This is a genomic window from Flavobacterium sp. LHD-80 (assembly GCF_030929605.1).
Taxonomy (GTDB): domain Bacteria; phylum Bacteroidota; class Bacteroidia; order Flavobacteriales; family Flavobacteriaceae; genus Flavobacterium.
In genome coordinates, this window is the sequence record NZ_JAVFVS010000010.1 from 1 (window position 1) to 115,343 (window position 115,343).

At 33.9% G+C, this 115,343-nt stretch carries 95 protein-coding genes, 1 tRNA gene and 2 pseudogenes (1 of these 98 running past the window's edge); 47 read left to right on the forward strand and 51 right to left on the reverse strand.

What is annotated here, in order from left to right; genetic code table 11:
• From RB619_RS13720 to RB619_RS13760, 9 genes and pseudogenes are all read right to left on the reverse strand, one after another.
• Positions 1 to 1,068 (reverse strand): annotated as a pseudogene (locus tag RB619_RS13720) (hypothetical protein); the annotation flags it as partial.
• A 369-nt stretch (positions 1,069 to 1,437) separates the two neighbouring features.
• Complete coding sequence (locus RB619_RS13725; RefSeq protein WP_308098326.1) at positions 1,438 to 2,181, reverse strand: rhamnogalacturonan acetylesterase; 744 nt, start codon at positions 2,179 to 2,181, stop codon at positions 1,438 to 1,440.
• A gap of 132 nt (positions 2,182 to 2,313) precedes the next feature.
• Positions 2,314 to 3,663: a glycoside hydrolase family 28 protein gene (locus tag RB619_RS13730; RefSeq protein WP_308098328.1), complete on the reverse strand. Its 1,350-nt coding sequence runs from the start codon at positions 3,661 to 3,663 to the stop codon at positions 2,314 to 2,316.
• A 25-nt stretch (positions 3,664 to 3,688) separates the two neighbouring features.
• A complete protein-coding gene (pelA, locus tag RB619_RS13735; RefSeq protein WP_308098330.1) occupies positions 3,689 to 5,689 on the reverse strand; it encodes a pectate lyase in 2,001 nt (666 codons plus the stop codon).
• Positions 5,690 to 5,696: 7 nt separating this feature from the next.
• Positions 5,697 to 7,295, reverse strand: coding sequence for a glycoside hydrolase 43 family protein (locus RB619_RS13740; RefSeq protein ID WP_308098332.1), 1,599 nt, complete (start codon positions 7,293 to 7,295; stop codon positions 5,697 to 5,699).
• A gap of 73 nt (positions 7,296 to 7,368) precedes the next feature.
• Positions 7,369 to 8,589 carry a glycoside hydrolase family 88 protein gene (locus RB619_RS13745; protein WP_308098334.1) on the reverse strand — a complete coding sequence of 407 codons (1,221 nt, stop codon included), beginning with the start codon at positions 8,587 to 8,589 and terminating at the stop codon, positions 7,369 to 7,371.
• A 12-nt stretch (positions 8,590 to 8,601) separates the two neighbouring features.
• Complete coding sequence (locus RB619_RS13750) at positions 8,602 to 9,567, reverse strand: DUF4861 family protein (RefSeq protein ID WP_308098336.1); 966 nt, start codon at positions 9,565 to 9,567, stop codon at positions 8,602 to 8,604.
• Positions 9,568 to 9,578: 11 nt separating this feature from the next.
• Positions 9,579 to 10,514, reverse strand: a complete 936-nt coding sequence (locus RB619_RS13755) for an alpha/beta hydrolase (RefSeq protein WP_308098337.1) — start codon at positions 10,512 to 10,514, stop codon at positions 9,579 to 9,581.
• A gap of 208 nt (positions 10,515 to 10,722) precedes the next feature.
• Positions 10,723 to 12,162 carry a glycoside hydrolase family 28 protein gene (locus RB619_RS13760; protein ID WP_308098339.1) on the reverse strand — a complete coding sequence of 480 codons (1,440 nt, stop codon included), beginning with the start codon at positions 12,160 to 12,162 and terminating at the stop codon, positions 10,723 to 10,725.
• Positions 12,163 to 12,449: 287 nt separating this feature from the next.
• Here RB619_RS13760 and RB619_RS13765 point away from each other — a divergent pair, with 287 nt between their 5' ends.
• Positions 12,450 to 13,478, forward strand: coding sequence for a LacI family DNA-binding transcriptional regulator (locus tag RB619_RS13765; RefSeq protein WP_308098340.1), 1,029 nt, complete (start codon positions 12,450 to 12,452; stop codon positions 13,476 to 13,478).
• Positions 13,479 to 13,686: 208 nt separating this feature from the next.
• Here the strand turns inward: RB619_RS13765 and RB619_RS13770 are convergent, their stop codons facing one another.
• From RB619_RS13770 to RB619_RS13810, 9 genes are all read right to left on the reverse strand, one after another.
• Positions 13,687 to 15,306, reverse strand: a complete 1,620-nt coding sequence (locus RB619_RS13770; RefSeq protein WP_308098342.1) for an altronate dehydratase family protein — start codon at positions 15,304 to 15,306, stop codon at positions 13,687 to 13,689.
• An 18-nt stretch (positions 15,307 to 15,324) separates the two neighbouring features.
• Entirely contained in the window at positions 15,325 to 16,773 is a 1,449-nt protein-coding gene (locus RB619_RS13775) for a tagaturonate reductase (protein ID WP_308098344.1), read from the reverse strand.
• 215 nt (positions 16,774 to 16,988) lie between these two features.
• Positions 16,989 to 17,660 carry a bifunctional 4-hydroxy-2-oxoglutarate aldolase/2-dehydro-3-deoxy-phosphogluconate aldolase gene (locus RB619_RS13780; RefSeq protein WP_308098346.1) on the reverse strand — a complete coding sequence of 224 codons (672 nt, stop codon included), beginning with the start codon at positions 17,658 to 17,660 and terminating at the stop codon, positions 16,989 to 16,991.
• 9 nt (positions 17,661 to 17,669) lie between these two features.
• Positions 17,670 to 18,692, reverse strand: a complete 1,023-nt coding sequence (locus RB619_RS13785) for a sugar kinase (RefSeq protein WP_308098348.1) — start codon at positions 18,690 to 18,692, stop codon at positions 17,670 to 17,672.
• Between the two features lie 110 nt (positions 18,693 to 18,802).
• Positions 18,803 to 20,206, reverse strand: a complete 1,404-nt coding sequence (gene uxaC / locus RB619_RS13790; RefSeq protein WP_308098350.1) for a glucuronate isomerase — start codon at positions 20,204 to 20,206, stop codon at positions 18,803 to 18,805.
• Between the two features lie 25 nt (positions 20,207 to 20,231).
• Positions 20,232 to 21,023 carry a gluconate 5-dehydrogenase gene (locus tag RB619_RS13795; protein WP_308098353.1) on the reverse strand — a complete coding sequence of 264 codons (792 nt, stop codon included), beginning with the start codon at positions 21,021 to 21,023 and terminating at the stop codon, positions 20,232 to 20,234.
• 1 nt (position 21,024) lies between these two features.
• Positions 21,025 to 21,864 carry a 5-dehydro-4-deoxy-D-glucuronate isomerase gene (kduI, locus tag RB619_RS13800; protein WP_308098355.1) on the reverse strand — a complete coding sequence of 280 codons (840 nt, stop codon included), beginning with the start codon at positions 21,862 to 21,864 and terminating at the stop codon, positions 21,025 to 21,027.
• A gap of 100 nt (positions 21,865 to 21,964) precedes the next feature.
• The gene (locus tag RB619_RS13805; RefSeq protein WP_308098357.1) at positions 21,965 to 23,281 is read right to left on the reverse strand and encodes an MFS transporter; all 1,317 of its coding nucleotides are present in this window, start codon (positions 23,279 to 23,281) and stop codon (positions 21,965 to 21,967) included.
• 45 nt (positions 23,282 to 23,326) lie between these two features.
• Positions 23,327 to 24,796 carry an MFS transporter gene (locus RB619_RS13810; RefSeq protein ID WP_308098359.1) on the reverse strand — a complete coding sequence of 490 codons (1,470 nt, stop codon included), beginning with the start codon at positions 24,794 to 24,796 and terminating at the stop codon, positions 23,327 to 23,329.
• Positions 24,797 to 25,171: 375 nt separating this feature from the next.
• Here RB619_RS13810 and RB619_RS13815 point away from each other — a divergent pair, with 375 nt between their 5' ends.
• The 10 genes from RB619_RS13815 to RB619_RS13860 all read left to right on the forward strand — a co-directional run bounded on the left by RB619_RS13815 (position 25,172) and on the right by RB619_RS13860 (position 35,804).
• A complete protein-coding gene (locus RB619_RS13815) occupies positions 25,172 to 26,104 on the forward strand; it encodes an alpha/beta hydrolase (protein ID WP_308098361.1) in 933 nt (310 codons plus the stop codon).
• A gap of 749 nt (positions 26,105 to 26,853) precedes the next feature.
• Positions 26,854 to 27,168: a hypothetical protein gene (locus tag RB619_RS13820; protein WP_308098368.1), complete on the forward strand. Its 315-nt coding sequence runs from the start codon at positions 26,854 to 26,856 to the stop codon at positions 27,166 to 27,168.
• 226 nt (positions 27,169 to 27,394) lie between these two features.
• Entirely contained in the window at positions 27,395 to 28,084 is a 690-nt protein-coding gene (locus tag RB619_RS13825; RefSeq protein ID WP_308098370.1) for a hydrolase, read from the forward strand.
• Between the two features lie 88 nt (positions 28,085 to 28,172).
• Entirely contained in the window at positions 28,173 to 29,960 is a 1,788-nt protein-coding gene (locus RB619_RS13830; RefSeq protein WP_308098371.1) for an amidohydrolase, read from the forward strand.
• 5 nt (positions 29,961 to 29,965) lie between these two features.
• Positions 29,966 to 31,330, forward strand: coding sequence for an alginate export family protein (locus RB619_RS13835; RefSeq protein ID WP_308098373.1), 1,365 nt, complete (start codon positions 29,966 to 29,968; stop codon positions 31,328 to 31,330).
• A 25-nt stretch (positions 31,331 to 31,355) separates the two neighbouring features.
• Positions 31,356 to 31,916, forward strand: a complete 561-nt coding sequence (locus tag RB619_RS13840; RefSeq protein WP_308098375.1) for a 2'-5' RNA ligase family protein — start codon at positions 31,356 to 31,358, stop codon at positions 31,914 to 31,916.
• Between the two features lie 165 nt (positions 31,917 to 32,081).
• A complete protein-coding gene (locus RB619_RS13845; RefSeq protein WP_308098377.1) occupies positions 32,082 to 33,005 on the forward strand; it encodes a helix-turn-helix transcriptional regulator in 924 nt (307 codons plus the stop codon).
• A 258-nt stretch (positions 33,006 to 33,263) separates the two neighbouring features.
• Positions 33,264 to 33,986 (forward strand): SDR family NAD(P)-dependent oxidoreductase, encoded by a 723-nt coding sequence (locus tag RB619_RS13850; RefSeq protein WP_308098379.1) that lies wholly within the window; start codon positions 33,264 to 33,266, stop codon positions 33,984 to 33,986.
• A 165-nt stretch (positions 33,987 to 34,151) separates the two neighbouring features.
• Entirely contained in the window at positions 34,152 to 34,916 is a 765-nt protein-coding gene (locus RB619_RS13855; RefSeq protein WP_308098381.1) for an SDR family oxidoreductase, read from the forward strand.
• Between the two features lie 171 nt (positions 34,917 to 35,087).
• Entirely contained in the window at positions 35,088 to 35,804 is a 717-nt protein-coding gene (locus RB619_RS13860; RefSeq protein ID WP_308098388.1) for a DUF4386 domain-containing protein, read from the forward strand.
• Between the two features lie 91 nt (positions 35,805 to 35,895).
• Here the strand turns inward: RB619_RS13860 and RB619_RS13865 are convergent, their stop codons facing one another.
• From RB619_RS13865 to RB619_RS13875, 3 genes are all read right to left on the reverse strand, one after another.
• A complete protein-coding gene (locus RB619_RS13865) occupies positions 35,896 to 36,369 on the reverse strand; it encodes a hypothetical protein (protein WP_308098395.1) in 474 nt (157 codons plus the stop codon).
• A gap of 89 nt (positions 36,370 to 36,458) precedes the next feature.
• Complete coding sequence (locus tag RB619_RS13870) at positions 36,459 to 37,157, reverse strand: LytTR family DNA-binding domain-containing protein (RefSeq protein ID WP_308098404.1); 699 nt, start codon at positions 37,155 to 37,157, stop codon at positions 36,459 to 36,461.
• Entirely contained in the window at positions 37,157 to 38,194 is a 1,038-nt protein-coding gene (locus RB619_RS13875; protein WP_308098413.1) for a histidine kinase, read from the reverse strand. Before RB619_RS13875 ends, RB619_RS13870 begins: the two co-directional genes overlap by 1 nt.
• A gap of 165 nt (positions 38,195 to 38,359) precedes the next feature.
• Between RB619_RS13875 and RB619_RS13880 the strand changes: the two genes are divergently transcribed.
• From RB619_RS13880 to RB619_RS13910, 7 genes are all read left to right on the forward strand, one after another.
• Complete coding sequence (locus tag RB619_RS13880) at positions 38,360 to 39,745, forward strand: TolC family protein (RefSeq protein ID WP_308098421.1); 1,386 nt, start codon at positions 38,360 to 38,362, stop codon at positions 39,743 to 39,745.
• A gap of 12 nt (positions 39,746 to 39,757) precedes the next feature.
• Positions 39,758 to 43,042 carry an efflux RND transporter permease subunit gene (locus RB619_RS13885; protein ID WP_308098426.1) on the forward strand — a complete coding sequence of 1,095 codons (3,285 nt, stop codon included), beginning with the start codon at positions 39,758 to 39,760 and terminating at the stop codon, positions 43,040 to 43,042.
• On the forward strand, positions 43,032 to 44,120 hold the full coding sequence (locus tag RB619_RS13890; protein ID WP_308098428.1) for an efflux RND transporter periplasmic adaptor subunit: 1,089 nt from the start codon (positions 43,032 to 43,034) through the stop codon (positions 44,118 to 44,120). The genes RB619_RS13885 and RB619_RS13890 overlap by 11 nt, the downstream gene beginning before the upstream one ends.
• A gap of 563 nt (positions 44,121 to 44,683) precedes the next feature.
• Positions 44,684 to 45,748: a hypothetical protein gene (locus RB619_RS13895; RefSeq protein WP_308098430.1), complete on the forward strand. Its 1,065-nt coding sequence runs from the start codon at positions 44,684 to 44,686 to the stop codon at positions 45,746 to 45,748.
• Positions 45,749 to 46,122: 374 nt separating this feature from the next.
• Positions 46,123 to 46,917, forward strand: coding sequence for an AraC family transcriptional regulator (locus RB619_RS13900; RefSeq protein WP_308098432.1), 795 nt, complete (start codon positions 46,123 to 46,125; stop codon positions 46,915 to 46,917).
• 257 nt (positions 46,918 to 47,174) lie between these two features.
• Positions 47,175 to 47,597, forward strand: a complete 423-nt coding sequence (locus tag RB619_RS13905; protein ID WP_308098434.1) for a DoxX family protein — start codon at positions 47,175 to 47,177, stop codon at positions 47,595 to 47,597.
• Between the two features lie 19 nt (positions 47,598 to 47,616).
• Entirely contained in the window at positions 47,617 to 47,961 is a 345-nt protein-coding gene (locus RB619_RS13910) for a dimethylsulfonioproprionate lyase family protein (RefSeq protein WP_308098437.1), read from the forward strand.
• A 132-nt stretch (positions 47,962 to 48,093) separates the two neighbouring features.
• Here RB619_RS13910 and RB619_RS13915 read toward each other — a convergent pair whose 3' ends face one another.
• The 3 genes from RB619_RS13915 to RB619_RS13925 form a co-directional block, all read right to left on the reverse strand.
• Positions 48,094 to 49,071, reverse strand: coding sequence for a DUF1080 domain-containing protein (locus RB619_RS13915; RefSeq protein WP_308098439.1), 978 nt, complete (start codon positions 49,069 to 49,071; stop codon positions 48,094 to 48,096).
• 112 nt (positions 49,072 to 49,183) lie between these two features.
• Positions 49,184 to 49,627, reverse strand: coding sequence for a cupin domain-containing protein (locus RB619_RS13920; protein ID WP_308098441.1), 444 nt, complete (start codon positions 49,625 to 49,627; stop codon positions 49,184 to 49,186).
• A 214-nt stretch (positions 49,628 to 49,841) separates the two neighbouring features.
• Positions 49,842 to 51,278 carry a gluconokinase gene (locus RB619_RS13925; protein WP_308098443.1) on the reverse strand — a complete coding sequence of 479 codons (1,437 nt, stop codon included), beginning with the start codon at positions 51,276 to 51,278 and terminating at the stop codon, positions 49,842 to 49,844.
• Positions 51,279 to 51,676: 398 nt separating this feature from the next.
• Here RB619_RS13925 and RB619_RS13930 point away from each other — a divergent pair, with 398 nt between their 5' ends.
• The 10 genes from RB619_RS13930 (at position 51,677) to RB619_RS13975 (ending at position 62,564) form a co-directional block, all read left to right on the forward strand.
• Entirely contained in the window at positions 51,677 to 52,600 is a 924-nt protein-coding gene (locus RB619_RS13930; RefSeq protein ID WP_308098445.1) for an SMP-30/gluconolactonase/LRE family protein, read from the forward strand.
• 458 nt (positions 52,601 to 53,058) lie between these two features.
• Complete coding sequence (locus RB619_RS13935) at positions 53,059 to 53,652, forward strand: TetR/AcrR family transcriptional regulator (RefSeq protein ID WP_308098447.1); 594 nt, start codon at positions 53,059 to 53,061, stop codon at positions 53,650 to 53,652.
• Between the two features lie 244 nt (positions 53,653 to 53,896).
• Positions 53,897 to 55,111 carry an efflux RND transporter periplasmic adaptor subunit gene (locus tag RB619_RS13940; RefSeq protein ID WP_308098449.1) on the forward strand — a complete coding sequence of 405 codons (1,215 nt, stop codon included), beginning with the start codon at positions 53,897 to 53,899 and terminating at the stop codon, positions 55,109 to 55,111.
• 12 nt (positions 55,112 to 55,123) lie between these two features.
• Positions 55,124 to 58,291, forward strand: coding sequence for an efflux RND transporter permease subunit (locus RB619_RS13945; protein ID WP_308098451.1), 3,168 nt, complete (start codon positions 55,124 to 55,126; stop codon positions 58,289 to 58,291).
• Positions 58,292 to 58,611: 320 nt separating this feature from the next.
• Positions 58,612 to 60,030 carry a TolC family protein gene (locus RB619_RS13950; RefSeq protein WP_308098453.1) on the forward strand — a complete coding sequence of 473 codons (1,419 nt, stop codon included), beginning with the start codon at positions 58,612 to 58,614 and terminating at the stop codon, positions 60,028 to 60,030.
• Between the two features lie 456 nt (positions 60,031 to 60,486).
• Complete coding sequence (locus tag RB619_RS13955; protein WP_308098455.1) at positions 60,487 to 60,867, forward strand: DoxX family protein; 381 nt, start codon at positions 60,487 to 60,489, stop codon at positions 60,865 to 60,867.
• 11 nt (positions 60,868 to 60,878) lie between these two features.
• Positions 60,879 to 61,088, forward strand: a complete 210-nt coding sequence (locus tag RB619_RS13960; protein ID WP_308098457.1) for a hypothetical protein — start codon at positions 60,879 to 60,881, stop codon at positions 61,086 to 61,088.
• Between the two features lie 77 nt (positions 61,089 to 61,165).
• Positions 61,166 to 61,540 carry a VOC family protein gene (locus RB619_RS13965; protein WP_308098459.1) on the forward strand — a complete coding sequence of 125 codons (375 nt, stop codon included), beginning with the start codon at positions 61,166 to 61,168 and terminating at the stop codon, positions 61,538 to 61,540.
• 11 nt (positions 61,541 to 61,551) lie between these two features.
• Complete coding sequence (locus RB619_RS13970) at positions 61,552 to 62,061, forward strand: DinB family protein (RefSeq protein WP_308098461.1); 510 nt, start codon at positions 61,552 to 61,554, stop codon at positions 62,059 to 62,061.
• A gap of 35 nt (positions 62,062 to 62,096) precedes the next feature.
• The gene (locus RB619_RS13975) at positions 62,097 to 62,564 is read left to right on the forward strand and encodes a DUF1440 domain-containing protein (RefSeq protein ID WP_308098463.1); all 468 of its coding nucleotides are present in this window, start codon (positions 62,097 to 62,099) and stop codon (positions 62,562 to 62,564) included.
• Positions 62,565 to 62,618: 54 nt separating this feature from the next.
• Here RB619_RS13975 and RB619_RS13980 read toward each other — a convergent pair whose 3' ends face one another.
• Entirely contained in the window at positions 62,619 to 62,786 is a 168-nt protein-coding gene (locus tag RB619_RS13980) for a DUF1328 family protein (RefSeq protein WP_308098465.1), read from the reverse strand.
• Between the two features lie 264 nt (positions 62,787 to 63,050).
• Between RB619_RS13980 and RB619_RS13985 the strand changes: the two genes are divergently transcribed.
• The 8 genes from RB619_RS13985 to RB619_RS14020 all read left to right on the forward strand — a co-directional run bounded on the left by RB619_RS13985 (position 63,051) and on the right by RB619_RS14020 (position 73,619).
• Complete coding sequence (locus RB619_RS13985) at positions 63,051 to 64,130, forward strand: pesticidal protein Cry7Aa (RefSeq protein ID WP_308098467.1); 1,080 nt, start codon at positions 63,051 to 63,053, stop codon at positions 64,128 to 64,130.
• Positions 64,111 to 66,381, forward strand: a complete 2,271-nt coding sequence (locus tag RB619_RS13990) for a glycosyltransferase (RefSeq protein ID WP_308098469.1) — start codon at positions 64,111 to 64,113, stop codon at positions 66,379 to 66,381. Before RB619_RS13985 ends, RB619_RS13990 begins: the two co-directional genes overlap by 20 nt.
• Positions 66,382 to 66,641: 260 nt before the next feature.
• Positions 66,642 to 67,400 (forward strand): ABC transporter permease, encoded by a 759-nt coding sequence (locus tag RB619_RS13995; RefSeq protein ID WP_308098471.1) that lies wholly within the window; start codon positions 66,642 to 66,644, stop codon positions 67,398 to 67,400.
• A 2-nt stretch (positions 67,401 to 67,402) separates the two neighbouring features.
• The gene (locus RB619_RS14000; protein ID WP_308098474.1) at positions 67,403 to 68,182 is read left to right on the forward strand and encodes an ATP-binding cassette domain-containing protein; all 780 of its coding nucleotides are present in this window, start codon (positions 67,403 to 67,405) and stop codon (positions 68,180 to 68,182) included.
• Between the two features lie 22 nt (positions 68,183 to 68,204).
• On the forward strand, positions 68,205 to 69,047 hold the full coding sequence (locus RB619_RS14005; RefSeq protein WP_308098476.1) for an MlaD family protein: 843 nt from the start codon (positions 68,205 to 68,207) through the stop codon (positions 69,045 to 69,047).
• 12 nt (positions 69,048 to 69,059) lie between these two features.
• Complete coding sequence (locus RB619_RS14010; RefSeq protein ID WP_308098477.1) at positions 69,060 to 71,909, forward strand: AsmA family protein; 2,850 nt, start codon at positions 69,060 to 69,062, stop codon at positions 71,907 to 71,909.
• Positions 71,887 to 72,423 carry a low affinity iron permease family protein gene (locus RB619_RS14015; RefSeq protein WP_308098479.1) on the forward strand — a complete coding sequence of 179 codons (537 nt, stop codon included), beginning with the start codon at positions 71,887 to 71,889 and terminating at the stop codon, positions 72,421 to 72,423. Before RB619_RS14010 ends, RB619_RS14015 begins: the two co-directional genes overlap by 23 nt.
• On the forward strand, positions 72,420 to 73,619 hold the full coding sequence (locus tag RB619_RS14020) for an FAD-dependent oxidoreductase (protein ID WP_308098482.1): 1,200 nt from the start codon (positions 72,420 to 72,422) through the stop codon (positions 73,617 to 73,619). The genes RB619_RS14015 and RB619_RS14020 overlap by 4 nt, the downstream gene beginning before the upstream one ends.
• Positions 73,620 to 73,702: 83 nt before the next feature.
• Here the strand turns inward: RB619_RS14020 and RB619_RS14025 are convergent, their stop codons facing one another.
• Both RB619_RS14025 and RB619_RS14030 read right to left on the reverse strand, forming a co-directional pair.
• Complete coding sequence (locus RB619_RS14025; protein ID WP_308098484.1) at positions 73,703 to 74,653, reverse strand: bifunctional helix-turn-helix transcriptional regulator/GNAT family N-acetyltransferase; 951 nt, start codon at positions 74,651 to 74,653, stop codon at positions 73,703 to 73,705.
• Positions 74,654 to 74,915: 262 nt separating this feature from the next.
• Positions 74,916 to 75,926, reverse strand: coding sequence for an AraC family transcriptional regulator (locus RB619_RS14030; protein ID WP_308098486.1), 1,011 nt, complete (start codon positions 75,924 to 75,926; stop codon positions 74,916 to 74,918).
• A 172-nt stretch (positions 75,927 to 76,098) separates the two neighbouring features.
• Here RB619_RS14030 and RB619_RS14035 point away from each other — a divergent pair, with 172 nt between their 5' ends.
• From RB619_RS14035 to RB619_RS14045, 3 genes are all read left to right on the forward strand, one after another.
• Complete coding sequence (locus RB619_RS14035; RefSeq protein ID WP_308098488.1) at positions 76,099 to 76,581, forward strand: DNA-deoxyinosine glycosylase; 483 nt, start codon at positions 76,099 to 76,101, stop codon at positions 76,579 to 76,581.
• 269 nt (positions 76,582 to 76,850) lie between these two features.
• Positions 76,851 to 77,285 carry a DUF6526 family protein gene (locus RB619_RS14040; RefSeq protein WP_308098490.1) on the forward strand — a complete coding sequence of 145 codons (435 nt, stop codon included), beginning with the start codon at positions 76,851 to 76,853 and terminating at the stop codon, positions 77,283 to 77,285.
• A 427-nt stretch (positions 77,286 to 77,712) separates the two neighbouring features.
• Positions 77,713 to 78,621: a hypothetical protein gene (locus RB619_RS14045; protein ID WP_308098492.1), complete on the forward strand. Its 909-nt coding sequence runs from the start codon at positions 77,713 to 77,715 to the stop codon at positions 78,619 to 78,621.
• A gap of 382 nt (positions 78,622 to 79,003) precedes the next feature.
• Here RB619_RS14045 and RB619_RS14050 read toward each other — a convergent pair whose 3' ends face one another.
• The 6 genes from RB619_RS14050 to RB619_RS14075 all read right to left on the reverse strand — a co-directional run bounded on the left by RB619_RS14050 (position 79,004) and on the right by RB619_RS14075 (position 88,678).
• Positions 79,004 to 81,022: a glycoside hydrolase family 97 protein gene (locus RB619_RS14050; RefSeq protein ID WP_308098494.1), complete on the reverse strand. Its 2,019-nt coding sequence runs from the start codon at positions 81,020 to 81,022 to the stop codon at positions 79,004 to 79,006.
• 25 nt (positions 81,023 to 81,047) lie between these two features.
• Positions 81,048 to 82,295 carry a glycoside hydrolase family 71/99-like protein gene (locus RB619_RS14055; protein ID WP_308098495.1) on the reverse strand — a complete coding sequence of 416 codons (1,248 nt, stop codon included), beginning with the start codon at positions 82,293 to 82,295 and terminating at the stop codon, positions 81,048 to 81,050.
• A gap of 199 nt (positions 82,296 to 82,494) precedes the next feature.
• Positions 82,495 to 83,997 (reverse strand): RagB/SusD family nutrient uptake outer membrane protein, encoded by a 1,503-nt coding sequence (locus RB619_RS14060; RefSeq protein ID WP_308098497.1) that lies wholly within the window; start codon positions 83,995 to 83,997, stop codon positions 82,495 to 82,497.
• 25 nt (positions 83,998 to 84,022) lie between these two features.
• Complete coding sequence (locus tag RB619_RS14065) at positions 84,023 to 87,037, reverse strand: TonB-dependent receptor (RefSeq protein WP_308098499.1); 3,015 nt, start codon at positions 87,035 to 87,037, stop codon at positions 84,023 to 84,025.
• A 29-nt stretch (positions 87,038 to 87,066) separates the two neighbouring features.
• Positions 87,067 to 88,149, reverse strand: a complete 1,083-nt coding sequence (locus tag RB619_RS14070) for a hypothetical protein (RefSeq protein WP_308098501.1) — start codon at positions 88,147 to 88,149, stop codon at positions 87,067 to 87,069.
• A gap of 7 nt (positions 88,150 to 88,156) precedes the next feature.
• Positions 88,157 to 88,678 carry a DUF5004 domain-containing protein gene (locus RB619_RS14075; protein WP_308098502.1) on the reverse strand — a complete coding sequence of 174 codons (522 nt, stop codon included), beginning with the start codon at positions 88,676 to 88,678 and terminating at the stop codon, positions 88,157 to 88,159.
• A 483-nt stretch (positions 88,679 to 89,161) separates the two neighbouring features.
• Here RB619_RS14075 and RB619_RS14080 point away from each other — a divergent pair, with 483 nt between their 5' ends.
• Complete coding sequence (locus RB619_RS14080) at positions 89,162 to 90,760, forward strand: DUF6377 domain-containing protein (protein WP_308098504.1); 1,599 nt, start codon at positions 89,162 to 89,164, stop codon at positions 90,758 to 90,760.
• Between the two features lie 175 nt (positions 90,761 to 90,935).
• Here RB619_RS14080 and RB619_RS14085 read toward each other — a convergent pair whose 3' ends face one another.
• The 10 genes from RB619_RS14085 to RB619_RS14130 all read right to left on the reverse strand — a co-directional run bounded on the left by RB619_RS14085 (position 90,936) and on the right by RB619_RS14130 (position 99,953).
• Positions 90,936 to 92,159 (reverse strand): sterol desaturase family protein, encoded by a 1,224-nt coding sequence (locus RB619_RS14085; protein ID WP_308098507.1) that lies wholly within the window; start codon positions 92,157 to 92,159, stop codon positions 90,936 to 90,938.
• Positions 92,160 to 92,300: 141 nt separating this feature from the next.
• Positions 92,301 to 93,587, reverse strand: coding sequence for a Glu/Leu/Phe/Val dehydrogenase (locus RB619_RS14090; RefSeq protein WP_308098509.1), 1,287 nt, complete (start codon positions 93,585 to 93,587; stop codon positions 92,301 to 92,303).
• Positions 93,588 to 94,032: 445 nt separating this feature from the next.
• Positions 94,033 to 94,887 carry a DMT family transporter gene (locus RB619_RS14095; protein ID WP_308098511.1) on the reverse strand — a complete coding sequence of 285 codons (855 nt, stop codon included), beginning with the start codon at positions 94,885 to 94,887 and terminating at the stop codon, positions 94,033 to 94,035.
• A gap of 60 nt (positions 94,888 to 94,947) precedes the next feature.
• Positions 94,948 to 95,541: a 2OG-Fe(II) oxygenase gene (locus RB619_RS14100; protein ID WP_308098513.1), complete on the reverse strand. Its 594-nt coding sequence runs from the start codon at positions 95,539 to 95,541 to the stop codon at positions 94,948 to 94,950.
• Between the two features lie 160 nt (positions 95,542 to 95,701).
• Positions 95,702 to 97,165, reverse strand: coding sequence for an AAA family ATPase (locus tag RB619_RS14105; protein ID WP_308098515.1), 1,464 nt, complete (start codon positions 97,163 to 97,165; stop codon positions 95,702 to 95,704).
• A 157-nt stretch (positions 97,166 to 97,322) separates the two neighbouring features.
• Positions 97,323 to 98,441 (reverse strand): VWA domain-containing protein, encoded by a 1,119-nt coding sequence (locus tag RB619_RS14110; protein WP_133526789.1) that lies wholly within the window; start codon positions 98,439 to 98,441, stop codon positions 97,323 to 97,325.
• A gap of 107 nt (positions 98,442 to 98,548) precedes the next feature.
• Positions 98,549 to 98,929, reverse strand: a complete 381-nt coding sequence (locus tag RB619_RS14115) for a YchJ family metal-binding protein (protein ID WP_308098519.1) — start codon at positions 98,927 to 98,929, stop codon at positions 98,549 to 98,551.
• Complete coding sequence (locus RB619_RS14120) at positions 98,916 to 99,152, reverse strand: hypothetical protein (RefSeq protein ID WP_308098521.1); 237 nt, start codon at positions 99,150 to 99,152, stop codon at positions 98,916 to 98,918. Before RB619_RS14120 ends, RB619_RS14115 begins: the two co-directional genes overlap by 14 nt.
• A gap of 106 nt (positions 99,153 to 99,258) precedes the next feature.
• Complete coding sequence (locus tag RB619_RS14125; protein ID WP_308098523.1) at positions 99,259 to 99,411, reverse strand: hypothetical protein; 153 nt, start codon at positions 99,409 to 99,411, stop codon at positions 99,259 to 99,261.
• A complete protein-coding gene (locus RB619_RS14130; protein ID WP_308098525.1) occupies positions 99,411 to 99,953 on the reverse strand; it encodes a hypothetical protein in 543 nt (180 codons plus the stop codon). Before RB619_RS14130 ends, RB619_RS14125 begins: the two co-directional genes overlap by 1 nt.
• An 86-nt stretch (positions 99,954 to 100,039) precedes the next feature.
• On the opposite strand from RB619_RS14130, the gene RB619_RS14135 reads away from it, so the two are divergent.
• From RB619_RS14135 to RB619_RS14150, 5 genes and pseudogenes are all read left to right on the forward strand, one after another.
• The gene (locus RB619_RS14135; RefSeq protein WP_308098527.1) at positions 100,040 to 100,285 is read left to right on the forward strand and encodes a hypothetical protein; all 246 of its coding nucleotides are present in this window, start codon (positions 100,040 to 100,042) and stop codon (positions 100,283 to 100,285) included.
• A gap of 368 nt (positions 100,286 to 100,653) precedes the next feature.
• Positions 100,654 to 101,094, forward strand: coding sequence for a KTSC domain-containing protein (locus tag RB619_RS14140; protein WP_308098529.1), 441 nt, complete (start codon positions 100,654 to 100,656; stop codon positions 101,092 to 101,094).
• A 260-nt stretch (positions 101,095 to 101,354) separates the two neighbouring features.
• Positions 101,355 to 102,116: a DUF4369 domain-containing protein gene (locus tag RB619_RS14145; RefSeq protein ID WP_308098531.1), complete on the forward strand. Its 762-nt coding sequence runs from the start codon at positions 101,355 to 101,357 to the stop codon at positions 102,114 to 102,116.
• Positions 102,117 to 102,134: 18 nt separating this feature from the next.
• Positions 102,135 to 102,521 (forward strand): annotated as a pseudogene (locus RB619_RS21110) (peroxiredoxin family protein); the annotation flags it as partial.
• Positions 102,522 to 103,003: 482 nt separating this feature from the next.
• A tRNA-Tyr gene (locus RB619_RS14150) sits at positions 103,004 to 103,084 on the forward strand.
• Positions 103,085 to 103,232: 148 nt separating this feature from the next.
• On the opposite strand, the gene RB619_RS14155 is transcribed toward RB619_RS14150, so the two are convergent.
• From RB619_RS14155 to RB619_RS14185, 7 genes are all read right to left on the reverse strand, one after another.
• Positions 103,233 to 105,443 (reverse strand): sensor histidine kinase, encoded by a 2,211-nt coding sequence (locus RB619_RS14155; RefSeq protein WP_308098533.1) that lies wholly within the window; start codon positions 105,441 to 105,443, stop codon positions 103,233 to 103,235.
• Positions 105,421 to 105,666, reverse strand: a complete 246-nt coding sequence (locus RB619_RS14160; protein ID WP_308098535.1) for a hypothetical protein — start codon at positions 105,664 to 105,666, stop codon at positions 105,421 to 105,423. Before RB619_RS14160 ends, RB619_RS14155 begins: the two co-directional genes overlap by 23 nt.
• Before the next feature lie 355 nt (positions 105,667 to 106,021).
• Positions 106,022 to 106,498 (reverse strand): TlpA disulfide reductase family protein, encoded by a 477-nt coding sequence (locus RB619_RS14165; RefSeq protein ID WP_308098537.1) that lies wholly within the window; start codon positions 106,496 to 106,498, stop codon positions 106,022 to 106,024.
• Between the two features lie 14 nt (positions 106,499 to 106,512).
• The gene (locus RB619_RS14170) at positions 106,513 to 107,547 is read right to left on the reverse strand and encodes a hypothetical protein (protein ID WP_308098539.1); all 1,035 of its coding nucleotides are present in this window, start codon (positions 107,545 to 107,547) and stop codon (positions 106,513 to 106,515) included.
• 444 nt (positions 107,548 to 107,991) lie between these two features.
• Positions 107,992 to 110,196 carry a TonB-dependent receptor plug domain-containing protein gene (locus RB619_RS14175; protein WP_308098541.1) on the reverse strand — a complete coding sequence of 735 codons (2,205 nt, stop codon included), beginning with the start codon at positions 110,194 to 110,196 and terminating at the stop codon, positions 107,992 to 107,994.
• A gap of 153 nt (positions 110,197 to 110,349) precedes the next feature.
• Complete coding sequence (locus RB619_RS14180; RefSeq protein ID WP_308098543.1) at positions 110,350 to 111,036, reverse strand: SIMPL domain-containing protein; 687 nt, start codon at positions 111,034 to 111,036, stop codon at positions 110,350 to 110,352.
• Positions 111,037 to 111,088: 52 nt separating this feature from the next.
• Positions 111,089 to 111,727, reverse strand: coding sequence for a rhomboid family intramembrane serine protease (locus RB619_RS14185; protein WP_308098545.1), 639 nt, complete (start codon positions 111,725 to 111,727; stop codon positions 111,089 to 111,091).
• Positions 111,728 to 111,839: 112 nt separating this feature from the next.
• Between RB619_RS14185 and RB619_RS14190 the strand changes: the two genes are divergently transcribed.
• On the forward strand, positions 111,840 to 112,712 hold the full coding sequence (locus tag RB619_RS14190; protein WP_308098547.1) for a lysophospholipid acyltransferase family protein: 873 nt from the start codon (positions 111,840 to 111,842) through the stop codon (positions 112,710 to 112,712).
• A 234-nt stretch (positions 112,713 to 112,946) separates the two neighbouring features.
• Positions 112,947 to 114,431, forward strand: a complete 1,485-nt coding sequence (locus RB619_RS14195; RefSeq protein ID WP_308098549.1) for a glycosyl hydrolase — start codon at positions 112,947 to 112,949, stop codon at positions 114,429 to 114,431.
• 68 nt (positions 114,432 to 114,499) lie between these two features.
• Here the strand turns inward: RB619_RS14195 and glmM are convergent, their stop codons facing one another.
• Positions 114,500 to 115,343, reverse strand: the 3' portion of a protein-coding gene (glmM, locus tag RB619_RS14200; RefSeq protein ID WP_308098551.1) for a phosphoglucosamine mutase. Its footprint extends 545 nt past the window's final position; the window shows 844 of its 1,389 coding nt (coding positions 546-1,389); its start codon lies beyond the right edge, outside the window; its stop codon occupies positions 114,500 to 114,502.

Genomic DNA, 115,343 nt, shown 5'->3' on the forward strand with positions numbered 1-115,343 from the left:
AGGAGCACCGTTGCCACCGGCTGTTCCGACTTCTCCGTCCTTACCGTTGATTTTAGTCCAAGTGCCGTCAGGATTCTGAACATAGACATCGCCCGTTGTGTTGTCAACGTACATGTTGATGCCTTCTCCAGGATATCCAGCTTCCCCTTTGTTTCCAGGTGCGCCGGCTCCAGATGCGGTTCCTACCTCTCCTTTGTCTCCTTTAAGGCCATCCAAAAATTCTGTAATTGATTTCCCGTCATTCCCAGGTAATTCTTTCCAGATTTCAAATGCTGATTTTCCATTCTGACCATCTTTACCATTAATCGGAGTCCAGGTTCCATCATTATTCTGAACATAAACCGTATTGGTTTCTTTATCAGTATAAATATTGATATCCTTTCCAGGATAGCCTGGTTCCCCTTTTTTTCCAGGGACTCCATTTCCACCCGCTACACCAACAACACCATCTTTCCCATTAATTGGAGTCCATGTTCCATCGGGATTCTGAATATAAACTGTTTTAGTTTCTGTATCTGTGTAAATATTGATGTCTTTTCCAGGATAACCAGCAGAACCAGCTGCTCCAGGAGCTCCATTACCACCAGCAACACCAACTTTACCATCTTTTCCGTTTTTTCCATTGATTTTTGTCCAAGTCCCATTAGAGTTTTGAACGTAAACATCACCAGTTGAATTATCAGTATATACAACTACTCCTTCTCCTGGATACCCTTGCGTGCCTTTATCACCAGGAGCACCATCACCTCCTGCTATTCCAGCACCTGAACCTGCTTCACCAGAAAGCGCAATTCTATTCCATTTGTCAACATACCAATAGTAATAGCCTGGTTTTATATCTGCTACTGTTGCTGTATTAAAAACTAACAAACTATTTACATTACCATTTTTAATTGTAATAGCATCTGTAGTACTAGTTAAAGCAACTCTCGGTATCAAAACACCTTTGTTAGTAGAAGAAACTTCTAATTGAGCAGAAGCATCTGGATTTAATGTTCCAACACCTACTTGAGAGTAACCCGCGTAGCATCCTAAAACAAAAAATAAAGGGAGTAATCTATTTTTCATAACATTAATAATTATTATGCGTTTAATTGTTTTCTTAAATCCTTACAATTCAAACATCTATAGTTTGAAGATGCAAAGGTCTCCCGAAATACCATTTTACTTTACCACCAAAAGTTTTTAAAGTTATAAATTAGGGTATTTGAAGAATTAAGAACTAGAAAACCCATATAATTCATAGATACTAAGACTATAAAAAACCAAAATAAAACACTGATTTAAAACAGTATACCGTTTTAAATAATTCTTTTCCAAATGAAATTAATACAACAAAATAATTAAGCAGCTAAAAAAAAAGAGAGAACCGAAGCTCTCTCTTTTTTAAAGAATATACCAAAGATGCAGGCACAATTAGCATCTCGTTTTCCTACCTTATTTAATTTGTTTTTTTAATTTTTCGACTGAAGGCTCTTCTAAAAATTTGATTTGATTAATTACAATTTGTGCTATCGCAGTTGCTCCTTTTAAGGAAAGATGCGTATCATCGGCCTTATCTTTATCATAATATCCGTTCTCACCAGCTTTAAAATGCAAATGCAATTGCTTTGATTTTTCTGGGCCATAAGATTGTTCTAGCAATTCAGTGTAATATTCTAAATCAATAAAAGGTACTTTATATTCCTGGGCTACTAATCTGGTTTCCAAAGGATAATCTCCATGAGTCGGAACTAGAACGCCTTTGTCATTAAAATTGCGTCTGGCAATTGAAGTTAATAAGACTGGAGTTGCGCCCTTTGCACGTGTTTCGGTAACAAAACGAATTAAATTATATCTATAAGCGGTATGTGGATTTGTATAACGTGTTGAATCTTCGATTTTCTCATCATTATGTCCGAATTGTATAAAAACAAAATCGCCTTTTTTGAGTTTTTTATAGATAGAATCCCAACGTTTTTCATTGATAAAACTTTTTGTACTTCTTCCATTTACCGCTTTATTAACAACTACTACATTATCATTAAAACATGGTTGTAATACTTGTGCCCAACCATGTTCTGGATTACGCTCAGGATCTTTTTTATTTGCCATTGTTGAATCTCCAATACAGTACACTGTTGTTTTTTGTGCAAAACAAAAAGTTATGATGAACAGTGCTAAGAAGATGTGTTTTTTCATTTTTTTTACTTTATATTATGATTGTTTGCTTTTTGTTAATTTATCAATTTACATATAACATCTATCTAAACGTACTACGACTAGCCACAAACTGATAATACTTCGAAACTTATCTTTGTTTATATCTTAAAACTATTTCGCAGCCGTGGGAATAGTAGCTCTTTGTCCTATAAAAACATCTGTCATTAAAACATTTTCGGCATTTTCATTTGAAATTGCATTTTTTGCTTCTTTGATTTCTATCATATTCAAGCTGATATTTCTAATTTTTTTATCTGGAAATCCTTGAATAACGATTCCAGACTCTGTCGCCTTTTTACATGAAATATTTGAAAAATGAATATTCGAAATTTCCGATTGATATCCTTTTCCTTCTCCGTGATAATTTGCCGTAATATAAAGGCAATCTTCTACTTCATCTAACTGAATATTTCGAACAAAAATATTTTTAATAAAACCTCCTCTATCAGCATTAGTTTTCAAATAAATACCTCTTTTTAAATATCCAATTGTTTTGCAATTTTCAACATATACATTTTGCACTCCAGCTGACATTTCACTTCCTATTACTACACCATGGAGTCCTTTAAAATTACAATTTCTTATTATAATGTTTTCGCTTGGAGTTGCTGTATTAGCTCTTCCTTCATGATCTCTTCCCGCTTTAATAGCAACATTATCATCTCCATTATTAAAAGTCACATTTTCAATTAAAATATCTTTTGAATATTCGGGATCAATTCCGTCATTATTGTAGTTTAGGGATTTGTAACTAATTCCGCGTAATGTAATACCTTGCGACTTAAGCAAATGAAGGCACCAAAAAGGAGAATTCTCAATTCTGATATTTTCAACTAAAATATTTTTACAGTCAAAAAACTGAATCATCTGCGGACGCAAGAAATAACCTTCGCCAAATTTCCTATCTTTTAAAGGAACATTGTTATGATTCATTTCGCGACTCAATTCTTTTCCTCTAGCTTCTTTCTCTTTAAAACTTTTCCATGTTTTTCCGCCTTCACCATCAATAGTTCCTTCGCCAGTTATCGCAATATTTGAGCAACCATAAGCATAAATCAGCGGACTATAATTATACAACATAGTACCTTCCCAGCTTGTTAAAACAACTGGCAGATAATCTTCTGGCCTATCGCTGAATTTTATTTTCGCACCTTTTTCTATTTTAAGATTAACATTGCTCACAAAATGAATAGCACCGTTTAATTTATAAATTCCTTTTGGCACTATAATCGTTCCGCCATTATTCTTTTTACATAATGCCATCGCTTTATCAAACGCAGGTTTACTGTCTGAAATCGAATCTCCTTTTGCGCCAAGTTTTACTACATTAATCTGATACGGAGGAATAACAGGCAATTGAATTCTTTTAATAATAGAATCCACTTTCTCAGATGGAAATTCGTTATTCTGAGCGAAAGAAAACGTCGAAATCAGTAGAAATAGTAAATATTTTAATTTCATTGCAATTACATTTGAAAATTGGAGATTATTTTGAATACCAATTTGATAAATCGTCTTTTAAAATATTTTCCAATGTATACTTTTCAGCTTCTTTTTTACTTAACTGATACGACCATAATACTCTTTTTTTAGGCTGAAAACCTTCACCAGTACAATTATATTCGGCATAAAAAGCTTTTTTTTCCGCTTCAGGTTTTGACCAATTTTCCCAGCCTTCTGGTTTTATTTGTTTTCCTAATTCACAATTTAGGAAAACCGTTTTAGCATAAATACGCCAAGGTCTTCCTAAGTAAACGGCATCTGCAGAAGGTTCCGCTGTTAATTTGCAACTTTTAAAGACGAATCCGAAAGGAATTCCTTCTGGCGTCGAAGCTGCCGTAATATAAGAGTTTTTAATACTGTGAATTTCGCAATTTTCAAACAAGGCTGTCGCACTTCCAAAAATAAAATCGGTTGTACCTTCGATATAACAATTTACAAAATACTGTTTTGCATCTTTTCCCGAAAGATATAAAGTGTCTTGATTGCCAAGAATATTGCAATTCGAAACTTTGGCACGATTGGCAACAATTGATAACGCAATGCCTTGTCCATTATCTCCTGAAGCATTTTTTATCGTAAGATTTGATGCTGAAAAATCATCTCCCTCTACTAAAACTGTATACGTATAAAAAGTACTATTTCTTCCTAAATTGATTTTCGAAAAATTATCATCAAAAATAATGATCGTTTTTTCTTTGCTTTCTCCTTGCAAAACCACATTTGTGTTCCATTCTGGAATTCTAACTTTTTCATTATAAATTCCGTTTTTAATTGAAATAGTTACTTTTTCGTAAGGAAATGCGGGACATGCATAAACAGCATCTTGAATTTTTGTAAAATCACCAGAACCATCTTGAGCAACAGTAATTAATGTTACATTTTTTTTATCCGAAGCAGCAACTTTTGTCCCGTTTTTAACCGCCCAAGCAGGGTATTTTTTAAGAACTTCTTTTGGTGCATCAGAATACCATGAATATCCATTTCGTCTTTCGGAACCAATTTGATCCAATGATTTTTTCTTAACTCCGTCGCGGTCACAAAAGAAAGGTTCATTGGTTTCCAAATCCATAAAACGTGCCCATATTGGTCCTGCATTTGTCGTTGGAATCATTTTTTTATCTACGATTTTTCCTTTCTCATCTAGAATTCTTTTTTCTTCTAAATTGGTTATTTTAGTTTTTTCAAACCATTCTTGTGCACTTTTTACGGCATTTATAATTTCTCGTGATGGTTTTTCAATTGACATTAAAAGCAAAACAATTTTAGTCGATTCATAACCGCTTAATGACGCAAGTTCAAAAGCTCGTGCATTTGCCGGAGCGAGAGTAAATTCGTCATGCTGAGCGCACCACGCGGTTAAAATTCCATTTTGTTTGTATTGTGTCTTTAAAATACAGTCAATACCTTTATCAAAAGCTTTTTTTGCCTTTTGAACAATCTCTTTTGATGGCTTAATGCTATAAAAATCAGTTTCTTCACTAATTTGTTTCATCACATTTAAAATGTTTACCATCGAATCATCATTGTAGGTAATATGCGTATAATAACCTTTTTTAAGCGGATAAAACTGAGGCCAGCCACCGTTATTGTATTGCGCTTCTAATAAATAATTCAATCCTTTTAAAAATGATTCTTTATATCTTTCGTCTTTTACTTGAGCGTACATCCTTGACATAAAAAGCATTTCCTGACATGTTGCGCCGTTATCAGTTGTAGTTTCTACAGCTGTTTTTTTAAGTGCAATCAAATCCTTTTTTTGCTGTGGAGTCAATTCATCCTGCATGGCAATATTTTTTGGCCATCCACCAATATCCCTTTGATAAAGCAATACGTTTTCTGCCACTTTTTTAGCTTCCTCTGTTCCAAACCAAGAAGCATCATTTTTACGAATTACATCTGGCCAGCTTTTATAATTACTTTGCGCATTCAAACCAAAACTTAGTGCGAATAAAAGAAATACTATTGTTTTTCTAAATTGAATCATTTTCATCTTATTTAGTAATTCTAAACCAATCAACTGCAACATTTCCCGAATCATTTGTAATTTTTTCACTCAAGGCAAAAAGACCGACTTTGGCGCCAATCCATTTTCCTTCTTTTGAAACAAAATCATTTCCAATCGTTTGATACTTTTTATCATCTAAACTGTAATAAAAACTGCAAATTCCTCCTTTTTTGATTTTAACTCTTAAATAAATAATATTGCTCGGAATTAAAACCGGAGTCGTTTCAGTCTCTTCGACTTTTTTGTCAAAAGTTCCTGTTTTTTGATTCAAATACAATTTTTCATTATCATTTTTAAAATTCAAATAACTGTAATCTAATCCCATGATTATCAAACCGGTCGTCTCTCCATTTAATCGGGTATTAAAAGTTATTTTTGTAGTAGCTGCAAATTCCTCAGCAGGGAATTTTTGCAACAACATATTTGGTGCTTCAAAAATTTTCTTGCTATCTTTTATTGTAGGGAGGCAATACAAATTTAAATAGCCTAAACTCGTAGGAAATCCCCAATTATTCTGAGCATTTGCTTGCCATTGCCATTGTAATCCTAGTTTTGGAGAATTAAACTCATCTGATTCCGCTGGAGTTTCAATTGGATATTTCTTACCTACGTTTGGCTTTTTAAAAGTTGTTACGGGTTCGCCAATTCCATTTTTATCAAAATCCTGTCCCATTATAGGCCAGTCATTTTCCCATTTCATTGGTTGTAAATGAACAATTCTTCCGTAAGCGCCTTTATCCTGAAAATGAATAAACCAATCTTCACCGGTTTGTGTCTGTACCCAAGCACCTTGATGTGGACCGTTAATAGCAGTTTTTCCTTGTTCTAAAACTTTTTTCTTTTCATAGGGACCAAAAACGCTTTTAGATCTTAAAACCGTTTGCCAACCAGTAGAAACTCCTCCCGCTGGTGCAAAAATGTAATAATAACCATTTCTTTTATAAAACTTTGGCCCTTCAATGGTTCCTTCGCCGTCGTGGCCATCAATAACCATAACTTCATCGTTGTTTGTGACTGTTCCTTCGGCATTCATACTGCAAACTACCAACAAGCTTTTAATCTTTGCACGGCTCCCTGCAAAAGCGTGAACCAAATAAACTTTACCGTCGTCATCCCATAACGGACTCGGATCAATAAGTCCTGTTCCGGCTTTAACCAAAACTGGCTCTGACCAAGGTCCTTCTGCTTTTTGCGCTTTTATCATATAGATTCCGAAATCTGGATCTGGATAATAAATATAAAATTCGTTGTTATGAAAATTTATGCTTGGCGCCCAAACTCCGTTTCCATGCTGTACTTTATCGAAAGTTTCTGCTGGTGTTTGTTTGATAAGCGCATGCCCAATAATTTTCCAGTTTACCAAATCTTTAGAATGCAAAATTGGCAAACCGGGAATACAATTGAACGACGATGCAGTCATATAAAAATCATCTCCAACTCTTACTACATCTGGATCTGAATAATCAGCATGTATAATTGGATTTGTATAAGTTCCATCTCCATTGTCTGGTATCCAGACTTGTGCAGTATTCTTCTGAAAGAAAAAAATGGAAAGAAGAAAAAGGATGATTTTTATGTTTTTCATTTTAAATAATAATAACCAGTATGAAATTAAACCCGACAGGTTATAAAAACCTGTCGGGTTTATGTCTATAAAACTATTTATTCAATTCTAAAGCGGCTAAAATAAATGGCCCAGTTGCTTTTGGATCATTGTCTTTCTTTTTCTCTTTTACATAGTATTCGTAAGAACCATCTCTGTACGGAGTTCCTCCTAAACCAGCAACCTGGCAAGCCTGAGTCAAAGTAATACCGCCATCAGCATCAACTTTAATTAATTCTGTCGTTAATCCGTCGAAAGCTTTGTTGGCGATTCTTTTAAATTTTGCTGGTAAATATCCTTTATTTGCACCCTTTGCAAAAGCATAAGCAAACATTGATGATCCAGAAGCTTCTAAATAATTTCCTTCTTTATTTCCTTTGTCCGTTACTTGATACCATAAACCAGATTTATCCTGAAATTTTGCGATACTTTCTGAAGCTTTATTAAGATATCCAACTAATTCTTTGTGTTTTGGATGCTCTTTTGGGAAATAATCTAAAACATCAACAAGAGCCATAACATACCAACCTAAAGCTCTTGACCAAAAGTTTGGAGAATTTCCAGTTTCTTTATTTGCCCAAGGCATTTTTTTGCTTGAATCCCAGCCATGATATAATAATCCTGTTTTTGGGTCAGTTGCGTGAAGCTGAATTTCTTCAAATTGTTTGGCTACATCATCTAAACTTTTTCCGTTTTCGAAAGTAACTGTGTATTGTGCATAAAATGGTTCACCCATGTACAAACCATCCAGCCACATTTGGTTTGGATAAATATTTTTATGCCAAAATCCTCCTTCTGGTGTTCTTGGCTGTTCTGATAATTGTTTGCGTAGCAATTGCATCGCTTTTAAATATTTTTCTTCTTTTGTAGTTTCATAAATATTGAAAAGCAGACGACCGGCAACAACCATATCAATATTGTATTTATCCAATTCATATGATTTAATTGTTCCTTCATTTTGAACCAATGCATCAACATATCCTTTTACATAAACCGGATATCTTGGATCTGGATTTTTCTTGTAAAGTTCTTCAAAACCGTGCAAAACCAAACCGTGTACATAATCCCATTTTGGCGCTTTTGAATCATCAATCATGTATGCTTCAGGATGGCGTTTCATCAAAGTCAAAGCCATTTTATCTGACCATTTTGCATTTTTTGAAATCACAATATCGTTAGCTTTTGTTTCTTGCGAAATTGCTTTAGAGCTTGTAAAAAACACAAAACAAGTTGCTAAAGCGGCTGTAAAATATTTAAGTTTTCTATTATTTTCCATTTTAAAATATATTTAAATTTTACCTTTTTTGTTCAAAATTTCTAACTTTTCATCCAAATATTTTACGAAATCAGCCTGAGATTTAATTCCGTTAACTTCTTGTTCCCAAGCTCCTAAAAGGTAAAATGACGTAACTTTTGTTGTTGGTTTAAAAACCAATAGATAATCCAATTCTGTATCTTCAATACTTTCAATTGTATTCACTTCATAAAAAATTGCCATTCCAAGTTTATCAGGAACCAAAGACTGCTCGCCATAAGTTGCCAAGTACGCCCATTTTTTATTTTTGCTTTCTTTTTTAAGCAATTCGGCATTCTTTTGTTTTACAATTCCCGTACAAATTCCTTTAATTTCTTTTGAAGCCTGAATGGTATGTTTTGTATAAAGATCATCTGGTTTAATTGTTAAAATCGAAGTAAAATCGATTTTATCAGAAGCCGTTTTCCATCCATAATAATTTACTTTCACAGAAGATTCATCAGTTTTATTAGAAACAGTCGCAATTGTTGAATCTACCTCGCGAAAGTGCAGTTTTTCTTTATTCAAATAGCGGTCAATAGAACCAATTCCGATTCCTTTTCCAGCTTTCAAAATATCAGCTCCCCAATCGCTCATTTCGTGATACGAATCAAAATTATCCTGTCCTACTTTTGGCAAAATCATTTCAGATGTTTTCTTTCCAAAAATATCCACAGCATTTCTCCAGTCTAAGTACAAACGATAACCAATTCGGTTGTTTTCCCAACCTGGACCTTCGTAACGAATGTCAAAAGAATGATCTGTATGTTCTGGAGCCAGTTTTAAGCGGTCAACATTTTTAAAAACTGTTCCACCAATGTACTTACGCCCTTCCCATTTTCCGTCGGTTTTAGCCGAAACTTCCGCATACGTTTTAGCCTTTTTGTCGTCAGATTTTTGAGCATTTGCAACGGCAAAACCAAGAAGGAATAAGGTTGCTATTTTAATTTTTGCTTTCATTCGTTTTATTATTATTTAAATATTTTGTCTAAAAATGGTATCGTATAATTCATCATTTCATCAAACCAAGGCTGAAAAAACCAAAATGAATGTGGAGAATCTTTAATTGTCTTTACTTCATTATAAATCTTATTCTGATTTAGAATTGCAATCATATCATCTCTTCCAGCGTGAAATCTATCAAAACTGCTATTTATAAAAAGAACTGGAGGTGTATTTTTATCCGTATGGTTTAAAGCAGACGCATTTTTCCAGTTTTCAGGATTATCTTCATAAGTTCCTTTTAACCAAAACGATGCCATTTCTCCTTCTTGAGATTCTGGATGCTTAAAAGCTAGAATTCCATCTACATCAATTATGGCATTTACTTTTGAAGAAGATTTGCTTTTAAAATCAGAATTTTCAAAAGCTCCATAGTCGTTTGTTGTACCAATTAAAGCTGCCATTTGACCACCAGACGAACATCCTAAAACTGCAATTTTATTTGGATCAACGTGGAATTTTTTCGCATTGTCTTTTATAAACTTAATTGCGTTTTTAACATCATAAACCGCTTCTGGATATTTTGCTTCTAAAGATAATCTGTACTCAACCGGAAAACAAGAATACCCTTTTGAAGCAATTTCCTGCGCCATAACTTGCATTTGGCTTTTATTTCCAGATCTCCAGCCGCCACCATGTATCATAATTACAGCCGGATTTGCTTTTTTTGGAGTATAAAAATAAGCATCTAAGTGCAACGCTCTATTTTCTATTTGATTGTAAACAAGATCATTTATCTGATTTACATTTTTACCCTTTTTTCCAGTTGCGATTGTAATGAAAGGATACTTTTTAATCAATTTATTGTAAGTACTTTTAACTGTGTATGAAGTATCAATACTGTATTGGCTTTGAACCGTTACAGCATATAAAAGCAGCAATAAAAAGATTCCTTTTTTTTTCATTTCTGAGCTTCTAATTTTTAGTTAAGAAAGGAGTTCGATACTTGATCAAACTCCTTTTTTAACAACTTCAAAAAACAACTTTCTAAAAAATTATCAAATCATTACTAACCAAGATTTTCGAAAAAGAAAAAACAAAACTGTTTTTTTATTTCATTTGATAATTATTGAAAGTTCAAAATTGGTTTGGTTAAAAGTATAGTTAAGTGGTTTAATTTTTAATTGATTCCATTTTCTTTCCGTTGATGTAGGTATTTATAAAATTGACACCTTTCACATTTTTCAGAGAATATACAGAATCTACTTTTGCGATTGTGACATCTTTAAATGTTATGTTTTCGATTGGAGATTCTTTGTAACCATCGGCCAAAATCCCAAATTTCCCCCCATTTTTAACCTTGACATTTTCAAGGCTGATATTCTTTATAGCAGGAATATAACTTCCTACTTGACTTCCATATATATCATAGAACATTGTTACTCTCAAAACACATTCTTTTACAGTTCCAACTTCAATATTTCGAACATAAATATCTTCTGTAGTTCCACCACGTTTCGAATTTGTTTTGATTCTGATGGCACGATCCAGTTCCGGACTATCCATCACACAATTTTCAACATACACATTGTTTACTCCGGCTGTAATTTCGCTACCCATCACAACTCCTCCGTGACCGTCGATCATTTTACAGTTTTGAACAATAATATTTTTACTCGGAATGCCAACTCTTCTTCCATCTGCATCTCTCCCTGATTTAATTGCAATACAATCATCACCAGTATTAAAAGTGCAGTTTTTAATAATTACATTTTGAGAATATTCTGGATCACAGCCGTCATTATTTGGTCCGTGACTGTTTACTGTAACTCCGTCAATAATTACATTATTAGACTTTAGCGGATGCAAAATCCAAAATGGCGCATTAACTACTGTAATATCTTTTACCAAAATTGTATTACATTCAAAAAACTCAATAAAATTAGGACGTAAGTAATGGCCTTCGCCAAAAATACGCTCTGCAACTGGAACACCTTTTTCAGCCATTTCAACTAAATTATCACGATTTAACGGATCATGCTGTGATGGTTGCCCTTTATCCCAACCATATCTTTTACTGCCACACCATGGCCACCAATTTGTGTTATTAGCTTGTCCGTTTAAAGTTCCTTTTCCCGTTATAGCAACATTCGTTTTGTTTCTTGCATAAATAAGAGGCGAATGGTTCATTAATTCTGTTCCTTCCCATGAAGTATGAATCAAAGGATAATCTTTAGAATTCGTACTGAAAAGAATTTCTGCCTGATCTTCTAAATGAAGATTCACATTACTTTCTAAATGGATTGGTCCCGTTAAATATTTTCCATTTGGCACTAAAACTTTTCCTCCACCATTTGCAGCACATTCTTTAATTGCTTTTTCAAAAGCTTGTGTATTCATGGTTTTACCATCTGCGATGGCTCCAAAATCATTTATATTGTAGGTTTTATTTATAAAGTGTGTTTCTGGTATACTTTTTACAATTAATTCCATCTTTTTCCAAGGATCTGTTTCAGAAACGCCCGAAACTTGTTTTCCGCATGATAATAGCAACAAAGAAAATACTCCAAGAAATGAAATTGTTTTTAACGCTATATTCTTATTTGTAATCATTTACGCAGTAATTTATATTTTAAAACAGCAAACCGATCTATATTATGTAATCGATTACACGAAAGTATAAAATTTGTTTCGGCAGAACAAATTTATTTGGAAATAATTTATATATTTAATTTTTAATTGCAATTATAATTACAGTTATGCTAAAAAAACACATAATTTTTTATCATTGTAGAGTTGCAAACGTTTTAGTTATTAATTATGTAATCGATAACAAAAAATATTGATATATATAAAAAAAATGTATTTTTGTCTTAAATTAATTCTGAAAACCTTTTTGAATGAGCGAAAAAATAACCATTTATGATATTGCCAAGAAATTGAATATCACTGCTGCCACTGTTTCCAGAGCTTTAAATAATAATCCTAAAATAAAAGAAAGCACAAGGGAATTGGTTATTAAAACCGCTGCATCGATGAACTACAAGCAAAACAAATTGGCGCTTGCATTGAAAAGTGGTCGAAGCAATAATATTGGTGTTATTGTTCCTCGTATTGACAGCAACTTTTTCGCATCTGTAATTAGGGGAATTGAAGAAGAACTTCATCCGCATGGTTATCAAGTAATCATTTGTCAGACACACGAGAGTCCAAAAAGAGAAAATGAAAATCTATATACCTTAATTGACGCTCAGGTTGATGGTATTATGATGTCGGTTACTGATGTTACTGATGAAAATAATGGTGCTTTTCAATATGTTTTAGAAAAAAATGTTCCGCTAATCTTTTTTGACCGAAGCAAACATATAGACGGCGTAAGCTCTGTGACTATTAATGATTTTAAAGGAGGCTACGTAGCAACCAAACATTTAATAAATGAAGGATGCCGAGCAATTGCTCATTTTTCAGGAGATCAATCTCTTGAGATTTTCAAAAACAGGTTTTTAGGCTACAAACAAGCTTTATTAGATAATGGTATGACTTTTAAAGAAGAATATGTAATTCACACTAAAAGTAGTGTTGATGCCGGAAAAGAAGCTATTGATGTTTTATTAGCTTTAGAAACACCTCCTGATGCTTTATTTTCTGCCAGTGACTTTGCCGCTTTAGGAGCAATCCAAGAGCTTAAAGAGAGAAATATCAGCATTCCTAATGAATTTTGTGTGGCGGGCTTCAGTAACGAGCCTTTTACAAAATTCATGGAATTATCGATTACTTCTGTTGACCAATCACCTCTTGAAATGGGAAAAATGTCTGCACGTGTTTTCCTAGAACAAGTCGACAAAACGGACACAATCAAAATCGAAAAAAAGGTGGTTCTCGCACCAGAATTACATATTCGTAAGTCTTCTTCGAGAACAAATTTTTAATTTTTTTTTACCATATAAGTCATATCAGCTCAATTTAGTTATAACTACAGTTTACAAAAAAGCAGTTCTAAAGAACTGCTTTTTTGTTTACGTATATCTAAAATGAACTTATATGACGTATATGGTTTTAAAAAAAAAGACGCACAGCTGTGCGTCTCTACATATAAAACTTTGTCTCTTTGTATCTCTGTAACTTTGAGCCTAAAAACTATAAAGAAACTCCTCTTTTCCAAGGAATAAATACATCTTGTTTCAACTGGTCTGCTTTTGTTTCCACGTTTCCGCTCGCCAATTCTATAATATAATCTACTATTTCTGCTCCAACCTCGGTAATAGTTTTTTCACCAGTAATCACCGTTCCGGCATTTACATCGATAATATCAGACATTCTATTAATCAATGCCGTGTTCGAAGAAATTTTTACAACGGGTGCAATCGGATTTCCCATCGGATTTCCTAAACCTGTGGTAAATAAAACAACTGTTGCGCCCGATCCAACCAATCCTGTGGTACATTCTGCGTCATTTCCTGGCGTATTTAAAAGATTTAATCCTGGTTTTGAAATATATTCTCCATAATCTAAAACATCTACAACAGGTGAAGTTCCACCTTTTTTAGCTGCGCCAGCAGATTTCATTGCATCTGTAATTAATCCGTCTTTGATGTTTCCTGGAGATGGATTCATATCAAACCCTGAACCTGCATCTACAACTGATTTTTCAAAAGCTTTCATTAAAGTTAAAAACTTATCTGCTTTTTCTTCGTCCACACATCTATTCATCAATTCTTGCTCAACGCCACATAATTCTGGAAACTCTGCCAAAATTGTTTTCCCTCCCAAAGCTGCAAAAATATCTGAAACAATTCCTAATGCCGGATTAGCAGAAATTCCGGAAAATCCGTCAGACCCTCCACATTCTAAACCAATACTTAGCTTTGAAAGAGGAGCAGGTTTGCGTTCAATTTTGTTGGCTCTTTTAATGGCTTCATAAGAATCTTTAATCACCATTTGAAACATTTGATCAGTAGTTCCAATTTGTTGTTGCTCATAGATCAAAATTTCTTTATCACTATTCGGACTCATTTCTTTCAATGCCTTTTTAAAAATATCAACTTGCAAATTTTGGCAACCTAAACTTAAAACAGTTGCACCTGCAACATTCGGGTTGTTCACATATCCTGCAAGCAGTTTTGCCAACAACTCTGAATCTTGTCGAATCCCTCCACAACCACCTTGATGATTGATAAATTTTACTTCGACATTATCTAAAAGATTTTCATTTAAATTTTTACTCGAAACTTCTTCTACGCTTTTTTCTTCAATTAAAGAGCGTAACAAATTTTTATAAGAAACTTCTTTTTTGGGCATTAATTCGTTTTCAAAAATATCTTTCAGTTTTTCGATATTTTTGTTTTCGCAAAAAACCAATGGAAAAAACAACCAAACGTTTTTGGTTCCAACTTGTCCATCAGTACGGTGGTATCCGTTGAAAGTTTTATCTTTCCAACGATCTACATTTGGTGGAGTCCAACCTAAATTTCCGGTTTTACCAAAAACTTTTTCACTTTGATGTTTTACATTTTCGGTGGTAATTACTTCTCCTTTTTTTATAGGTTTAGCCGCTTTTCCAACCAAAACACCATACATTATAATATCATTACCAATTGAAAAATCTTTCTCTGCGATTTTATGTTTTGCTTTAACATCAGTTGTTGGTGAGACAGTGGCTCCTTCAAACATAATTTGTTCGTTTTCTACCAAATCGGTTAAAGCGACAATTACGTTATCTGCTGGGTTGACTTTTATTATTTTTTTTTGAGTTGCCATAACTATCGTATGTAATTCTTAATTTAATTGTTTTTGAAAATTGATGAAACCTTGCTCCACGCCATTTGCATCAATTTCTTCTAAAGCTTTTGCAATTGAATCTGTTAGAGAAGGAATTTCAGTCAAATCTTCATCCCAGAAACTTTTATTTTGCAAAGTCAATCTTGCTATTTTATTGTAATCATCTGAAGTCCAAAGTCCGTTGAAAAAGGAAACAATATCCTCACTGTCTTGAACCGGAAGATTTTCACCTTTCCAAGTTCCTTTGTAAAAACGAATCAAACAAGCAAATGCAAAAGTCAAATGAACTGGAAGCTTTTTGTGAACATCAACATAACCTGTCAAACTCGGTAACACACGAACTTTGAATTTAGAAATTGAGTTCAATGCAATTGAAGACAATAAATGCTTGATAAACGGATTTCTGAAACGGTCTAATATTTCTTCAGCAAAACTATTCAGTTCTGCTTTGTCCATATTTAAAGTCTCATTGATTTCATCAAAAACTGCTTTGTTTACGAACTCTCCTGTAAAAGCATTATCTACAGTTTCTTTTACAGTTTCGTTTCCATAAAGCAATGAAAAAGGCACCATTGCAGTGTGAGCTCCGTTTAGGATTCTCACTTTACGTGTACGATATGGTTGCATATCAGCCACAATTTTCACATCTAAATCTGTTTTTTCAAACGGAAGTTTCGCTTTTAATTTATCATCACCTTCAATTACCCATAAAAAGAAACTTTCAGCACTTACAATCAAATCATCTTTGTAAAGAAGCTGACTGTTATATTCTTCGATTTGATCTTTTGGATACCCCGGAACAATTCTGTCCACTAAAGTATTGTGAAAAGAACAATCGTTTATTAGCCATGATTTAAAATCTTCTCCAAGATTCCAGTCATTGCTATATTTCAAAACAATTTCCTTTAAAGTATCTGAATTATAATTAATTAGCTCACAAGGAATAATTGTTAAAGCCTTTGATTTATCGCCATTAAAATGATTAAATCTTTCATGCAAAAGTACAGTTAATTTTGCAGGAAAAGAAACTGGAGGTTGCATAGAAGGAAGATCAGAAGCTATATATTCAATTCCGGCTTCAGTTGTATTAGAAATAATGAATTCTAATTCTTCTTCTTTGGCTAAAGCCAAAAATTCCTGAAAAGAAGCATAAGGATCAACTGCTTTTACAATATTTGTAATCAATTCTTTTTCCTGAATTTCCTCACCTTTTTTAACGCCTTTCATGAATAAAGTATACAGACCATCCTGCTCATTTATCATGTTCACTAATCCTCTGTCAATAGGCTGTACAACTGCAATTCCAGCATTAAAGTCTGCTTTTTTATTTAATTCCTGAAAAGCATATTCTACAAAAGCTCTCAAGAAATTCCCCTCTCCAAACTGCACTATTTTTATCGGAAGGCTATGTGAAAAATCCGTATTTGATCTGTTTATTTTTTCCATTATAAATTCATTTGAGCGTTATAAATAACCATCTCCATTACCTTATTCATTTTTTCTCAGCTTTATATTGTAAAAGAAACATTACACCTGAAAGAGTAAAATAAATCCTGCTGTGAGGAGTGACAAGATTTATTTTGCAAGCGTAATGTTCAATTACAACATCTAAAACTCTAAAAAAAACCGCATGCCAAATAAGGAATTGGTATGATTATTCCCTATTTATTTTTAATATTTTTGATGATCTCCAAAACCTGACTTACTTTAGCTTGTAAACCGTCAAAATCTTGTCTATCCAATATATCTTTTGAAATTAACTGCGAACCTAAACCAACACAAGTTGCGCCAGCATTCAGCCATGAACTCAAGCTTTCAACTGTTGGATAAACACCACCTGTAGGCATAATGTTTGTCCACGGGCATGGTCCTTTTATCGCTTTTATGAACTCAGGTCCATAAATATCAGCTGGAAATAGTTTTACAATTTCACAACCTAATTCTTCGGCTCTTGCAATTTCAGTAAGCGTTCCGCAGCCTGGTGACCACAATACTTTGCGACGATTACACGCAATTGCAATATCTTCTCTAAAAACTGGAGTTACAATAAAATTTGCGCCTAAACTCATATAAAGCGAAGCAGAAGCAGCATCGGTTATTGAACCAACTCCTAACATCATTCCTGGTAATTCTGTTAAAGCATATTTGTTCAGTTCACCAAAAACTTCATGAGCAAAATCGCCTCTGCTTGTAAATTCCATCAAACGTGAACCTCCATCATAACAAGCTTTCAGCACTTTTTTGCTTAATTCTACATCAGAATGAAAAAACAACGGAACCATACCGTTTTCTTTCATTTGTTGCGCTACCTCAATTCTTGAATATTTTGCCATTTCTATTTTTTATCTTGATACTAATGCCGAACCATCGCCATCAATCATATTTTCAACTTCTTTCAATGTTACCAAGTTATAATCACCTGCAATTGTATGTTTTAAACAACAAGCAGCAACTGCAAAATCCAAAGCTCTTTGATTGTTATTTTGATATTGCAGTAAACCATAAATTAATCCGCCCATAAAAGCGTCTCCACTTCCTACACGATCAACTACTGGCGTCACTTCTTTAACTGCTGCGCTATAAATTACTTTTCCGTCATATAAAATCCCACCAATTCTTTGATGAGAAGCACTAACAGAGTAACGTAGTGTCGTTGCAACAACTTTAAGATTTGGAATCACTTCAAACAGTTTATCATATACTGCCGGAAGTGTTTTTTCGTCCTGATAATTAGGATTTACTTTTGGAATTCCCAACATAAAATACGCTGTATCGATATCTCCTAAAATAACATTACTGTATTTCAACATTTCTGGCATTACCTCGCTTGGAGTTTTGCCATATTGCCACAATTTTGATCTATAGTTTAAATCACAGGAAATTGCAATTCCTTTTTTGTGAGCCACTTTAATTGCTTCCAAGCAAGCTTCAGCAGCACTTTCAGAAATTGCTGGCGTTATACCACTCCAATGAAACCATTCAGCACCATCTAAAACTTTGTCCCAGTCAACATTTCCTTTTTGAATAGTTGCCATTGAACTGTGTGCACGATCGTAAACTACATTGCTTCCACGAGTTCCTGCACCAGTTTCAAGAAAATAAATTCCTAAACGTTCTCCTCCGTAAACAATGTTTTTAGATTCAACATTCATTTTTCGGATTTCCTTTAATGCTGAAAAACCAATTTCATTTTCAGGTAATCTTGTAACAAATTCTGCATTCACTCCATAATTTGCTAAAGAAACAGCTACATTAAATTCTCCGCCTCCGTACGTAGCACCAAATGCTGTAGATTGCGAAAAACGTAAATGCCTTTCTGTAGATAAACGAAGCATAATTTCTCCAAATGAAACTACTCTACTCATTATTTATTTTTTTTTTGCCACAGATTTCAAAGATTATAAGGATTTTACTTTTAATCCCGATAGTTATCAGGATTGCGTAAATCTTTGCGAACCTTGCGGTTAGACTTTATTTAAAATTTAAAATATTCTTTAGCATTGTTGTATGAAATATCAGAAACTAATTTTCCTATCCATTCCATATCGTTTGGAAGTTCTCCGCGTTTGATTTCATCTCCAAGAAGATTACATAAAATACGTCTGAAATATTCGTGTCTTGGGAATGATAAGAAACTTCTAGAATCGGTCAACATCCCAACAAAACAGCTGATCAATCCCATGTTTGAAAGTGCATTCAATTGTTTTGTCATTCCGTCTTTCTGATCTAAAAACCACCATCCTGAACCAAATTGTACTTTTCCGCGAACGCTTCCATCGTTGAAATTTCCAATCATTGTTGCCATTACTTCATTATCAGCAGGATTTAAATTGTAGATAATCGTTTTTGACAATTTATCTTTACTGTCTAAAGCATTTAAAAAACTTGATAATTTTTGCGCCTGTGGATAATCTCCAATAGAATCCCAACCAGTATCTGGTCCTAAAATTCTGTGCATACGCGCATTGTTATTTCTTAAAGCTCCTAGGTGAAATTGCTGCACCCATCCAAATTCATGATACGTTTCAGACAAGAACAACAAAACAGCACTTTGGAATTTCAATGCTTCTTCTGGAGATAATTCTCCGTTTTCTCTTTTCTTTTTGAAAATAGCACTTACTTCATTTTCAGTGAAATTTTCAAAATAAATTTGATCAAGTCCGTGATCGCTTAATTTACATCCATTTTCATTAAAGAATTCAATTCTTTTTCTCAATGCTGCACGTAAATCAGTATAAGTTTCAATTGCAATACCAGATACTTCCCCCAAAGTATCCACATATGCATTATATCCATCATTTGAAATTAAAATCGCTTTATCAGGTCTGAAAGCTGTACTCATTTTAGTTCCTATTGGATTTTGAGCTAGCTTTTTATGAAACTCTAAACTATCAATTGGATCTTCAGTTGTACAAACCAATTCAGCATTTACTTTTTTAAGAAGATTTTGCGTGCTGTAAGCAGGAGAATTTATTTTTTCAGAAGTTTCGATATAAATTTTCTCAGCCGATTTTTCATTCAAAAGATCATAAATATCAAAATAACGAGCCAATTCTAAATGTGTCCAATGATACAAAGGATTACGCATTGTATACGGAACCGTTTTTCCCCAATTTAAGAATTTATCTTTATCAGATCCATTTCCCGTAACAAACTGTTCGTTGATTCCTAATGTACGCATTGCACGCCATTTGTAGTGATCTCCATTTATCCAAACCTGTGTGGTATTGTCAAAAATTTTATCTTCAGCAATAAATTGTGGATTTAAGTGATTATGGTAATCAATAATTGGCTGATTTTTAGAATAATTATGATATAACTCTTCAGCAAATTTATTTTCTAATAAAAAATTATCGTTTATGAATGTATTCGCGCTCATGTCTTTCTTAAATAAAAATTGAGAATTAGTCTTCGTTTGATGGTTTCCCGATAGTAGCTAGAATACCACCATCAACGTATAAAATGTGACCGTTTACAAAATCACTAGCTTTTGAAGACAAAAATATCGCCGCTCCAGCCAAATCACTTGGATCACCCCATTTTGCAGCCGGAGTTCTGCTGATGATAAAATCATTAAACGGATGTCCGTCAACTCTAATAGGTTTTGTTTGTTCTGTCGCAAAATATCCAGGACCAATTCCGTTGATCTGAACATTGTATTTTGCCCACTCTGTTGCCATATTTTTAGTCAGCATTTTCAAACCTCCTTTTGCCGCCGCATAAGCAGAAACTGTATTTCTCCCTAATTCACTCATCATTGAGCAAATGTTGATGATCTTTCCTTGTCTTCTTTCAATCATGCCTTTTGCAACATGTTTCGAAACAATAAACGGGCTTACTAAATCAATATCAATTACTTCTCTAAAATCAGCAACTTCCATTTCTAGAAGCGGAATTCTTTTAATAATTCCAGCGTTGTTGATTAAAATGGCGATTGGACCAACTTCTTTTTCAATTTTTTGAACTGCTTCTGCAACTTCTTTTTCTTCAGTTACATTAAATTTATATCCTACTGCATTAATTCCCTCACTTTTCAATTCATTGACAGCATCATCAATTTTTTGCTGTGAAGAATTTCCGTTCACAACAATTGTCGCTCCCGCTTGACCTAATCCTTTTGCCATTGCCATTCCCAGTCCGTGTGTACTTCCTGTGATTAAAGCAACTTTTCCTTTTATATCAAATAAATTTGTCATCTTATCTTAAATCAGTGATTTTACAAACATCCATATCTCCATAATCTAAATTTTCACCAGCCATTCCCCAGATAAAAGTATAATTACTAGTTCCTGAACCAGAGTGAATTGACCATGGCGGAGAAATAACTGCCTGATGATTGTTCATCCAGATATGTCTTGTTTCTTGCGGTTGCCCCATAAAGTGACAAACTGCTTGGTTTTCTGGAATATCTAAATAAAAATAAACTTCCATTCTACGATCGTGCACGTGCGCTGGCATCGTGTTCCAAACACTTCCTGGATTTAATTCCGTCATTCCCATTTGCAATTGGCAAGTTGTTACCACGCTTCCAATAATCATTTGATTTACTGTACGGTGATTTGCCGTTTCCATTGCACCTAAGTTTAATTTATTTGCTTCAGCCAAACTTACTTTTACCGTTGGGTAAGTTGTATGAGCTGGTGCCGAATTAAGATAAAACTTAGCTGGATTTTTAGCATCAATACTTTTAAAAATTACTTCTTTATTACCGCTACCGATATACAAAGCATCTTTAAAACCTAACTCATAAGTAGTTCCTTCAACAACAACAGAACCGCTTCCTCCAACATTGATAATCCCTAATTCTCTTCTTTCTAAAAAATAAGGCGCTTTCAACGGATCAATTGTTTCCAAAGCCAAATCACCTTTTACAGGAACTGCCGATCCAGCAATGTATCTGTCGTAATGAGAATAAACCAACACCACTTCATCTTCCTGCATTAAGTCGTCAATTAAGAATTCTTCTCTCAATTGTTGCGTGTCATATTTTTTTACTGCTTCGGGGCTTGATGCGTATCTTGAACTATATTTTGTCATAATTTCTAAATTAATGTAATCGATTGCACAAATTTAATTTTTTATATTGAAATACCATAATTGAAACCAAAAAAATATTTCACATACAGCTATTTTTTCTTTACAATTCTACTTTTTTCATTTTTGGAACTAGTATGTGCATGATCAACCACGCAACTAAATAAGAGAATCCGCAAATGCAGAACATAATAAAGTATCCCGTTTCTATTTTACCAATTTTAGTATAATAAACGAACATGTTTTTTTGAACCACCAAGGTCAGTAATATACCGCCAAGCGCACCAAACATCCCTCCCATTCCCGTAACAGACGCTGTTGCTTTTTTAGGAAACATATCAGAAACTGTAGTAAAAATATTGGCACTCCAAGCTTGATGTGCAGAAACTGCTAAACCAATAACTAAAATCGCCCACCACATATTTATAGTTCCTAAATATTGTGAAAACAAAACCGGCAAAACCGCAAACGCGTAGAGCAACATACTTGTTTTACGAGCTTTGTATGCAGGCCAATTATTGTTGATCAATTTTAATGGAAGCCAGCCTCCGCCAATACTCCCTACGCTTCCAATCATGTATACAAGTGCGCAAGGCCAAATAATTTCTGTTGCTGTCAATTTGTATTGTTTCATCAAGAAATCCGGAAGCCAGAATAAATAAAACCACCAAACCGGATCGGTAAGCAGTTTACCAATTGCAAATGCCCAAGTTTGACGAAATGACAAGAGCTTTATCCATGAAACTTTTTCTGTCGAATCTTCTTCAACAACTTCAACTTGATCTGAAGTTATATATTCTAATTCAGCCTGAGAAAGACGTTTTTGTTTTTGAGGAACTTCATACAATAAAAACCATAAAAACAGCCATATAAAACCAACAATACCAGTTAAAATAAATGCCCATTGCCAGCCATATGTCGTCGCAATATACGGAACTGTAAGCGGCACAATGATCGCTCCGATATTACTTCCTGAATTAAAAATTCCCGTTGCTAATGCCCTTTCTTTCTGCGGAAACCATTCGGCAGTTGCTTTTATTGCTGCTGGAAAATTTCCTGCTTCTGTAATACCTAAAAATACTCTCGCTATTAAAAAACCTCCTGTTCCAGTTGCCAATGCATGACCAATTGCTGCTAAACTCCACAAACCGGTCGCAATCGCATATCCTAATTTTGTACCTAATTTATCGATAATTCCGCCCGCAACCAGCATTCCCAGCGCATACGCAATTTTAAATGCCAATTCAATATTCGAATAATCAATAACCTCTTGTTCAGGTGTCCAATGAAAAGCTTCTGCTAAAAAAGGTCTAAGGTAACTTATTACATTTCTGTCTAAATAATTGACTGTCGTTGCAAAAAAAACTAAACTACAAATAGTCCAGCGGTATTTTCCTATTGCTTCATTAGCTTGATTCATGGTTGGTTTTGGTTTAAGTTGGTTGGTTAGTCAGTACAAATCTTTTTAAAGATCAGTAATCGGGCTGTATTTTGGAACCAATGATTTCATTACCAGCCAGCCTATTAAATAGCAAACTGCACAAATAGAAAATATGATAAAATATCCAGCTTCAATTCCTTTAAATCCCATAAAAACCATATTGGTATCTTTCGCATAATCAAACAAAACTCCAGATCCTTTATTGATTACAGTTGAACCAATTCCGCCCGCTAAACCTCCAATTCCTGTAATGGTAGCAATTGCTTTTTTAGGAAACATATCCCCTACAGTTGTAAAAATATTTGCCGACCAAGATTGATGCGCCGCACCAGCAATTCCAATAATAATTACTGGAATCCAGTAACTGATATAGCCCAAAGGCTGTGCTACTAATGCTAATAAAGGAAAGAATGCAAAAATCAGCATCGCTCTCATTCTTCCTTCATACGGGTTCATTCCTTTCTTTTCAACAAAATATGTCGGAAGCCATCCTCCAATAATTGACAATAAAGTAATCAAATACAAAACAAATAACGGCAATGCTGCTTGAGTAGAATCCATTCCGTAAACAGAGCTTAAATAAGCTGGAGTCCAGAATAAGAAAAACCACCAAACACCGTCTGTCATGAATTTACCAAATGCAAAAGCCCATGTTTGTTTGTATTTAAAACATTCTTTTAAAGATACTTTTGAAGAAGTTTCTGGAACAAAACTCTCTAATTTACTGTCAGCAATATCATCTTGTTGAATATATGCTAATTCTTCTGCCGATACATTTTTATGATTTTCTGGTTTATCATACATGAAAAGCCAAAATCCCATCCAGATAAATCCTAAAGCTCCAATGATAATAAAAGACATTTCCCAGCCAAAAGATTTGGCAATAAAAGGGATGGTAACTGGCGCTGCCAAAGCTCCAACTGTTGCACCAGCATTAAAAATACTAGTTGCAAAAGCTCTGTCTTTTTTGGGAAAATATTCTGCTGTAGTTTTAATTGCAGCCGGAAAATTTCCTGCTTCACCAACAGCCAAAACAAAACGAGCAAAAATAAACAAATCGACACTTACACTGATTACCAGCGAAGTATCACTTATAGATGAAATAACCTCTTTTGAACCTTCAAAACCTAACAACCAATTTCCAGTAATAATTCCTGAAGTTGCAATACCACAAAAAGCGTGAAGACAAGCTCCTATAGACCAAATTCCAATTGCCCAAAGAAACCCTTTTTTAGTATCCATCCAATCTACAAATCGTCCGGCGAAAAGCAATGAAACAGCATAAAAAATTGAAAATAATGCTGTAATATTTCCGTAATCATTATTAGTCCAATGAAATTCTGGCGCAATAAAATCGCTCCAAGTCAGAGAAAGAACCTGGCGGTCCAAATAATTGATAGTAGTTGCAAAAAAAAGCAACCCACAAATGCTCCATCGATATTTTCCTATTGATTTGCTGCTTTGGCTGATAGTAACTGAATCTTTTTGGCTCATGGTTATTGTAAAAATTTAGGTTTTTTAGTTAGTTTGTTTTATCTCTCAATTCGAATTTAAAAGCACTAAAAAACAATGATTTAATACAAATAAAACAAATTAATGTAATCGATTGCACAAATATAGTTTTTAATCTTTATAATCCAAATAAATTATATAAAAAATTATTTTATCCAATTAAATAAACATATCGAATAAAAAAAATACCACAATATTACATATTAAACAATATATTTGTTAAATGTCAAAGTGCTAAATTCATCCGTTTAAAGTACAAAAATTGTCCTGAAACAGGAATGCTCAGCCACCCACATTTTTATATTGTTTTTCTCTTACAATAAACTAGATCAAACCATTACATTTTAAATCACAAAAATGAAAGCCATTTTTTATCCAAAATCACTCATTCTTCTCGCTTTGTTTACATTAACCATTAATCAGATTCAGGCTCAAGGCCAAGTAATTCCTTTGTGGAACAAAATTCCAGATGAAATTATTTCTGCAGATTATCAAGAAAAGCAAACAATAAAAGATGGGATTCTTCAAAGAACAAGTTTTGTTACAATACCAACTTTAAGCATTTTTATTCCGAAAGATGTTAAACCAAATCAAACCGCTGTGATTATTTTTCCAGGTGGCGGTTATTCGCATCTTTCGATGGATAAGGAAGGAACAAAAGTGGCGAATTGGCTGAATAGTTTAGGAATTACAGCCTTTGTTTTAAAATATCGTTTGCCTAGCGATTTAATCATGAAAAACAAAAATATTGGTCCGCTTCAAGATGCTCAGGAAGCAATGCGTTATGTACGTGAAAATGCTGCAAAGTGGAATATCGACAGTAATAAAATTGGTACAATTGGATTTTCGGCTGGCGGGCATTTGGCTTCGACTTTGGCAACACATTATGACGACAAAACATATGAATCTGCATATAAAGCCAGCGCACGTCCAGACTTTTCGCTTTTAATTTATCCTGTTATTTCCATGGAAAACGAAATCACGCACAAAGGATCGCAGACAAGTTTATTAGGAAATAATCCATCGCAGACTTTGATTGATTCTTTTTCGAATGATAAAAAAGTGACAGCACAAACTCCTCCAACGTTTTTAATACACGCAACTGACGATACTGCCGTTTTGCCCGAAAACAGTATTAATTATTATCTCGCACTTAAAAAAAATGGAGTTACATCTGAGTTACATTTATATGAAAGTGGCGGTCACGGATTTGGTTTAAGCGTAAAAGACACAAGCAAAAACTGGACTAAAGATTGCGAAGAATGGCTTAAAACTCACGGATATTATTAAAAATTAAATATAAAAAGGGTTTTTAGATTGGCTAACGTGTAACCGAACCTAAAAACCCGTAAAAATTTTGACTTATTGTATTTATCTTGCAAATTTATACAATGTACCCACGATCAATGAATATGTCAAACTTCTAAAACTTGTTTCTCCAAAAACTAGTAATAATTCATAGAAACCTTTTAAAGATGATTAAAAAAGGCAAAAACATCTTAAATCTGAATTTCTATGGTGCAAATTTACCCAGCTGTTAAAGGAAAACATTACGGTTTTCCGCATTATGACAAAATATTTTTGATTTTTTTTAAAACCAATTATCCCAAAATCAATATAAACAACTGATAATAAACAACTAAGACACTTACAAATCAAAAAATCAAAATTTAAAAAAACTTAGATTTAACCTTTTCATAACAATATTAATCTGCAAAAAACGTCGCTGCTCTAAAATAAAAATAAAATCTTGTTCTAGATTAAGTGAAAACCTCCTACTTCAAAGATATCTTTGTCAAACAAATTATAAGTTCTAGCAAAAGCCTGTTCAATTTTAAATAGCGGATTGTTTGCAAAAAACTTTCTTGTCCTAGATTAAGAAACATTTTCACAAGATCATTATACATTTGTAAAGCAATTTAGAAGTTCATCAGAATGATTCTTTCGAAAATGATCAAAAATCAAAAAAATCATTTCTTGTTCTAGATTAAGTTGAAACAATTTTAATTAAAATAATTTTGTCATGTAAATTAGTAATTATGAAAACATTTGAATTCTTAATCCTCGGAAAAAACGAGCCAATTTTAGAGATACTGACTAGGCTGGTAAATGCATACGAAGAGTGGAATGCAATACCTTTTAATGATGAAAATCTAGCACAAGAATATTTTCTTAAAAACAAAATCGATATTGTCCTTTTGAGTTCCGGAATCGAAGATCATATCGAAAAACAATTCACATCTTTCTGCATAAAAACACAGCCAGATGTAGAAGTAATAGAACATTTTGGAGGTGGAAGTGGCTTATTAAGGTCCGAAATTCTCCACCGATTACATTTAAAGGGAAAAATTTAGGTACCAATATTCTTCTCTTTTAAAAATTCATTAAAAGCTTAACGAAATCATTTAACGAATATCCAATTTTTAGTAACGATATATCGCTAGGATAACTATTGCCTTTTCTGAAAAACCTTTTAAAATCAACACATTACAAACAAGGCATTTAATTTGAATGCAAAACATTGAAAATCAAATACACAATATTTAAAAACCTTTTAATTAACAACAAAATCACATTATCATGAAAAAATTAATCCTTACAGCAGTTTTATCTTTAGTAACTTTTATTGGATTTGCTCAAAAACCAAGTCCTGCGTTATTAGATCCAACAAATCATACACTAGTTTTAATTGATTACGAAAGCCAAATGGCCTTTGCAGTTAGCAATATTCCAATCGATCAATTACGCAACAATACAGCTTTAGTAGCTGGAGCTTCAAAAATATTTAAAGTACCAACTATAGTTACAACGGTTGCCGAAAAATCATTCAGCGGGCCTGTTTTCAGAGAAATTGAAGAATTCTATCCACAAAAAACTTCCAATTATATTGACCGTACCACAATGAATACTTGGGAAGATGCTCCTGCACGCAAAGCAATTATTGCAACTGGTAAAAAGAAAATCGTATTTGGCGGTTTATGGACAAGTGTTTGTATTGTTGGACCAGTTTTATCAGCAATCAACGAAGGTTATGATGTTTATGTAATTACAGACGCAAGTGGAGACGTTTCTAAAGAAGCTCACGAAATGGCTGTAACTCGTATGGTTCAGGCTGGTGCTCATCCTGTAACTGCTTTACAATATTTGTTAGAATTACAACGCGACTGGGGTCGTCAAGAGACTTACGTACCTGTAACCGATTTAGTTAAAAAATACGGTGGCGCTTACGGTGTAGGTGTTCAATACGCTCACGAAATGTTGAAACACTAAATAAAACTCGCATACAGATCTTTTAAAAAGGCTGTGTAACTGCACAGTCTTTTTTTTTTTCCTCAAAACCAACTAAAACACCAAAACCATGAAACTCTCTTTCAAAATACTAGCATTTCTTTTAATCATTTCCCTGCCTGTTTTCGCTCAAGGCAAAAAAGCCACACTTATCGTTCATCATGCTGTAATTCATACTTTAGATGATAAAAATACAATCGTTGAAGCTATGGCTGTCGCCGATGGAAAAATCCTGAAAACAGGAAAAAACAGCGAAATCTTAAAATTAAAAGACAAAAAAACAACAGTAATCGATGCTAAAGGAAAAACCATTATTCCTGGAATTTTCGATTCTCACATGCACATTATCAGAGGCGGAAGATTCTTCAATACCGAATTACGCTGGGACGGCGTTCGTTCCTTAAAAAGAGCTTTAGCCATGCTGAAAGAACAAGCGCATAGAACGCCAAAAGGACAATGGGTTCGCGTTGTCGGCGGATGGAACGCCTATCAGTTTGAAGAAAAAAGATTACCAACTTTAGCAGAAATCAACGAAGCAACTGGCGATGTTCCCACTTTTATCCTTCATTTATACGGGCACGCTTATTTGAACAAAGCAGGTTTAGAAACTTTAAAAATTGATGCGAATACGCCAAATCCAAATGCGGGATTGATTGAAAAAGATCCAAATGGAAATCCAACTGGATTGTTAGTCGCAGAGCCAAATGCTTTCATCTTATACTCTACACTTGCGAAACTTCCTGAATTGACACAAGATGAAAAATTCAATTCGACCAAACAATTTATGACCGAAATGAATCGTCTTGGCGTAACAGCGATTATGGATGCAGGAGGCGGATTTCAAAACTTTCCAGATGATTATGGCGTAACAAACGGTTTATGCAAAGACAGCGATTTGACTGTGAGAATGCCTTACTATTTGTTTGCACAAAAAGCTGGAACTGAATTAAATGATTACACAAAATGGATGCAGACTGTAGAAATTGGCGAAGGCTGTGACGACGATCATCATTCTGACAAAGTGGAATATCATGTTCAAGGCGCTGGAGAAAATCTAGTAATGAGTGCCGGAGATTTTGAAAACTTCGATAAACCAAGACCAGAATTGAGCCCAGCGATGGAAGGTCAATTAAAAGATGTTTTATCTTTATTAGTAAAAAACAGATGGCCTTTTAGAATTCACGCTACTTACAACGAAAGCATTACTCGATTTTTAAATGTAATTGAAGACATTAATAAAGAAACACCTTTAAACGGACTTTTATGGTTCTTCGATCATGCCGAAACCGTTTCGACAGAAAATTTGAAACGCATTAAAGCTTTAAACGGAGGTATTGCAATTCAGCATAGAATGGCATATCAAGGTGAAAGTTTTATTAAAAGATATGGAAAAACTGCTGCTTCAAACACAGTTCCGCTAAAGAAGATTTTCGAATTAGGAATTAAAGTCGGGATGGGAACTGATGGAACCCGTGTGGCAAGTTACAATCCGTGGGTTGGTTTATATTGGCTGACAACCGGAAAAACTTTAGGCGGTTTAAAATACATGAACGACGAAAATATTGTAGACAGAACTACCGCTTTAAAATTGTTCACTTACGGAAGCGCTCAATTAATCAATATTGAAAAAGACAGAGGAATGCTGACTGCGGATAAATTAGCTGATTTTGCCATTCTTTCTGATGATTATTTCTCTATTTCTGAAGAAAAAATCCTAAACATCGAATCAAAACTGACAGTCGTAAACGGGAAAGTAGTTTATGCCGACAATGATTTTAGAACTTTTGCAGCTGAAAAACCAAAAGCAATTCCAGACTGGAGTCCGGTAAATTACTTTGGAGGATATCAAAAAAACTAATTCAAATGAAAAATACATTCTTCTTATTGTTGCTTTTGGGAATCATTTTTTCTGCAAATGCACAACAAAAACCAGTTTTCCAAAGGCTGCGATATGAGGATGATTTGACTTATCTAAAATCCGATTCGGCGAAAAACTGGTACGAAAAAATCAAATACATTCCGTTAGGAAGAAACGAAAAATACTACGCCTCGATTGGCGGTGAAGCAAGACTACAATATACTTATACGCTCAACAATAAATGGGGAGATGAACCTGATGACGGATATTTGCTTTCTCGTTATTTGCTCCATGCAAATGTTCAATTAGGCATTTTTAGAACGTTTTTCGAATTCCAAAGCAGTTTGGCAAATGGCAAAATTGATCCAAGTCCGGTTGATGAAAATCAATTAGACATTCATCAGGCTTTTTTGGATATTGACCTAATTCGGAAAGAAAATGAACAATTAACCCTTCGTTCTGGAAGACAAGAAATGCTGTACGGTTCGCAACGTTTAGTTGCTGTACGCGAAGGCCCAAACAGCCGACTTGCTTTTGATGCAGTAAAACTATTTTATAAAAAAGATAATTGGCAGACAGACGCTTTTTTCACGCATCCAATTGCCAATAAAGAAGGAACTTTTAATGACCGTTTTAATGAAAATGCGAAGTTTTGGGGAAGTTATACTGTAATTCACAAAGTGCCTTTTATTCAAAATATCGATTTATATTATTTAGGTTTATGGAAAAGCCGAGCTATTTTTGATGATGCCGTTGGCGAAGAAAACAGACAATCGATTGGAACCCGAATTTGGAAAAACAAAGGAAATTGGAAATATGATTTTGAAGGCGTTTACCAATTCGGAAACATCAATCAAAAGACCATTTCAGCCTGGACACTTTCTTCTTTTGCTTGTTATACTTTCAAGAAAATAAAATTTCAACCTGAAATCGGACTTAAAACTGAAATCATTTCAGGTGACCAACATTCAGATGATAATCATTTAGAAACTTTTAATCCGTTATATCCAAGAGGCGCTTATTTTGGATTGGTTGCCTTAATTGGTCCATCGAATTTAATTGATATCCATCCTTCAATTAACTTCAGTTTAGCAGAAAAATGGACACTCGGAATTGATTATGACATCTTTTGGAGACAAACATTAAGTGACGGATTATATGCCCCAAATATGCAGCTTTTATATTCTGGAAAAGACACCACTGAGCGTTTTATAGGTTCGCAGTTAATTTCGAATGTAAACTACGACATGAATAATTATTTAGCGTTTACACTAGAAACCGGCTGGTTCAATGCAGGTTCCTTTTTAAAAGAAGTGGGTTCAGGAAAAGATTATTTTTATGCCGCGTTGACAGCACAATTTAAATTTTAAATTTGTGTAATTCAAAGCCACAAAAATGGAGAAAACATATTCGGTTGTATTTTATTCTAAGACATTAGTTGAGCCTGTTAAAAAATTGAAAGACTTTTTAAGAAGCAAAATTAAATGGTACAACAGCTGTAATTCTGAAGCACATATCACAATTTGTGAATTTACAATTGATGAATCACAGCTTGATTCATTCAAACAAAAACTTGCAAAAATTTCAGATACTTTTACGCCTTTTCAAGCATACTTAGATCATTTTGATTCTTTTCCGAATGCTGGCGCTTTTTTCATTGGTGTAACCGAAGATTCAAAAAACAATTTTGTTCCAATAATGAAAAAGACTCATGAAACTTTAAAGTCTCTAAAACTTAAAAAAAGCGACGAGCCGCATATGTCAATAGGAAGAAGATTAACGCCTGAAAACCTTAAAATTGCTTCTGAACTTTTTACTACAATCGATCTTCAATTTGAATGCAATGAAATTGTTTTAAGAGAATTTGATCCTATAGTAAAACAGTTTTTTGTAATTGATGCTTTCTCTTTTGGAAGTAATCCTGAACCTGAATTTGTTCAAGGAAGTTTATTTTAACCGCAAAGAGCGCAAAGATATACGCAAGGTTCGCAAAGATTTTACACAAAGCTTTGCGAACTTTGCGTTTTCTATAGACTGTCTAAATCAAAAAACCTTGCGTTCTTTGCGGTTAAACTCACAAAGCTTATTTTTTCGTATATTTGAATTTTACAATTCACAAATATGAAATCTCTAGATTCATTTTATCAAGATATTACCGAAGGTTCAACAGTTGATCCAAATTCATTATTGCCAAATGACATTCAAAAAGAAATTGGACATTTTAATGTTTTTGACATCAAGGAACTATTAGAAAGACTTCAAGGAAAATCGGTTATGCCTTATGACAGAAGGGCTTATTATAAAATAAGTTTGATAAGAGGTCATAACAAAGCAGAATATGCCAACAAAATAATCGAAATTGAAAAACAGGGATTGTTATTTGCAACACCAAAAATTCCGTACAATTATTTACCGCAAGACACTAATCAAGGCGGACAATTTTGTGTTTTCACCAGCGAATTTTTATCAAAAAGCAAAAGCGGAATTGATCTGGACGAACTTCCAATTTTTGCTTCTGATGGTTATCCAATATTTCAATTATCAGATGAAGAAGTTGAAGAAGTTGCTTTGATTTTCAAAAAGATACAAAAAGAAATCAACTCAGATTACATTTATAAATATGATTTAATTCGGAATTATGTTGCCGAGTTGATTCACTTTGGACAAAAATTACAGCCAATAACAGCACTTTATTCAAAACATAATTCGGCAGCGAGAGTTTCTTCTTTATTTGCTGAATTATTAGAAAGGCAATTTCCAATTGAATCCCCAAATCAGCGTTTAGAATTGAGAACAGCAAAAGATTTTGCCTCAAGATTATCTGTTCATGTCAATCATTTAAATAAAGTTTTAAAGGAAAACACCGGAAAAACTACCACAGAATTAATTAGCAACCGATTAACAAACGAAGCCAAAATCCTTTTGAAGCAAACGGATTGGAATATTTCTGAGATCGCATTTTCTCTGGGTTTTGAAGAATTAGCACATTTCTCAAATTTCTTTAAAAAACAGACTTCTTTTACGCCGATTGCTTTTAGAGCTTAATTGTAGATTTTAGATTATTTACAATAGTTACCACAAATTTTGTCCTCCTGAGCGAAGTCGAAGGATATCATGCTAAATCCATACAGTAAGTTCTACAATGCGCGTCCTTCGACTTCGCTCAGGATGACATAAAATGAGAATTTAAATTTTAGAATTTCATAATCTGATTTGAATTTTGCAAACATCGGTTTGAAATTTACAATTCCCCACATCTACTTGACTCCTACCTTTGTCTTATCAATTTAAAAGATAAAAAAGATGAATTTATCAAACAACAAAATACTAATAACAGGCGGTGCAAGCGGTATCGGACTTGGACTTGCCGAACGATTTATTCAGGAGAATAATACCGTAATTATTTGCGGAAGAAGAGAATCTGTTTTAAACGAAGTAAAAGCAAAATTTCCATCTGTAATCACAAAAGTTTGTGACTTATCATATGAAAAAGAACGCATCGCTCTTTATGAATGGATTTCAGAAAATCACCCTGATTTAAATGTACTAATAAATAATGCTGGAATTCAAAAATGGGTTTCTGTAACTGATGCTGATTTCTACGAAAGTATGAAATCGGAACTTAGTACTAATATTGAAGCTCCACTACATTTAACTTCTTTATTTATTCAATTAAAATCATTGACAACAGTAATGAATGTAACTTCTGGACTGGCATTTTCGCCTTTTGCAAAAGTTCCAGTTTATTCGGCTACAAAGGCATTTTTCCGTTCGTTTACGCTTTCACTTCGTCATTTATTAAAAGCAAAAAATATTGAAGTGATCGAAATTATTCCGCCAGCATTAAATACCGATTTAGGTGGTGTTGGTTTGCACGACGCACATCCGAGCGTAAGCAGTTTTATCGAATCTATTTTTGAGCAATTAAAAGATGGAAAACAAGAACTTACTTTCGGAACCAGCGAAACAAGATTAAATGCAAGCGCTGAAGATTTGAGAAATCATTTTAATGCAATGCATAATTAATGGTAAATTATAAATTGTGAATTGTTAATTGAAAAAGACAAACATTTCACATTTTACCATTCACAATTAACAATTAACAATTAACAATTAACAATTAACAATTACCAATTAACAATTAACAATTAACAATTAACAATTCACCATTAACAATTCACAATTAAAAACATGGCAATAAATACAAAAATAGCTCTAGTTACAGGCGGTAGCAGAGGTTTAGGGAAAAATATGGCAATTGCAATTGCTAAAAAAGGAATCGACGTAATCATAACGTACAACAGTAAAAAAGAAGAAGCTGATTTAGTAGTAAAAGAAATCGAAAGTTTAGGACAAAGAGCCGCTTCGCTTCAATTAAACGTTGCTGAACCAAGTACTTTTGATTCTTTTTTTGAAGAAGTAAAATCAGTTTTAAAAAATACTTTCAAAACAGATAAATTTGACTTTTTAGTGAACAATGCCGGAATTGGAATTCACAATTCATTCATTGGAACAACTGAAGCGGAATTTGATCAATTAACAAATATTCAATTTAAAGGTCCGTTTTTCTTGACGCAAAAAGCATTGAACGTTATGAATGACGGTGGTGGAATTGTAAATATTTCAACAGGTTTAGCAAGATTCTCATTTCCTGGATATTCAGCATATGCATCGATGAAAGGCGCGATTGAAACTTTAACCAAATATCAGGCTAAGGAATTAGGAGCGAGAAAAATTAGAGCAAATGTTGTGGCGCCGGGTGCTATTGAAACTGATTTTGGTGGTGGCGTTGTTCGTGATAATGAGCAAATGAATCAACAGATTGCTTCTGTGACAGCTTTAGGGAGAGTTGGTTTGCCGGATGATATTGGCGGTGTTGTTGCTTTTTTATGTACTGAAGATGCGCGCTGGGTAAATGCACAGCGAATTGAGGTTTCTGGCGGAATGATGCTTTAATTAATGGTTAATTATTAATTGTTAATGGTTAATTGCTACTTCTTATAAATTAAACCCGACAGGTTTTTGAAACCTGTCGGGTTTCTTATTAAAAATTAAAACATTAAACTAAATATTTTGGTCCAGTAACAATTTGACTAGACAAACGTCTTATGATAAACCAACCAAAATATGAAACCAAAAAATTTTGAAACTAATCCTCAATTTTATGCCAGAATAGCAGGATTATTATATCTCGTAATTATCTTAACTGGATTATTTGCGGAAGCTTTTGTCAGAAATAAATTATTCGTTTCTGGAGATGCTGAAGCAACAGCAAACAATATTATCCATGCTGATTTTTTATGGAGATTAGGCATCAGCGCCGATTTGATTATGCAAATTTGCGACTTGCCTGTTATGATTATCCTTTATTATCTTTTTAAACCAGTAAGTCGAAAACTGGCACTTCTCAATTTATCTTTTAATTTGATACAAACTGCTGTTTTGGTAGCGAATAAATTGAATTTACTTGCTGCTTTATTCTTCTTAGGAAATGGCGAGTACCTAAAATCATTCAGTCCAGATCAATTGCATACGCTCGCATATCTTTCGATAAAACTTCATGGATACGGGTTTGGAGTTGGTTTGATCTTCTTTGGATTTGTTTGTTTAATTGAAGGTTATTTAATTTATAAATCAGGTTATTTTCCAAAAGTTTTGGGCGTTTTAATGACAATCGCTGGTTTCTGCTATTTAGCAAATAGTTTTGCTTCAATTCTTGCACCGGAACTTTCTAGTTTTGCATTATTATTTCCGTGTATTATTGCCGAATTTGGTCTTACACTTTATCTTATTTTTAAAGGCGTAAACCTTTCAATCTGGAAAGAAAAACTAGCGATTTCATAACAACCAGAGTTACATTATAAAAACAAAACCCGACAGTCCTAAAACTGCCGGGTTTGCTTTTCAATATATTGAATTAGTAAGCAAATATATTTTAATTTTTCTCGATGATGACATTAAAATCACCATCTTTATCGAAAACGACATCATAAAATTTAGCGTCTTTTGTGACTCCAACTTCATAAGTTGTTTTCTTTTTATCATCAACAACAACCGCTATTTCTTTGATAGCTTTTGGCGAATAATTCTTTCTTAAATAAACCTGCGCATCTAAAGGCAGTTTACTTAAAGGAATTTGAAGTTGGAACGCTTTCAAAACTCCTGAATTATTGTAAATCGCTACCGCTTTTGTGTTTTTATCTTTGTTGAATTTCGCTTCATAACGAACTTCATCATCATCATCACCAACATATTCTTCAGACCAAACTGCTGCTTTTCCTGGATATTCTCTCTCAAAAGTAAATTTCACCTTTTCTGGAGGTGTTATTACTTTTTTCACATTTGTGCCTTCCTGAGCAATTAAAAAACCATTGCATGAAAACAAAATAATAAGTAAAAGCTTTTTCATAACTACCCATTTACGAATTAATCGTATTAAAATTACTACTTTTAAATGAAGTACAAATGAAGACGCATTAAAATATTATCAACAATTTCTTATTTTTTTAATCGATCAGAAAGTTCTCTTTTATATGTAATTCCAATTGGCAGTTTTTCGTGTTTAATGATCACGAAATCTTTTTCTGTTTCTTCAATTTTATCTAAAGCTACGATATACGATTTGTGAATGCGCATAAAGTTTTTTTCTGGAAGACATTTCTCTAATTCTGTCGTGGTTATTGAGGCTAAATAAGTTCGTTTTAGCGTATGCAGTTTTACATAGTTTCCAAAACTCTGTGCATACAAAAGCTGATCTAATTCGATATCAATAAAATAACCGTCGACCTTTACACTTACTGAATTTACAACAGCTTCTTCTTCCTTGATTTTTATAGTTTCTGTTGAAAAAAAACGATCAACCGCTTTTAAGAATCTTGGGAAATAAATAGGTTTCAATAAATAATCAATTACGCCGTAATCGTAACTTTCAAGCGCAAATTCAGAGTAAGCTGTCGTTAAAATTGTTTTTGGATGATTCGGAATAATCTTTAGTAATTCCATTCCTGAAATTTCAGGCATATTAATATCCAAAAACATTAAATCGACATGATTTTCACGTAGATAATCCATCGCTTCAATTCCGTTATAACCTTGGAAAACCAATTCTAATTGCGGATTTTGCTTGATATAATTCGCCAAAACATAATGTGCCGCCGGCTCATCATCAACAATTATACATTTTTTTGGCTCTTTCATTATAAAAACTTTTTCAGCTGCAGTTTCAAATCAATTATATACGTTTTTTTGTCGTCTTGAATATCTAATTTATAGTCTTTTCCATAAATTAAATTCAGTCTTTCGATAGTGTTTTTTAAACCAATTTTAGTCGAAACCACATCTGTTTTTTTCGTCGGAATTGAATTTACAACGTGCAAATGCAATAAACCGTTTTCGACCGTAATAAAAATTCTAACAAAACATTTTTCGATCGCACAAGTTCCATGTTTAAAGGCATTTTCAATAAAAGCAATTAAAAGCATTGGCGAAACTTTATAGGCATTTTCGTTGTCAATTTTACAATCGTATGTAATATCACAACGATAGCCAACACGCTCTTTTTCAAGCTGTACATAACTGTTTATAAACTCCAATTCATCTTCTAAAGTTACGCATTGTTTGTTATTGCTCTCGAGTTGATAACGCATTAATTGCGAAACTTTCATTATCAAATCTGGAGTTCGGTCTGGAAATTCTAAACTGATTCCGTAAAGCGTATTAAAAGTATTAAATAAAAAATGTGGATTCAATTGCCCTTTTAATGAATTCAATTGCATTTGGTTAAACAGCAAAGTTTCGTCAGTATGTTTTCTGTGAATTCTGTAAAATTTAAAAACAATAATTGGACTTAAAATACAAACCAAAGTTCCTAAAACACTGGCCAATTGGTAAATATAACTGCGTTGATGCGAGTTTTGATACAATCTACAATTGCTGAACATATCGAGCATTGTAATTTCATACAAGATGACCGAAAACACAAAAACACCAAAAAGCGTCAGAAAAATATACGTTACCGGGCGCTGGGTCTTGAATAATATGGGAAGAAGAAAAAAGCGATTAAACTGCGCATGCATGTACAAAATGCAATAGAAAAAAATCCCCATTAATATGGAAGTGACAGAGCTGAAAAGCATCCAGTCATTTTTTAACGTATAAATTGTAAATGAAAAAAGGACAACAGCAATTTCCTGCCACCACTTGTTATCCAATATATTATCAAACTTTTTATTCATTTTTTAAACTTAAAATAGGTTACAAAGTACGGACAAATATTTAATTATTTTTTCCAAAAAATGACAAATTCAATTGGTCATTTATTAGTGCAGTACATCACTAAACCTGACATTTATCAGCACAAGAGAAATAAATTTGCGCTTTAATTTCACACTTTGAGTTTTATGTATTTCAAAAAAATTACTTTATTATTTTTCTTGATTTTAGCCTCAAATGGTTATTCACAAACCTTGTCTTTAAAAGAAGCAATAAAAACAGGTCTCGAAAACTATGGTTCGATCAAAGCAAAAAACAATTACGCCAGTGCCTCAAAAGAGACATTAAAACAATCTCGACGTGATTATCTTCCTAATCTTAATTTATCAGCACAACAGGATTACGGAACTATTAATGGACAAAACGGTGCATTATATGGATTTAATGGTTTAGGAACTGCTTCTTCTGGACCAGCGCTACCAAACCAAAACTGGAATTCTGCTTTTGGTGCTTTGTATTTAGTGAACATGAACTGGGACTTTTTTACTTTTGGAAAAACTCAGGAAAAAATCAATTTATCAAAAGTTGATGTTCAGGCAAAAGAAAAAGATTTACAGCAGGAAAAATTTCAACAGGAAATTAAAATTTCGGCAGCTTATTTGAATTTATTGGCAAGCCAAAGGTTACTGATTTCTCAGCAAAAGAATTTAAGCCGTGCAGAAGTTTTCAAAAAGACAGCTGTTGCCCGAGTTAAAAACGGATTATTAGCTGGAGTAGATTCGACCTTGGCAACTGCTGAAGTTTCGAAAGCAAAAATCGCACTAAATCTTGCCCGAAATTTTGTCAAAGAACAAAACAATAAATTAGTTGATTTAATGGGCGTTGCACCTCAGGATTTTATTGCAGATACTTTGTTTGTCAATCAAATTCCAAAAGAGGTTTTAAGATCAACCGCTTCGACTGACAGTCTGCATCCTTTATTGCAATATTATAAAACGAAGATTGATTACAGCAACCAACAAGTTAAATTATACAAACGTTTTTATTACCCAACTATGAGTGCCTTTGGAGTTTTACAAACCAGAGCTTCGGGTTTTGAAACAGGTTATGCGGTTGATCAATCGAACTTTAGCAGAAATTACTGGGATGGTGTAAATCCAGATCGCTCAAATTATTTGGTTGGAGTTGGAATTACTTGGAATTTAACAACGCCTTTTAGAGCAAACAAACAAGTAACTTCTCAAAAATTTGTTTCGCAAGGTTTGCAGGAAGAGTACAATCAAGCGAGTAGAGAATTGCAATCACAGCTGACTTTCGCCGAAGATAAAATAAAAATCACTTTGGAAAATTATGCCGAAGCGCCAATTCAAGTCAATGCTGCACAGCGCGCTTACATCCAAAAATCAACTTTATACAAAAACGGACTGACTGATTTGACCGATTTAACCCAAACCATGTTTACGTTAAACCGTGCCGAAATCGACCGAGATATTGTCAACAATAATGTGTGGCAGTCGTTTTTGCTGAAAGTTGCTGCAACGGGCAATTTTGACTTATTTATAAATGAATTTTAATTATAGAGCCTAATGAATTTAATACGTTTTGCACTCCGCAAACCCATCTCCATATTAGTATTGGTTGCGGGTCTATTTTTCTTCGGAATTGGTGCCATCAAAGACATCAAGGTAGATATTCTGCCAAAAATGAATTTGCCGGTTATCTATATTGCGCATCCTTTTGGAGGTTACACGCCAGACCAAATGGAAGCTTATTTTGCTAAGACTTATGTTAATATTCTGCCTTTTGCCAATGGTGTAAAATCAGTGGAAACCAAAAATATTCAAGGGTTAATGATCATGAAATTAACCTATTATGAAAACACAAATATGGCGCAGGCAGCGGCCGAATTAAGTTCACTTTCGAACAGGATTCAGGCGGCTTTTCCTCCGGGAACACAGCCTCCGTTTATCATTCGTTTTGATGCTTCTTCTCTTCCAATTGGACAATTGGTTTTGAGCAGTAAAATCAGATCAAATAATGAATTACAGGATCTAGCCAACGTTTATGTTCGTGCTTCGTTTACTTCAATTCCCGGTTTATTATCGCCGGCACCTTTTGGCGGAAGCCCAAGAACAATTGAGGTTAACGTAGATCCAGATTTATTGCGTTCGCACAATATGACGCCAGATCAAATTGTTGAGGCAATCCGAATCAACAATCAAACTGCACCTTCTGGAAACGTGAGAATGGGCGATAAAAACTATATCACGCCAACAAATAATACGATTAAAGAAGTTAAGGATTTTGAAAATATTCCGTTATTTAAAGGAAGTGTTCAAAACTTGAAATTAGGCGATGTGGCAACCGTAAAAGATGGTGCCGATATTACACAAGGTTATGCTTTGGTTAACGGAAAACGTTCGGTTTATATCAGTATTGCAAAAGCCGGAGATGCTTCGACTTGGGATGTGGTTCAGAAATTAAAAGCGGAATTGCCTAAAATTCAAAGTACACTTCCTGAAGATGTAAAATTATCATATGAATTTGACCAATCCGTTTATGTAATCAACTCGGTTAAAAGTTTAATTACTGAAGGAATTATTGGAGCGGTTTTAACTGGATTAATGGTTTTATTATTCCTTGGTGACCGTCGTGCCGCTTTAATCGTAATTATGACGATTCCTATTTCGATTATTTCTGGAGTTTTATTCCTGAAATTATTCGGACAAACAATCAACTTGATGTCATTATCAGGATTGGCTTTGGCAATTGGAATTTTGGTGGATGAAAGTACCGTAACAATCGAAAATATTCACCAGCATCTCGACATGGGAAAACCAAAAGCGCTCGCCATTTGGGACGCCTGTCAGGAAATTGCGTTGCCTAAATTATTGATCTTGCTTTGTATTTTGGCCGTATTTGCGCCTGCATTTACAATGGTTGGTATTCCGGGAGCGTTGTTTTTGCCTTTGGCATTAGCAATTGGTTTTTCAATGGTAATTTCCTTTTTATTGTCTCAGACTTTTGTTCCTGTAATGGCAAACTGGTTAATGAAAGGACATGCAAAACACGAGCATGGTCCAGAAATTACAGATGATGAAGCTGAATTTAGAGACTGTGGATTAACACCAGAATCTGAAAAAGATTTAATTACTCAGAAAAAAGGCTATGTTGAACGATTAGATACCAATCAAAACGGAAAAATAAGTCCGTTTGAGCGATTCAAAATTCGTTTCATGAGAACTTTAGATCGATTGTTTGTTCACAAAAAAATCACAAGTATTACGTATTTGGTTTCTGCAACCGTTCTCGCAATCGTCTTAATTACTTTTATTGGAAAAGATGTTTTCCCAAAAGTAAATTCAAGTCAGTTTCAATTACGACTTCGTGCTCCTGACGGAACGCGTTTAGAAAGAACAGAAGAGCAAGCCGTTATCGTTTTAAAAGAATTGAAGAAAATGGTTGGCAATGAACACATCGGAATTACCTCTGTATATGTGGGTCAGCACCCGTCATTATTCTCAATCAACCCGATTTATTTGTTCATGGCAGGTTCGCATGAAGCGGTATTTCAGGTGAGTTTAAAAGATTATCATGCGGATATGGACGAGTTTAAAGACGAGTTTAGAAACCGACTTAAAAAACTGCTTCCAAATACAAAAGTTTCTTTTGAACCAATAGAGTTGACCGATAAAGTTTTAAGCCAAGGTTCTCCTACTCCAATCGAAGTTCGAATTGCAGGAAAAGACAAAAAACGAAATGAATTGTATGCGAATCAAATTGTTGAAAAACTAAAAGCGATTTCGTATTTCAGAGACGTTCAAATTGGTCAGCCAATTCATTATCCAGCAATGAATATTGATATTGACAGAACTCGTGCCGCCGAATTAGGCGTTGACATGAATGATATTTCGCGTTCACTTGTAGCTTCAACCTCATCTTCAAGATATACAGAGAAAAATACTTGGGTTGATGAAAGAGCGGGATTATCATACAATGTTCAGGTTCAAGTACCACTGAATCAAATGAAAAGCAAAACAGATATTGGAGAAATTCCGGTATTGAAAAACTCGCTTCGTCCTGTTTTAAGTGACGTAGCAAAAATTACACCCGGCTTTGTAAGCGGTGAAAACGACAATTTAGGGGCAATGCCATACATTACTGTTACAGCAAACATCAATCAAACCGATTTGGGGACCGCGTCGAAAGATGTTGCTGCAACAATCAATTCATTGGGTGAATTACCTAGGGGGTTATTCATTACACCAATTGGTTTAAGTAAAGTATTGGAGGAAACATTAAGCAGTTTGCAAGTTGGGTTATTGGTTGCCATTTTTGTAATCTTCTTAATGTTAGCCGCTAATTTCCAGTCGTTCAAAGTTTCGCTAGTAATTTTAACAACCGTTCCGGCGGTAGTTTTAGGAGCCTTATTAATGCTTTTATTAACGGGCTCAACATTAAATTTACAGTCGTACATGGGAATCATCATGTCGGTTGGGGTTTCGATTGCGAATGCCGTTTTATTAGTCACCAATGCTGAACAATTACGAAAACGAAACGGAAATGCATTAGAATCGGCGCGTGAAGCTGCAGCGCTGCGTCTTCGTCCAATTATCATGACCTCTGTTGCGATGATTGCCGGAATGTTGCCAATGGCGATTGGTCACGGCGAAGGGGGCGATCAGGTTTCTCCGTTAGGAAGAGCAGTTATTGGCGGACTATTATTTTCTACTTTTGCCGTACTATTAATTCTGCCACAAATATTTGCTTGGGCACAAGAAAAAACAACAACGCAATCTGTTTCTTTAGATCCTGAAGACGAAGAAAGCATCCATTATATCTCATCTTTAAAACCAAAAAATGAACACTAAAATTATAAAATATACCGCGCTGTTTTTTACAGCATTATTTTTCCTGAACAGCTGTAATTCTAAAAAAGAAGAAGTTGCTACGGCAGAAATCGAACCTAAAACAGAAACTTTTCTTTTAGCCAAAGAAAAACTGACTACCGAATTGCGTTTACCAGCCGAATTAACAGGTTTCCAGCAAGTCGATTTATATGCAAAAGTGAGCAGTTTCGTAAAAACGTTAAAAGTTGATATTGGTTCTAAAGTGAAAAAAGGACAGCTTTTAATTGTTTTGGAAGCGCCTGAAATCAGTTCGCAATTGGCTGCTGCAGAATCGAGATTAAAATCGATGGAAGCTATTTACGCAACCAGCAAAAGCACGTACAACCGTTTGTATGAAACGAGCAAAGTGGAAGGAACTATTTCTAAAAATGATTTAGAAATGGCAAGCGGAAAAAAGAATTCTGATTACGCACAATATCAAGCGGCAGTTGCAGCGCATAAAGAAGTTGCGATTATGAGAGGTTATCTTGAAATCCGTGCTCCTTTTGACGGCGTTGTAGCGGCTAGAAATGTGAATTTAGGAACATTTGTTGGTCCAGCCGGAAAAGGTTCTGATTTACCTTTATTAACGATTCAAGAGCAGACAAAATTGCGTTTAGCGGTTTCTGTTCCAGAATTATACACAGGATATTTACACAATGGCGACGAAATGAGTTTCAACGTAAAATCATTGCCCGAAACTTTTAAAGCGACTATTACCAGAATGTCTGGTGCATTGGATTTAAAACTTCGTTCTGAGCGTGTTGAAATGGACGTTCACAACACTAAAGGAAATTTATTACCTGGAATGGTTGCCGAAGTTTTATTGCCCCTTAACGCGAAAGACAGCACTTTTGTAGTTCCGAAATCGGCTGTGGTAAATGCTGCGGAAGGTATTTTTGTAATTAAAGTGGTGAACCACAAAGCAACAAGAGTTGATGTAAAAAAAGGAAGAGAAATTGACGATAAAATTGAAATTTTCGGTGATTTGACTCCAAACGATAAACTGGTAAAAATTGCCAGCGAAGAAACTAAGGAAGGCGATACAATAAACGAATAACCTGCGTTTAGTCTTCTTTTTAGTAGATTACCCAAAAACTGTACGCATTTATTAAATGCGGCATTTTAAAATTTGATTTGGTTTTAAAATGCAAAATTAAATTTATTTTGAAAAGGGAGCGGTGCTATTTTTTAGTGCCGCTTCTTTTTTTTGTTTTTGCCACTAAGACGCTAAGTCGCAAAGTTTTTATTCTCATTTTTTTGTCATCCTGAGCGAAGTCGAAGGACACGCAAGTAGCTCTATAAAGCTTGGCAATTTAGCTTTCATATTTTTTAGGAGCTGTTTCCCGCTCTTCCTTCCAATCTTTTGTATCTCGTTTTTTTGGAACGAGACACAAAAGGATTTTCCCTCCCATCGGGGCTAGGCTCAGGTTTTCATAAAGAATAATCAGGTATAAGTACGGGGTTATTTATATTGGTAATTTGATACTTTTGGTGAAAGTGATTTTATATATCAAGAAAAATGAAATCCAATTACAGTTTGCCGATAAAGTATTTATAACGATGATATCGGTATTATTGGTTCAAAAAGATATACTTCCAATAATTTATAAAAAATCATTTATGGCATCATTAAGTAGCGTAAATAATCTGAATAACGTATCTCATAAAATTCGTAACTACAACTTAGAAAAAGTTGTTCGAAAAAATCTCGGTTCTGAAGCTTTTAATTACGCTGAGGAAGTTGTAAATACAATCTCAAAAATAGTTGACCGTATTACCCCATATATTATTGAAATTGACGAAATATCAATACAAGATTTGATTCAAATTATAACAGAAATAAATTCAAATTTTGACCAAATATCGAGATATGATAATGGAAAATTCCTAGCACAAAGACCTACCTACCTTTCTACTCTGTCAAATCTTAAAGAAAGAGCTGTAGGTCTTTTGTCCAAGATTATAGGTTTAATTCATGAACTAGAAAAATCAACAATAACAATTGATTTCGAAGATCAGTTGGGAAAAATAAAAGATGAAACTTTAAGTGATGCTGAAGAAATTAAGCATTTAAGAAATAGACTTACTAACGAAATTGAAGATTTCGAGACAAGATATACAACAACTTTCCAAAAAGCAGAAATAAAGGAACAAGTTATAATTTTTAGTAGTCAAGCCGAAACATTTTTAAAAAACTCAAAATTATGGATTGCTGGAATTTGTGGATGTGCAAGTATATTAATTATAGTCGTTATATGCTTATTCAAAAATTTCTGTTTTGAACTGAGTTGTTTTAATAAGATTACTGAGATTAATTACAACATCATCTGTGAAGATTGCAATCGAACAATTTTGTATCTTGAAATATTTAAGGCAATTTTTTTTAGGCTGTTTATCATATCCTTTTTAATTTATTTACTAAACTTCTGTGTAAAAAACTATAACGCTTCTATGCATAATTACACAATCAATAAACACAAAGGCAATTCTTTAGATGCCTCGATTCGTCTTCTTGAAAGACTATATTCAGAAAATGCGAAAGATGAAGTTCTGACAAATGCTGCCAATGCAATTTTTTCTCATCAACCAACAGGATATACAAATAAAGATCCTGAAAATATTCAAAAATCAGTTTTGGAAAGAATAATTGAAAAAGTTGATCCTACAAAAAACATTGATAGTTAACAGTACTAAAATAAATATTAGTAGAACTATATTTAAATAAATAATTTACAATTTTTATCAAAAAAAATAAATTGCTGGCAATTTAATGAAAACCCAGCCCCAGCTCCGCAAAGTCTCCCTACTTTGCGTTTTTTTTATCAGTTCTCAAAAAATCAAACGTAATAAAAGTCTCCTGAATTTTCCCTAAATGCTTTTGATTCGTCAATCTTTGTCGAGCTAATTGTGGAGATTTCGCGAGCGTCTCGCTCGTGCACGCATTCCACATAAGTCTAAAAGGCACGAGCGAGACGCTCGCGCCAGCAATACAATACAATGCAATAAATAATTCAAATCTGAAATAAAAAAGTACTATTTTTGAGAAAATGGAATCGCAAATGATTGATATAAAAACATTTGATCAAGCAGAAGATTTACAAAACCCGAGACGTGTATTAAAATATGTGCTCCTATTCTGTACATCGGGTGAAATGACGCTTTCTGTTGATGAAAATGAATATACGATTACCAAAAATTCAGTCATTACCATCACTTCTGGTCAAATTCATTATATCAAAAACAGCAACAATGCAACCGGATTTGTTCTTGAATTTACTTATGATTTTTTCTGCAAAAATGATAACGACATCGAACTGATTTTTCACAATAGTTTGTTCTGTCATTTTGCAATGAATGAAGTAATTCAAGTTGATGACGAAAAACTGGTTGTTGATTCGCTACAACTTATTCAGCAAGAAATTATTGAAAAGCCTTATCAATACCTCATCTCTATTCATTCTAGAATCCAATTGATTTTAATTGAAATCAATCGTTCAAAAATAAAACTCGGAGAAGAAATCTATAAACCTGATGCTTTGTTTCTTCATTTTCTGGAAGCGATTCGAGGCAATTTCGATAAAAATCTTTCGGTTACAGAAATTGCCAATTTAATTGGAACTACGGAAGCCAAACTGAATGAACTCTCCAAACTGCATTGCAATAAAACTGCTCAAAACATCATCTACGGATTGATTATTTCTGAGGCAAAACGTTTGTTTACTTACGAGAAATTATCGGTTAAGGAAACGGCTTATGCTTTGGGTTTTAATGATCCTTTTTATTTTTCGAACTTCTTCAAAAAGCATACTAACATTTCTCCAAAATCTTATAAAGAGAAACTTGTTCAATTATAAGTGTTTTTTCTTTCGTTGCGAAAATTGCTCGCAAAGTCGCAGAGTCGCAAAGTTTTTTTTAAAACTTTATTATTAAAACTTTGCGACTCTGCGTCTTTGCGAGATTAAAAAATAAAGTACGACAAAAATTAACTTTGTTTTTATTACAACCAAATTATACACAAAACACTAATTACATGCTTTTTCCAAGATTCTCTATTCTTTAAAAAGCACCACTGCCTGATCTTTGTATCTGATTAATTACTAATAAGATAGTTATGAAAAGATATCAGGATTATGCCATTTTGCTTTTACGAATTGCAATGGCACTTGGATTTTTATCCGCCGTTTTGAGTCGGTTGGGATTGTTGGGAAGACAATCTTCTGGATGGGAAAATTTTCTGGCTTACACTGAACAAGTCAATTCTTTTTTACCTAAAAGTTTAATTCCGACAATTGCAATTGTCAGCACTTTTCTGGAATCACTATTTGCTGTTTTATTATTGATTGGCTATCAAACCAGAAAAACGGCTATAGGCGCTTCAATGCTAACTTTTTTGTTTGCGCTGGCAATGACGTATTCCTTCGGAATTAAAGATCCTCTTGATTATTCTGTATTTGTATTTTCTATGGGCGCTTTTCTTTTATCAACCACCGACAAATACCAATGGAGTTTGGACGAATACCTTTTAAAAAATTAATTAATAAAATTGAATTCATATGGAAACTAAAATCACAAAAAGCAATGAATTAGAGTGGAAACCGCTTCAAGAAGAAGGCATAAAAACAGACGGAATTTATGCTAAAGTCTTACGCTTCGATAAAACCACCAACCGACCTCCTACTTTTCTTTTAAAATTTGAACCCGGCGCTTCGTATCCTAATCACGTGCATCCCGCCGGCGAAGAAATCTACGTTCTCGAAGGCGAAGTTCGCTCCGGTAAAGACGAACTAAAAGCAGGCGATTATTTGTATATGCCTCCAGGAAGTACACATTCTGTATTTTCTAGAACTGGTTGTACACTCTTGTTTATGGTTCCGGAAGAAGTTCAGATTTTGAAATGATAATTTTATGTGTCGTTTTTGAAAACCGCTACGCAAAGTCTCCCGACTTTGCGTTTTTTTTTTATAAATCATCTTAAAATTTCAAAACGAAATAAAAGCCTCCTGCCTTTTACCTAAATCCTCTTTAACCTTTTAATTTTTCGCCGGAGTTATAATAATATTGCGATATTCCACAGGACCGTGATCTCCCTGAAGGAATATTGGTCCGGGCTCGGCTTCGTTGCTGTCTATAGCACCGCCAGTAATTCCAGGAATATTCTGATTGTTGATTACTGTTTTACCATTGGCAACAACCGTTACCATTCTACCAATTAGGGTAATATCGTACGTATTCCATTCGCCGGCTTCTTTGGCAACCATTTCATTGGGAATCAGCAGTCCGTAAATTGCTCCCATTTGATCCAGAGCAGGTTCCATTCCCTTACCGTCTGTTACCTGTACTTCATAACGACCACGAAGATACACGCCGCTATTACTGTGTTTTGGAATACGAAACTCTATATGAAGTTTAAAATCATTAAATTTTTCGTTGGTCACCAAATTAACACCCGATTTTGGACTGCGTAAAACACCATTTTCAACAACCCACTGACTAGTGCCTTCTGTATGCCAATCTTTTATTGAATTGCCATTGAGAAGATGAATCGGTTTGCCCCAAACAGGTGCAACAGCACGACGAAGTGTTGGAACACGAACACCAGTCCAGGTTTGAGTTTTTCCATCAACAGTTTGTAAGGTTCCGGATATTTTTTCACCTTCAATTTCGCCTTCTACACGAAGATCGTTGCTCCCTTTCTCCCATTGCTTTGGTATTGAAAAGCTAAATTTTCGATCCTGAACATGAATTTCAGATATTGGACGTGCACTGCCCACTACGCACATAAATTGTCCAACAAGCGTTTTTGGACCCGATCGCCTGATTTCGAGCCAAGCTGGCGCAGGTTTTCCGTCGACATCAATTGTAATGTCCCAATGGCCTTTTAAAGTATCTTTTTCAACTGCATAAAGATTGTTGCTGATTTGGCTAGCAAAAAGAGTCAATAACAAGCTAAATATCAAAATCTGGTTACGGAAATTTGTAAATGCTGTGGTTTTGGTTTTCTGGTTCATGTAGTTTTTTTGATATTAAAGATAATTAATTTTCAAAAGAAATCTATTTTGGAGTCAAATCTATAAGATTGAAAAAGTCTTTTTTAATTGTTTACCTAATAGCCGTGATATTTTACTTCAAATCCTTCTTAATCACCAAATATTTCAAATCGGTTTTTCCTGCATTGCTGATTCCGTGTTCTGCATTTGGCGGACAATAAAAACTTGTGTTTGGGCCGGCTGTAACGGTTTTTCCGTCAAGGAAGAATTCGGCTGTTCCTTCTAAAATGTAGAAGAATTCTTCTTCGGGATGGTGATGTGGTGCGTGAGTTGATTTCCCTGGTTCGACGATACTCATTTTGAGTGTGTTTTCCTGAGTGAAGTTTTTATCGGCAAACCAATATTGATAACCTACTTTTGTTTTTGTCGCTTTGGTTATGTCGAAATGGTTGACACAATTTTCAATTGTGTATTTGTTTTCTGCTGAAGCTGTTTCTTTTTTTACTTCTTGAGAAAAGGCTGTTTGTTGGAAGAATAAAACAGCTAGCGTGGTTTTTATGATAGTTGTTGGTTTCATTTTTTTTTGATGTAATGTTACGAAAAAATCCCTTTCGTTTAAACTGGACTGAAGTCCAGCCCTACAATATAAATCATTCCTTCGGAATTTTATTCCGTCAAAAAAAGAGCCAAAGGCTCGAGCTATTTTGTAGAGCTGGACTTCAGTCCAGTTTAATAACAGCAATAATTAATTTCTACGTTTTAATGCTTGTAATGCAAATTCATATTGGCTCTTAAAAATCCTTCAGTAAAGGATATACTTTTTTAAACTTGTTGAACGTAGCTTCATATGCACTTTTATTTTCCGGATTAGGAAAATAGGTTTTTCCGGTTTTGTTATCATCTGTGATCTCCTCGCCTAGTGATCTTAAACCTATAAGAACAGCTCCCCACGAAGATCCTTCGATAGTTTGCGAGGTTTCAACCTGCATCTGGAAAATATCAGCAACCATTTGGAGCCACAGTTCGCTTTTGCCAAATCCGCCGCTGGCCATCACTTTTGTTTCTTTTCTATGTTCGGGATTCGGAATTAAAATTTCTGTGATTTGGAACAATCCGAATAAAATTCCTTCTAAAGTGGCTCGTACCAAATGCGCTTGTGTATGCGTAATCTGCATTCCTAAAAGGGTTCCTTGAGCCGAGGCATCCCAAATTGGCGCTCGTTCTCCCAATAAATAAGGTACAAAAAGAAGTCCATCAGAACCTGCAGGAATTTCTGCAGCTTCTTCAATAAGAACTTCTAAAGATTGTGTTGTTTTTAGCAAAGTTTCTTTCAGCCATTGTAAAATTATCGCACCGTTATTGACAGCACCTAAAGTAAGATATTGATTGTCCATCAAATGATAACACTGCGTACGCATTTGATCGTCAAGATACGGTTTGTCAATGGGCAGTCGAACAGCTCCGCTTGTGCCAATCGTTAAAGCAATACAGTTTTTGTTCATGGCGCCTGTTCCAAGATTAGCTAATGCACCGTCGCCACCGCCCATTATATAAAGAAAATCATCTGAAATTCCTTTGCATTGGTGTGTGACTTCGCAAACTTTAGATAGTTGGTCTGGCTTTATGTTCAAGAAATCCAGAACTTCTTCGTCCCAATCTAAAGTATGAATATTTAACAATCCGGTTCCAGATGCCATGGAGGTATCTGTATAATATTCATTGGTCAAATGATGCCAGACATATTCTTTAATACTGATGAATTTATAAGTTTTGGAAAATAGTTCAGAGTCAAATTCTTTAAACCATGCAATTTTTGTCAAGGGAGAAAAAGGATGAATTGGTATTCCGGTTTTCTGATAAAAGTCTTTTCCTTGATCTGAGTTTTTAATTTTTTCAGCAATTCCTGCGGCTCTGTTATCTGCCCATAAAATAGCATCTGTTAGTGGTTTTCCATTTTCATCAATTGCAATAATACTTTGCATTGCCGAACTAAAACTGATAAACTGAGGCTCAATTCCTTTTGTAATCTCGTTAATACATTCCTTTACGGTTTGCAAAATTTCGTGCGGTTTTTGAACACTCCATTCCGGCTTGGGATGGTACATTTCGTAAGACTTAGCAATTTGTCGAAGCACATTTCCCTGTTTATCAAAACAAACGGCTTTTGTGGCTGTTGTTCCTATGTCAATGCCAATATACAATGCTTCCATATTATTTATTTGATTCATAAATTTAAAGTATAACAGAACTGATTCCCTGTGTCTCGCCACATACTTAAATTATTGATTAAGTGTTTTTTGAATTTGTCTCGTAAAAATATTACTTTCTACACGTAAAAAGGCCCCATATTAAATTTAAAATATTAAATAACTTTATTTTAAATTGCTAGGATAATTATGAAAAAGATAGCTTCTCGCCTAGCCCCGATAGAAGCGGTATCTCCCGATTTAGAAAAACAAGGCTTTTTAGCCGTAGTTTTTGTTAATCGGGAATATAGCGGATAGCGGGACTGAACGTTCTTTTGAAAATAGAATTTCTGCTCCTCAAAAGAATCTTAACCCAACTTTGCAGAATATCAGAAATAAAAACTACTTTTAAAACCACTTCAAAAGCAACTTTTTTTATAATGAATCAACGCCAACTTAAAACAAAATCACTCCTTTTATTTGTTGTTACTTTAACTTTTGTAAATTTTATAGCTGCTCAGGCAACAAAAGAAAAAAGTCTTTCCATAATGGCAAAAGGCGCAGTTCTCACAAAACTATCCGATCAATTCAGTTTTACGGAAGGCCCCGCGGCGGATAAGAAAGGAAATATTTATTTTACGGATCAGCCCAATAATAGAATCATGAAATGGTCAGTTAATGGCGAACTTTCTGTTTTTATGGAAAATGCAGGAAGAGCTAACGGTTTGTATTTTGATCACGCAGGCAATCTTTTGGCTTGCGCCGATGAAAAAAATGAGCTTTGGAAAATAGACCAAAACAAAAATTATACTGTAGTATTAAACAACTTTGAAGGAAAAAGGCTGAATGGTCCCAATGATCTTTGGGTTGACCCAAAAGGCGGAATCTATTTTACAGATCCTTTTTACCAAAGAGATTACTGGAAACATACCTCTAAAGAAATTGAGAAAGAATGTGTTTATTATTTATCTCCGGATAAATCTAAAATTACCAACGTTGGGAATGATCTTGTAAAACCTAATGGCATTATTGGTACTTCGGATGGAAAAACCTTATACGTAGCAGATATAGGAGCAAATAAAACGTACTCTTTTACAATCGAAAGTAATGGTTCTTTAGGCAAAAAAACGCTGTTTACTGAATCAGGTTCAGATGGAATGACAATAGACGCGTCCGGAAATATTTATTTGTGCGGAAAAGGAGTTACTATATTCAATCCGCAAGGAGAAAAAATAGCTCATATTGACGTTCCTGAACCTTGGACAGCTAACGTTTGTTTTGGAGGAAAAAAATTAAAAACATTATTTATTACTGCTGGTAAAAGTGTTTATACGATAGAAATGAATGTTCGAGGAATGAAATAAGCAATAAATCATCGATTTATTATCGATTTTTCACAATCTTGTCATTTCGAGGAACGAGAAATCTTCGCAAGAAACTCCGTAATCTAAATCGATAATCTTTGTCGAGCTACTTGTGAAGATTTCTCGTTCCTCGAAATGACAAACTTTGTGATAAACTTTGACAAAGTTCTAATGAAAAAAATTATGTTCTCTCCTAGCCCCGATCGAAATGGCATCTTTTTGTGGTCTCGTTAAAAAACGAGACCACAAAAAATATAATGTAGAGCGGGACAAAACGTTCTTAAAAACGAAAAATGTCCTGCTTCTAAAAAACATTAAAAGCGAAAACCTCAATAAATTCAAGGCTTCCTAATCCATCTATGGAACAATAAGAAAATATTATGATAAAAATATTTCATAATTAGAAAAACCGCCATACATTTGCCTAACAGTGTTAAACAATTTAATACTTAATCAAAATGGCTAGTAAAGATCGAATTTTAAGACAAAAAGAAGAGACAAGAAGTAACATTCTTGGGGCTGCTTATGACATCGTGAAAGAAGACGGCTGGAATGGTTTGAGTATGCGCAAAATTGCTGACAGAATTGAATATACTGCTCCAATTATTTACGAATACTTTTCTAATAAAGATGCTATATTGACCGAATTGACTGGTCAAGGGTTTATTAAACTGGCAAAAGAATTAGAAAAAGCGAAAGCAAAATTTGAAAAACCTGAAGAACAATTAGAAGCCATGTGGATGGCCTATTGGGATTTTGCCTTTACAGATACCGAAATGTATCAGGTAATGTTTGGGGTTCAGATGAATTGCTGTTCGCAACAATGTTCGCTTTCAGATTCACCTTATATGATGTTTACAGCAGTTATTGCTGAAGTCATGAAAGACAGTAATCCGGATCAGGAAATTATTAAACAAAAGTATTTTACTTTCTTTTCTATTATTCATGGTTTGATTGCGATCAACATTATTAACAGAAACGGAGCATTAGAAAGTATAAACAATCAAATTTTGAAAGACGCCATTGGCGGTATCATTAAATCGATACAATAAAAAAATTTTCATTTTTACTTAACAGTGGTAAATAATTTAATTGGATAATATAAAATCCTTTTTTTTATAACGATAACTTAACACTGTTAGAAAATTTAATCTAAGTAATTTCGAGTTTTTTTACTCTTTTACTTAACAGTGATAAATAATTTAATACCGATTTAAAAAGAATTGAAAAAAGTTTAAAACAAGGAAATTTGCGCAATCTCACTTAACAACGTTAGAAAATTTAATATTATTAAATATGAATCCCGAGAATTTCAGAATACCACAATTTTTTAAAAGAAATGTTCAACCAATTAAAACCACAATGAAAATGAAAAATGTAATTATAACCAGTTTTATTCTGGCATTAGTATTAAGCAGCTGTGCTGATAAAAATCAGGCACCTACTGCTCCACCTCCGCCGGTTTTACCTGTGTTGGCCATCACGAGCGCAAATACAACTACTGACGCTGAATATCCAGCAGCAATACAAGGAACTGTTGACGTTGAAATTCGCCCACAAGTAAGCGGAAACCTAGAAAGAGTTTATGTTGACGAAGGTTCTTACGTAAGTAAAGGACAGACTTTATTTAAAATAAACGAACGTCCATTCCGTGAGCAGTTAAACAATGCTTTGGCTAGTCTTCACGCTGCAGAAGCGGCTTTGATCAACGCTAATTTAGAAGTTGATAAATTGACACCATTAGTTCAGAACAAAGTAGTTTCTGATTATCAGTTAAAAACAGCTAAAGCTTCTCAAAAAATTGCTGCTGCAAATATTGAGCAAGCAAAAGCAATGGTTGGTTCTGCTAAAATTAATTTAGGATATACGAATGTAACAGCCCCTGTTAGTGGCTACATCGGAAGATTGCCTAAAAAACAAGGAAGTTTAGTTTCTGCTTCTGATGTTGAAGCGTTAACCACTTTATCTGATGTTCATGAAGTATTTGCTTATTTCTCTTTAGGCGAAACAGATTTCATCAACTTTAAAGCACAATATGCTGGAAGTTCACTTGGTGATAAAATCAAAAAACTTCCTCCAGTTACTTTGATTTTGGCTGATAACAACGCTTATCCTCAAACCGGAAAAATCGATATGGTTGACGGACAGTTTGACAAAACTACAGGAGCGATCACGATTAGAGCAACTTTCCCAAATGCAAACGGAACATTACGTTCTGGAAACACAGGAAGAATTCGTTTAGGATTAAACCACGACGATGCGATTTTAGTTCCGCAAGCGGCTACTGTTGAAATGCAGGATAAAGTATTTGTTTTCACTGTAGGTAAAGACAACAAAGTGACTAAAATGCCTATTACAGTTGTAGGTAAAAGCGGTACCAATTATTTAATTAAAGAAGGTGTAAAAACGGGTGACCAAATCGTGTTAAGCGGTATTGACAAACTTCAGGATGGACAAGCGATTCAGCCAGAAAAATCAACTAAAGTTGCTCAAGTAACTAATCAAAAATAATTCAAAAAGAAAATGTTCAAAATATTTATACAAAGACCTGTACTCGCAACCGTAATTTCCATTTTATTGGTAATTCTAGGAGTATTGGGTTTAACTAAACTGCCTTTACAACAGTTTCCTGATATTGCGCCTCCATCGGTTTTGGTAACGGCGGTATATCCTGGAGCTAACGCAGAAACGGTTTTACGTTCTGTGGCACCTTCGATCGAAGAATCTATAAATGGTGTAGAAAACATGACTTACATGAGTTCTACAGCGAGTAACGACGGTACTTTGGCCATTACTGTTTTCTTTAAACTAGGAACTGATGCCGACCAAGCTGCGGTAAACGTACAAAACAGAGTTGCTCAAGCAACCAGCCAGCTTCCTGCCGAGGTTGTACAACAAGGTATTGTTACGGCGAAACAACAAAACAGTTTCATCATGGCAATTGGTATGTACACTGATGATGAATCAAAATACGATCAGACGTTTGTTGCCAACTATGCACAAATCAATATTATTCCAGAACTAAAACGTATTCCGGGTGTGGGTTCTGCCAGTATTTTTGGTGGTGTAAAAGATTATTCGATGCGTGTTTGGTTGAATCCAACACAAATGTCAACTTATAAAGTGACGCCAAGCGAAGTTATGGGCGCGATTCAAGACAAAAGTTTGGAAGCGGCTCCGGGTAAATTTGGAGAGCGAAGCAAAGAAGTTTTTGAATACGTTATTAAATACAAAGGTAAATTAACTAAACCAGAAGATTACGAAAATATCGCGATACGATCTAATGCAGATGGCTCAGTACTTCGCTTAAAAGATGTAGCACGAGTTGAACTTGGTGCTTACTCTTACAACAGTTTAACGCGTTTAAATGGTAAAAAAGGAATTGTAATTGGGGTTATTCAGTTAGCTGGATCTAACTCAAATGATATTCAGATTGCCATTAACAAAATGATGGAAAAAGCTTCTAAAGATTTTCCTAAAGGCATCAAACACAATATTTTCTATAGTACAAAAGTATCGCTTGACCAATCGATTGAACAAGTTGAGCACACTTTACTAGAAGCTTTTATACTTGTATTTATTGTGGTATTTATCTTCTTGCAAGATTTTAGATCAACATTAATCCCGGCTATTGCTGTACCTGTAGCAATTTTAGGAACGTTCTTCTTCATGCAGTTATTCGGATTTTCGATCAACCTTTTAACACTTTTCGCATTAATTCTGGCGATTGGTATTGTGGTCGATGATGCCATTGTGGTAGTCGAAGCGGTGCATGCGAAAATGGAGCACAAACGTTTGTCTCCAAAAATCGCAACCCATGAAGCAATGCACGAAATAACGGGTGCTATTATCTCGATTACGCTGGTAATGGCTGCTGTATTCCTGCCGGTTGGTTTTATGGAAGGCTCAACAGGAGTTTTCTATCGTCAGTTTGCCTTTACGATGGCAATTGCAATTGTAATTTCGGCAGTAAATGCCTTAACATTGAGTCCGGCGCTTGCGGCATTATTTTTAAAAGATAATCACGGAGCACATGATCACAATGAACCTTATGTAAAAAAAGGATTTAAAGAGAAATTCTTTACCGCTTTTAACAGCAGTTTTGAATCGTTGACAAATCGTTACGTTGGCGGACTTAAATTCTTAATCAGAAGAAAATGGTTGAGTATGGGCGGATTAGCTTTGATTGTTGTAGCAACTGTTGTAATGGTTAAAACGACTCCTGCAGGATTTATCCCGACAGAAGATCAAGGATTTATCGCGATTGCTGTAAATACGCCATCTGGAACATCATTAGACGGAACTCAAAAAGTAATGACGGAAGCTGAAAACACTTTAAGAGGTTTAGACGCTTCAAGATTCGTAACCGCGATTTCAGGTTTCAACTTATTGACGAATTCTACAAGTCCATCTTCAGCAGTAGTTTTCGTATTGCTTAAACCAAACGAAGAGCGTGGCGAAGTAAAAAATATTGACGAAATCATGAATCAGGTTCGTGGCAAACTGGGAGCTATTTCTGGCGGAAGTTTCTTCGTATTCAGTTTCCCAACTGTTCCTGGATTTAGTAACGTTGAGGCTTTAGATTTAGTTCTGCAAGATAAAACAGGAGGAAAACTGGATAAATTCAGTGGTATTTCTCAAAATTTTATCGGCGAATTAATGAAACGTCCTGAAATTGCAGTTGCCTTTACTTCTTTCAAAGCCGATTATCCACAATTGCAATTGGAAGTTAACGACGAAAAAGCAAATCAGTTAGGCGTAAATGTAAAAGACATTTTACAAACGATGCAGGCATATTTCGGTAGCGCACAAGCATCTGATTTTAACCGATTTGGTAAATATTACCGAGTAGTTGTTCAGGCTGATATCGAAGACAGAGCCGATCCAACAGCAATTGACAGAGTTTTTGTAAAAAACAAAACGGGCGAAATGGTACCAATAAATACTTTAGTAAAACTGACTCGTATTTATGGTTCTGAAACCGCTTCACGATACAATTTATTTAACTCAATTTCTATTAATGCCATTCCGAAACCAGGATTTAGTTCAGGAGATGCCATTAAAGCAATTGAAGAAGTAGCAGCACAACAATTACCTGCAGGTTACGGGTTTGAATTCTCGGGCCAAACGCGTGAGGAGATTTCATCTGGAGGACAATCTGCAACTATATTCTTACTGTGTTTGATATTCGTTTATTTCCTACTTGCTGCACAGTACGAAAGTTACATTTTGCCTTTGGCAGTAATCTTATCAATCCCTGCAGGTATTTTTGGAGTATTCGTAGCTATTGGTTTAACTGGCATTGAAAATAACATTTATGTACAAGTTGCATTAGTAATGTTAATTGGTCTGCTCGCCAAAAATGCCATTCTGATCGTCGAATTTGCCGTCCAGAAACGAAAATCGGGACAAGCGTTAATTCGAGCTTCAATCGATGCAGCCAAATTACGTTTGCGACCAATTATCATGACGTCACTTGCCTTTATTGTTGGTTTAATACCAATGATGAGTGCCACAGGACCATCAGCTCAAGGTAACCACTCTATTAGTATTGGTGCCGCCGGAGGTATGATTTCAGGAGTAATTCTAGGTTTGTTCATCATCCCTGTTTTATTCATCATCTTCCAGCATTTACAAGAAAGGGTTTCTGGAAAACCAGTTGCCGTAATTCATAACGAAGAAGAAAAATAATAAATGGAAAACTATATCACAACCATACTTGTAGCCATCATATTTGGCATCGGATATATATCGTACAGAATCTCAAAAGATCTAGAAACTAGAAAAGATACTTGTACAGAAATATAATCTGTTGAAAAAAAATATTTTAACACATAGAAACATAGATTTCTTATTTCGAAAAAAGAGAATAAAAGAAACTAGTTTCAACACATAGAAAACTATGTGTATTTAAAATAAGTGAAACGCCTTTTTTTAAATTCTCAAAAAACTATGTTTCTATGTGTTTAAAAAATACACCCAACGGATAAAAAATTTTAATAAAAAACTAAATGAAAAATCATATAGCAAAAATCGTGGTCTTCGCCATTCTGATCACGACCTTAATATCCTGTAAAGTGTCGAAGGATATTGAAACTCCAAAAGATGCATTTCCTGAGAATTTCAGGAATGCATCAGTTTCGAGTGATACAACAAGTATTGCCGATGTGGAGTGGAAAAACTTCTTTACCGAAAAAGATATTATCAAATTGATCGACAGCGCCGTTGCGAGAAACAACGATTTGCAGATTGCCGAAAAGAACATCGAAATTGCACAATACCGTTTTACACAGTCAAAATGGGGAAATGTGCCTCAGGTTAATTTATTTGTAAACGCAAGCACAAGTAATCCGTCTGACAATAGTTTTACAGGATTAAACTTAAACCAAGCAATTGGAGCGAAACATATTGATGATTATTCTGCTGGAGCTTCGCTTTCTTGGGAAGCGGATATTTGGGGAAAAATCAGAAATCAGAAAAAAGGCGCTTTCGCAGGATATTTACAATCTGCTGAAGTTAAGAAAGCTTTGCAGACGAATATTGTTGCTAATGTTTCTAGAGGATATTACAATCTTTTGATGCTGGATGCGCAATTGGATATTGCCAGACAAAATCTTCGTTTAAATGATAGTACAACTAATATTATCAAATTAAAATACGATGCTGGTCAGGTAACTTCATTGGCAATTCAACAATCGGAAGCGCAGAAATTAAACTCAGCGCAATTAATTCCGTTATTGGAACAAAACATTTCGATTCAGGAAAATGCTTTGAGTGTTTTGACAGGTTCGTTTCCTGATTCCAAAGAAAGAACAATTCGTTTAAGCGCTATTGAAGTTAAAAACAATAACGCAATCGGAATTCCTTCTTCATTAGTAAGCAGAAGACCAGATGTGAAAAGTGCTGAATTAGCGCTAAAAGTGGCAAACGCAAACGTAGGAATCACAAAAGCCGATTTATATCCAGCTTTAAGAATCACTGCTCAAGGTGGCGTAAACTCTTTCGAAACCAGTAATTGGTTCAACATTCCAGCTTCTTTATTCGGAACTGTTGCGGGAGGTTTAACCCAACCACTTTTGAATAATAAAAAACTAAAAACGCAATATAATATCGCTGTCGCGGAAAGAGAAAAAGCAGTTTTAGCTTTTAGACAATCTGTTTTGGTTGCCGTAAGTGAGGTTTCTGATGCTTTGGTTAAAGTAGAGAAATTACAACAACAGGAAACTTTTCTGAGAGAAAAAGTAAAAACCTTACAGCAAGCGATTAAAAATGCCAACCTTTTATTCAAAAATGGTATGGCAGAATATCTTGAAGTTTTAACCGCGCAGGCAAATTTATTGCAAAGCGAACTAGAACTTGCTGATATTAAAAGACAACAACTTACAGCTAACACAGATTTGTACCGCGCTTTAGGCGGAGGCTGGAAATAATACCCAATACCCGTTAATTATTTATTTTTTGAGATGAAAACGCTGTGAGACCTTTGGGTTTCATGGCGTTTTTTAGTTTTGACTTAACCACAAAGAACGCAAGGGTTTACGCAAAGGACGCAAAGTTTTTTGTTTCTTGCAGATTCTACACACAATCTTGTCATCCCGAGGAACGAGGGATCTCCACAAGTAGCTCTACAAAGATTGTCGATTTAGTTTGTGGAGCCACTATGCGCTCCTTCGACTCCGCTCAGGATGACAATCGTATGATAAGTCCACAAACTAACAACTAACAACTAACAACTAACAACTAACAACTAACAATTAACAACTAACAATTAAAATAAATCTTGTCCCAAATGACCCTAAAATAGTCTTAAAAATATATTCCATCAAAAAATTAAGAACACTACATTTGTAATACATTAACTAATAACTATTTAAAAACAAAACCACATGAAAAAAGCAAAAATTATTTTTTGGACAACAACAATTTTAATCTTTTTATTTGAAGGCGTAATGCCCGCGTTGACTTCACAGACAGAATTAGCAAAAGAAGGAATCAGACATCTAGGTTATCCGGAGTATTTTGGGAATGCATTAGTTGTTTTCAAAATATTGGGAGTTTTAGCGTTAGTTATTCCGCAAGTTCCAAAAAATGTAAAAGAATGGGCTTATGCCGGATTTGGATTTGATTTTATCTTTGCTTCAATCAGTCATTTTGCTGTTGACGGATTTAATTTTCAAAGCTTTTTCCCTTTAATTATTTTGCTGATTCTGGCAATCTCTTATATCTACTATCATAAAATAGAACGCTACAAAAACATAGCGTTATAAACTTTGAAATCATGATCGAGGTTTTCAAAACAAATGTTCAGGAAGTCGAGCAATCTATTTTGATTGTTGGGAAACTTCTTGAGCATTTCCCAGATAGCATAATCAATTTTGATTTAGAAGATTGCGATAAAATTTTGCGGATTCATGCCTCATCAATTTCAAATAGACAAATAATTGCGCTTCTTCATTCGTATGGTTTTCATTGCGAAGTTCTTCCGTAAATCATAATTTATTGATTTACAAAATAATACCTTAAAAATTTGTAATTTTAAAATCCTAATTTTTAAAATATCAAAAAATGAATATTCCTGCTGAACATCAAACGATAATGCCTTATTTGATTTTAAGAGGCGCATCAAAATTCATAGATTTTACAAAAACCGTTTTTGGCGCAAGTGAAACCAACACAAAATCTGTCCGCGAAGACGGAACAATCATGCATGCTGAAATTACCTTAGGCGGAAGCACTATTATGATTACAGACGAAATTACGGATTGGGCAAAACAAACTTCACACCTATTTGTTTATGTTCCAAATGCCGATGAAACCTATAAAAAAGCATTAGAAAATGGTGCAACAAGTTTAATGGGATTAAGTGATCAAGATTATGGCAGAACCTGCGGTGTTACAGATCCGTTTGGAAATGTCTGGTGGATCACATCTGTAATTTAAAAATTAAAATTATGAAGGCAGAAGTTCAAAAAAACATTGTAGAAACATTCAAAAAACTGAATGAAATACTTTCTTCTTTTTCGGAAGAAGAACTGAACCAAATTCCTTATCAAGGAAGCTGGACCGCGGGACAAACGGCACAGCATATTATTCTTGCATGCTCGGGTTTTCCTGAATTATTTGCAGGAAAAACACAAAAAACTATTCGGAAATACGATGATAATGTATTACAATTGGATGCTCTTTTTCTTGATTTTACAACTAAAATGAACGCACCAGATTTTCTAATACCAGAGAAAAAAGAGTACAGCAAAAATTCATTAACTTTATCTTTAATAAAAATAGAATCTGAATTGATTGAATCTGCAGAAAAATATGATCTAACCTTGACTTGCCTGGATTTTAACGTTCCTAGTTTTGAAAATTTCACCATTTTTGAATGGATTCATTTTGCACTTGTTCACACACAGCGACATACTTATCAATTAAATTCTATTCTAAAAACACTGACCAAAGTATAATTTAAAGCTTCAAAATCAACCAAAAACCTATTAATATGAAATCAAAAAGTGGCGCTATTTTTATAGCTGGATTAATTGCCGGAACATTAGACATTGTTGCAGCAATTACCATTTATGCAGGTATTCTAAACAAAACAACCGGAATTAAAATTTTACAGTCAATTGCTAGTGGTATCTTTAAAAAAGAAGCGTATAGCGGAGGCGCTCAAATGGCACTTTACGGCCTTTTACTTCATTATTTTATTGCTTTTACTTTTGCTTGGTTTTATTTTACCGTTTTTCCATATTTTTCATTTCTGAAAAAAAATACATTGCTCTCTGGAGTAATTTATGGCATATTTGTCTGGATCATTATGAATTTAGTTGTACTTCCTGTAGTGTTTCCAGTGCTTCCTGAAAAACATTTGGATTTTCCATTATTCTTATCTATTATAATTTTGATATTTTGTATCGGAATTCCAATTGCATTTATTCATAAAAAATATCAATCACTTCGAAGCTGATTTTAAAAAATAAAAAAAACGCGAAACCAACTATTTTGATTTCGCGTTTTTCATTTAATGCGATATTGTTATTCGTCCTATTATTACAGTAATAGTAGTCAATATAAAAAAAATAAAGAAAAACAATTGCGCAATACCCTCGAATCCGCTCTCAATTCCTCCAAAACCAAATATTCCGGCAATAACTGTCAGAAAAACAAAACTTACTGTCCAATGTGACATAAGGCATCTTTTTTACTTGAAACATTCCTTTTAATACTCGCTTTAATCTTTTGCAAAAGTCACTTCTTATTTCTTTTCATATGAACTTTAGAAGTTTTTTTATAGACATAATAAGCTAAAAATGAAAACACTGGAGCAATGTTTTATAATTCAATTTTTGTCTTTACAAAATTCCCATTTATAAGTGATTGAGTTATTTTTTTGATCGATTGGATCAATTGTCCCTCTGTTTCTAAAGTAATTTTAGATGAAAATTGAAAAAGTATGGAAATTGTAGCTTCAAAAAGCTTAACCGCTGTAAAACATGGTGTCATTTTAGAGAAAACAGAACGAGCTTTTGAAGAACTTGGTGTTCTAAATCCGGCTATTTATCAAGATGGCAACAACGTTCATATGTTTTATAGAGCTGCAAAAAGAGGAAATTTTTCAACTATAGGCTATTGTCGATTTGAAGGCCCAAAAAATTTAGTAGAACGCCATACAGAACCTTTTTTTGTTCCCGAATACATTTATGAAATTCATGGTGTTGAAGATCCAAGAGTTGTAAAAATTGACGATAAATTCTACATGACCTATGTTACATATGACGGAATCAATGCGTGTGGTGCTTTGGCAACATCAAAAGATTTGACTTCTTTTAAAAAGAAAGGAATCATTACTCCTAAATTTATTTTAAACGAATTTACAAATCTGATACGCAAACACTTACAAATTCCAAGCATTGCAAAAATATTAGCTTTCAATACAGCAAGAAATTATCCGCTGACAGAAACAATGAAAGAAAATTTATATGTCTGGGATAAAAATGTAGTTCTTTTTCCTAAAAAAATTGACGGAAAATTCATAGCTTTACATAGATTATTTCCTTCGATTCAAATATTTTCTTTTGAAAAAAAAACCGATCTGACGGTTGAATTTTGGAAAGACTACATCAAAAACTTACCAGACCATATTATTCTGGAACCAAAATATGAACATGAAACCAGTCATATTGGTCCAGGTGCCCCGCCCATTGAAACTGAAGACGGTTGGTTGTTAATTTATCACGCTGCCGAAAAACGTGAAAAGGGTCTTGTTTATCATGCATGCGCCGCTTTATTGGATTTAAAAGATCCCTCAAAAGTACTGTCACGATTAACAAAACCAATTATTACGCCTTCAGAACATTATGAAAGACACGGTTATGTAAATTATGTGGTCTTCCCCACCGGAACTGCCATTTTTGATGACCTTCTTTATATTTATTACGGTGCCGCCGATGACAAAATTGCGGTGGCTTCATTGAACCTCAACGACTTATTAACTGAATTAAAACAGAATTCCCATGAAGACGATATCCAATAAATCCAAAATAGTTTTTTTATCTACTTTCCCGCCAACGCAATGTGGCATAGCAACTTATACACAGGATACCATCAAAGGAATCACAGATGTTTACGGTAAATCGATCAAATGCGAAATTTGTGAACTTGTCGATAAGCCAAAAGAAAAACCTACACAAGCATTTACTTTAAACACAAAAAACAGAGAAGAATATGCTAAAGTTGCAGAAGAAATCAATAATGATGAAACTGTGAAACTAGTTCATATTCAGCATGAATTTGGTTTGTTTTCAGGAAATTATGGAGATTATCTTTTAGACTTTTTAAATGCGATCAAAAAGCCGGTGACTTTTACCTTTCACAGCGTAATCCCTACTCCAAATAATGAATTGAAAACGTTCGTAAAATTATTATTGAGTTACAGTAATTCGGTTTTTGTGATGACAAACAAATCAAAAGAAATTTTGATCAACGATTATGAAATCGACGAAAAAATAATCACTTGCGTACCACACGGAACTCACATTGTTGTTTATGAAACTCCAGCTCAGGCAAAAGAAAAATTAAATATTGCGGATCGATTAGTGCTTTCAACTTTCGGACTTTTGGGCGAAGGAAAAAATATCGAAACTGGTTTACAGGCGCTTCCAAAAATTATTGAAAAAGCACCAAATGCCTTGTATTTAATTATTGGTAAAACACACCCAAATTTAATTAAAGATGGCGTTGATGCTTACCGTGATAAACTGGAAGGAATTGTTGCAGATTTAAAACTAGAAAATAACGTTCGTTTTGTGAATCAATATTTAGATACGGATGCACTTTTAGAATATCTGAAAGCAACCGATATTTATATGTTTACTTCTAAAGATCCAAATCAGGCAGTAAGCGGCACTTTTGCTTATGCGATGAGTTGCGCTTGTCCAATTGTAGCTTCAAAAATTCCGCATACAAAAGAAGTCTTAACGTCAGATTCAGGAATATTAGTTGATATTGGAAATGTTGATCAATTTGCAGAAGCAGCAATTAAACTAATTTCTGACGAAAATTTACGACACGAAATGGGGATCCAATCGTTTACTAAAATGCGCGCATCTTCTTGGGAAAACGCCGCCATTACACATATTAATACCTATAAAAAATTAATTGAAAATCCGTCAGAAATCAAACACAGTTATCCGGCAATTCAATTAAATCATATCAAAAAATTGACCACAGAACTTGGAATTATTCAATTCAGTAAAATTTCTATTCCGGATTTAGATTCAGGATATACTTTAGATGATAATGCTAGAGCATTAATTGCTTTTTGTATGCATTATAGATTAACTCAAGATAAAGATGATTTAGCTTATATTTTAATCTATTTAGATTTTATTCAACGTTGTCAAAAACCAAAAGGCGATTTCATCAATTATGTAGATCAGGAAAACCGTGAGCATATTGAACAAAATGCCGAGGTTAATTTAGAAGATTCAAATGCAAGAGCAATCTGGGCGCTCGGAACAGTAGTTTCTCTTTCAGATATTCTTCCTGAAGCTATTACTAAAAAAGCAACAAAATGTTTATTGAACTCTTTAAAATGGGCAGAGACTATTCAATCACCACGATCTATTGGCTTCGCAACAAAAGGTTTGTATTTATATCACACTGCAATTCCTAATTTGTACGTTGCGGCTATCATCAATAAGTTAAATGCAAAATTATTGGCTAATTATGAGGATACAGCTTCTGAAGACTGGCAATGGTTTGAAAATTATTTAACGTACGGAAATGGAGTTCTTCCAGAATCAATGCTTTACGCTTATTTAATTACCAATAAACCTATTTACAAAAAAGTAGCTTTAGACTCATTGGATTTCTTAATTTCTAAAACATTTGTAAATGGCAATTTTAAAGCAATTTCAAATCAAAGTTGGCATCATAAAGGTTCAGAACCAAGTCAATACGGCGAACAACCAATTGATGTTACCTATACAATTCAAACATTAAATAGTTTTTATGACGCGTTTAAAACACCGCACTACAAAAAGAAAATGAAAGCGGCGTTTAACTGGTTTTTAGGCAAAAATCATTTAAACCAAATTATGTACAATCCTGTAAGTGGCGGTGGTTATGACGGACTTGAAAAAGAAAATATCAATTTAAATCAAGGCGCTGAATCGACTGTATGTTTTATTACAGCACGATTATTAATGGAAAAATTAGCTTTATCACAGTCACGAGTTATTCCGCTAATGAAAACTCGAACTGGAATTGCAATCAATTCATAATGCAACGGCAAAGCTGACCAAAATTCTTTTTAAACCCTTAAAATCCCTTTCTTAATGAAAGGGATTTTTTGTTTTAAGCACTTGAAAACGTAGCTAAAACCGAATTATTGTATTCAAATGAAAATTATATAAGCTTCCAAAAAAGTTGTGTAAAATATTTTAACAAGTATAGGAGTAATTTTAATATATAATTACAAAAGGATTATAAAACTGTTAAAAAACTGATTTGCATTATGTTTTAACTTTTAAACAACATTATTTTGATTCTCAGCTTAAAAAATACATTCTCACAAATTGGCACTGCAACATTGTTTGCGACGCGATTTTTTAAGGAACTTTTAATTCCTCCGTACGAGGCAAAAGAGTTCTTAAAACAATGTTATATCATTGGTTATAAATCGTTGCCTTTAGTTGCCATAACTGGTTTTATAATGGGATTGGTATTAACAATACAGTCACGACCTACTTTAGTAACATTTGGCGCCGAAAGCTGGCTTCCGGGAATGGTGGCACTTTCGCTAATTCGTGAAATTGCTCCAGTAATAACAGCCTTAATCTGTGCCGGAAAAATTTCATCTGGAATTGGTGCCGAATTAGGTTCTATGAAAGTAACCGAACAAATTGACGCCATGGAAGTTTCAGCCATTAATCCTTATAATTATTTGGTCGTAACCAGAATAGCTGCTTGTACATTAATGGTTCCAATATTAGTGATTTTTGCAGATGCAGTTGGAATTATTGGCGGCTATGCTGGAATAAACATTCACGGTGATGTTAATTTCTATCGTTATCTAACTCAGATTATTCAGTCATTAGAATTTTCAGATTTGATTCCGGCCACGATCAAAACATTTTTCTTTGGTTTCTTCATCGGTATGATTGGATGCTTTAAAGGATTTAATGCGGCAAACGGAACAGAAAGTGTGGGACGTGCTGCAAACTCGGCAGTAGTCACAGCTTCTTTAAGCATTTTTATTATTGATATGATCGCAGTACAACTAACTGATTTAATTTATTAAAAATGATTAAAGAAGAAAAAAATAGCAAACAAAAATCGAAAGATAAAAAACAGACTCCCATTATTGAGATCAAGGATCTGCGTAAAACTTTTGGCAAAGATAACGAAGTTCTAAAAGGCGTAAATCTTACGGTAAATAAGGGTGAAGATTTGGTGATTTTAGGACGATCTGGTTCAGGAAAATCAGTTACCATAAAATGTATCGTCGGATTAATAAATCCTGATCAGGGCGAGATAAAAGTTTTTGATGAAAACGTATTAGATCTCAGCAAAATCGAACTCAATAAACTGAGAGTTAAAATTGGTTTTTTGTTCCAAAGTGCCGCTTTATACGACTCAATGTCGGTGAGAGAAAATCTTGCTTTTACACTTAGAGCCCACAAACGAGATTTGAGTGCTGATGAAGTCGAAAATGAAGTTATAGAAGCGCTTGATAATGTTGGTTTAAGCGATGCAATTGATAAAATGCCTGCCGAATTATCTGGCGGAATGCGAAAAAGAATTGGCTTGGCAAGAACACTGATTTTAAAACCCGAAATCATTTTATACGACGAACCCACAACAGGATTAGATACGATTACATCACGAGAAATAAGCGAACTAATTCTGGATATAAAACACAAACAAAAAACCTCATCGATCATTATTACGCATGATATGGCCTGCGCCAAATTGACTGCCGACCGAATTATGGTTTTAAAAGATGGAGTCATCCACGCCGAAGGAACTTATGAAGAACTTGAAAAAGATGAAGACGAATGGGTACGCTCATTTTTTGAATAAAGCAAAATAAATTGTAGAAATCATGGAAAAGGAATCTGGATATACTTGGAAATTAGGAATGTTTGTATCAGTTGGTCTGCTGCTATTTATTATGGCCATTTATTTTATTGGAAAACAAAAAAATCTTTTTGGTTCAACATTTCATATCAGTTCAAAATTTAAAACTGTAAGTGGTTTGGAAGTCGGAAACAATGTTCGTTTTTCAGGTATCAACATTGGAACTGTAGAAGAAATCAGAATTATAAACGATTCTTCTGTAGTCGTTTCAATGGTCATTAAAGAAGAAGTTCGAAAATTCATAAAAACCGATGCTCGCGCAGGTATTGGCTCTGATGGTTTAATGGGCGACAAAGTGTTGACTATTTCTCCTGGAGAAAAATCGACAAAAATTATTGAGAACAATGGCGCCATCGCTTCGATTGATGGAATCGAAATGAATGACATCATGAAAAGTGTCAAAAAAAGTGTTGACAACGTTGGCGTAATTTCAGAAGAACTAGCCATTTTCAGCCATAGTATGAACAACGGAAACGGTGCTTTGGCAAGATTAGTTCGTGATGATAAAATGGCAAACAGTGTTACAAATACGCTTTCGAACTTAGAAAGTGGCACCAAAGGCTTTAGTGATAATATGGAAGCGGCAAAAAGCAATTTCCTTTTTAGAGGCTACTTCAAGAAAAAAGAGAAAGAAAAAGCTAAAAAACAAGAAGAAATAAAAGAAAAACAAGAAGACGCTCAAAAAGAAAAAGAAGAAAAAGCCAAAGAAGAAAAAGAAAAACAGGAAAAAGCAGCTAAAGAAGAAAAAGCAAAACAGGAAAAGCAAAAAGAACAAGAAGCTAAAAAAGAGCCTGAAAAAAAACAATAAAATTTCTACGCCATGAAAACTTCATATAAAAATATAAGCCTTAAAATTTTAAAATGGACGGGAATTACAATAGCAGGAATATTGCTATTGCTTTTTTTGATTCCGCTATTATTCCCCGGAAAAGTTGCCTCTGAAGTTAAAAAAATAGCCAACGAACGTTTGGACACAAAGCTCGATTTTTCGAAATCGAGACTTTCCTTTTTTACTCACTTTCCATCATTAACTGTTTCATTAGATGATTTATCAATGACCGGTTCTGCGCCTTTCAGCAATGATACTTTATTAAAAGCAGATCAAGTTGCATTTGGAATAAATATTAAAAGATTGATTTTTGACAATGAAGTTAAAATCAATAAATTATACGTTAATGATGCCTTAATAAATGTAATGGTAAATGAAAAAGGGCAAGCCAATTACAACATTTATGTAGCTCCAGAAGATCGCAAAAACGAGAAAGAAGATCCTAATAATCCTGAAGAAGGAACTGCGATTCGATTAGAAAGAATCGACCTTAAAAATTGTCATGTTAAATACAACGACCGTTCGGCTAAGATTTTAGTCGATGCAAAAGGTTTCAATTATATTGGAAAAGGAAACCTGAGTGAAGATATTTTTGATTTAAGTACCAATGCCCAAATTGACAATCTCGATTTCTATTATGACCGAACAGGATATTTGAGAAGAAAAAATGTTAGCGCCGATTTAATTACGCGAATCAATACGCACGCACTTTCGTTTATTCTTCAAAAAAATGAACTTCATATCAATAAACTGCCCTTAAAATTTACTGGGCTTTTTACTATTTTAAGAGATGGCTATAAAATCAATATCAAAGCCGCTTCTGAAAATACAACGGTAAAAGATTTACTCTCTGTAATGCCTCCAGAATATTTGACTTGGCTCGAAAAAACTGATATTTCAGGCCGAAGTGATCTGCTTTTTACTTTTAAAGGCGATTATAATGTGGCCAAAAAACAAAAACCAAATTTAGCTTTCAATTTAAAAATCGATAATGGCGCCGTTAACTACAAAAACGCTCCAGTGCCACTGACTGATTTTCAAATGGATTTGAATGCGATTCTTCCGTCTTTAGATATGGAACAGCTTTTGGTAAATCTTAGAACTTTTAAATTTAAAGTGGGCGATAAAGATTATTTCAATGCTTACTTGCACAGCAAAGGTTTTACCGAAATGACAATCGATGCCAGTTTAAAAGGCGCATTAGATCTTGCCGTTGTTGATGCCGCTTTGGGTTTAAATTCGGTTGATTTAAAAGGAATTTTAAAAACAAATATTAAAGCCAAAGGTCTTTTCAGCACTTCAAAAAAACTATTTCCAAAAACGATTGGCGGTATTGCACTTCACAACGGTTGGCTAAAAACCAACTCCTATCCTAACCCAATTACCAATATTACTTTTGTTGCCAATGTATTGAACAAAGCCGGAACTTATCAGGATTTAATTGTAGCTGTAGCTCCAGCCTCATTTGTTTTTGAAGGAAATCCGATGTATGTAAATGCTACGCTTTCAGACTTTAATGATTTGGCTTACAATGCTAAAATTAAAGGCGAATTGAATGTGGGAAGAATTTATCAGGTTTTCTCTCAAAAAGGAGTTGACGTAACGGGTTACGCAAAAGCCGATTTATCGCTTAAAGGAAAACAAAGTTGCGCCACAACCGGACAATATGATAAACTGGATAATCGAGGTACAATTTTGCTAAAAAATATTAAAGCTACCTCAGAACTTTTTCCGAAAGCTTTCTTTATCAAACAAGGAAATTTCCGTTTTCAGAATGAGAAAATGTGGTTTGAGAAATTCAACGCGACTTACGGAAAATCTGATTTTGATATAAACGGATATCTTCTAAATACAATCAATTATTTTCTGGAATCGCACGGAACATTGAGCGGTAACTTTGGACTGAAATCAAAACTGATCAATGTTGACGAATTTATGGCGCTCGAAAAAGGAGAAAACACAGACCGAAAACTCGAAGTTGATTATGCCAAAGAAGATCATCCAAAAATGAGCGGTGTGGTAATGATTCCGAAAAACTTGAATGTTTCACTCAATGCAAATGCCGATAAAGTCGAATATAATGGTTTGGTTTTAAACAAACTTTCGGGCAAAACCGGAATTGAAAAAGGAAATTTCTACTTGCAAAATGCCACTTTTAATATCATTGACTGTTTATTAGGAATTGATGCTTCTTATAAAGACGAATCGCCGACAACAGCACATTTTGACGCTCATTTTACCGCTAAAGATTTTAGTGTACAACGTGCCTACAAAGAAATTCCGATGTTTCATGATATGGTAACGGTCGCCGAGAAAGCACAGGGAATTATCTCTGTTGACTATAAAGTTAAAGGTGATTTGAACGGAAATATGGGGCCAATTTACGAATCGCTAGAAGGTGGCGGTACCATAAACCTGCGTGATGTTCAGGTTAAAGGATTGAAATTATTTGACGGAATCAGTTCAAAAACCGGGCAAAAAGGTCTTGACAATCCTGACTTAAAAGGAATTGAAGTCAAATCAACAATTGATAATAACTTAATTTTTGTTGAGCCTTTTACGTTTTCTGTTGCCAGTTTCAGACCAACTATAAAAGGAACTACAAGTTTTGACGGTTTGCTGGATTTAAGAATGCGATTAGGATTGCCGCCTTTCGGAATTATTGGTTTTCCAATTGTGATAACCGGAACGCACGAAGATCCTAAAATCAAAATATTCAGCAAAACGGGACAAAAAATCGACGAGGCCGTTTATGACGAAAAACACAATAAAGTAATTAGAGAAGAAAAAGTAAGCAAACCCAAAAAGTCAAATCCAAATGAAAACAAAAAATCAAAATAAAAATAGTGCTTTTGAAAAATTTGCAAGTGCTGTTTGTAAAGCAACAGGAAGTACTCCGGCATTCATTATTGCTTTTTTAATTGTAGTTGTCTGGGCGGTTTCTGGGCCATTTTTCGATTATTCAGAAACTTGGCAATTGGTCATTAATACGGGAACAACGATTATCACTTTTTTAATGGTTTTCTTGATTCAGAAAGCGCAAAATAAAGATTCATTGGCAATTCAGCTAAAGCTTAACGAATTAGTTGCTTCAAATGAATTATCCAGCAATAGTCTTGTTGATATTGAAAGTATGACGGAAGAAGAAATGGAAATTATTAAAAAATATTACCACAGATTAAGTGAACTCGCAAAAAAAGACGAAACCATCAGGACCTCACATTCTATTGCTGAAGCGAATGAACAGCACGAACGAAAAGACAAAAATAGAAATCAAAATAAAGCCAAGAATAAACCGGCTAAAAAAACAAATAGTCCATCTACCGCAAAATCAACAAAAACTACCAAAAAATGAAACTACGCTCAACCGAAACTTTTTGGCCTTTAAAATATAGAATGCAGGCAAGTTATCCGTCTTTAGATTCAAATATCGAAACACCGATATTGATTATTGGTGGCGGTATTACAGGCGCATTGATTGCTTATAAATTAATTAGCGACGGAAAAAAAGTAGTTTTAGTTGACCGACGTGACATTTGCAACGGAAGCACGGCCGCAAGTACTGCTTTACTCCAATACGAAATTGATGTTTCTTTGCATGAATTAATCAAATTACGTGGAGCAGACTGTGCAATAAACAGTTACAGAAACGGCAAAAAAGCAATTTTTGACCTGAGAACCATTGTCGACACCATAAAAAGCGACTGTGAATTCGAGTTTAAAAAAAGCATTTATTTCTGCAGTCTCAAAAAAGATATTCCGTTTTTAAAGAATGAATTCAAAACCAGAAAACAGCACGGATTTGATGTTAACTGGTTAAGCAAAGCCGAATTAGAAACGATGGGACTAAAAGCAATTGCTGGAATCGAGTCAAAAACTGCAGCCGTTGTTGATCCGTATCATTTGGCTCAGGATTTAATTTCGTACTGTCAAGATAAAGGATTGCAAGTTTTTGACCGCACCAATATCGAATCTATAAAAAATCAAGGTGGAAAATTTATTGCTCAAACAGAAGCTGGAAATTCTATTATGGCCCAACATATCATACATTGTTCAGGATATGAAAGTACTGAAACTCTCAAAGAGAAAGTTGTCGATTTAAAAAGTACTTATGTGATTGCCTCTGAAAGTTTGCCCGATTTACCCGCTGTTTTCAAAAACTCTATTTTGTGGGATACTTCAAATCCGTATTTGTATTTTAGAGCAACCTCAGATAATAGATTGATTGTGGGCGGTGGCGATGAAGATTTTATAGATCCTAAAAAGCGCGATAAATTAATTCCAAAAAAAGAACAATATCTGCTAAGATCCTTCAGAAGAAAATTCCCAAATATCAATTTTAAACTGGATTATTCCTGGGCTGGAACTTTTGGCGAAACAAAAGACGGTCTTCCCTATTTTGGAAAACCAGATCCAAAGAAAAATGAACATTATGTCCTAGGTTTTGGTGGCAACGGAATCACTTTCAGCATCATCGGAATGAATTCTATTCTGGATTCCATCAATAATAAAAATAATATGGATTTGGAATATTATCGCTTCGGGCGATGATTTAAAAGGTACTAAGGTTCTGAGATGCTAAGGTTCTAAGTTTTTTCCTTAGTATCTCAGAACCTTAGCATCTTAGCATCTTTCTAAAGAACCAACTCCATCTGAATATTACAACGCTTGTAAGGAGTTTCAAGTCCAAAGACTTTTTCAAAACCTAATTTATAATATAAGTTTATAGCAGGTTTTAAGATTGTGTTGCTTTCCAGATATATCTTTTTAGCTCCCAGTCCTTTTGCGGTTTTAACGATTTCCTGCCCTAAAAGCCAGCCAATACTTTTTCCTTGTGCTTTTGGGGAAACCGCCATTTTTGCCATTTCGTAATCATAATCAGGATGATTCATTTTTATAAGCGCACAAACGCCAATGGGTTCATTGTCATGCAATGCGACCAGAATTTTTCCGCCTTTATTTAAAATATATTCTTCCGGATTATCGAGTGCTTTATAATCGGCCTCTTCCATTTCAAAATAAGCCGAAATCCATTCTACATTCAAAGCTCTAAATGCTTCTTGATATTCGGGTTTATAATCTACGATTTTAACGTCTTTGCTTTCGCGAAGTTTCTTTTGATCGCTTACTCTTTTAAACATTGATTTTTGTTCCAATAAAAATTCCCATTCTTCGAGCGCAGCCCAAAGATTGTGTTTCGACTCCGAAATTAATCCGTCAATTGCAACATCAATATCTTTTAATTGCTGTTTTATTCGCTGCGAAAGCAAATTACCTTTCTCAGTTAAAATGACATTATTTTTTCGCTTATCATCTGTCTTCAAACTTTCCTGCACAATTGCCGCGCTAATCATTTCCTGAATAATTTTACTTACCGATGGTTGAGAATGTCCAATTTCATTCGCAATTTCTGTAATTGTCAGTTCTCTTTCTTCCGTCAAAGTGTAAAATACCGGAAACCATTTCGGCACAAAATCTACACCATACAATTCATAAATTTTAGAAGCATCGTCTGTTATAACTGCCGTCATTAAACGCAGTCTGCTTCCTAATGCTGCTTTGCCAACTTTGTCAAAAAATTCCATATTATAATTAATTATATAAGCAGTTATGCAAATGTATGAAAAAAATCTTTTTGGCAAAGGTTTTTTTTAGGTACTAAGGCTCTGAGATACTAAGGTTCTAAGTTTTTTCTTCACAAAATCCAAAAAAAACTAAGATTCTAAGTTTGGAGCCCACAGTTCTTACTTTGACCTCAGCGACTTAAAATCTTAGTCTAATATTATTATAAAAGATATTTTAAAAAACCTTAGAACCTTAGTATCTCAGAACCTTAGAACCTTCTAATCATGCTGAAACATTAAACTTATACTCTTTCGGACTACAGTTGAATTTTTGTTTGAAGATTTTTGAGAAATAGCTTCTGCTTGTAAAACCAATGCAATACACAATTTCTGAAATATTTAGATCAGAAGTGCGCATTAAGATTTCAGCTTTTAAGACTCTCATATGTGTGATATAATCATTTACAGTTCGGTCGTGAATCATTTTAAAACCTTCCTGAAGTTTGCTTGGCGACAATCCAGATTTTTTGCTTAGTGATTTAATTGTAAAAGCTTCTTCTGGGCTTGATTTTATGAATTCCGAAAGTTCTTTTATTTCTTCCATTTCTTTCAGAGTTAAGCAATTTGCATCTTTCGAAAAAGAATTTAAATCGTCGCTATGTTGCTGAATTTCCATTGCCAAAATAATTTTCAAAATTCCTTCCTTCAATAAATTTCTAACAATTCCGGTTTGCGTTACTGCGTTGAGTTGTTCTATTTTTTCGGCAATTTTTAAATTATAGGATCCCATATAAAAGAAATTCTGCTCGGCATTATTTTCAAAAAAAGTTTCTTTGACTTTCTGATTCAGCGACGGCATTAAATACGGCTGTTCGATTTGTGTTCCCACGATAATCAGCGTCAGTTTTGTATTGACATCTTTCTCAAAAAACAAAACATTATCCTGATTTTGATTAGAAGTCAAAATGGCAGTCTGAAATCTTTTAAACTTTCGCTCCTCGCCATTAATTCCAAAACTGTGCGAAAGACCGCCTTTAGAACAATAGGCGAAATAAACTGGCGTTGACATCACATTCAAAAAATCCATTCTAACAGGAGTGGAAAATGTCATATCAAACTGTACATAAGAAATATTATCATTAAAAGAAGCTCCAGTTATAGTTCCTTTTGCAAAACTATTATTGACATCAAGTTTATATTCATCGAAATCAAAAGCTATTTTTCCATCAAAATTATCATTCAATTCATCAAAAACCGTTTGAATTTGCTCTGTATGTATGGTAACTATTTTCATTTTGCGTACATTTAAATTTGACATTTTACTTTTGGATTTCTTTATAAAAATCAATAAACCAAAGTTCGGGCAAGCGTTCCTGTAAAATGTTATATAATTTTGAGGTTTTGTTTTATAATTACTTCGAGATGAAAATTTTAACTCAAACAGAAAATTTCTTAATTCAAAAAAAATGAAAAGCTTTTCATTCGCTCCAATCGCAACAAATGATTCCGAAATTCTGATTCTCGGCACAATGCCTGGCATAAAATCTTTAGAGCTGAATCAGTATTACGGACACAATCAGAATAATTTTTGGAAATTTATGTTTGTCATTTTCAAAGAAGATTTCTCCTATGATTATGAAACGCGAAAAGCTTTGCTTCAAAAAAACAAAATTGCGCTTTGGGACGTTCTTCAATATTGCGACCGAGTAGGAAGTTTAGACAGTGCCATTAAAAACGAAATCGCAAATGATTTTGAAATCTTTTTAAAACAGCATCCTAACATCAAAGCCATTTTCTTTAACGGACAAAAAGCGCATGCATTTTTCAAAAAATATGTTCAACTACAAAAAACGTATCAGCTTCATACGCTTCCGTCTACAAGTCCCGCCAATGCCGGAAAATCTTTCGATTCAAAATTAGCGGAGTGGAAAATTATTGGCACTTTATAAACGACACAGTTGAAATCATATAACATTTTCAAAGTAAAATATAACACAAACCTTAGAACTCGATGTAACTTTACAACAAGAAATTAAAGCCAAAATAGAAAAGGATTTACAAGCACAATGAAGGCTTTTTTCAAATAAATAGAATTACGAACTGTAAAAAGTTCAGAGTATAAAGAAAACATTGGTTATGTTAGTTTATTTTGAGAAATAAAGCTATTCTAATTTTTAGAGTAGCTTTGTTTTTTTAACCAAAACCTAAAAACGCAATTATGAAAGTTCAAACCTATTATAATCACATCCGATTTTACACCCCTCATCATTTTATATATTATCCCGTTCTAACGATTTTTTTAAGCTTCAGCATCTATTTTGCCTGTACTACAAACGATGCACTTATTTGGTCTTTTATCAGTGTTGGCTTTATTTTTCTCTTCTTTTTAGCTTTTATGCTTCGCCAGCATTATGCGTTGATATTACAAAACCGAATCGTACGTTTAGAAGTTCGTTACCGCTATTTCACTCTTACCGGAAAAAGACTCGAAGAATTTGAATACAAATTAACCGACGATCAAATATTTGCACTACGTTTTGCACCAGACAACGAATTTCTAGAACTTCTAGAAGACGCTCTAAAAAACAATCTTCCTGGAGACTCCATCAAAAAAGCCATCGTTCACTGGAAAGCGGACTACAATAGAGTTTAACTTTAATTGTGAATTGTAAATTGTTAATTATAAATTTCTCGGCATGTCATCCTGAGCGGAGTCGAAGGACACGCAATGTAATTCACACAATCTGGATCAATTCACAATTCACAATTAATAATTAACAATTAATAATTTAAATCTGGGCGTGCCACCATTTAAAAAAAGGCCTTAATATGCTTTGCGCGTATTGAGGCCTTTTTTTAAAAGGTGTCGGGCTATCCGTGCTGCTTCGGCAGCTTACTTCTATCCCTCACGCGGCATCCGTTTTCAAAAGAAATTTAAGGTACCATAAAACTAACCACCTCATATCAAATTGATAATCAACAGAATTATCTAAACATTAAACGGTAAAAATTTAAATGAATGATTTTTTTTGTTAACTTTAAGTGTTAAAAATTTATCAAAAACTCTAAAATTAAATCCAATGAAAAAATTAATTTGTTTTATGATAGTTTGCCTCTTTTGGATTACGGCCAAAGCACAAAACACTGCCGAAATTCCAGCTGAAACTTTACCCGCCGCAACAAATAACTCAGACGAGTTTCAGAATTATGATCCCGAAGATTTGCCTTGGCATGCCCGCCGATTTAAATTCACAGCCGGTGCATTTTTTCCTGTAAACAACACACAAGTAGAAGTGGGAAGCAATAATGGTGATTTTGGAAACATGATCGATTTTGAAAAAGATCTTGGTTTTAATAAAAGTAGTGAATCATTTGCTGCCGCTTTTGAATGGCGCATTTCAAGAAGATCAAGACTTGGAGCTGAATATTTTTATTTGAACAGAAACTCAACAAAAGTCCTTCAAAAAGACATCGAATTTGGTGATCATACTTATCCAGTAGATGGACGTGTTTCAGCATTTTTTGACAATCAGATTATTAGAATATATTACGGTTACGCTTTTATATCAAAACCAAAATATGAAATAGGTGCCTTAATTGGTGCTCACGTAATGTTAATAGATGTTGGTTTGAGATTAGAGGGTCAGACACAAGGTGTCGAATTTCATGATGATTTTGGTGTAACTGCACCATTGCCTGATATTGGAATTTGGGGAGAATTTGTATTGGGTAAAAAAGTGGGACTTTATGCTAATTTTAATTACTTTGCTTTAAAAGTAAATGACGTCGATGGTCGAATTTTGAGTTACAATTTATCTGTATTATATAATTTGTACAAAAATTTCAGTATAACAGCAGGATATACAGGCTTAAACATTAGAGTTGACGCCGAAAAAGAAAGACTAAACGGTTTCTTCAAATGGGGTTACAATGGACCAACTATTGCTTTAACTTATTCTTTTGGAAAACATATTCAGTTGCATAAATAAGGTTCTAAGATGCTAAGGTTCTGAGTTTTTTTAACCGCAAAGCACGCAAGGGATTACGCAAAGTTCGCAAAGTTCGCAAAGTTTTTATACAAAGCTTTGCGAACTTTGCGTTTATATAAATCCACTACACTAAAAACCCTAGCGCTCTTTGCGGTTAAACTGTCAACGTTATACAATAAAGTTTTTACACAAAGCTTTGCGAACTTTGCGTTTGTGAGCGCAATCTTGACCAAAAAAACTTTGCGCCCTTTGCGGTTAAACTTTCAACGTTAAAACTGAAACCTGAAACAAAAAAAATAAACAAGCCCGAAATCTTTAAAAAGAAATCGGGCTCATTTGCTCAAACTTAAACTTAACTAAAATAAAACGAAAACTAATTCAATTAATTTAACGGAGTGAATTTTATAGCTGTTCCTCCTCCAGCTGCCAATTTGATATTTATTACACTTTTACTATTTACTTTTTGTTTTGAAATCGTCACCGGATACGGATTCGTTTTATAATTTGCTCCAGCTCCGTCAGCATAAATGCTTGCTTCATATTCTTTTCCAACATCTAAAAATGACAATTCCACTTTTAAGTCTCTTGCATCTTTATTGGTTATAGAACCTAAATACCAGTTTTTCTCATCCCAATCTTTACGAACGATTGTGGTGTATTCACCAATTTTAGAATCCAAAACTTTAGTATCAGACCAAGTGCAAGGAACGTCTTTTATGAATTGAAATTCAGGTTTTCCAACATAATTTTCCGGTAAATCAGAAGCCATTTGCAACGGACTGAAAATAATCACATACAAAGCCAATTGATTCGCCAAAGTCGTTTGAACTCGCGCTCCAGAAGGCGTTTTGTAATCAAAATTGAAATTACCCGGAGTATAATCAAACGGTCCAGAAAGCATTCTTGTAAAAGGCAAAGTTGTTAAATGCTGAGGCGTATTTCCTCCATCAACAGACCAAGCGTTATATTCCTGTCCTCTTCCGCCTTCCTGCGACATAAAGTTTGGATACGTACGTTGAATTCCCGTTCCTTTCATAGGTTCATGATTATCAATCATGATATGATATTTCGCCGCCGTTTCGATTACTTTTCTGTAATGACGCGCTCCATACTGACTGTCGTGCCATTCTTTTTTATCCAGATATTTGTTTACATAACCCGTTTTAACCGAATTGACACCCATTTTTTGGTACAATTTAAAAGCATCTTCAAGCTGACTTTCATAATGTTTTGAAGCACCAGCCGTTTCATGATGACCAATTAAACGGACATTTTTCATGGCCGCATATTTTGTAATTTCTTCCAAATTAAAATCGGGATAGGCTTTTACAAAGCTAAATGCAGATCCATCGGCAGTCCAATCTCCGTCCCAGCCCTCGTTCCAGCCTTCTACCAGAACGCCGTCAAAATTGTTTTTCGCAGCAAAATCAATATATTCTTTGGTGTTTTTTGTTGTAGCGCCATGTTTTGGGCCTTGTCCCCAAGTGAATTTTTCTAAATGCATTCCCCACCAAATTCCGATATATTTTGATGGTGTAATCCAAGAAAGATCTTCAATTTTTGAAGGTTCATTTAAATTCAGCATAATCGTTGAAGTCGCAACATCACCCGGCGTTTTCCCAACAACAATAGTTCTCCAAGGCGTTACAAAAGGAGCTTCGGCATATACTTTTACACCGTCAGCCCAAGGCACCAAATCACTTTTGTATTGTTTGTCGCTTGTTTTTAAAAGCGTCATTGAGGCAAAATCAGTCAAATTAGCTTCGTGAATTGCCACATACAATTTCTCTTTGGTTTCAAAAGTCGCTGGAGTATTAATTGTATCTGTTTTACTGATTGGCGTTTTGCGATATTCACTTTCATAATAACTGTTTTCGCGGTGCACCGGAATCCACCAAACATCATTATTTGATTTAAAAGTAAACTGCGTAACTTCATTCGAAATCTTCACTTTGCCTAAATGAGGCTGTTTTGGGAACGAATAACGAAATCCTACGCCATCATCAAAAACCCTGAAAATAATATCAACTAAACGCTCCTCGCCTTTTGCTTCTTTAAGGTGAACAATTAATTCATTATGATGATCTCTCACTTTTTTGAATTCACCCCAAGGTTGTTCCCAAGTTTCATCAGAGGTTTTTTCTTCGGTGGAAACCACTTCAAAACCATCTGTCATTTTTTGAATTCCCTGAAACTCAAAACCCATCAAAGAAGGCTCAATAACCGATTGTCCGCTAGAAGTAAAACTATATTGAGGCTGTCCAGAAGGCGTTAATTCAAAAACTAATTCGGTGTTTTTTCCAGGAGAACTTACTTTATAGGTCGTTTTTTTAGTACCGCAGGCGCAAATCAGCATTGAAGCTAAAGCAATCAGGCAGTATCTATATCTTATGTTTTTCATTATTTAATTGTATTAATTACAACTGTTATTTTATTTCGCTTAATACTTGTTTTGCTTTTGCGGGTTGCATCGAAACAAAATAATTAAAAGCCTGATCTAATTTTTTCTGAGCGTCGGTGCTGCTTTTCTTTTCAACTCTTAGGTTATATAGTTTGCTGATATCTGCAAAAAAGGATTCGGTATTTTTTACGCCGGCAAAAGTTTTCACTTTTTCAATGTAATTGTAACCAAATTCAACTGTTGGTTCAAACATGGTTCCTTCGCCAAAGTCATTCCAAGTAATCAATTGCAGGTAGCTTAAATTTGCATTTTTTGCCAGATTAAGTGTTTCATCAAGTGTTGCTCCATTGTTATGTTCAATAGTCCAGCCAATTGCTGCTCCACCTCCGCCTTCGGCATAAAAATCTTTAAAACCAGGATAAGCACTTCCCATTGCAACTGAAAGTTTTGGTTTTGTATTGGTATACCAATTTGTTAAATACGTACTGTTTTTATACACCCAAGAATATTCGCCAGAAGCATTATCTCCTGCTTCTACAGATTGATCCCAAAGTGTCAGGAAAGTAGGTTTTGCAGATAAAGTGCTAAAAACGTTTGTCCATTCAGCCGGAGTCTGCAGTACAATTGGTCCAAAATTTAGCAATAATGGTTTTCCGTTTATTTTGATGTAATTCGCATTCGAAAAATAATTCGTCTGCATATAACTTAAATCGGTTTTTGCAGCGCTGGTTACCGAAATTGCTTTTCCTGCGTCGACTACATTTTTAGTAACTCGATCTTCGTAAACAATCGCATATTCAAGTCCAACTTTACTCAGCATGGCAATTAACTGCTCTGTGTTTTCTTTTACCATTCGATAATCGTTCACGTCATAAGTGCCGTACCAATCGATCAAGACACCATCAATTCCTGAATATTTCATCAATAATAAATGATTCTCAATCACATTTTTGTCGCCCGAATGATAAGGCCCAATCAGCGGATAGTAGTATGATGCTATTTCCCTGCGGTTGTTTGCTCCAATAGTATTGGGATTTTTGTTTCCCATTGTCCAGTGATAGCCCCATTTTTTATCGGCACTGCTTTCATTGGTTTCGAACCAGGGCATATAATGAACGTAAATTTTGGTACTGTTTGTTTTTTCAATCGCGACAGGTGCAAGTGTTTCTGGTTCAGTTGGTTTTTCTGGACCTTTGTCATCACTACTGCTGCAACCGGCGGCGATTAAAATATTCACGATCCCAAAAAACAATAAGGTGATATATCTTTTCATATTGATTTTTTTGTTTTATTTTTTTGCCACTCCCGATAGCTATCGGGATAGAAGATTAAAAAGATTTTTTTTCTAAAAAACTCATGGCTGTAATCTGTGATAATCATTTAATCTGTGGCTAAAAATATAGAAGCCAACTGACTTAAAAATATGTCAGCCTTCCACGACTAACCAACATGGAAGACTGACATTCAATAACCTAATACCCAGGATTCTGTTTTAGGTTTTTATTTGTAGTTAAAACAGTGCTCGGAATTGGGAAAATAGCTCTGTATTTTTCTGTAGTTCCTTTTTCCCACCATGGCAAGAAGAATGTTCCAAAACGGATGTTGTCTGTTCTTCTTCTTCCTTCAAAAGTAAATTCCTTAAGCAATTCCTGATCTATAAAATGAAGATCAATTGTTGCTGGCATATCTTCACCTGCACGTGCTGTTACTTGCTGCAAGAACGGTTTTGCCAAATCTGGAGAACCTAAGCGAACATAACATTCTGCCTGCATCATTAAAATTTCGGCATAACGAATCACAACTAAATCATGATCGCGTTCCCATGTTTCGCCTTCTTTCATTTCATATTTTCCTAAACGAACACCTTGATTTTCTTTAGCATCGGCAACACTAGTAACTTCTTCTGTGTAAGTCAATTTTTCACCGTTATCCATCAAAATAACTTGTCCTGTAGCTTTGTTAACTTGATCTCCGGCAACCATGCATTTCTTTCTTTTGTCTGTATCAGCAAAAGCAGAAAACACGCCTGGCTGTGCACACATTCCGTTTGCGCTCCAAGGATAATCTCCTGTTGCAGAAACAGTTAATTTGTGCAAGTAATGACAAGACATTGAATTCATGTAGTTTCCAACAGTTCCCGCTTTTGAATCGTAAGGAATTGCAAAAATGATTTCAGGTGATTTTTGATTTTCTGTTGCGAAATTGGCAAAGAAATCTGGTGTCAATGAGTAACCAGTAACCTTTTGGCACATATTCAAACAATCTTGCCAACGCGCTGTTCCAATAAAAGCTTCAGAGTTTAGATATAATCTTGCCAATAAAGAATACGCTACATTTTTTGTCATTTTAGAATACACCACATTTGAATTTAAATATGGAAGAGCATCTGTTAGTTCCTTTTCAACAAAATCATATACTTGTTTTCTAGTAGAATTTGATGGAAGCGATGTGTCTTCAAAATTGGTTACAATTGGCACATTTCCAAATAAATCTAAAAGATTATAGTAGTAGTAAGCTCTTAGAGCTTTTAATTCAGCATAAATTGGCGCTTTTGCAGTATCACTCAAAGACGATTTATCGATTTGATAAATGATTGAGTTGATCTTTGCAATTCCAGTATAATTGTAACGCCAAGCCGAAAGAATCATTCGGTTATCTGCTTTCCAAGTATGCTTTTGTGCATCTTGATATTGTCCGCCATCATACCAGTTTGTTCCTCTGGTAGGAATTGTTGCTTCATCAGAAACGGTTTCAGTTAAAAAGAATACATATTCGCAAGTTGGGTAATTGTTTGATATTCCGTCAGCGAAACCTCTTAAAGAAGAATAAGCTCCTCCTACTAATGCATCAATTTCTTTTGAAGTATTTCCAAAATTTCCATCTTCTACTTTATCATATAAGTCTTCACTTAAATCTGTACATGATATCGTAAAAAGCATGCTCATCAATATTGCTGCTGTTATTTTGATTTTCATTTGTTCTATTTTTGAGTTAATTCGCTTAGTTATTTAGCGTAAAATTTAATCCAACAGAAATTGTTGTTGGTCTAGGATAGTTGTTATATCTGTCGATACCCGGAGATGCTAAACCTGTTTGATCAATGACACCGTTTACGCCGTTTTGCGCATTTAGGCCAATTTCTGGATCAACACCTTTATAACTTGTAAATACAGCAAGATTTTCTCCCATTAAATAAAATCTAAGTTTTGATTTTTTTTGCACGCCAAGAGGCATCGTATAACCAAAAGAAACGGTCTGAAGTCTGAAGAAAGAAGCATCTTCGATCCAGTAATCTGAATATTTTGGAGAAGATGTTATCCCGCTTCCTAAGAAATCATCTGGAACATTGTAAGCTGGTAATCTGTTTGGATCATTCAACATCATGTTTGTTGCATTTAATGCTTTTTGACCAAACATTCCGTAACCGCTGATTCCAAGATCAAAATTTCCATAAGTAAAGTTCATCCCAATACCTAATGTCAAATCTGGTTGAATGTTTCCTAAATCTGTTTTATCAGCATCAACTAAAGCACTTTCTGCAACAATATCTCCCGCTGCGTTGTAATACTGAATTTTACCATTTGCATCAAGTCCAGCATTTCTGAATCCCCAGAAAGTTCCAACTGGATATCCTTCTGCAATAATTTGAGAATATTGTCCAGACATACCTGCTAAACCGTGTAAAGAACCGCTGTAAATAACATCTGTTTTATACGTTGGGTTTGAAAGTTTTTCAATTTTTTGAACGTTGTGTCCCAATGTCAAATTAGCGTTCCAATTGAATTTTGATCCTTTGATAATATCAGCATTCAAAGTAAGCTCAACTCCTTTGTTTGACATTTCACCAACGTTTGCCAACATAGTTCCCACTAAATAAGGAGGCTGAGGCACTTCGTAAGTGTATAATAAATCCTCTGTGTTTTTAGAATACCATTCAAATGAACCTGAAATTCTGTTGAAAAGTGTAAAATCAAAACCAATGTTTAATTGTTTAGTTGATTCCCATTTCAAATCAGGATTTGGGTTTTGTTGTGGCGAATAAGCCAAACTCCATGTTCCTGTAACAGGATCGTAGTAACTGTCGTTTCCAACTCCTAAAATAGAAAGTGATTTGTACTCTCCAATTCCGTCTTGATTACCTGTTACTCCATAACCAACTCTCAATTTCAAATTATCAAGCCAGCCTTTTGTCGAATCCATAAATCCTTCATTTGAAATTTTCCAAGCCACAGAAGCTGATGGGAAAGTTCCCCATTTGTTGTTTTCTCCAAAACGGCTTGAACCGTCTCTTCTTACAGTTGCAGTCAACAAATATTTTCCGTCATACGAATAATTTGCACGAGCATAAAATGAAACCAAATTTGATTTTCCTTTGTATGAATACACATCGCCTAAACGATATCTGTAACCTGCACCTAAATTGTTATAGCCAAAAGCATCAGTAACAAAACCGCTTCTTTGAGCTCCAAAACCTTCGTAGATATTCTCTAAATAAGAGTATCCTGCTAATGCTGAGATATTGTGTTTGTCGATTACTTTATTGTAATTTACATAAAGTTCGCCTTGTGCATTTGTGTATTCAGCATATGTTCTTTGCGCATAACCACCTTCTGTCATTCCTTCTAGAACAGCATAACTTGGTTTATAAGTGCCCCCTTTAACTGCATTATGCTCTAAAGAGATATTGGCAACAGCCAAAAAATCATTCAAAAACTTAACTTCCGTCTTAAAATAACCTAAAAGTCTATGTCTTTCATTATCGACCGTTCTGTTTGTTAAAAGTTCAACTGGATTGTAATATAAATTACCCGCTACAGATGAAAATTCTCCAGTTGGCGTATAAACCGGAATTGTTGGATTCAGGTTATACGCATATTCAAAAATTCTGTAATCAACTGGTTTCCATTTGTCAATATTAGCAAATAATCCCATGTCAAATTTCACATCTTTATTATCGCCAAGATATTGATAAGCACTAATGTTTCCGCTAAGTCTTTCTAAACCAGAATTTTTAATAACTCCTTCGTTATTTAAATACGAAAGCGAAGTTCTAAAACCGCTGTCAGCTTTACCAGAATTAATAGTTAAAGTGTGTGATTGTGAAATGGCTGTCTGCTCGATTGCTTTTTGCCAATTTGTATTTGCGCCATAATCAACAGCATCTTGGCTGTTTGTTTGGCGAACATAATTTCTCCATTGATTTGCTGATAATAAATCTAAATTATCAGTTACATAACCAACGCTTGATAAACCGCTATACGTAACAGAAACGCCTTTTGTGCCTGATTTTGTTGTAATAATGATAACTCCGTTTGCTCCTCTAGAACCGTAAATTGCAGTTGCCGAAGCATCTTTTAAAACGTCAACTGTTTTAATATCTGAAGGCTGTACGATGTTGATATCAACACCAGCAATTCCGTCAACTACAATTAATGGGTTGTTGCTTGCCGTTAATGAAGTTCCACCACGAAGTCTCAAAGTAGAACCCGCTGCTGGATCACCCGAAGGACGAATCACATTTAAACCTGCAACTTTTCCTTGCAAAACCTGCTCTGTTGATGAAATGGTTCCTTTTACTAAATCATCTGCTTTTACAGTTGAAATAGCTCCAGTCAAATCAGATTTCTTTTGAGTTCCATAACCAACGGCTACTACCTGAACTTCAGCCAATTGATAACCGTCATTTTGCAAACGCACATCAACATTTTTAGTTGCCGAAGTGATTTGAACTTTTTGAGTTGCTGATCCAATAAATGAAACTTCAATCGAACCTCCTACGGCTACCGTCAAAGTAAATTTTCCGTCAAAATCTGTTGTAGTGGCATTTTTTGTACCCACCTCAATTACCGTAGCTCCCGGCAATACAGTTCCTGTATTGTCATACACAGTTCCCGATACCTGCTTTTTTTCCTGAGCAAACATTCCTGCCGAAAGAAAAAGCATGAAAATCATGAATACTGCAGTTTTAGTAGTCCACATTTGATGCAGGACTATTTTTTTATTTTTACTATTCATTAGAATTGATGTTTTAATTTGATAGTGAATTATTTGTCTAAAGTTTTAAGAGGAATTTTGGTATCAGAGATTGTTTTGTCTTTGTTGTCTTTAACCAAAACATGAATCTCATTTAAACCTTGAACACCATTTAACTCTGAAACTAAATTGACAAATCCTTTTATTTCAGCTGTACCTCCTGTAAACTCACCAGATATTGTTTTGCTTCCTGCCGTGATGGTATAAATAAGTTTGTTTACACCCACTTCATTGTTTTTTCTAGACATTCCTAAGAAATCTTTTTGGCTGATAACCGTTGGGAAAAAACTGAAACTTGGCGGTGGCGGTGGAATAAATTCGCCAGCATAAATAATTTGGTCTCCTGAATTAGTCGTCCAATCTTTTGCTACCATAAGGAAAGTAATATTTTCCATAACAAAACCTGCTGGCGGATTGTAGTATTGCTGCGGAATCAAATCCATTCTATAAAATCCGTTTCCAAGATCTTTCAGTTTTGTTTTTTCAGAAACCTCTGGAATCCATGCTTGGTATTCCTGTAAAACGGCCCAATTGTTTAATCCTGAATGAAAATGAACACTAGGAACGCCTGCAAAACCATCTTTTAAATTCGAATTAAATAAAATACTTACCGGTTTGTCGATTAAAGGTTTTGTTGGATACGATCTGATTAATTCATTTGCAGTATAAAATGAAGAAAAATCAGTGTAAGGCATATTGGCAACATCCGTTTGTTTTGATCCGTTTTTGTTTTTCAAACGAAACCAAAATCCCGCACTTGCAGCAATTTCTGCCGGAGTTTTAGAAAAATAAAGTGTTGGAGTTAAAGTAAAACTCCAGATTTTATTTCCTTCATATTTAAGTTTTGCAAAATCAGATGAGTTTTCCCAATGTCCTGCATCTGGTTCAGATGGCGACCAAATCCAGATATAAACATCTTCAGTTTCTCCAAATGTGGTTCCCGAAAGATCAAAGTACCAAGTCACTTTTTCATCATAATTGTAAATTGCTGGATATGATGACATACTGCCTACGGCTCCGGCTGCATCTTGCGCCTGAATAAAATTAGGAGCCATCAAAAGGGCAAGTAAAATTGTATATATAAATTTTTTCATATTACTTTTAATTAATAGCATTTAATTTAAACACGTAAGACACAAATGGAGAGCCTCCAGATGAATGCACTAATTGGAATTCTAATTCCTCATTGCTTCCTGGAACCGATGATAATTTAAGCTCATCTGTTTTTTGTGTTTTTTGAGCATCGCTGAATAAATAGATTTTTATTGCGCCCAAATTAGTTGGCTGAAAGTCTGAACTTAATGCCCAGTATCCTTTTGGTGCAAATAAAGGAGGAACATTTCCAGTTACTTCATAACTTGTTGGCTGGTTCTTTTCGTCTACATTGAATTTAATTTTAAAATCCTCGTAATTAAAGTACGTGCTCAAGTTTTCTTCGTTTGGTTCGATCTTGTTTGCTTTCGCAACTTCATCAACCATTTTCAAATTTGTTAATCCCCAATTTCCATTTACTTTCTCATAAAGGGTAATCGGATCAACGTAGCTTCCGTCGTCGGTATTATCACAGCCAGTGGCCATTAAACCCATAACAACAGCTAACCAATAAATACTTTTACATCTCATAAATTTGTGGTTTGTTTGTTAGTTTTTTTGCCTCCTAAAAGACAGAACGAAACTAGATGTTAAATAAATCTAAAAAAAAACATCTGATAAAAATCAAGATGAAATTGAAAGAATTTTTAATTTAATTAATTGAAAATCAATAATTTATATTGTTTTTATAAATCAAAAAATCAAGATGCTGTTTAGATGAAAATGACTACTTATTTAATGGTAAATATGACAATATGAAAATTAAAGTGGATATTTTTTTCACTATGCATATATATAACTTGTTTTTATTGTATAATTGCAAATAATTAGACCGCTTTTAACATTTATATCTTATTTTTGAATTCAGAATCTCCTTTTAAAGCTTTTATTTAAAGGAAGTTCCAAAATTCTAAAAGCGCTTTAATCACCAGCACTCAAGCTTATCCCAAATTGAAAACGAATTAACTCGATAAACCAAAAAAGATTTTTTTTACCCTAAACCAAAACAAAACCATGCAAAGAATTTTCATTCTATGTTTTTTTATTGCGGGTTTTTCTCTAACTGCGAAAGAGACAAATCCTGTTTTAGAGGAATTAGATAAAGTGCTTCTTAAAAAAGATATTTATTTGAAACAGAAATATCGAAAAATAGAAGCTTTAAAAAGAAATGTGTCAAAATTTACCGTCAGTCAAAACAATGAACAGCTTTATAATACCTATATGTCATTGTTTGATGAATATAAATCGTTCAAATACGACTCGGCTTATTATTATTTAGAAGAAGCAAAAATCAAGGCAATCGTTTTAAAAGACCCAAAATATTTAGCAAAAAGCCGAATTAAAGAAGGTTTCGTGCTTTTATCTTCTGGTTTATTTAAAGAAGCTATTGACACTTTAAATGTTGTTGATGATCAAAAACTGGATATAAAAAACAAATTTGAATATTACAATATCAAAGCCCGTGCCTATTATGATTTAGCCGATTATAATAAAGATCAGCGCTTTAACATTCATTATGTACAGCAAGGAAATCATTTCCTAAAAAAGGCTTTGGAATTAATTGGAACCAATACCAATGAATATTGGGCTGCTGAAAGTCTAAAAAGATTAAAACAACAAGACTGGCGTGGTGCCGAATTTGCTTTTAGCTACTGGATCAACAATTACAATCTTCCACCTGATTATTATGGCATTGCAACTTCAAGTCTCGGATACATTTATTCCGAAAGAGGTTATACTAAAAAAGCCATTCAGTACCTCGCACTTGCCGCTATTGCCGATGTAAAAAATGCTACGAAAGAAACTGTCGCACTACGAAATTTAGCGAATGAACTCTTTAAAATGGGTTATTTGGACAAAGCCAATGAATATATCAATATTGCAATGGATGATGCGACTTTTTATAACGCAAGACATCGAAAAATTGAGATTTCGTCTATTTTGCCAATTATTGAAAAAGCGCAATTAAACAATGTAAAAGACAAAAACGATAAGCTGGAAAAAATCATTATTCTGCTTACCATTTTGACTTTTATAATTGTTTTGTTTTCAATTATCATTTTCAAGCAATTAAAAGAAAGAAACAAAGCCAGAAAAATAATGGCTTCTTCGTATGCACAGCTTCAGGAAATGAATATTAGTTTAAGCGAAGCAAATGCTATCAAAGAAGAATATATTACGTATTTTATTAAAGCAACGTCGGCGTTCATCAATAAGATTGATCACATTCAAAAAAGCACGCTTCATAAAATTATTACCAAAAAAACAGACGAAGTTATTGCGAGTTTAAAACGCTATAATGTCAAAGAAGAACGCGAAAACTTATTTCATCAATTCGATGAAATTTTCCTTAAACTGTTCCCAACTTTTGTAACCGATTTTAATCATTTGTTTCCGAATGATCATAAATGCATCGTCAAAAAAGGAGAACTTTTAAATACTGAATTAAGGATTTTTGCACTCTACCGATTAGGAATTCAGGACAGCAATCAAATGGCAGAATTCCTAGAACTCTCTGTAGCTACCATTTACACTTACAAAACCAGAATTAAAAGCAAATCAGATTTTAAAGATACTTTTGAAGAGAAAATAATGGCGATTAAAACTATTTAAGTTGCTAAGGTTCTAAGGGACTAAGATTCTAAGCTTTTTTTCACGCAATCTTGTCATTCCGAGGAACGAGGAATCTTCGCGAGAAGCTCTACAAAGATTGGATTATTATTGCGGAGTTACTTGCGGAGATTCCTCGTTCCTCGGAATGACAAACTAAATCTAAATAAATCGTTTTCTATTCAACAGTCTCTAACTGCAAAATCATATTTTGATAATACCTGCTCAACGAAAACAACTGCTCTGCAAAAATCATTATCGCAAGTGGAATAAAGAAAAATACCGTCAAATTTTCTTCGTATAAAAAGAAAGTTGTAATCATAAAAATGCGGGCATATTCCAGGTAATAAATCCAATTTCTCTGTTCTAATAACGCACCGCAATTAATTAATGTGATGATGATAACCGACAAAACAAAAACTTTGTCGAGCGTAGTTAATAAATCAAAGTAATAAGTAAAAGCAGTTAAAATCAAAGTACAGATTCCCAGTTGAATGTAGAGATAATTTCGAAAACGAAGACGCTGATGCGGATTGCTTTTATCCTGCAGAAAGCGTTTTTCTAATGTTGGTCGAATGTCCTGATCCATATGAGCAGGGCTTCCAAAAACGGCTTTCCATCGCGCTTTAAAACCTTTTGAACGTTTCCATAATTCATAAATTTCAAAATAATAATGAAAATGCTGCCAAAGAAAACTGTAGCTTTTTAATGGATGCGTCAAACCGTATTTTGGCTTTTCTTCTTCTGCCTGAAAAGTTCCAAAAATGCGATCCCAAAACGTAAACATATCGCCATAGTTTTTATCCAGATATTTTTCGTCAGAAGCGTGGTGTACACCGTGAACAGAAGGTGTAACAAAAACATACTCCAGCCATTTTATTCGACCAATTACCTGTGTATGTGTAAAAAAAGAATAAGCTCCATGCACAATTAACATAGTAATAACCATTGCCGGATGAAAGCCAACAAAAGGAAGAACGCACCAAAATCCCGTTCTGACTATAGCTTGAAAAGTGGTGATTCTAGCCGCTGCCGTAAAGTTAAATTCCTCGCTGTGATGGTGCACAATATGCGCAGCCCAGAAAAAATTGACTTCATGTCCTAATCGGTGGTACCAGTACCAAACAAAATCTGTTGCGAGAATAAGTGCAAACCAAACAAATACATTACTCGGAATATCAAAAAGTCTGTAATTGTTATAAATAAAATAATACAGTTGATAAAAACTTGCTGCAATAAATAAATTAATTAAACGCTCTGCAATACCAATACTAATATTTGAAACCGAACTTTCGTAGTTAAAAATTTCTGGTCTTTTTTTGTGTTGTGCCAACTTATATTCTAAAAACAAAAACAGAAAAAAAGCAGGCATTGCGAAAGCAAGAAAATTAATGTGTTCCATTTTTTTAAAATTTATTTTATTCTTAAAAAACTAAAATACAATTGGTTGTAAATCTAAATACAAAAACATTTCTAAAAGTCAATTCATTTTATAATTCAAAATGATCGTAACTTTCAGAAATGATTTTTTTAAAACTGATTTCTAATTTTGTTTAAATTTTGGAGCTTCTAAAGCTACTTCTTTAACAGATTGCGTGTCTGCTACTTTTTGCAAAGCAAGAATGTAAGCCGCAATTCTTGGTGTAACATTATGTTTTAAAGACGTTCTAAAAACAGTTTCAAAACCTTTTTCTAAAATATCTTCTAAACGCTTATTAATCTGATGAATTCTCCAAGATTCTAAAAGCGAATTTTGAAGCCATTCAAAATAAGAAACCGTCACACCGCCGGCATTTGCTAAAATATCTGGAACAACCAAAACATTGTTTTCATGCAAAATTTTATCAGCATCAGATGAAACGGGTCCGTTTGCGCCTTCTACAATAATTTTAGCACGAACAGCTGCCGCATTTTTCTGCGTAATTACATCTTCTTTCGCTGCCGGAATCAAAACATCAACATCCAAAAGCAATAATTCTTCATGCTTGATTGCAACCGAATTTGGATAGCCTTTTATGCTTTTGTTATTCAGATTATAATATAGAATCAATTCTGGAATATTAATTCCTTCCGGATTATAAAACGCTTCAGAAACATCGCTTACCGCAACTACTTTTAATCCTTTTTCGAATAAAAACAAAGCCGAATGCAAGCCAACATTTCCAAAACCTTGAATCGCAACTGTGGATCTTGCTGGTCTCAATTTTAATTTTTGAAGTGCCAATAATGTAATAATGCTCACACCTCTTCCTGTTGCTTCTACCCTTCCTAAAGAGCCACCAGAATGCAAGTGTTTTCCAGTTACAACAGCATGAATTGTTTTTCCGTGAACGATTGAAAATTCATCCATCAGCCATCCCATTTCGTCAGGCCCAGTTCCCATGTCAGGCGCCGGAACATCTTTTTCTGGACCAAAAATATCAGCTAAAGCCTTTGTATACGCTCTTGTAATTCTTTCTAATTCTGTTTTAGAAAGCGTTTTTGGATCACAAATAATACCGCCTTTTGCTCCTCCAAAAGGAATTCCCGTCACGGCCGATTTCCAAGTCATCCACGCAGCAAGCGCTTTTACCTCATCAAGATTTACTGCAGTATCATATCTGATTCCACCTTTTGACGGACCTAATGCCGTATTATGAATTACGCGGTATCCTTCGAAATTCTGTTCTTTTCCATTATCTAATGTTATTGAAAAGTTCACCACAATTTGTTTTTCAGGACGCTGTAGTTTCTGCCTTAATGATTCTTCTAGATTAAGAATATCGGCTGCTATATTAAAACGATCAATCATGGATTGAAACGGATTCTGTTTTATAATTTCTGAACTCATAGTTTTATACTTTAATTATTAGTTTATTTGATTTGGGGACATTGCATTATTGTAACGTGAAATAAATTCGGCAGTAACTGCACGTCCAACACGGAATTTTCATCAGACAGCAATGCATCATAATATTTGTATTTCTATTTGATCTCATATAATAGGTTATTAAGAGTTCTAAAAAAAAGCCTTTCATTGGTGCATGAAAGGCTAAAAAAAAAAATAACTAACAAGTACTTTCTCTATTAACGCCATTTCATCGCATTGTTTAACATACAACACATCGTCAAGCTGTACATAAACGGGATGATATTTAGAATATAGTTTTTCATTGTTAAGGCAAATTTATAAATATATTTTATAAATTCTATCGAATTAGTAGAGTTAATTTTAAAAAGTTTTTAAAATAATTCTAAAATAGCTGTAAACTAAGGTTTTATACTATTAAAAAAATTTAGTTTATTTGCGAAAAAACAATAAAAACGATGGCAATCAAGGCCAAAAAGATTCCGATGAAGTTGATTTTGGATAATTTTTCCTTGAAAAAAAGCAGACCAACAAGACTTCCTAAAACAATAACACCAATATTCATTCCGGCAAAAACAGTTGATGGATTTTCAGAAAATGCTTTATGCGCTTTTAAATAAAACAAGATATTCCCGAAGTTGAAGATTCCTACCAAAGCACCAAATAATATGTTTTTTAAATGCAGTTTTGTTTTTTTCAGCACCACATTATAAATCACAATTAGCAAAGAAACTGCCAGTGCAATATCAAAAACCACAAACAAAGAAGTTATATAAGGCAGTATTGTATAAAGCGCAATCTGTTTAAAAAGTATATCTATGATTCCGAAGCCTAAGAAAACAACAAACGGATAAATCCATTTATTTTGATCGTTTCCAGTTTGTTTTTTTAAGATGAATAAAAGCGCTATAAACCCAATTATCAATCCAATAACTTTATACGAATTGAATTCTTCTTTAAAAATAAGCCAAGCCGCAATTATGGGAATAAACAGAGATAATCGTTGTGCAGCATCTGTTTTTACGATTCCCATATGTTTTATAGAAGAAAATAAAAACAGAAAAACTATTGGAAGCAAAACACCAACTGCAGCATAAATGTTCCAAGGTGCATCTGCATGAACTGCAGAAACATCAGGACTAAAAGCAAAATAGCAAAGGATTAATGCTGTTACGTAATTAAAAGTAATAATCTGAACTGGATCAGGATTGAATTTTCGGGTAATTTTGAAGATTACACCAACGGTAACACTACAGAGAATACTTAAAATAAGAAATAACATAAATTGAATTTTGAATTACAAAAATAAGGTTTATCTATTTTATACTTTCAAAAAAACATATTAATCACTCTTTAGCCAACCGGTAATACTCATTCTGGTATTTTGAGTAACTAATACTTCATGAACCAATTCATTACTTTTAAAGAAAACTGTTTTACCTTGAATTGGCGGAATTTTCTGCTGACTGTTGTTTTGGTGAATCATTAATTCTCCGCCATCACTTTCTTTCCAATTGCTATTTAAATAACTGATCATTGAGTATTTACGGCTCGAATTGTTTTTGAATTGATCAAGATGTTTTAAATAAAAATCGCCTTTTTCATACAAGGAATAATGAAATTCATAACCTGTAATTCCAGCAAAACAACTTTCATTTAGATAGAGTACAAAAGCATCAATTTTATCAAAAAATTCATTTTCAAAACTATTATTGTGTTTTTTGTCTAGCCAATAAATTGCATCATTTCTAATTTTTCCGTCAAAAGAAAGTTTTTCAGAATTTCCAATTCCAGCCGTCAATAATAAACTTGACGTATTTAAATCAATTAAATTTTGTTTGAGATTATTTGATAATTCATCACTTATAAACCGTTCTGATATTCCAATTTTATTCTCTATATAACTTGCTATTAAGTCTTCGAAACTATCATCCATTTTTTTTTTGGGAAAAACTGCAAATACAGCCAACGGAGCAAGGTAGACTAATTAAAATTGGTAACGCCACTTTTATAAATAATAAACCCGACAGGTTTTTTGAAACTTGTCGGGTTTAATGGCTACAATCATCAATTTATAATTAACAATTTATAATTATCTACAATTTACTAATATAACTTCCGTACATATCTTTAAACTGGTGTCCCGTCGCGAAACGATCTTTACTCAATTTTTTATATTCTACTAAAGCCCATAAAACAAACTCTTTTACAAAGTATTGGTCTTTTTTGTCTAATTCAGGCTGATATTTTTTAAGCAGAATATCTAATGGTGTAACTTCGTCTAAGATTTCTTGGTATTCTTTGTCTGATGCATCGTCTAATAATTCGAAACCGCTTTCGGCAAAAAACCATTCAATTAAATCAGAATAAGGCGTTTTTTCTCCTGGTTTTTCTAATTTTTCAATTTTAGGGAAAAATGTTGGAAACAAAGTTCTTATTGCTGAGCCAATTAAATATTGTGCTACAACCGCTGCTCCCTCCTGCTCGCCTTCATAAACCAATTCGACTTTCCCTGTAATCGCCGGAATAATTCCCATAAAATCTGAAAGTCTCAAAACCGTTTTATCTACTCCCGATTTCAAAGCACGACGTTCTGCCGTACTTATTAAGTTTTCAAAAGCTGTAATACTCATTCTGGTGCTTACACCACTTTTATTATCAATATATTCGCTTTCGCGAGCTTCAAAACTAATTTGTTCTAAAATATCTCTGGCTAGACTTGGCACATATACAACATCGCTTTGATTTTCGTCCAGTTTTGCTTCCTGTTCTGTAATAGCTCTAGCAATAGCAACATTTTCAGGATAATGCGTCAAAATCTGCGAACCAATTCTGTCTTTTAATGGCGTTACAATACTTCCTCTATTTGTATAATCTTCTGGATTTGCGGTAAAAATAAACTGCATATCAAGAGGCATTCTTAATTTGAATCCGCGAATTTGAATGTCGCCTTCTTGCAAAATATTAAATAAAGCGACTTGAATTCTGGCTTGTAAATCTGGCAATTCATTAATAACAAAAATGCTTCTATTTGCTCTCGGAATCATTCCGAAATGAATTACCCTGTCATCAGCATAAGATAATTTTAAATTCGCTGCTTTTATCGGATCAACGTCCCCAATCAAATCGGCAACAGTAACATCAGGCGTTGCTAATTTTTCGAAGAAACGCTCATTTCTGTGCAACCACGAAACTGGAGTTTCATCTCCTTTTTCATCAATTAAATCTTTAGCAAAACGCGAAATTGGATTAAGCGGATCGTCATTAATTTCTGAACCAGCAACATACGGAATATATTCATCTAATAATTCAACCATTTTGCGCGCCAAACGAGTTTTTGCCTGACCGCGAAGTCCTAATAAATTGATATTGTGGCGAGAAAGAATCGCACGTTCTAATTCGGGAATTACTGTGTTTTCAAAACCGTGAACGCCTTCAAAAACAGGTTTTCCTGATTTTATTTTTTCACGAAGATTGTTTCTCAATTCATCTTTTATACTGATGCTTTTATATCCTGAAGCCTTTAATTGGCCTAATGTTTTTATATTGTTTATTTCCATTGTATTGAAATATCGATTTTATTATTTTTTTATTTTTTGCAGATAATAAACGTTGCGTCATACTTTTTGTGTTAGACGCACTGCTGTGCGTCTCTAAAATATTTAGTACGTGCCAAAAGAAACCTTAGCTTCTTAGAATCTTAGCAACTTAGAACCTTTATTTAATTCTCTTTTTCCTATTCGTTTCATAATCTTCAAAAATCATTTCACCTAGACCTTTAATTCCGGTATAAAATGCTTTTCCTTGATTTGCTTCTGTGAAATGATTTACAAATCGTTGTAAATAAGGATCGTTTGCGATCATGAAAGTCGTAATCGGAATATGTAATTTTCTGGCTTGCTGTGCTTGCGTGTAACATTTATCAACAATATATTCGTCTAGGCCGTTGCTGTTCATATAATAAGAACCGTCACGCTCACGTACACAACTTGGCTTTCCGTCGGTAATCATGAAAATCTGCTTGTTGGTATTCCTCTTTCTTCTTAAAATATCCATTGCTAACTGAAGCCCAGCAACCGTATTCGTGTGATAAGGACCAACTTGCAAATAAGGCAAATCTTTAATTGGAATTGTCCAAGCGTCATTTCCGAAAACTAAAATATCAAGTGTATCTTTTGGATAACGCGTTGTAATTAATTCTGCCAAAGCCATTGCTACTTTTTTAGCCGGAGTGATTCGGTCTTCTCCGTACAAAATCATACTGTGGCTAATGTCGATCATCAAAACGGTACTCATTTGTGCTTTGTATTGTGTTTCCTCGACAACCAAATCGTTTTCGGTCAGCATGAAGCTTTCTACACCATTGTTGATTTGAGCATTTCGCAGACTTTCTGTCAATGAAATACGTTCTAAGCCATCGCCAAAATTAAATTCGCGAAATTCACCAGTATGTTCATCGCCATTTCCGGCATGTTTTGTTTTGTGATTTCCGTTTCCAGAGCGTTTTAGATTTCCAAAAATCTGATCTAAAGCCTGCTGACGAATCGCGCGTTCTGTTTTTGCAGTAATTCCAAAACCATTCGAACCATCCTCTTTGACTTCGTCTTTTATATAACCTTTCTTTTTTAAATCTTCAATAAAATCATCAATTGTGTAGTTCTCGTCGGTAAGTTTATATTCCTTATCCAATTCACGAAGCCAGCTGATTGCTTCGTCAAAATCACCCGAAGTATGGGTGATAAGCTCTTTAAAAATACTAAAAAGCTTTTCAAACGGAGACTGAAATGGGGCTTCGTACGACTTAAAATAAAAACCTTTTTTAAATTCGTTTTTCATAATTTTTAAAATTACGTTTTTTTAGAATTACGGAAAAAGAAACCTTTATTAATTTTTAGTTAAAATATTTCAGAAAAACCAACCAAAAGCAAGGTAATTCTTGTCAATTATTCAAACTTTCCATCAAGATAATACCATGCATCATTTTCAAACTTAAAAGTTGAAAATTCATAATGTGTCTGCGGTTTTTGATTTGAATCTAAAAAATAGGCTTTAAATTCAACTGTGTTTTCAGTAAAACTTAGAATTTCTAATTTTTGCCATTTATTAGTTGTTGCCCATTTTAAAATTTCAGCTTTAGAATAATATTTTCGTTCTGAAATATAAGTAGTTTCTAAAAGATAATCGGCGTTATGAGTTACATAAGCCGAATATCTGGAGCGCATCAATGCCAAAGCAGTTGGTGCTTTTTGATTTTTCTGAAGAAATAATCCACAGCAGTTTTCGAACAGTAAACCTGTATCGCAATAACATTTATGCGTCGCCATCAACCTGTTCTTCTCCGTTAATTTTCACATGAAGTTGATTCAGCAAAACTTGATATCTACTGATTTCTCTCAGCTCTTCATCTTCTTCGGCATGATCTAACATTTCGTCTAATTCATCACTTACCTCAAGTAATTTATTATTAGCTTCTCTGTCGTTTTTTGCAGCAATCAAATCAATAATTTCCTGAACGTTTGCTTTTAAAGTTTCAAATTTTGTATTCATTTTTTATTTTTTTTATTTTTTGCCACAGATTAAAAGATTAAAAATGATTTCTTCTCTTTATACAAATTTTAAAATCTGTGAAAATCTTCTAATCTGTGGCAAAAATTTATTTATCTTCTGAGGTTTTATCTTCGTTGAATTTTTTCACAATTTCCTTAAGTTTCTCTTTGCGGGAAACTTCGGCTTGTTTTTTCTTAGCCTGGGCTTTGTGCAATTTGTCATTGTGCTTTTTGATGTTCCTTTCGTTATTGCGTCCCATTATATTTCTCTTTTAATTTCTTCTAAACTTTTCTCCGTAAAAATCAATTCGGTGATGATCTGTTTTCGCAAATCAGCTATGTCGTCATAATCAAAATATTTTGCCCATGAAGTCAATTGCTGTATATTTCGTACTTGTTTCAATCTTTTTTGAGTTTCAAAACTTGTTCTTAAAATCGCTTTTCCGTCAAACTCCGGATTGTTTTTATGCTGATAATTAGCGAGATTTTTATCGAAATCAGCTTCTATATAATAAAGCTTTTCTTCAGCATTGTCAGGATAAAATGAAATCCATTTTGCAAAACCAATTTTCGTTTTTGATTCGGTTTCAGGTTCTCGGGCGATCAGTCGCCATTTGCTGTTGGCTAATCTTCCCCAATGATTCGAAACTCGGTACATACCTTCTTCAGTATAATAATAAGTACTTCCGGCTTTGCTTTCAAATTGTTTTTTTAAACCTTCAATTTTATTTGGAAGCACTTCATTAAAAACACAAAACGTATTTTTAAACGAATTTGGATGTGGCTTAAAATTTTTCTGCATATGCAAATATACTGAGATTGTCACGAACTCCCTAAAACAAACCTAAATTGATTAACTTTGCATCTTCAATTTTAAAATAAAAAACGATGTCTAAAGATTCACATGAAAAAATGCCACAAAAAGGAGTTTACACCGGCATTATCGAAAAAGATGAAAACAATAATTATTTCTGCGGTGAATATCTTTTAGATTATAAGATCGCAAGTACTAATTTTAATATTGGAGACTGGGTTACTATTAAATCTATAATCGAAAACCCAAGTGATATCAGCTACGATAAATATCCAAAGAAATCTAGAAACTTCGATAAGGCAAATCATAAACCGGAATAAGTTTTTTTTTGTTTCAAGTTTCAGGTTTTGTTGGAACGCGTATTTTTTTAACGCAAAGAACGCAAGGTTATTTTTACTGATTGTTATACTTTGAGAATATTAAGTTCGCAAAGCTTTGTCAATACAAAGCTTTGCGAACTTTTCATTTTAATGAATCTCAAAAAAAAACTTAGCGTCCTTTGCGTAAACCTTAGCGAACTTTGCGGTTAAATTCCCCCGGTATTTATTATTAAATTCCCCCGGTATTCAGAATATTTTTTAGTTGAAAACAGAAAAGTTAAAAAAAAGTGTACCTTTGCAAAAAATTTGTCGATTTGAACTAATTAATATCGATTTCAAACTAATAGACAAGTAGTTACCTTTTATTTATGAAAAAAATAGTTGAATACCGTAAGTTACTAAACGTAGAGAAAACTGCAGAGTTAAAAGATTTAAAAACAATTTATCGCAACGCGATGAAAGAATCTCATCCTGATAAATTTGTTGGAAACGAAGCTGGTTTAAAAGAGGCAGAAGAAAAAAGCAAAACAATCATTGAGGCTTACCACTTTTTAGTAAGTATTCACCCTGATACTATTAAACTTAATTTACCAGAATATACAGAAACAATTACAACTTGCACTATTACAGATTATAAATTTGTAGAAGGCCGTTTGATTATTGATTTCTCTAACGGAAGTGTTTACGAATACATTAGTGTTCCTAAAGCAACTTACGTGAAAATGGTAAACGCTGATTCACCAGGAAGATTTGCAAAAAGACATATCTTGAACTCTTTTACTTGGAGAAAGAAAACAAACCAAGAATAGTTTTTACAACAAAAATATACCTAGAAGCACTCCTATCACAGAGTGCTTTTTTTATGCCTAAAAAATGCTAAATTGAATGTTTTCATTCAAAATAAAAATACATTTAATAGTTTTAAATCATATAAAATAGGCAAATCACTTGATTTTAGGGACTTTAGAGTAAAAAAAACTATAACAAAATTTTAGGTTACAAAATTCTTGATGTTCTATATTTTTAAATACTTTTGTTGCACAAATCAATTAACTAATTAATATTTATAATGAAAAAAATATTTTTTTTACTTACAGCTTCTGTAGCTATCATTTCATGCAGCAAAGTTAAAGACGGAGAGTATCTAATTACAGGAACTGCTACTGGAATTGCAAATGGAAAAACAATCATTCTTCAAGGTCAAGATCCAGTAACTCAAATGACAGTTGCTCTTGATACAGTAAAAGTTGAAAACGGAAAATTTGAAATAAAAGGAAAAGTAGCTGAACCAGCTTTTCATACTTTAATTCTTCAAGATGCTAACGCTCCAATTCCATTTATTTTAGAAACTGGAGAAATTGCTATCGCGATTGATAAAGACAGTATTCACAAATCAAAAATATCTGGAACTTACAACAACGAAGAGTTTGTAAAATTCCAAGAAGATCTAAACAAAACTCAAAAGAGATTAATGGATTTTCAAAAAAACAATACTGCTAAAATGCAACAAGCTCAACAAGCTCAAGATACAGCAACTATCAATGGCTTGATGAAACAATATATGGAGATCCAAACAGAAGTTCAAGCTGATACAAAAAAGAAGTATGTAACTTATGCTGAATCTCACCCAAAATCTTTCATTTCTGCTTTAATCGTAAAAGGAATGTCTGAAGATCCAACTGCAGATGCTAAAAAAGTAGAAAGTATTTATAACTCATTAGATGAGTCTGTAAAAAATACTAAGCCTGCAAAAGATGCTAAAACTAAAATTGGTCAAGCAAAATTGCCTGCTGTAGGTGCATCAGCTCCTCCTGTTGGTAGTGCTAAATGAAGAGCAGATTTTTCAGCTCCTAATCCAGAAGGAAAAGTAGTTTCGCTTAAAGAAAGTTTAGGTAAAGTAACTATCGTTGATTTTTGGGCTTCATGGTGCGGACCATGTCGAAAAGAAAACCCGAATGTAGTCGCTATTTATAAAGAATTACATTCAAAAGGATTAAACATTATTGGTGTTTCTTTAGATAAAGAAAAAAGCAAGTGGACAGAGGCTATCGCAAAAGATGGTTTAACTTGGACACATGTTTCAAATCTAAAATTCTGGGATGAACCAATTGCTGCGCAATATCACGTTGAATCAATTCCGGCAACATTTATTCTTGATGCATCAGGAAAAGTAGTTGCACAAGACTTAAGAGGTCCTGAATTGAGAGCAAAAATTTTAGAGCTTTTGGCTAAATAATACTTTATAGTATTCCGAATAAAAAAAATCTCCCTAGTGGAGATTTTTTTGTTTTAATGAAATAATAACGAAACAAAGAATATTTCTTTAAAAAGAATTAAAACATACTGAAAAAGGAAATTTTGAAGAGGACTTAATATGTCGTTGTATTTCTTTTTGAATAAATTAATTACGAAGTAATCTCACATGCGATTTATTCCCACGAAATCTTTCACACTACATCAGTAAAAACAGCACCTAACGTCTTCATAAATCCTGAATTGAACCTAGAAATCATAAAAAACAACCAAAGAATAATCTTACTTTAAAGAATTAATTCCAAAAAAGTACACGAGAGGTGTTTTTTTATTTTATTCAATTCCAATGAATTAAAAAATAACTTTAAAATAACTTAAAATTAAGTCATTTTTTTGTTTGGAAATGTAGAAAGAGTTCCTATCTTTGCCACCGCTTAGAACAACAAAGCACAACAAGCTGAGATCGGGGAGATACTCAAGCGGCCAACGAGGGCAGACTGTAAATCTGCTGTGTGAACTTCGCAGGTTCGAATCCTGCTCTCCCCACAAAAAAGTCCTAATGAAAATTAGGACTTTTTTTATGCGTCGAATTTAACGATTATAATTTCTTTTGAAATCTTAGATTTGATGAATTGGTTTACATTGAGCTCAATTTAATCATTGCGAAATCTCTGTGGCAATTTTGACCTGAATTCTAAATATTTACTACATTATCAGCACCAAACTTTTTACTGATTGGAAATTCAACTTTAAAATCAATTCTCAAAACTGTTCCATTATCATTCTCTATTTTGAGGTTTCCTCCTATATCTTCGGTAAGGCCTTTAATCAAACTCATACCAAATGATTTAGTTTTTTTTTGGTTGAAATCAGTGTCAATACCAATTCCATTATCAGAAATGATCAATTGATAATGACTTGCTGTTCCAGCTTGAAGCGAAACAGCTATTATTCCTGTTCTATCATGCGGAAATGCATATTTTAGAGAATTAGTAATCGCTTCATTCAATATAAGACCTATAGGAACTGCCTGTACCACATCAAGTTCTAACGGATCTATTATTACTTCGAAACGCACTCTTTGTCCTAATGAAAAAGACTCTTTTAGATATCCTACAAGCTCTTTCACGTAATTCTGCATGTTGATTGTCGATACATTTTCAGCACTGTAAAGTTTTTGATGAATAAGAGACATGGAGTATATTCTATTCTGACTGTTTTTTATCGCAGAGAGCGCCTTATCATTATCCAAATAAGCTGATTGCGAATTCAAAAGACTTATAACGGTCTGCAGATTATTTTTTACTCTATGATGAATTTCTTTCAAAAGCCATTCTTTTTCATTCAGCAAATGGCTCAAATTGCTGTTTTTCTGATTGATTTCCTTTTCCTTCTGTTCCAGCTTGGCATTAGTTCTCTGTTTTGCTCGGTATCTGTTAAATAAAAGACCAATAACAGCAACTAACAAAACTAGACTCCAAATCGATACCGTATTTAAAAGTTGTGACTTTTGTAACTCTCTTTCCTGTAATTTTGACTGATCACCTAATAATTTAATTTTTTCTTCCTTATTTTTTGTTTCATATGCTATTTTGAGTTCTTCAATTTGATTGTTTTGTGTACTATTCGAAATTGAATCATATATATTTTTATAATTCTGGAAATGGGTCAATGCTCCCTTATAATTACCCTTCAGGGAATCTGTTTTTGATAGCAAAATTTGAAACATTTCTGAATTGTATGTTTTTTGATGAATTTTGCCTAATAAGAAAACTTTATTAGTATAATACTCGGCAAGCTTAAGGCGATTTGTTTCGGCATAAAATAAAGCCATTTCTGTATATGCAACAGCAACGTCATTAAAGGTATAGGAATCTTTCAGTTGTGCAGCATAGTAATCCATTTCTTTAAAATATTTTTCAGTTTGGATAAAATTTTTCATTCGCATATAACACACAGCTGTTCGATAGGCAAGCAGCATTTTGCCAAATGTGCCTGTTGGTGGATATTTGGTTTTTATCGAACTAATAAAGTCAAGAGCTTCCCTATTCTTTCCCTTATCTGACATGGCATCAATTGCACTAAAAATACTTTGATACCAAAATCCATTATTTAGGACATTCTGACTTACTTCAATACTTTTTTTGAACATTTCCAAGGCTTCCTCATTATAACCCATTGTGTTGTAGACGTCACCAAGTCGCAAATAGGTAATATCCCCTAAAGTAAAATCTTTTTCATCTTCCATTCTTTTTACACTTTTTAAAGCATAATACAAGGCACTTTTATTATTGTGTTGATACAATTCTATAAATGCAATAGTATTTTCTGTAAATTGCTCATGAGTGAAACCAATTTTTCTCAAGTCAATCAGATCTTGATAAAATCTTTTTTTTGCAATATTTATTCGTCCTGTCCAAAAATAAATAGTGCTAAGTCTTTGCTCGCTATCAATCCTTTTTTCCTCTAACCCTAATGATGCGTATAAAAAAGCTACTTCTTTAAAAATTTTTTCTTTTTCAGGATCGAAGTTGGTTAAAAGATTCCCATAACACTCTAAAGCATAAGCAAGAGTAATCTTATTATTCTCCTTTCGGGATTCATTAATAACTTTTTCAAAAGAGTTCTTACCTGCAGACTCATTATTGGCCTGAAAATAGTATCTACCGAGCAAAATTTCGCTTTGATGCTGCCATTTTTTTACCTTAAGCTTATTGCTATAATCAACAGCCTCCTTAATATATCCAAAAGCATTTTGCAAATCCTCAGTTTTGGTTCCTGGCTTAAAGAGATAAAGGCTTCCAAGCTGCAACAATAATTTAATCCTTTCATCATCTTTGGATGTAGCAAGGAGTCTTTTTGCCAAGCTAATATTTCCTTTGTCAATTAAGTCCTGAACCATCATTATAACCTTCATCATAAGCAAGTGAAACAGGCAATTTATAAGCTTTGCTTGCTAAAACCAACGAACTATCAACGTCGATTGCACCTTGGTTGGTTCCGTATAAAAAATTAGCGCAGGATTTAATTAAATATCTTTTTTTAGCCAAATCATATTTACTTACTGACGGTGATAATTGAGCTGAAGAAGTTATTGAAAAGAAAAATAATAAGCAAAGTTGTCTCATATCTACAGTAGAATTTATTTATTAAAAACAATAATTTATATTGGCAATAAATATCAGAAAAATTTTCACAAAACCTACCTATCCACCACATAATCATTAAATTAGTTTTAATATACATATATAATTAACTAATTTCATATGAATACATCAAAATATAACACATTATCATTATCTCCATTTATTGTAGAAAAATAGAGCGTTTTTTTTTATTACAGTTCTAAGTTGGAGGTGATGTCTTTTTACAAAAAAAAACAAGACGGCTTACAGCAAAAGAGGCTAACGTCTTGTTTTTTTGATATCAATAGATCAGATCAACTCGATCTACTTCTTATAATTCTTTTGCGCTTAGCTTTTTTTACTTGATAAGCGCTGATTCCAACTGTTGTATTAACACTTCTCTTTTCATAGGATATCCTGCTTTCGAAAGCTCATAACTGCCATCCTTACTTAAGACAATATAGGTTGGATACCCATCCCCTTTGGTTTTAGTCATAATATCTTTTGTTAGCGCCTCATTCGCAAGAATGTGAAATCCTTCTAAACTTTCATACGAGATGAACTTTTTCCAGTTCTCAGGATTATGGCTATCATGATTGGCAACATATAGGAATTGAATGTCTTTATCTTTGAAATAATCATGCAAAGCCTTACTGTGCTCATTGATTTCTTTTCGGCAAGGTGCACACCATGTCCCCCACATATCAATCAAAACGGTCTTTCCTTTAAACTGGCCAATGATTTCCTCAAAAGTTTTCAACTGATCCCCTTTGTCAACAAAAACCATTTTATCATTCAAAGGTTTTTTATTCTTTTCAATGATTTCGTTAATCATGGGTTCAAATTGATTTATGTAGTTGCTATTAGGGAACTTATTCTTGAAATTTTCGAAGATTTGGGGCAAATTTTTATTATTCTCATCATAAAGAGATTGTGTAAAAAACACCGCATAAGCATATTCTGCAGATTTTCCGGTATAATATTTTTGAATAATTTTCTCTGTAAATAGATTTGTCCTATCAGCAAAAAAAAGTCTACAGAAGCATTATACCATTCCTTAAAAAAGACCTCTTTATTAGCCCCAGAAGCCTCGCGCCATAGTTCTTCTTTTTTTCGTCCTAAAATATCAAAAACAAAACAACGATAATAGGGAGCATTAATAGCTTCATCATTGTTGATTTTAATTTTAGAAAATAATTCCTCCCTACATTTTTTCCATTTATTCAAATTACGGGCATAAGCCTTTTGATTATTAAATTTGTTATTTTGCTCAAAGGAATAAAAAGCTTCAGGAGCTAAATATTCTAGATTAATTTGCCATGTTTTTATAAATTCCTTTGAAGGTTTATGGGTTTTGATATATTTATCCAGAACGCTTTTATTTTTTAATGCAATGCTTTCAATTTCTTTATAAACCCTATCAGGAAGAGTATCGCCTTCAAATTTTTGCTCGTCAAAGCGTGACAAAGAATTTAGCAACTGGTTATTCTCTTGATGTGATCCCGTAACTTTAATATTTTCTGCTTTTAATGATGAATCAATTGTAATGCGAAGATCATCTCCTGGCGAAATAAATAAATCACATGACGTTAAGGTCATCGTGCTCTTAATATAATAAACAAAAGCAACGATTTGAGGATGTGAAATATCAATTTCAATATTAAAATTTCCTTTTGAATCTATAGGAATTTGAACGGAAGAATCCTCGTGTTTGCTGTCAAAATATTTGTTCAGCAAAGATATATGAACCCCATTTGGTACTTTTTCAAAAACCCCTTTAATTATGACTTTCTGTGCAAAAGCTGAAAAAGAAAAAGTTAGAAAAAAAAGTATGGCAAAGAATTGCCCTGACAATAAAGAAATCTGGTTTTTACTTGGTTTCATGATTAAATATTTAGTTCTCTACTTAAAAAATTCAAATAGATTTGTTTGAGAATATTGTACCGGTTAGATGTATTATTTTTCATACTAATATATAAGTGTATAAAACCATCTATATCCCCTAATCCAAAATGCGTTTTTTCTTGTTTTTTTTACGTATTCCGTATTTAGATCAATATCATTATTACCAAATAACTCTTCTAACAATCAGCTCAATTGGAATTTTTATTTAATAGAACTTTCAACCGTAACTGAAAAAATCAGACTTTGTTTTTAGTTTAATGTCCTCTCATTTAAAAAAAAAACTGCGAAAAAGCTTCAGCCTTTTCGCAGTTTTTTTGTTTGTTAAAAATCTAATTTATCAATCAGGAATTTGACTTTTGTTTAGTTCCTAATTATTATTTCGTTGGAATAATTCGCTATAAGCTGAAGAATTGTTTACTAAAACTACCAGCTATATTTCAAAATCAATCTTGCATTAAATGGAGTTCCAGCCGTAAAATGAATTTCTTCAACCGGATCGGTTTCGTTGGCTAATCTAGATTCTGTCAGGAATTGAGTTTCTTTCCATTTTGTATTGAAAATGTTATCAATATTTACTCCTATTGATACTTTTTTAATTTGATAATTTACCGAAAAATCTGTGATGCAATATCCTTTAGCTACTACCGAATTATCTTCATTCGCCGGACGGTCACCTAAAAATCGTGTTCTTAAGCTTCCTGAAAACCCTTTTAAATCTTTCACCGAAAATCCGTTCATTAAAGTATGTACTGGAGCCAATGGCAAATAATCATTTCCTTTTTGTTCATATAAAGATCTTGCATGCGTATAGGTATAATCTGTGTTCCAGAAAAGCCAATTGGTCAATTGATATCTAAAACCAAAATCAAAACCTTTTCTTTCTGTTTTTCCGCTTGGTTCAACTACCGCTTCATCTCCAACATAAACAAATTCTTGCGCTAAATATAAATACCAAATTGCCGAATTAATAATCATTCTTGGAAAAGGTTTCCAATTAATCCCTAAATCAGCGCCATATGTTTCAGGAAGGATTTTTTCGCCTTTTTGAGCAACCACTACGCGCGTATCATTGCTGTGAAAACCTTTTCCTAATTTTAAGAAATACTGTAATTCGGTATTCTGAGTATATGAAAAATTTAGTTTCGGACTTAAAATTGCTTTTGTCTGCGTTTGATTTGTATAAGTTGGCGCCAATTGATCTTCGTAGCCAAATTTGAAATAATCCAAACGCAAACCTGAATTAATCAGCCATTTTCCAGATGTAAAATCAAAACTAGTATAGGTAAAAAGATTAGTCTGATTAACGTTTCCTAAACTCAAATAATCCAGAACTGTTCTTCTATTTAAGGTATGCGACAATTCAACATCTTTGTTATTATCATTTCGTAATCCAGCTCCTAATCTAAAAACCCATTTTTCATTCAGTTTTTGATCAAATTCAGACTGAAAGCCCACAATAGTCCTGTTTTCTTTTTGTTTGATCTGGTCGCCATTTACTGGATCATTCAGAAAAAAAGTAAAATTAGAATACAATTCAAAATCGTATTTGCTCAAATATGCCGTGTTTTTAATCTTTGTATTTTCATCAATTTTGGCATCATATTGCAAATTAAAATTAGTTCTTCCTGTATTCCCGCCTTCATTTGAATCAATTGCGCCATAATGAGAAATTGTTCCGTCGTTTACAGCACGATCCGGAATCTGTCCGCTTGCGTCCCACTGACTTTTAAAATGTGAAACAGACAATCCTAAATGATCTCCATTATTCATTTTAGCTGTATATTTTCCGAATAGATTAATTCGGTTAAAATTTTGAGGCGCATCAAAATAACCATCGGTCATCATATATTCTCCTGCAAAATAAGCCGACTGATTTTCTTTATTCAATAAATTAAATACAGCAACAGTTCGAAAAGTATCAAACTGTCCACCTTCAAAAGAAATTGTACTATTCTGCAACGCATTTTTGGTATTAAAACCTACATATCCAGCGGTTGTAAAGTCGCCTTTATCAGCAAAATAGGATCCTTTGTCAAAATCAATATTATCAACGGTTTCAGGAATTACAAAATGAAGATCAGCGTAACCTTGACCGTGCGCGTGCGAAACCATATTTACCGGCATTCCGTCAACAGAAACATTAATATCGGTTCCATGATCACAGTCAAAACCTCTTAGAAAAATTTGTTCTGCTTTTCCGCCACCAGCATGCTGTCCAATAAAAAGCCCTGGAACTTTTCGCAGCAAATCCTGAGAATTGGAAACAGGCTGAATTTCTAAATCAATTTTAGAAATTGTATTTAGATACTTTAAATTATTCGTAATTGTAACCTCTTCCAATAAAAAAGGTTTTTCTTCAAGCTGAATAGAAATTAAATCAACAGATGACACTTGAATGTTCTGTGTCGTATATCCTTGCTTAGAAACCTGAAGACTGTCGCCTATTTTTGTTTCTTCTAAAGCGAATTTTCCATTTATATCCGTATGAGCGTGGGTTTTAGAAACTAAATTTCGAATTAAAACATCAGACAGAGATTTTCCGTCTTTATCATTAATAATTCCATTTATAGATTGTGCTTCGGCATAAAAAGAGGAAATAAAAATTCCAAGTAAAACTAATAATCGCATAAAATACATTTAAAAGTTGCGAAAATAATCAATTACTAAAGAAAGATGCCACTTAAATTACATTAAGTATCAGGAAAAGTATAGAAACAAAAAAATCCAAATCCCAATTTTAAAGTTGGGATTTGGATTTTAAATTATTGGATTTTTAAAAATTTAGTCCAAAATAAAACTCACACTAACATTTGCTGTAATTTCAATTTCGCCAATTGCTAGCGTTTCGTTTGATGCTCCAGCGCTATCCATTGCCATAGATTTCATAGCATACATTGGCTGTGGGCGGTAAACTTGTGAGTTATCAGAAATGGTAAAAGCTTTTCCAACTTTTTGACCTAAAACCGATACATAATCCTCAGCTTTTGATTTAGCATCTTTCATTGCTAATTTTCTAGCTTCAATCTGCAATTGCGCTTCTTTTGAAGATTCAAAAGTAACTCGGTCAATTCTGTTTATTCCTTGCTGTACCAAACCTTCCATTAGTTCATCGTATTTAGATAAATCTTTTACGATAATTTCTACAGTTTGCGTCGCATTATAACTCGTTTTTTTCTTTTCGTAATCATACTGCGGATTCAAAGCTACTTGTTTTGTTTTGAAATCAGCTGTTGGGATATTCATCTTTTTAATGAATTTTAAAACAGCGTCCATTTTCTCGTCATTTTGTTTTTTGACGTCTTTAGCATTATTCCCTTTTGTTTCAACCGTAGCCGAAATACAAACCTGATCAGGTGCTACTTTTACTTTTCCTTCGCCGTTAACATTGATAAGAGGCATTTGTTTGGTTTCTTGGCCGTAAGACATAGTCATAAACATGATTGTTAAAAATAATACTACTTTTTTCATTTTTGTTATATTTTAAATTATTGATAAGGGCATTTCAAAAGTTGTGCCAGCCTTACAATTTTCCTAATTTAGCCATTCCAAAAAGTATAATAATTGGAACTAGAAGCAAAATAACAATGAAAGTATGATCAGTAATTAATGAAGGTTGTTTTATCAAAGTAATCAAATATCCTCCTATAGCACCTCCAAAGTGGGCCGTATGTCCAATATTATCATTTTTTGCTTTCATTCCATAAATGGAATACAACAAATATAAAATTCCGAAAATATAACCTTGAATTGGTATGACACCATAGATCAACAACTCATTATTTGGTTCTAATAAAATGGAAGAATACAAAACTCCCATTACCGCTCCCGAAGCTCCAACGGCACGATAGCTGTAGTCGTTTTTATGAAACATCATTGTAAGAAGATTTCCAAAAATCAAACTTCCAAAATAAATTAAAATAAACGAAAAAGCGTGAAGATTGTCTATAACAGTTGGCGCAAAAAAGTAAAGAGTCAGCATATTAAATATTAAATGCATCATATCTACATGCAAAAAACCGGAAGAGAACATTCTTATTTGTTCTCCTGAACGAATACTTCCTACGTGAAATTCGTATTTTCTAAAAAAAGAAAGATCATTAAAACCTTTGTAACTAATAACAGCATTGGCAACGATAATCCCTGCTAAAATAATATTCATAAAATATATTTAATTTGAATGGTAAATATAGTTATTCTTAAACATATGTTAGGGTTAAACCGAAATATCGCTGGCTATAAATTTTTGATTTATATTTGTAAAAAAAAAATAAATGCAGTTTCTTGTCTATATTTTAGCCTACCCTTTGCTTTGGCTTATTTCTATACTTCCATTTCGTTTGTTTTACTTGTTTTCAGATTTCGTCTACTTTCTGGTTTATCATGTTATTGGCTACAGAAGAAAAGTCGTTCGAGCGAATCTTGCATTGGCTTTGCCTCATTTAAATGATTCAGAAAGAAAAATTATCGAGAAAAAATTCTATAAACATATGTGTGATATGTTTTTGGAGATGATAAAAACCATGAGCATTTCTCCGAAAGAAATGGAAAAGAGATTTCAGGTAACTAATCTTGATTTAGTTTTGGATTATGCGAAAAAAGGCAAAAGCGTTATTCTTGTAGCTTCACATTATGCAAGTTATGAATGGCTTATGACAATTAATCCGAAAATTGGTTTTCAGGGCGTTGCTGTTTACAAAAAACTGGCGAATCCTTATTTTGATAAATTGGTTCGAAAAATCCGTTCAAAATACAATACCGAAATGATCGAAACCAAAAAAGCAATCCCAACAATGGCACAAAACCAGCGTGACGGAATTTTAAGCATGTATGGTTTGGCAAGTGATCAATCGCCAAAATTGGACCGAATTTTTCATTCGATGAAATTTATGGGCGTTGAAGTTCCTGTACACACTGGCGCAGAAATGCTGGCAAAAAAATATGATTTGAGTGTTATTTTCGTAAACGTAAAAAAAATCAAGAGAGGATTTTATGAAGCAACATTTATTCCGATTGCTGATAATCCGAAAGATTATGAAGATTTTAAAATTACAGAAAAGTATTTGAACGAAGTCGAAAAGCAAATTCTTGCAAAACCAGAATATTATTTATGGACGCACAAAAGATGGAAACATCGCGTTCAATAATAACTTCAAACAAAAAAATCAAAGTCCAAAAAAGATAAATCCTTTTTTGGGCTTTTTTATTTTATGGAAATTTCACAAAACTGGAAAATGAAGTTTTAAAACCTTTAAAAGAAAGACTTTGATGTGTTTTTGTAATGATTTTTTATGACGTTGGAACAAATACAAATTTATACAAACAGTATACATTTGGAGTTAGCTAAAACTTTCCAAAAAACCACTATAAAATTAAAACCCATGATCAAAAAATTACTTTTCATTTTTTTAATACTCAGTTTTTCAAAACCTGTCTTTGCTCAAAGTCCAAAAAGAGGGATTGCTTACGGAAATAATTCACTTGCCGATTTACAAGCTTTGAAACCCGGAATCTCTTGGTGGTACAATTGGGGCAGAACTCCTGAAAATGATGTCAATGCCAATTACGCTTCTTTGGGAGTTGAATATGTGCCAATGGCTTGGGGAAAATTAAATGATAATGAGCTACAGACTTTTATCAATAGTATTAAGCCCGGAGCTAAGTATTTGCTCGCATTCAATGAACCAAATTTTAACGACGGAGCACGCCTAACACCTCAAGAAGCCGTAAATGCTTGGGCAAATGTTGAAAAAGTTGCTGCTGCAAAAAACTTAGAAATCGTCAGTGCATCGCCTGCTTATAATGGTCCAAATAATTACGGTGGATACAGCAGTCCGGTTGTCTGGCATACTGAATTTTTTAATTTATGTCCAACTTGCAAAGTCGATTATATTGCTTTTCATACTTATGATGACTCTGCTGGTTCTGTTGTTGGAGTTACAGGAAATTTAAAAGCATTTAACCGCCCAATCTGGGTAACTGAGTTTGCAAATCGAGTGATTCAAAGCGAAGCTGATAAAATCAGTTTTATGAAAGCGGTTGTGAGCAGTTTTGAAAATGATCCAGATATTTACCGATATTCTTGGTTTACAGGCCGTGTTCCAGCAGATTGGATTGACATGCAGGAAGGACAATTACTGAGTCCGACAAGTGGCGTTTTAAAGCCAATTGGAACAGCGTATATTAATGAAAGTTATACTTCTAAAAAAATGAACGTTCCAGGAAAAGTACCTGCGAATAAACATTACCGAAGAAGAGGAACCGGATTACAGGCTTCTCAGGACACTGGTGGAGGCGAACACGTATCGTCAATACAAGTTGGCGACTGGAATGAATTTTTATTGAACGTTGCTGATGCAGGAACTTACAACATAACGTTTAGAGTTGCAGCACCGACTAACAGCGGAAAATTTGATATTCTGGTAAACGAAACTACAGTAAAAACCGATGAAACTTTTCCAGCCACAGGAGATTGGCAAATTTTCACCAATAAAGAAGTAAACGGCGTTTATTTGCCAAAAGGCGAAGTGTACATGAAAATCAAATTCAAATCTGACGGAATGAATTTCAATTATATGGATTTTTCGTTAGTAAATCTGGGCGTTAATGATCCTATCGCCGAAAAAGATTCATTTACTATTTATCCAAATCCAGTAAAAAGCCAATCGACACTTCATATCAAATCAGTCGATACCGAGCCTTTATTCATACAAGTTATTGACATGAAAGGAATTGTTTGCTACCAATCAAAAGATCATTTTACTAATGAAGATATTAAAATTGGAGACAGGCTTGCGTCTGGAGTTTATATCGTAAAAGCCTCTTATGGAAAAATTCAAAAATCAATCAAAATAATAAAATATTAGAATTTCATAAAACTGAAAAATCCTCTTTTGAAATTTCAAAAGAGGATTTTTTTATTTAAATCGAAAGATTATAATCCTGCGATTACTTTAATTTCATCAATAATTCTTAATGCCAATTTATCAGCTGCTTCCTGCGTTGCTGATTCCGTATAAATACGAATAATAGGTTCTGTATTTGATTTTCTTAAATGAACCCATTCTTCAGCAAAATCAATTTTTACACCATCAATAGTCGAAATATCTTCGTTTTTATATTTCTCTGTCATTTGAGTTAAAATGGCATCAACATCAATTTGCGGTGTCAATTCGATTTTGTTTTTGCTCATATAATATTCTGGATAAGAAGCTCTCAAAGCAGAAACCGACATTTTTTTATTTGCTAAATGCGTTAAAAACAAAGCTACACCTACCAAGCTGTCTCTTCCGTAATGCAATTCAGGATAAATGATACCACCGTTTCCTTCTCCGCCAATAATTGCATTATTTTTTTTCATTAATTCTACTACGTTCACCTCTCCTACTGCGCTCGCTTCATAATTTCCATTATGCGCTTTTGTAACATCGCGCAACGCACGTGATGATGACATATTCGAAACTGTATTTCCAGGAGTTTTGCTCAAAACATAATCGGCACAAGCTACTAAAGTATATTCTTCACCAAACATTTCTCCGTCTTCGCTGATGAAAGCCAAACGATCAACATCTGGATCAACCACAACTCCTAAATGTGCTTTTTCTTTAACTACTAATTCAGAAATATCAGTTAAATGCTCTTTTAAAGGTTCTGGATTATGAGGGAAATGTCCGTTTGGTTCGCAGTACAATTTCACTACTTCAACGCCCATTAATTCTAATAATTTCGGAATAATAATTCCTCCTGATGAATTTACTCCATCAACAACCACTTTAAAT

Excerpts from the sequence above, each read along its gene's own strand:
- RB619_RS13970 (WP_308098461.1), top strand. The coding sequence starts at position 61,552 with ATGAAGGCAGAAGTTCAAAAAAACATTGTAGAAACATTCAAAAAACTG.
- RB619_RS13965 (WP_308098459.1), top strand. The coding sequence starts at position 61,166 with ATGAATATTCCTGCTGAACATCAAACGATAATGCCTTATTTGATTTTA.
- RB619_RS14080 (WP_308098504.1), top strand. The coding sequence starts at position 89,162 with ATGCAAAGAATTTTCATTCTATGTTTTTTTATTGCGGGTTTTTCTCTA.
- RB619_RS14130 (WP_308098525.1), bottom strand. The coding sequence starts at position 99,953 with ATGCAGAAAAATTTTAAGCCACATCCAAATTCGTTTAAAAATACGTTT.
- RB619_RS14070 (WP_308098501.1), bottom strand. The coding sequence starts at position 88,149 with ATGAAAAAATTTATATATACAATTTTACTTGCCCTTTTGATGGCTCCT.
- RB619_RS14085 (WP_308098507.1), bottom strand. The coding sequence starts at position 92,159 with ATGGAACACATTAATTTTCTTGCTTTCGCAATGCCTGCTTTTTTTCTG.
- RB619_RS14025 (WP_308098484.1), bottom strand. The coding sequence starts at position 74,653 with ATGGAATTTTTTGACAAAGTTGGCAAAGCAGCATTAGGAAGCAGACTG.
- RB619_RS14120 (WP_308098521.1), bottom strand. The coding sequence starts at position 99,152 with ATGAATACAAAATTTGAAACTTTAAAAGCAAACGTTCAGGAAATTATT.
- RB619_RS13740 (WP_308098332.1), bottom strand. The coding sequence starts at position 7,295 with ATGAAAAACATAAAAATCATCCTTTTTCTTCTTTCCATTTTTTTCTTT.
- RB619_RS13805 (WP_308098357.1), bottom strand. The coding sequence starts at position 23,281 with ATGAATCAAGCTAATGAAGCAATAGGAAAATACCGCTGGACTATTTGT.
- RB619_RS14190 (WP_308098547.1), top strand. The coding sequence starts at position 111,840 with ATGCAGTTTCTTGTCTATATTTTAGCCTACCCTTTGCTTTGGCTTATT.
- RB619_RS13935 (WP_308098447.1), top strand. The coding sequence starts at position 53,059 with ATGGCTAGTAAAGATCGAATTTTAAGACAAAAAGAAGAGACAAGAAGT.
- RB619_RS14035 (WP_308098488.1), top strand. The coding sequence starts at position 76,099 with ATGAAAAGCTTTTCATTCGCTCCAATCGCAACAAATGATTCCGAAATT.
- RB619_RS13750 (WP_308098336.1), bottom strand. The coding sequence starts at position 9,567 with ATGAAAGCAAAAATTAAAATAGCAACCTTATTCCTTCTTGGTTTTGCC.
- RB619_RS14160 (WP_308098535.1), bottom strand. The coding sequence starts at position 105,666 with ATGAGACAACTTTGCTTATTATTTTTCTTTTCAATAACTTCTTCAGCT.
- RB619_RS14100 (WP_308098513.1), bottom strand. The coding sequence starts at position 95,541 with ATGGATGATAGTTTCGAAGACTTAATAGCAAGTTATATAGAGAATAAA.
- RB619_RS13840 (WP_308098375.1), top strand. The coding sequence starts at position 31,356 with ATGGAGAAAACATATTCGGTTGTATTTTATTCTAAGACATTAGTTGAG.
- RB619_RS13760 (WP_308098339.1), bottom strand. The coding sequence starts at position 12,162 with ATGATTACAAATAAGAATATAGCGTTAAAAACAATTTCATTTCTTGGA.
- RB619_RS13875 (WP_308098413.1), bottom strand. The coding sequence starts at position 38,194 with ATGAATAAAAAGTTTGATAATATATTGGATAACAAGTGGTGGCAGGAA.
- RB619_RS13945 (WP_308098451.1), top strand. The coding sequence starts at position 55,124 with ATGTTCAAAATATTTATACAAAGACCTGTACTCGCAACCGTAATTTCC.
- RB619_RS14195 (WP_308098549.1), top strand. The coding sequence starts at position 112,947 with ATGATCAAAAAATTACTTTTCATTTTTTTAATACTCAGTTTTTCAAAA.
- RB619_RS14090 (WP_308098509.1), bottom strand. The coding sequence starts at position 93,587 with ATGAGTTCAGAAATTATAAAACAGAATCCGTTTCAATCCATGATTGAT.
- RB619_RS14010 (WP_308098477.1), top strand. The coding sequence starts at position 69,060 with ATGAAAACTTCATATAAAAATATAAGCCTTAAAATTTTAAAATGGACG.
- RB619_RS14145 (WP_308098531.1), top strand. The coding sequence starts at position 101,355 with ATGAAAAAAATATTTTTTTTACTTACAGCTTCTGTAGCTATCATTTCA.
- RB619_RS13915 (WP_308098439.1), bottom strand. The coding sequence starts at position 49,071 with ATGAACCAGAAAACCAAAACCACAGCATTTACAAATTTCCGTAACCAG.
- RB619_RS13975 (WP_308098463.1), top strand. The coding sequence starts at position 62,097 with ATGAAATCAAAAAGTGGCGCTATTTTTATAGCTGGATTAATTGCCGGA.
- RB619_RS13950 (WP_308098453.1), top strand. The coding sequence starts at position 58,612 with ATGAAAAATCATATAGCAAAAATCGTGGTCTTCGCCATTCTGATCACG.
- RB619_RS13920 (WP_308098441.1), bottom strand. The coding sequence starts at position 49,627 with ATGAAACCAACAACTATCATAAAAACCACGCTAGCTGTTTTATTCTTC.
- RB619_RS13860 (WP_308098388.1), top strand. The coding sequence starts at position 35,088 with ATGAAACCAAAAAATTTTGAAACTAATCCTCAATTTTATGCCAGAATA.
- RB619_RS14000 (WP_308098474.1), top strand. The coding sequence starts at position 67,403 with ATGATTAAAGAAGAAAAAAATAGCAAACAAAAATCGAAAGATAAAAAA.
- RB619_RS14140 (WP_308098529.1), top strand. The coding sequence starts at position 100,654 with ATGAAAAAAATAGTTGAATACCGTAAGTTACTAAACGTAGAGAAAACT.
- RB619_RS14105 (WP_308098515.1), bottom strand. The coding sequence starts at position 97,165 with ATGGAAATAAACAATATAAAAACATTAGGCCAATTAAAGGCTTCAGGA.
- RB619_RS13870 (WP_308098404.1), bottom strand. The coding sequence starts at position 37,157 with ATGAAAGAGCCAAAAAAATGTATAATTGTTGATGATGAGCCGGCGGCA.
- RB619_RS13895 (WP_308098430.1), top strand. The coding sequence starts at position 44,684 with ATGGCATCATTAAGTAGCGTAAATAATCTGAATAACGTATCTCATAAA.
- RB619_RS13990 (WP_308098469.1), top strand. The coding sequence starts at position 64,111 with ATGAAGACGATATCCAATAAATCCAAAATAGTTTTTTTATCTACTTTC.
- RB619_RS14180 (WP_308098543.1), bottom strand. The coding sequence starts at position 111,036 with ATGAAAAAAGTAGTATTATTTTTAACAATCATGTTTATGACTATGTCT.
- RB619_RS14155 (WP_308098533.1), bottom strand. The coding sequence starts at position 105,443 with ATGATGGTTCAGGACTTAATTGACAAAGGAAATATTAGCTTGGCAAAA.
- RB619_RS13775 (WP_308098344.1), bottom strand. The coding sequence starts at position 16,773 with ATGGAAAAAATAAACAGATCAAATACGGATTTTTCACATAGCCTTCCG.
- RB619_RS14135 (WP_308098527.1), top strand. The coding sequence starts at position 100,040 with ATGTCTAAAGATTCACATGAAAAAATGCCACAAAAAGGAGTTTACACC.
- RB619_RS14020 (WP_308098482.1), top strand. The coding sequence starts at position 72,420 with ATGAAACTACGCTCAACCGAAACTTTTTGGCCTTTAAAATATAGAATG.
- RB619_RS14175 (WP_308098541.1), bottom strand. The coding sequence starts at position 110,196 with ATGCGATTATTAGTTTTACTTGGAATTTTTATTTCCTCTTTTTATGCC.
- RB619_RS14075 (WP_308098502.1), bottom strand. The coding sequence starts at position 88,678 with ATGAGATGTAAAAGTATTTATTGGTTAGCTGTTGTTATGGGTTTAATG.
- RB619_RS13960 (WP_308098457.1), top strand. The coding sequence starts at position 60,879 with ATGATCGAGGTTTTCAAAACAAATGTTCAGGAAGTCGAGCAATCTATT.
- RB619_RS13905 (WP_308098434.1), top strand. The coding sequence starts at position 47,175 with ATGAAAAGATATCAGGATTATGCCATTTTGCTTTTACGAATTGCAATG.
- RB619_RS13825 (WP_308098370.1), top strand. The coding sequence starts at position 27,395 with ATGAAAAAATTAATCCTTACAGCAGTTTTATCTTTAGTAACTTTTATT.
- RB619_RS13815 (WP_308098361.1), top strand. The coding sequence starts at position 25,172 with ATGAAAGCCATTTTTTATCCAAAATCACTCATTCTTCTCGCTTTGTTT.
- pelA (WP_308098330.1), bottom strand. The coding sequence starts at position 5,689 with ATGATTCAATTTAGAAAAACAATAGTATTTCTTTTATTCGCACTAAGT.
- RB619_RS14060 (WP_308098497.1), bottom strand. The coding sequence starts at position 83,997 with ATGAAAATCAAAATAACAGCAGCAATATTGATGAGCATGCTTTTTACG.
- RB619_RS13755 (WP_308098337.1), bottom strand. The coding sequence starts at position 10,514 with ATGAAAAAAAAAGGAATCTTTTTATTGCTGCTTTTATATGCTGTAACG.
- RB619_RS13985 (WP_308098467.1), top strand. The coding sequence starts at position 63,051 with ATGGAAATTGTAGCTTCAAAAAGCTTAACCGCTGTAAAACATGGTGTC.
- RB619_RS13855 (WP_308098381.1), top strand. The coding sequence starts at position 34,152 with ATGGCAATAAATACAAAAATAGCTCTAGTTACAGGCGGTAGCAGAGGT.
- RB619_RS14015 (WP_308098479.1), top strand. The coding sequence starts at position 71,887 with ATGAAAACAAAAAATCAAAATAAAAATAGTGCTTTTGAAAAATTTGCA.
- RB619_RS14030 (WP_308098486.1), bottom strand. The coding sequence starts at position 75,926 with ATGAAAATAGTTACCATACATACAGAGCAAATTCAAACGGTTTTTGAT.
- RB619_RS13850 (WP_308098379.1), top strand. The coding sequence starts at position 33,264 with ATGAATTTATCAAACAACAAAATACTAATAACAGGCGGTGCAAGCGGT.
- RB619_RS14050 (WP_308098494.1), bottom strand. The coding sequence starts at position 81,022 with ATGAAAAACATAAGATATAGATACTGCCTGATTGCTTTAGCTTCAATG.
- RB619_RS13725 (WP_308098326.1), bottom strand. The coding sequence starts at position 2,181 with ATGAAAAAACACATCTTCTTAGCACTGTTCATCATAACTTTTTGTTTT.
- RB619_RS13810 (WP_308098359.1), bottom strand. The coding sequence starts at position 24,796 with ATGAGCCAAAAAGATTCAGTTACTATCAGCCAAAGCAGCAAATCAATA.
- RB619_RS14065 (WP_308098499.1), bottom strand. The coding sequence starts at position 87,037 with ATGAATAGTAAAAATAAAAAAATAGTCCTGCATCAAATGTGGACTACT.
- RB619_RS13865 (WP_308098395.1), bottom strand. The coding sequence starts at position 36,369 with ATGAAAAAGCTTTTACTTATTATTTTGTTTTCATGCAATGGTTTTTTA.
- RB619_RS13830 (WP_308098371.1), top strand. The coding sequence starts at position 28,173 with ATGAAACTCTCTTTCAAAATACTAGCATTTCTTTTAATCATTTCCCTG.
- RB619_RS13930 (WP_308098445.1), top strand. The coding sequence starts at position 51,677 with ATGAATCAACGCCAACTTAAAACAAAATCACTCCTTTTATTTGTTGTT.
- RB619_RS14185 (WP_308098545.1), bottom strand. The coding sequence starts at position 111,727 with ATGAATATTATTTTAGCAGGGATTATCGTTGCCAATGCTGTTATTAGT.
- RB619_RS13880 (WP_308098421.1), top strand. The coding sequence starts at position 38,360 with ATGTATTTCAAAAAAATTACTTTATTATTTTTCTTGATTTTAGCCTCA.
- RB619_RS14170 (WP_308098539.1), bottom strand. The coding sequence starts at position 107,547 with ATGAAACCAAGTAAAAACCAGATTTCTTTATTGTCAGGGCAATTCTTT.
- kduI (WP_308098355.1), bottom strand. The coding sequence starts at position 21,864 with ATGACAAAATATAGTTCAAGATACGCATCAAGCCCCGAAGCAGTAAAA.
- RB619_RS14095 (WP_308098511.1), bottom strand. The coding sequence starts at position 94,887 with ATGTTATTTCTTATTTTAAGTATTCTCTGTAGTGTTACCGTTGGTGTA.
- RB619_RS14005 (WP_308098476.1), top strand. The coding sequence starts at position 68,205 with ATGGAAAAGGAATCTGGATATACTTGGAAATTAGGAATGTTTGTATCA.
- RB619_RS13980 (WP_308098465.1), bottom strand. The coding sequence starts at position 62,786 with ATGTCACATTGGACAGTAAGTTTTGTTTTTCTGACAGTTATTGCCGGA.
- RB619_RS13795 (WP_308098353.1), bottom strand. The coding sequence starts at position 21,023 with ATGACAAATTTATTTGATATAAAAGGAAAAGTTGCTTTAATCACAGGA.
- uxaC (WP_308098350.1), bottom strand. The coding sequence starts at position 20,206 with ATGAGCGCGAATACATTCATAAACGATAATTTTTTATTAGAAAATAAA.
- RB619_RS14110 (WP_133526789.1), bottom strand. The coding sequence starts at position 98,441 with ATGAAAAACGAATTTAAAAAAGGTTTTTATTTTAAGTCGTACGAAGCC.
- RB619_RS14165 (WP_308098537.1), bottom strand. The coding sequence starts at position 106,498 with ATGATTAACGAAATCATTGAAAAGAATAAAAAACCTTTGAATGATAAA.
- RB619_RS13835 (WP_308098373.1), top strand. The coding sequence starts at position 29,966 with ATGAAAAATACATTCTTCTTATTGTTGCTTTTGGGAATCATTTTTTCT.
- RB619_RS14045 (WP_308098492.1), top strand. The coding sequence starts at position 77,713 with ATGAAAAAATTAATTTGTTTTATGATAGTTTGCCTCTTTTGGATTACG.
- RB619_RS13845 (WP_308098377.1), top strand. The coding sequence starts at position 32,082 with ATGAAATCTCTAGATTCATTTTATCAAGATATTACCGAAGGTTCAACA.
- RB619_RS14055 (WP_308098495.1), bottom strand. The coding sequence starts at position 82,295 with ATGAAAAGATATATCACCTTATTGTTTTTTGGGATCGTGAATATTTTA.
- RB619_RS13785 (WP_308098348.1), bottom strand. The coding sequence starts at position 18,692 with ATGAGTAGAGTAGTTTCATTTGGAGAAATTATGCTTCGTTTATCTACA.
- RB619_RS13765 (WP_308098340.1), top strand. The coding sequence starts at position 12,450 with ATGAGCGAAAAAATAACCATTTATGATATTGCCAAGAAATTGAATATC.
- RB619_RS13890 (WP_308098428.1), top strand. The coding sequence starts at position 43,032 with ATGAACACTAAAATTATAAAATATACCGCGCTGTTTTTTACAGCATTA.
- RB619_RS14040 (WP_308098490.1), top strand. The coding sequence starts at position 76,851 with ATGAAAGTTCAAACCTATTATAATCACATCCGATTTTACACCCCTCAT.
- RB619_RS13820 (WP_308098368.1), top strand. The coding sequence starts at position 26,854 with ATGAAAACATTTGAATTCTTAATCCTCGGAAAAAACGAGCCAATTTTA.
- RB619_RS13730 (WP_308098328.1), bottom strand. The coding sequence starts at position 3,663 with ATGAAATTAAAATATTTACTATTTCTACTGATTTCGACGTTTTCTTTC.
- RB619_RS14115 (WP_308098519.1), bottom strand. The coding sequence starts at position 98,929 with ATGGCGACGCATAAATGTTATTGCGATACAGGTTTACTGTTCGAAAAC.
- RB619_RS13925 (WP_308098443.1), bottom strand. The coding sequence starts at position 51,278 with ATGAATCAAATAAATAATATGGAAGCATTGTATATTGGCATTGACATA.
- RB619_RS13900 (WP_308098432.1), top strand. The coding sequence starts at position 46,123 with ATGATTGATATAAAAACATTTGATCAAGCAGAAGATTTACAAAACCCG.
- RB619_RS13745 (WP_308098334.1), bottom strand. The coding sequence starts at position 8,589 with ATGGAAAATAATAGAAAACTTAAATATTTTACAGCCGCTTTAGCAACT.
- RB619_RS13940 (WP_308098449.1), top strand. The coding sequence starts at position 53,897 with ATGAATCCCGAGAATTTCAGAATACCACAATTTTTTAAAAGAAATGTT.
- RB619_RS13770 (WP_308098342.1), bottom strand. The coding sequence starts at position 15,306 with ATGGCAACTCAAAAAAAAATAATAAAAGTCAACCCAGCAGATAACGTA.
- RB619_RS13955 (WP_308098455.1), top strand. The coding sequence starts at position 60,487 with ATGAAAAAAGCAAAAATTATTTTTTGGACAACAACAATTTTAATCTTT.
- RB619_RS13885 (WP_308098426.1), top strand. The coding sequence starts at position 39,758 with ATGAATTTAATACGTTTTGCACTCCGCAAACCCATCTCCATATTAGTA.
- RB619_RS13910 (WP_308098437.1), top strand. The coding sequence starts at position 47,617 with ATGGAAACTAAAATCACAAAAAGCAATGAATTAGAGTGGAAACCGCTT.
- RB619_RS13780 (WP_308098346.1), bottom strand. The coding sequence starts at position 17,660 with ATGGCAAAATATTCAAGAATTGAGGTAGCGCAACAAATGAAAGAAAAC.
- RB619_RS14125 (WP_308098523.1), bottom strand. The coding sequence starts at position 99,411 with ATGGGACGCAATAACGAAAGGAACATCAAAAAGCACAATGACAAATTG.